The organism is Phytohabitans sp. LZ39, assembly GCF_059359075.1.
Genome location: NZ_JCADBM010000007.1, coordinates 287,274 through 369,427 on the forward strand (window position 1 = coordinate 287,274; position 82,154 = coordinate 369,427).

Consider the following 82,154-nt stretch of genomic DNA (forward strand, 5'->3'; position numbering starts at 1 on the left):
CCGACGAGCGGGATCCGCTTCGTGCGCAGCACGTGGTCCGGGGTGGCGGGGCCGCGCCGCGCGATCTCCTGGAGGTCGGGGCGGGACACGAACGCCTGGATCTCCGGGTCGCCGTGGCGGGTGAGGAGCATCGGCACACCGGCCGCGCCCGAGACCTCGTGCCGCAGCCGCGCCAGCCGTAGCGGGTCGACCGGCGCCGCCGCCTGGCTTGTGCGCACGGCCGGCGGGCGGCGCTCGGCCAGGTGCTGCTCGGCGCGGCTGATCAGTTCGATGTGCCGCCGGTACGCCTCCTCGACGTCGGCGCCGAACGTGAACAAGCCGTGGTGCAGCAGGACCACGCCGACGGTCGTGGGACCGATCTGACCGGGGACCGTGTCGGCGCACCGGCGCGCCAGGTCGAACCCGGGCATCGTGTACGGGACGACGACCACGCTTCGCCCGAACACCTTCTCGACGATCTCGGCGCCGCCGGGCTGGTTGGTCAACGCCAGCAGCGCGTCCGCGTGGGTGTGCAGGACCGCGGTGTGCGGCAGCAGTGCGTGCAGGAGGGTCTCGACGCTCGGGTCGGGCGCTCCGGCGTCGACGGACGCGCAGCGCAGCTCGTTCATCATGTCGGTGTCGCTGAGCTTGTCGAGCGTCAACAGCTGCCGGAGCCGGTCGAGGCGCAGCGGGGCGAAGCCGGCCGCCTCGATCGTCGCCATGTCCCAGCCGCTGCCCTTGACGTGCAGGATGTCGACCGCGTCTCCAGTCAGGTCGGTGACGGTGGTCTTCACCGAGGTGTTGCCGCCGCCGTGGAGGACGAGCGCCGGCTCCCGCCCGAGCAGTCGTGAGGTGTAGACGAGCTGCTCCAGAGGCTGGGAGGCGGGTGGTGCGGTGGCGGCGTCCCACGCGTTGCGCATGCGATCTGGCTCCCCTATCGGTCGGCGGCGGGTGGATCGTCGTCCGGGCGCCCACCCAGGGCGGGATGGATGACGCGCCGTTCGGTGACGATAGCGGTGACGAGCGCCGCCGGCGTCACGTCGAACGCGTAGTTGAGCGTCTCGGTGCCGTCCGGTGCGACCTTGACGTCACCCCAGCGGGCGATCTCGTCCGCGCCGCGGATCTCGATGTCGACCTCCGCACCGGTGGGCGTGGACAAGTCGATCGTCGACTCCGGCGCCGCCACCACCATCGGCACACCGGCGTGCGCGGCGGCGAGCGCCAACGGGAAGGTGCCGACCTTGTTGATCACGTCGCCGTTGGCGGTCACCCGGTCGGCCCCGACGACGACGGCCTTGGCCAGCCCGCGCGCCAGGACCGTGGCGGCCGCGGAGTCGACGACGAGGGTGTGTGCGACGTTCATCTGGGCCAGCTCCCACACGGTGAGCCGGGCACCTTGCAAGAGCGGACGGGTCTCCGCGGCGTAGACGTGTGCGAGCGCGCCGCGTTCGTGCAGCGCGCGCACGACGCCGAGCGCGGTCCCCCATTCCACGCACGCGAGGGCGCCGGCGTTGCAGTGGGTCTGTACGGTGACCGGTCCGGTGACGTGCCGCATCAGCCAGAGCGCTCCGCGCTCGCTGAGCGCGCGGTTGGCCGCGACGTCCTCCTCCAGCACCGCCAGCGCCTCGGTCAACACCGCGTCGGCGCCCTCCGGCAGGCGGCCCATGGCCCGGTCGACTCCCCACGCCAGGTTGACCGCGGTCGGCCGGGCCTTCCGGATGGCGGCCGCGGCGGCACCCACCGTGGTCGGGTCGCCGGCGTGGAGCCGTGCGGCGAGCGCGACGCCCAGGGCACCGGCGGCACCGAGCGCCGGTGCGCCCCTGATGGCCAGGCGCTTGACGGCGTCGACCAGGCCTTCGACCGTGTCGATCCTCATCTGGACGAGCTCGTGCGGCAGCCGGGTCTGGTCGATGGCCACGACCCGGTCCTGCTGCCAGTCGATGGTTCGCATACCCGCTCCCCGCACCCACGACATCGAAGACACGCGCTGTCTTCCGGCCTGCACGAAGGTAGCAACGCCACGGATGGCGTCGCTACCTTCGATGCCGCCGAGTCCGGCGCAGTCGGGGTGGCGCGGAGCGGAGCCCGCGACGTCCTAACTGGACACTCGGGCCGGCTAGGGCAGGCGCCACTGCTGGTTGGCGCCGCCGAAGCAGTCCCAGATCTGTAGCCGGGTGCCGTCGGCCGAGCTGCTGCCGGTGGCGTCGAGGCACTTGTTCGAGTTCGGGTTGCGCAGCGTCAGGTTGCCCTGCGCCTGCCACACCTGGGCGCCGGTGCCGTTGCAGTCGTAGAGCTGGACCAGGCTGCCGTTGGCGGTGCCGGCCGCCGCGACGTCCATGCACTTGCCCAGCGCGCGGATCGTGCCGTCGGTGCCGACCGTCCACTGTTGAGCGTTGGTGCCGTTGCACGCGTACAGCTGGACCGCCGTGCCGTTCGCGGAGCTGGCGCCGGCCACGTCGACGCACTTGCCGGCGATGCCGGTGATCTGGCCGGTGCGGCCGCCCGGCGGTGGCGTGGTCGGCGGGGTCCCGCCCGTGGCCACCTCGTAGATGGCGCTGACGAGCGAGTTGGCGCCGGTGGCGTCCTGGGACAGCTCCCAGTTCATCATGCCGCCGCCGTTGGCCATCATGTACTGCGTCTTGCGCCGCACGGTCGGCAGGCCGTTGTAGCACTGCTGGGCGCCGCCCGCCGTGGTGCAGTCGCGGTTGGCGTTGGCCGGGTCCATCGACACCAGGTTCGCGTACGTGAAGTAGCCCGGCCGGCTGTAGAACGGCACGCCCATCACGGTCTTGCTGGCCGGCAGGCCACGCGCCTTCCAGGCGTTGACGTTGCTGACCGCCCAGTCGTAGTTGGCGTGCGGGCTGCCGCCGTCGTACGTCATGATGTTGAGCCAGTCGACGTAGCCGAAGACGGCCGGCTGCACGCCGTTCGCGGTGCCGCCGCCGGAGACGACGGCCGCGGTGAGCAGCTTGCCGCGGCTGTGCATCGCGGTGCTGAGCTGCTGCATCAGCGCGGTGAAGTTGTTGCCCGAGGTGCCCGGGTCCGGGTACTCCCAGTCGATGTCGACGCCGTCCAGGTTGTACTGGGTGACGAAGTTGACCATCGTGTTGACGAACGTGGTGCGGGTCGACGCGTTCGCGGCGAGGGACTCGAACGCCGAGTCGTTGCCGTCGTTCCATCCGCCGACCGCGATCAGCACCTTGGTGTTGTTGGCGTGGCCGAGCGAGACGAGCTGCTGGAGCTTCGGGATGTTCTCCACCGGCTGGAGGGTGCCGTTGGCGTTCGGCAGCGCGAACGAGTAGTTGATGTGGGTCAGCTTGCCGTACTGGACGCTGTTCACGTTGCCGGACCAGGACGGCATGTAGCCGACGCTCTTGAAGCCGTTCGGCAGCACGGCGGCGCTGGAGGTGGACGGGTTGAGCACCGCGACCATGGCGGCGGCGACGGTCGCGGCCGCGCCGAGCATGGCGGTGAGGGCCCTTCGTGACATCGACGATCCTTCCGGTAGTCGTCCGGTCGCGGGCCGCCCGCCGACAGCGAACCGCGTGGATGCCACGAAGGTTAGGAAGGTTTACTATTAATAGTCAATACAAGCATTGAAATAAGTTAACGAGTCCCGCCGGTCACCAGCAGCTCGGCCACGGGGAGCGTCGCCGCGCCCACCGAGACCGCGTCCGGGCCGAGCCGGCACAGCTCGATCGACGCCTGCCCGTACGGGTGGCGCAGCGCGTGCGCGGCCGCCACGGCGCGGATCCGCGGCAGCAGCGCGCCGCCGAGCGCGAGCCCGGCCCAGCCGCCGAGCACGATCCGCTCCGGGTTGAACAGGTTGATCAGGTTGGCGATGCCGGCGCCGAGGTACCCGGCGGTCTCCTCCAGCACGCGCGCGGCGGACTCGGACCGCTCCGCGGAGGTGACCAGCGCGGCGATCGCGCTCTCCTCGTCCGGACCGGGCAGCGCGCGGCCGCGGCGGGCGACCCGCCACCGGTCGAGCACCGCCTCCGCGCCGACGTACGCCTCCAGGCAGCCGTCCGCGCCGCAGCGGCACCGCCGTCCCCCGTACACGATGGTGGTGTGGCCCCACTCGCTGGCGCTGCTGCTGACGCCGCGGTAGCTGACGCCGTCGGTAAGGACGGCCGCCCCGACGCCGGAGCCGACCAGCGCGATCGCCACGTGGCGCGCGCCCCGCCCGGCGCCGAACCACATCTCCGCGCGGCCGAGCGTCTTGGCGCCGTTGTCGAGGTACAGGCGGGCGTCGGTGCCGGCCCGGAGCATCGCCTCCAGCGGCACCGCCTCCCAGCCGAGCGTCTGCGCGTGGACGGTGGCCGACGCGCCCTGCTCGACCACGCCGGGCACGCCGATGCCGACGCCGATCAGCGCGCCGTGCGGCACGCCGGCGGAGGCGGTCACCGCGTCGAGGCCGGCGAGGATGTGCCGCACGACGGTGTCCGGGTCCGGCTTGGCCGACTCGATCGGGTGGTCGGCCTTGGCGAGGCCGGTCATCGCCAGGTCGAAGAGCTCCACCTGGACGCGGGTCTCGCCCACGTCGACGCCCACCAGGTATCCGTAGCCGGGCCGGACCCGCAGCAGCGTGCGCGGGCGGCCGCCGTCGGAGTCGACCGCGCCGGCCTCCTCGACCAGACCCTGCTCCAGCATCTCGCCGACGAGGTTGCTGACGCTGGCCGCGCTCAGGCCGGTGGCGCCGGTGAGGTCCTGCCGGCTGAGCGGGCCGTCGTGGTAGAGCCTGGACAGCAACACCGCCCGGTTGCGGCGGCGCATGTCCCGTACCGTCGCCCGCTTCGCGTCCACCGGCCCCCCGCACTTCCACCACGCGATGAAATAAGCGCCAATCTAGCGCGGGGTGGCGTCGAGCAGCTTCTGCATCTGTTCGATCTGCGCGGTGCGGGATTGCTCGATCCGTCGGGCGAGGTCGACCAGGCGCTTGTCGGCGCCGCCGGCGACCTCCATCTTGGCCAGCCGGATGGCGTCACCCTGGTGGGCCATCATCGTGTTCAGGAAGCGGCGCTCGAACTCGGTGCCCGTGGTCGCCTTCAACGCCGCGACCTGTAGCTCGCTGGTGCCGGGGAGGCCGCCGTGCGCCGCGTGCGGGTCCTCGCCGCCGGTCGCCGCCGGGCTCGGCGGCGCGCCGGAGTCGGCCAGGACGCCGGCCAGCATCTCGGCCTCGTCCCGCTGGGTCGCCTCGATCGCGGCGGCGAGTCGCACCAGCTCGGCGCGCCCGCCCTTGGTGTGCCCGAGCGCGGCCAGCTCCACGCCCTGCCGGTGGTGCGGCAGGATCATCTGGAGGAACATGACGTCGGTGTTGTTGAGCGGGCCCCGGCTCGGGACGTCCGGTGTGGACCGGGGCGGCCCGGAGCAGCCGGCGAGCAGGAGCGCCACCACCAGCACGACCGCGCGACGTGACATCGACACTCCCAACCGTAAAGAGGATTAAGAGTAAGGCGCACATCTTCTCTTAACAATATTTACAGATAGTGTCGCACCGATGTAACCTCTCGCTACCCACGGCTCGAATCCCCTGTATCCCCCACAAGGAGAGAGCTGGATGAACCTACGAAGGAAGGTGGCGGCCCTCGCCGGCGGCATCGCGGCCGTGCCGCTGGTGCTCGTCGCGCTGCCGTCCACCCCGGCCAGCGCCCACGGCTGGATCACGTCCCCGCCCAGCCGCCAGGACATGTGCGCCACCGGCCGGGTGGCCAACTGCGGCCCGATCCAGTACGAGCCGCAGAGCGTCGAGGGCCCGAAGGGCCTGCGCAGCTGCAACGGCGGGCTGGCCCAGTTCGCCGTGCTCAACGACAGCTCCCGCTTCCCCGCGACCAGCTCCGGCAGCACGGTCACCTTCTCGTGGCGGCTGACCGCCGCGCACCGCACCACCACCTGGGAGTACTGGGTGGGCAGCCGGTTGCTGGCGACGTTCAACCAGAACAACCAGCAGCCGCCGTTCACGCTGTCGCACACGGTCAGCGGCATCCCGAGCGGCCGCCAGACCGTGCTCGCGATCTGGAACATCGCCGACACCCCGATGGCGTTCTACGCCTGCGTCGACCTCCAGGTCGGCGGTGGCAACCCCAACCCGACCACACCGCCGCCCAACCCCACGACGCCGCCGCCCAACCCGACCACGCCACCGCCGTCCCAGGGCGGCACGTGGGCGGCCGGCACGGCGTACGCGGTGGGCGCGCGCGTCACCTACGGCGGCCGGACGTACCAGTGCCTCCAGGCGCACACCGCGCTTCCCGGCTGGGAACCCCCGAACGTCCCCGCCCTGTGGCGCGCCGTCTGACGCGCCGCGTGTGAGACCCGGGCCGGCACCGACGGCGATGGCCCCCGGCGGTGCCGGCCCGCCCCATACGGACCTTTCATAGTCAGGGTCGCCGCTCGTCGTGGCGTTCCTTCGAGGCATGTTTGCCCGCGTCCGCGTCAGCGGCGGACCTCTTGGGCGTAATTCCCAACAGGGCTCCCGTATACCCGCCCAGACGGTGACAGGGCTGCCCTCTTGAGAGCAGGGCACGCGGGGTGAGCGCGACCAGCGGCGGACGGGTGAGGCCGCGGGAGCGACGGTCGGGACCACGACGGACGTCGCGGTAGCTCGAAAATGTCTTGGAACAGGTCGGCTAACCCGCGGCGACCCGGTCGAGGAGGCGGTGTGCGGCGGGTACGTCCTGGGGGATCTCCGCGGTCAGCACGACGCTCCCCTCCTCCCCCGCGTGCGCGGTCAGCTTGGCCACGAGGGGACGCAGGGCCGCGTCGCGGCGGACCAGCGTGCCGACCCGCCCCGGTGAGAACGTTACGATCAGCGCGTGCGCCGGCAGCACCGGCAGCAGCGCGGCGCCCTGGTCGAGCAGCAGCGTGACGGGCTCCCAGCCGGTGCCGCCCTCCGGCGCGGGCACGTCGACGACGAGCACGATGAACTCGTCGGACAGCGGCGGCCCGTCCTCGCCGCCGAGCTGGTAGACGCCGGCGAGCAGCGAGGCGAGGTAGCTGGCCGTCACCGACCCGCGGCGCGGGTCGCCGCAGAGCGTCACGTCGGTCGGCGCCAGCGCCACCTCGGCCCACGCCTCGACGACCGCGCGGACCAGCCGGGAAGGCGGGCCGGTGAAAGGCATCCGCCGGTACAGCGCGAAGACGTCGTCGACGGTCCGCCGGATCCCCCATCCCGCCCGCGCCCGCGCGTGCCCGAGCCGGGTGCCGGCCGGCCGCACGTCCTGCCGGCGCGCGACCGCGCGGGCCAGCGCCTCGACGGCCGGGTGCCACCAGTCCTCCGGCCGCACCCAGCCCTGGTGCTCGATCGCCGCCCGCCACGCGTCCTTGACCGCGCCGGCGGGCGTGCGGTGCCGCCGCAGCGACCGCGACCGCTGGTCCGTCACCCACGCCGGCGGCCGGCGTCCCGTCCCGTCGTCCATCCGCTGGTACCTCCCCACCGGTACCAACGCCCGACACGCGAAAAAATGACGCGTTCAGTCAGAAACCCGTCCGGAAGACGAGCAGCTCGTTGGTCTCGTACGGCGGCCCGGGGTCGAGGGAGGGCAGGGCCGCCTCGATCCTGGCGAAGCCCGCGTCGACGACCTCCTCGCTCAGGTGCTCGAAGACCGAGACCGCCCGCAGCTTCAGCTTCTCGTAGTCTTCGGCCAGGCTCGCCGAGCGGGCCAGGTGACCTCGTCGCGGGAGACCAGCGTCCACCCGGCGTCCTCGAAGTCAGCTCTCACCTCCGCCACGGACCGGAACTGCGCCCGGTCGGCGTCCAGCCACTCGGGCACCAGGCGAAACCACCAGACGTCCGGCATCCGGTCGGAAAAGTTCATCTGGACGAAGAGCGTGCCGCCCGGCTTGACCACCCGGCGCAGCTCCCGCACGGCGCTCGCGCGGTCGGCCACGTGGTGCCAGACGAAGAACAGCAACGCCGCGTCGCACGAGGCGTCCGGCAACGGGATGCGCTCGGCGGAACCGGCCAGGTACGTGACCGCGGGGTGGCCGGCGCGGGCGACGGCCTGGGCCCGCATCCGGTCCGACGGCTCCACCCCGTGTACGGGGCCGCCGAAGGCACGGGCCAGCGAAGGCGCCATCCGGCCGGTGCCCGAGCCCAGGTCGAGCCAGACCAGCGGCCGCGCCGGCGGCAGGTGGCGGGCGAACGCCGCCGTCCAGGTGTCCAGCGCCTCGGATGACATCTGCCGGCCGTCGACGTAGACGGCGTGCAGGCGTGCGTCGTAGTCGACCTTCTCCATGCGGCCTCCAAAAGGTTGGCTGGTGCGGTGGCCGGCGTCGCCGGCGCGGGTGGGCCGCCACCACCCGGCTTCGCCGGCCCGGGCGGGCACCGCCCTGGACGGTCAAGGGTAGGCCGGCCGCCCGGGGTACCGGGCGGCCGGCACAGCCCGCCGTCAGGGCGTGGCCAGCGCCTCCGTCGGAGGGAGGCGGGCGGCGCGGATGGCCGGGTAGAGGCCGGCGATGGCGCCGATCACCAGCGTCGCGCCGATGCCGCCGGCGGCCGCCCAGGGCGGTATCACCGCCGGCCAGTCCTGCGTGGCGGCGTAGAAGGCGGTCACCGCCGCGCCCAGCACCACCCCGCCGGCGCCGCCCAGGGCGGACAGCAGCAGCGACTCGGACAGGAACTGCACCCGCACCTGCCCCCGGGTGGCGCCGAGCGAGCGGCGCAGGCCGATCTCGGCGCGGCGTTCGAGCACCGAGATGACCATCGTGTTGGCCACGCCCACGCCGCCGACCAGCAGCGCTACCGCGCCCAGGCCCAACAGCAGGCCGGTGAACGCGCGGTCCGCGGCCTGCTTGGCGGCGAGCGCGTCGGACGGGCGGGAGACGTCCACCTCGCTCGGCGCCTCCGGGTTGGCCGTGGCCGCCAGCACGTCGCGCACCGCCGTGACGTGCTCCTCGCGGGCGCGGGTGTACACAGTGGTCGGATGGCCGTCGAAGTCCAGATAGGACTCGGCGGCCGGCCAGCCGATCAGCGCGGCCGAGTCGAGCTCGGGAGCCAGCGGGGCCGCGTCCAGGACACCGATCACGGTGAACCATTCGCCGCCGATGTACACCTGGACGTCCTGCCCGGCCGCGCCGACGCCGAGGCGGGTCGCCGCCGCGCTGCCCAGCACGACCGCCGGATAGCGGGCGGTGGCCTCGTTGAGCCAGGTGCCGCTGGCCACCGTGGCGCTGACCGTGGCGAGCAGGTCCTCGCGGGCGGCCAGGCACAGCAGGCCGTTCGTCTCGATCTCGGGGATGCGGTCGGAGCGGTACACCTTGGCGTCCGGCACCTTCCCCACCGCGGACGCCTGCGTGACCGGCTCGATCCGGCTGATCATGTCGACGGACTCGTCGGGCAGCGTGGCCGCGTCGCCGAAGATGTCGTTGCCCGGCCCGGCGGTGAGCAGGTTGGTGCCGAGGCGGTCGAGCGTCTGCTGGAGGTCGGCGCGGCTGGACGTGGAGACGCCCACGACCGCGACCATCGCGGCGATGCCGATGGCGATGCCCAGCGCGGACAGGAACGCCCGCAGCGGCCTGGTCCGCAGCCCGGCCCCGCCGACAAGCAGGACGTCGGACGCCCGCATGCGCGCCGGCGCCAGCCGATGGGTGGTGGTCGTCATGCCGCCACCACCGGCGCCTCGACCTGGCCGTCGCGCATCCGCACCTGTCTCGGCACGCTGGCCGCGATCTCCAGGTCGTGGGTGATCACGACGATCGTGGTGCCGGCCGCGTGCAGCTCGCGCAGCAGTGCCATCACGGCGGTGCCGGACGCGGTGTCCAGGTTGCCGGTCGGCTCGTCGGCGAGCAGCAGCGCCGGCTCACCCACCACCGCGCGGGCGATCGCCACCCGCTGCCGTTCACCGCCGGACAGCTCGTGCGGGCGGTGGTCGAGCCGGTGGGCCAGGCCCACCCGCTCCAGCGCCGCCGCGGCCCGCTTGCGCCGCTCCCGCCGGGAGACGCCGGAGTACAGCAGGCCGTCGGCCACGTTGTCCACCGCGCGCACGCCGGCCGCCAGGTGGAACTGCTGGAAGACGAACCCGATCCGGCTCGCCCGCAGCGCGGACAGCTCCCGGTCGGAGAGGCGGGCGACGTCCCAGCCGTCGACCCGCACGGTGCCGGTGGTGGGGCGGTCGAGCGTGCCGATCAGGTGCAGCATCGTCGACTTTCCGGAGCCGGACGGGCCGACGATCGCCACCATCTCACCGCGGGAGACGGCCAGCGAGACGCCACGCACGGCCGCGACGCCGCCCGGGTACGTCTTCGTGACGTCCACCAGCTCCAGCACGTGACGCGGCACGGCCTCCGCGGTGTGACCGGTCGCCCGCGCCCCGGGGTGACCGGTCACGCGGTCCATCGGGTGACCGGTCACGCCGCCGCCCACCGGGTGACCGGTCACGCCGCCGCCGCCCACCGGGTGACCGGTCGCCGCGCCGCCCACCGGGTCCTCGTCCACTGGGTGACCGGTCATGACGCGACGCCCACGGTCGTGCCCTCGGCGAGGCCGTCGCCGGTGACCTCGACGCGGCCGGCAGAGAACATGCCGATCTCCACCGGCACGATCCGGGTCGACGCGCCGTCGACCACCTGCACGCCGTAGCCGCCCTCGGCGAGCGCGAGCAGCGCGGCGACCGGCACGCTCAACACGTCCTCCCGCTTCTCCGCGGTGAACGACACGTCCACCGCGGCCTGGTCGAGCGTGCCCAGCCCCTTCTGGTCGGTGAGCGCCACGGTGACCTCGAGCTTGGTCTCCGGCTCCTGCTCCTGCCCGGTGCCGCCGCCCAGCTCGATGACGGTCTCCACGGAGGCGACCTTGCCGTCGGCGGTACGCCCGTCCGGCAGCTCCACGCTCACCGCGGCGCCCTTGGCGGCGAGCCGCTGCTGGTCGACGTCGAGGTCGACGGTGACCACGCGGGTCGTACCCGTGTAGGACAGCACCGGCTGCCCGCCCGCCGGGTCGCCGACCTGGCCGCCCACCTCGTAGATCCGCACGTCGCCGACGGCGTACGCGACCCGGCCGACCTCGACCGTGCCGGTCTCGTCGAGCCCGAGGTCCTCCTGCCACTCGCGGACGGCGTCGGCGGTCGAGTCGGTGTACTCCTCGTCGATCGTGAAGCCGTCGTAGCCGAGCGCGGACAGGTTCTGCTCGAACTGCTTCACGTCCGCGCCCTCGACGCCCGGCGCGAGCGGCCGGTAGAGCGGCAGCGTGCCACGCAGCAGCACCACCGGCGTGTCGTCGACGCCGTAGAGCCGCCCGCCCCGCTTGACCGTCGAGCCGGCCGCGGGCAGCCAGGTGACCGTGCCGCGCAGGCGTGGCGTGACGGCGGTCTCCGTGCCGTAGCCGAGCGTGCCGTCCACCGTCTCGGCGTCGACCAGCGTCGAGCGCTGCACCTGGGCCGTGGCCGGCGGCAGAGTGCTGCCGCCGGCCTTTCCACTGTCGCCGCGGTCGAGGGTGACCGCCGCCGCGCTGCCGCCCGCCGCGGCGACCGCGACCCCCGCGACGAGCAGCGCGCGCCCGCGTTTGCGCTTGCTCATCCGCCGCTCCCCGGCGGGACCGGACGCAGCTTCTCGCAGGTCTTCTGCGCGGCGGCGAACGTCGGGTCGTTCGGGTTGAGGCCGCTGTCGGGTCCGCCCCGCAGCATGATGCCGCCGGTCTCCGGGTCCGGGTCGGGAAACTTCGTCACTCCGTTGTCGCGCATGCACTTGGAGTACTGGCGGGCCTTCTCGATCCGTTCCGGGTCGGCCTTTTGCAGTTCGCCGCCGTTGGGCATGAGGTGGCGGCACTTGGCCATCGCGGCGTCGACCTTCTTCGGGTCGCTGCCCTGGAACCGCAGCTGCACGCCGCCGCCGGGCTCCGGGTCCGGCATCTCGACGCCCTCGCCGCGCATGCACTCGGTGAACTCGAGCATCGCCTGGTAGGTGTCCTTGCTCGCCGAAGGGCTGGCGCCCGGTGCCGCGCTCCCGTCGCCGCCCGCCGAGGCGACCCCGCCGCCGCCGTCATCGCCGCCGCAGCCGGCGAGCGCGAGGGCGAACACCGCCGCCGCGAACACCGTTGCCATCCGTCGTCTCATCCGTCACTCCTGTTCGGGCCGGCGAACGGCGCCGGCGACCGTGGACGAGTGAACGCGGCGGCGCGTTACCCGGCGGTTTCCGCGGGCGTTAACGCGGAACGAACACGACGGTCGGTAATCATTGGGCGATGCGTGTACTGGTCGCCGAGGACGAGCGGCTGCTCGCCGACCTGATCGCCCGCTGGCTGCGGGGTGAGGCCCACGCGGTGGACGTCGCGTACGACGGCGACACCGCGCTGGAACGGCTGGGCGTCAACGACTACGACGTGGTGGTGCTCGACCGCGACCTGCCGGTGGTGCACGGCGACGACGTGTGCCGCGCGCTGGTCGACTCCGGCGCGGAGACGCGGGTGCTGATGCTCACCGCGGCGGCCGAGATCGGCGACCGGGTGGCCGGCCTCTCGCTGGGCGCGGACGACTACCTGCCCAAGCCGTTCGCGTTCGCCGAGCTCGCCGCCCGCGTGCTGGCCCTCGGCCGGCGGGCCAGGCCGGCCGCGCCGCCGGTGCTCACCCGCGCCGGGATCACCGTCGACCTGCCGCGGCGGGAGGTGTACCGGAACGGGCGGTACGTGTCGCTGTCCCGCAAGGAGTTCGCCACGCTGGCCGAGCTGATGCGGGCGGACGGGGCGGTGGTCAGCGCCGAGCACCTGCTGGAGAAGGTGTGGGACGAGCACGCCGACCCGTTCACCGCCGCGGTACGGGTGACGATCCTCAAACTGCGCCGCAAGCTCGGCGACCCGCCGGTCGTGGAGACGGTACCCGGCGACGGGTACGTGATCCGATGAGTCGCCTCACCATCCGGGCGCGGCTGACCGTGCTCTACGGCGGCCTGCTGCTGGCCGCCGGCATCGTGCTGCTGGCCGTCACTTACGTGCTGGTCGGCCAGCGGATGCCGACCGCCGTGCGGTACCTGTCGACGCAGACCCGCGGGCAGGGCGCCGACCAGCCGGTGGCGATGCCCGACGGCAACCAGGTCTACCTGTCGGAGCTGCCGCAGAAGCTGCGCGACGCCGCCCTCCAGGACATGCTCACCACCGGCACGATCGCGCTGGTGCTGGTCACCGCCGTGGCGGTGTGGCTGGGGTGGCTGCTGGCCGGGCGGGCGCTCCAGCCGCTGCACCAGATCACCGAGACCGCGCACCGCATCGCCGCCGCGCCCGCCGCCGACCGGGGGCTGCACGAGCGGATCGCCCTCGCCGGCCCGCGCGACGAGATCAAGGAGCTGGCCGACACGTTCGACACGATGCTGGAACGGCTCGACCGCTCGTTCGACGGCCAGCGCCGCTTCGTCGCGAACGCCTCGCACGAGCTGCGCACCCCGCTCACGCTGAGCCGGGCGGTGCTGGAGTACGCGGCGCACCGGGACGCCCTCCCGCCGGAGGTGCGGCAGCTGACCGAGCTGCTGCTCGACATCAACCTGCGGCACGAGCGGCTGATCAACGGGCTGCTGCTGCTCGCCCGTACCGACAACGACATGCTCGACAAGAGCCCGGTCGACCTGGCCGACATCGTCGAGCACACGGTCACCCACCTGGCGGCGGAGGCGGACAAGGCGGACGTCCGGGTCGGCGGCGAGCCGTCGCCCGCGCCCACGCTCGGCGACCCGGTGCTGCTGGAACGCCTCGTGCAGAACCTGGTCGAAAACGGCATCCGGCACAACACCGGACCGGACGGCTGGGTGCGGGTTGCCTGCCGCACGCTGCCCGACGGCCTCGTCGAGCTCACGGTCAGCAACTCCGGGCCGGTCGTGCCCCGGTACGAGATCCCGGGGCTGTTCGAGCCGTTCCGCCGGTACGGCGCCGAGCGGGTCGACGGGGACCGCGGCGCCGGCCTCGGCCTGTCGATCGTCCGCTCGGTCGCCCGCGCGCACGGCGGCGAGGTCACCGCCGAGCCCCGCGACGGCGGCGGCCTGCTCGTCCGCGTGACTCTTCCCGCCGAGGGTGATCAGCCCGTGGCATGATCGGCAGATGTCGGCCACTGTGGACGGGCCCCGCCTCGACCTGTTCGCGGCCGGCATCGTCTACCTCGACATCATCTTCACCGGCCTGCCCGCGCTGCCCGCGCCGGGCACCGAGGTGTGGACCGGCGGCATGGGCTCCAGCCCGGGCGGCATCGCCAACCTGGCGGTCGCGGCCAGCCGGCTCGGCGTGCGTACCGGGCTGAGCTCGCCGATCAGCTCCGACGCGTACGGCGACTTCTGCTGGCAGATCCTCGCCGGCGAGGAGAACGTCGACCTCTCCTCGTCCCGCCGCTTCGACGGCTGGCACTCGCCGGTGACGGTGTCGCTGGCGTACGAGCGGGACCGCAGCATGATCACGCACGGTCACCCGGCGCCGGCGACCGTGGAGGGGCTGGTCGGCGACCTGCCGGCGGCCCGCACCGCGTACGTCAGCCTGGAGCGGGAGCCGATGCCCTGGGTGCGCCGCGCGCACGCGGCCGGCACGCTGGTCTTCGCCGACGCCGGCTGGGACGCCACCGGCTCCTGGTCGGCCGAGGCGCTGTCGGTGCTCGACCACTGCCACGCGTTCCTGCCCAACGCGGTCGAGGCGATGCGCTACACCCACACCGACACACCGGACGGCGCGCTGCGCGCCCTCGCCGAACGGGTGCCGGTCGCCGTCGTCACCTGCGGCCCGGCCGGCGCGCTCGCCCTCGACGCGGGCACCGGCGAGGCGGCGTCGGTGCCGGGCATCCCGGTCGAGGCCCTGGACCCGACCGGCGCCGGCGACGTCTTCGGCGCCGGCTTCATCGCCGGTACCCTCGCTGGCTGGCCGCTCGCCGACCGGCTCGCGTTCGCCAACCTCGTGGCCGCGCTGTCGGTGCAGCACTTCGGCGGCTCCCTGTCGGCGCCCGGCTGGGGCGACATCGGCGACTGGTGGCGTGCCACCAAGGAACGGGGCCACGCCGAGGTCGCCAAGCGCTACGCCTTCCTCGACGAGGCGATACCGTCGGGCCGGATCCGCACCGTCAGGAGGGCCACCGCGACGATCGCCAAGCTCTCCGACGCCCAGTGACCGCCATCCCGGTCGGCCCGGGGCCGTCCGCGCTCGCGGGAGCGTTCCGGACGCGACGAACACCCGCGGCTGGACGCGGCCGCCCGCTACGCCGGCGTCAGGTGCAGGGTGTGCGCGGCCTCGCGGCGGATGGTCGCGCGGTCCCAGCGCATCGGTAGCAGCTCGCCCCGGCGCCACGGCCCGAACTGGTCGGCGTAGTGCGCGCTGAACGCGTGCCCCGAGTTGCCGCTCAGCTGCACCCACCGGGAGGCGTCCAGGTCGCCGAGGTCGACCACCATGCGCATCGACGGGACGGCGTCGACCTCGTAGCCGTCGGCGGCGTCCCAGCCGGTCGCGTTCACGATGGACGATCCGCCCGCCACCGGCTCCGGACCCTTGTTGAACAGCCACTCGACCGGGGCGACGCCGGACTCGCCGAAGCTCTCGTTGCGCAGCGCCAGCGTGTGCAGATCGCCCCAGCGCCACCCCGCCGGGTCGTCGCCGAGCCGGTCGGTCAGCTCGTCGGCGGCGTCCACAAGGGACGCCGACAGCACCTGGTCCATGGTTTCCACAGTGGACGTCGCGCGGTCGTCCCACCACGGCGACGACGGCCGCTCCAGCAGGCCGCGGACGACCTCCCACCACCGGTCGCCGCCGTCCGCCTCGTAGTCGTCGGGCAGCTCGTCGAAGGTGCGCGCGAGCAGGGCCCGCCACACCGCGTTGAAGTACGCGGCCGGCGCCGAGTCGACCGGCTGCTGGTAGTCCCAGCCGCGCAGCAGGTCGCGGGCGTCCACAGTAGAGGAAACCCGCAGCAGGTGCGGCACCAGGATGGGCGCGAGCCCGTTGTACCCGTCCATCTGCATCCGCCCGGCGTCGTCGGCGGTGACCGTGCGGCCGGCCTGCTCGACGAGCTGGTTGAGGCGCTCGGAGCGGTAGCCGTACGACCAGTCGTGGGTGAGCAGGTACGGGTAGCCGGAACCGACCACCGCCTGGTTGGCGGTCACGACGTACCCCTGTGCCGGGTTGAGCACGCTCGGCAGCTCGGCGAAGGGGATGTACGAACGCCAGTCGTAGCTGGTGTCCCAGCCCGGCGCCGGCCACCGCCCGTCACCGTTGCCGCGCACCGGGATGCGGCCGGGCGCCTGGTATCCGATGTTGCCGGACACGTCCGCGTACACGAGGTTCTGCGCGGGCACCTCGAAGAGCGCGGCCGCCGCGCGGAAGGTGGCCCAGTCGCGGGCCCGGTTGAGCGCGAAGAGCGCGTCTATCGTCCGGCCGGGGTCGAGGGCGGTCCAGCGCAGCGCGACCGCATACCGGTCGCCCGCCCGGCGCAGCTCCTTCGAGGCGTCGGAGACAAGCGGCCCGTTGCGGCTGGACCGCACCGTGACAGTCACCGTGCCGCCGCCGGCGACCTTGATGTTCTCGGTGCGCTTTTCCAGGTCCTGCCAGCCGGCGCCGACGCGCACCTTGTCGCCGGCGACGTCCTCCAGGTAGAGATCGGTGACGTCCGGCCCGAGGTTGGTGAAGCCCCACGCGATCGCGTCGTTGTGACCGATCACCACGCCCGGCACCCCGGCGAACGTGAATCCGGACAGGTCGAAGCCGCATCCACAGTGCAGCCCGGCCTGGAACCAGATGCCGGGCATGCTCGGCGACAGGTGCGGGTCGTTGGCGAGCAGCGGCTTGCCGGTCGCGGTGCGGCTGCCGGCGATCACCCAGGAGTTGGAGCCGAGGCCGGTGCCCTGGCGGCCGAGGAGCACCGGCAGGCTCGCGAGCCCGTCGCGCACCGCGGCCAGCGCCGGCAGCCAGCCGCCTCCGGCGCCGCCGGCGTCCACCGCCAGGAACGCGCCGCCGCTGACCCGCCCGCCGCCGACGATGGGCCGGTGCCGATCTTCCGGGTACGGCGGGAACAGCTCGCCGACCTGCTCGCGGGCGAGCCCGCTGCCGGCCAGGATCGCCCGCTCGATCTCGTCGGACATGTTGCCGCGCAGGTCCCAGGCCATGGCCTTGAGCCAGGCGAGGCTGTCGACGGGGCTCCACCGCTCGATCCGGTAGCCACGGTTGGTGAGGCCGAGCACCGCGTACTCCAGGCTGACGTCGGCGCCGGGCTCGCCGCCGCCGTGCTGGTCGAGCCAGGCGTTGACGCCGTCCGCGTACGCCTGGAGGAAGCCGCGGCTCTCCTCGGCGATGATGCCCCACTCCCGCTCGGCGACCCGGCGCCAGCCGAGCGTACGCAGGTAGGTGTCGGTCTCCAGCTGGTCGCGGCCGAACAGCTCACTCAGCCGCCCGGCGGTCACGTGGCGGCGGAAGTCCATCTCCCAGAAGCGCTCCTGCGCGTGCACGTACCCCTGGGCGCGGAACATGTCGGCGGCGTTGCCCGCGTAGATCTGCGGCACCCCGTACGCGTCGCGGTAGACGGTCACGTCGGCGGCGAGCCCGGGCAGCGGCTTCTCCCCGCCGTACTCGGGGAAGGAGCGGCGCACCGCCCAGAGCGAGACGAGCCCGACCAGGACGGCGAACGCGGCCACCACCGCCAGCGCGACCAGCCCGACCCGCTGGACGATCCGCCACCACCGCCGCCATCTGCCCATGGCGCCGCATCCTATGGCGTGATCGACCGCATGGCGGCGAGCAGGTCGGCGGGTGTCGGCGTGCTGTTCGGCTCGGCGCCTGATGGCCAAACTGATCGAGCCGATCCACAAGGCCGCGACCGCGATCACCCCCCCTTCGTACCCAGCAGGTCGCCGACCGCCGCGATCCCCTCCTCGATGGCGCGCTCGCCGAGGTTGCCGAAGCCGATCACCAGCTGCGCGGGCGTCGTGGCGCCGGACATGCGGAAGGCGCTCATGCCGTACAGCCCGACCGACCGCTCCCGCGCCGCCGCGACCACGTCCTCCTCGCGCCGGCCCGCCGGCAGGTGGGCCACCGCGTGGAAGCCGGCCGCCAGCCCGGTCAGCCGCACCCCCGGCGCGTGCCGGGCGAGGGCGTCGACGAGGGCCTGGCGGCGGGCCGCGTACACGCCGCGCATGCGGCGCAGGTGCCGGTCGTACCGGCCGGACTCGATCAGGCGGGCGAGGGCGAGCTGGTCCAGGACGGGCGAGCCGCGGTCGCTGAGCCGCTTCTCCTCCACGATCGCGGCGGTCAGGTGCGGCGGGCAGACCACCCAGCCGAGCCGCATCGCCGGCGCCAGCGACTTGCTGACGGTGCCGAGCAGCACCACCCGCGCGGCCGCGATGCCCTGGAGGGTACCGACCGGCTCGCGGTCGTAGCGGAACTCGGCGTCGTAGTCGTCCTCGACGATCACCGCGTCGCGTTCCGCGGCCCAGGCGGCGAGCGCGTGCCGGCGGTCCGGGGCGAGCACGACGCCGGTCGGCGACTGGTGGGCCGGCGTCAGCACGACCGCCCGGGCACCCGTGCGGGCCAGCGCGGCCACGTCGACGCCGCCCTCGTCCACGGGTACCGGCACCACCTCGAAGCCCAGCCGGCCGACCGCGTCGAGGGTCTCCCCCCGGCCGTACCCGGGATCCTCGACCGCGACCGTGCCCACCCCCTGGCGGGACAGGGCCCGCAAGGCCAGCCCGAGGCCCTGGGCGAAGCCCGTGCAGACCACGATGTCGGCCGGGTCGGCGACGGCGGCCCGCACCCGGCGCAGGTAGCCGGCCAGCACGCGGCGCAGCGTGCGGTCGCCGCGCGGGTCTCCATAGTGGAGGTCGGCGGTGGCCACGGTGCGGCAGGCCTCGCGCACCGCCCAACCCCAGTCGGCGCGGGGGAAGCTGGCGAGGTCGGGCACGCCGGAGGCGAAGTCCGTCCCCGGCGCCGGCCGCTCCGGCCGGCTCTTGTCCACTGTGGAGCTGGTCGCCGCGACCGCCGCGACCCGCGTGGCCGAGCCCACCCGCGCGGTGAGGTAGCCCTCGGCGTAGAGCTGGCCGTAGCAGTCCTGCACCAGGCCGCGCGACACGCCCAGCTGCCGGGCCAGCTCGCGCGTGGACGGCAGCCGCTCCCCCGCCTGCAACCGCCCCTCCCGGATCGCCGCGCGCAGCCCGCCCTCCAGCTGGGCGCGGAGCGGCTCGGCCCCGTCCCGGTCGAGCCGCAGCAGCACCTCCGGACCCAAACCGGCCCACTCGATCGCCATGGAATTGGAGCTTAGCGGGGGCCGCCTGCGCCCATACGTTCAGGACATGACGACGATCGCCCTGGCCCCCTCGGCCCCCCGCCTGGTCTCCCGCCCGCTCGCGCTGGTCATGCTGGCCGACTTCGCCGGGCTGTTCGGCTTTTACCTGCTGCTCTCGGTCGTTCCCGCGCATCTGACCGCGGCCGGCGCCGGCGGCTTCGCCGCGGGCCTCGCCACCGGCGTGCTGATGCTGTCGTCGGTGGCCGGCGAGTTCGCGATCCCCCGGCTCGTCTCCCGGTACGGCTTCCGCGCCGTCCTCGCCGCCGGCCTGGCCCTGCTCGCCCTGCCGGCGCTGGCGCTGCTGGCCTCGGCCGCGCTGCCGGTCGTGGTGGCCGTGTGCGTGCTGCGCGGCCTCGGCCTCGCCGTGATCTTCGTGGTGTGCGGCGCGTGGGGCGCCGAGCTCATCCCCGCCGAGCGCCGCGGCGAGGGCCTCGGCGTGCTCGGGGTCGTCGCCGGCCTGCCCGCGGTCGTCGCCACCCCGCTCGGCGTGTGGCTGATGGCCCGCTGGGGCGCCGAGGCCGTCTTCGCGCTCGGCGCCCTGGCCGCGTTCGCCGGCCTCGTCGCGGTGATCGGCCTGCCCGCCGGCCGCACCGACGCTTCGGGTGACCCGGCCGGCGACATCGGGATGGGCGCCGGCCTGCGCTCACCCGCCCTGATCCGGCCCGCGATCGTGTTCACCGGCACCGCGATGGCCGCCGGCATCGTGGTCACGTTCGTCCCGGCTGCGGTCCCGGGCGGCGCCGGCGGCCTGGCCGCGGTCGCGCTGCTCACCCAGGCCGGCGCCACCACCGTCGCCCGCTGGTGGGCCGGCCGCTTCGGCGACCGCCACGGCGCCGCCCGGCTCCTCGTACCCGGCGCGCTGGTCGCCGCCGCTGGCATCCTGACACTGGTACTGGCCGGCGGCGGCCCGCTCGCGGTGCTGGCCGGGATGGTCGCGTTCGGCGCCGGCTTCGGCATCGTCCAGAACGCGAGCCTCGCGATGATGTACAGCCGCGTCTCCACCGCCGCCTACGGCACCGCGACCGCGATCTGGAGCGTCGCCTACGACACCGGGTACGGGCTGGGCGCGCTCGGCTTCGGCGTGGTGGCCGGCGCCGCCGGGTACCCGATCGGCTTCGCCCTCACCGCCGCCGTGATGGTCGCGCTGACCCTGGCCGGCACCCGCCGCCGCGGCTAGTGCGGTGGGCCACAAACCTTCACCGGGTGAGCGGCGGCCGAAGGCCGCCGCTCACCCGGCCGGCGAGGCCGGCCAACGTTTGTGGCCACCGCACTAGGGGCGGTTGGTCAGGGCGCGGCGGGCGTTGCGGTTGGCGCGGCGCAGCTGGAGGATGCGGGCGCTGCCCGGCACCGCGACCACCAGCGCGCCCGCCACCGCGGCGAGCAGCAGCGCCACGCCCAGCGGCACCTTGCCGTCCGCGCCGAGGAAGGAGACGCGGACGTCTTCCAGGTTTTGCAGGACGAAGACCAGCAGCAGGATCAGCACCAGCGCGCCGAGCACCAGGCTCACCCACGCGCCCCCGATCCGGGAGCGGCCGGGTTTCGCCGACGGCTCCGCCGGCGCGGTGTCCGGTTCACCTTCCCAGGGCTCGCTCATCGTCGATCACCCACCCCCGCGTGCGCGTGCCCGTATTGTCCCACTTACCCCGCGGCTGTGGTCCCGAACCGGTACCGTTTGCGGCCATGCCGCGTGGCCAGCACGTTCGCGGAATCCTGTTCGACTCCGGTGGGGTCCTGGTCGGTCCGCGGGGCGGACGCTGGAACCCTCGGTACGACTTCGAGCGCGTGGTCCTGGCGCACCACCCCGAGATCCGGGTCGAGGCGTTCCCGGAGGCGTTCGCCGCCGGCCAGCGTGTGCTCGACGCGGAGACCACGACGGCCACCCGCACCGACTACCACCGGGCCATGCTGCGGGTGCTGGGCGTCGGCGAGCCGTCCGCCGCGCTGCTGCGCGAGCTGGAGGCGCCCGCGGACGGCCCGGTCCTGGAGCTCTTCCCGGAGACCCGGCGCGTCCTCGACACCCTGAAGGACCGGGGCGTCCGCATGGCAGTGGTCTCCGACAACTGGGCGGGACTGGAGGCCCACTACCGGCAGCTCGACATCGAGCGGTACTTCGAGGGCTTCGTGATCTCCGAGCTGATGGGCTGCCGCAAGCCCGACCCGCGGATGTACGCGACCGGCAGCGACCTGCTCGGCCTGGCCCCGGGTGACTGCCTGTTCGTCGACGACGATCCGGCCCTGGTCGCCGCGGCCATCGACCTCGGCTACCGGGGCGTCGTCCTGCTGCGCGGGGCGCCGCCGCCGGCCGCCGTCCCGGCCGTCGACACGCTCGACGCGTTGCCGCCGATCGTCGCGGGCGAGCGTCCACCCAGCGGAATCACCGGCGACCCGGCGGCGTACCGCGGTCATAATCGTGATCATGGGGAAGGTTCATGAGCGCATCGACGGGCGGCTGCGCGAGTTCATCGAGGCGCAGCCGATGTTCTTCACCGCGACCGCGCCGCTCGCCGCCGACGGCACGGTCAACCTCTCGCCGAAGGGGCTGCGCGGCTCGTTCGCGATCCTCGACGAGCTGACCGTCGCGTACCTCGACTTCGCCGGCAGCAACGCCGAGACGGTGGCCCACCTGCGGGAAAACGGCCGGATCACCCTGATGTGGTGCGCCTTCCAGGGGCCGCCCAACATCGTGCGGCTGCACGGGCGGGGCGAGCCGGTCTTCCGCGACGACCCGCGCTGGGGCGAGCTGATGGCGCACTTCCCGGACATCGACGCCACCCGGCACGGGCACCGCGCGATCATCGTGGTGCGGGCCGAGCTGATCCGCGACTCGTGCGGCTACGCGGTGCCGCTGATGTCGTACGAGGAGGACCGCGACCTGCACGGCAAGCGGTTCGCCCGCGAGGACGACGCCTCACTGAGCGCCTACTTCGCGAAGAAGGACCACATCGCCACCAGCATCGACGGCCTGCCGGGGGTACCGCTCCCGCTGCCGCCGACCCCGGTGGCGACGACCGCCGGCTAGGGCCTGTTTCAAAAGGATTGTCGAGGCGAGCCGGAGTCCAGGCGGCGTCCGGTGGTGGCGGGCGCAAGGTCGCACACCGGTGTTGTATGCGGCCTTTCGCCCGACGCCGCTGGTCGTCGTCTGGGCCCGGCGCAGCCCGGCAAGGATCTTGTAACAGGCCCTACTCGGGCACCGGTAGGCCGGCCGCCTCCGCGGCGAGGCGGAGTTGGCCGAGGAAGAGCGCGTCGCGCGCCTCCTCGGTCATCCAGGCGAAGTGGCCGTTGGCCTCCAGCGACGTGAAGCCGTGCAGCGACGCCCAGGCGTGCAGCATCGCCTGGAAGTGCAGCGGTCCGACGCCGACCTCGTGCTTTTCGTGCTTCAGCTTCGCGCACTCCTCCACCGCGGGGTGGATCCGGGTGATCGTCGGCGGGCCGAGCCGCCCCAGCCGCAGCGCGTCGACGAACAGCGACGAGAGCTGCGCCATCGCGCGGCCGGCGGCCTCGCTGGTGCTGCCGTCGGCCGGTGCCGCGTAGCCGGGCAGCGGCATGCCGAGGATCAGCGCGAACTGCTGCGGCTCCGCGTGCGCCCACCGCCGGTAGGCCTGCGCGGCGGCGACCCAGGCGGCCGCGACGTCGTCGTGCGGCACCTGGGCGCGGGCCTTGGCGACCTCTTCGCCGAGCGCGTTGTACGCGTCCTGGATGAGGGCGCTGATCAGCTCGTCGCGATCGGCGAAGTAGCGGTAGAGCGCGGGCGGCGTCATGTCCATGACACGGGCGATGTCGGTGAACCGCACCTCGACCGTCCCGCCCTCCCGCATGAGGGCGAGCGCGGTCTGCTTGATCTCGTCGATCGTGGCTGCTCGCGCCCGCTCGCGGCGGGGGGCGCTCCGCGGGGTCGGGCTCATGTGTTCCTCCTGTAAGCGTCGCGTTAAGCATCGTTACAGACGTGAAGGCGCTTGACAAGTGACACTCCATCGTGTTTGTTATGGAGCGTAACGGAGCTGACTCGACTTCACTCGGGGAATGACAATGAACGATGCAGGACCGCTCGGCCGGCTCGCCCGGCTCACCTACCGCAACCGCGGCCGCACCGTGCTTCTGTGGCTGGCCGCCCTCATGCTCGCCGCCGGGCTCTCGGCGGCCTTCGGTGGCGACTTCGCCGCCGACTACTCCGCGCCCGGCTCGGACTCCAAGGCCGCGCAGGACCTGCTGCGGGAGCGGTTCCCGGCTCAGTCCGGCGAGGTCGTCGACGTCCTGGTCCGGGCCGAGGGCGGGGTCGCCAGCGCGCGCGGCGACGTGCAGACGCTGCTGGCCGACCTGAGGGCCGTGCCGCACGTGGCGAGCGTGGACGACCCGTTCACCGCACCCGGCGGCGTCTCACCGGACGGCGGCACGCTCGTCGCCCACCTGCGCCTCGACGTGACCAACCCCAACGACATGCCGGTCGCCGACACCGAGCGGCTGCTCGCCGTGGCGGACAGCGCCGAGCGGCCCGGCCTCGACGTCGCGCTCGGCGGCCAGGCGATCCAGCTGGCCGAGCAGGGCGAGATCGGCTCGGAGATGATCGGCCTGCTCGCCGCGGCGGTGATCCTGCTGCTCACGTTCGGCTCGGTGGTCGCCGCCGGCCTGCCGATCCTCACCGCCGTCGCCGGCCTCGCGGTGAGCAGCACGCTCACCGGTCTCGTGCTGCGCTTCGTCGACGCGCCCGACTGGTCGACCTCGCTCGCCACCATGATGGGCATCGGCATCGGCATCGACTACGTGCTGCTCATGGTCACCCGCTTCCGCGAGTGGCGGGCCGCCGGCCTGGACCCGGAGGCGGCCACGGTCGCCACCCTCGACACCGCCGGCCGCGCGGTGATGGTCGCCGGCAGCACGGTCGTGGTGAGCATGCTCGGCCTGTTCGCGATGGGCTTGTCCTTCATGCGCGGCGCGGCGGTGGTCACGATCCTCGGCGTGTTCGTGGTGATGGCCGCCAGCGTGACGCTCTTCCCGGCCCTGCTCGGCTACCTCGGCAAGCACGTCGACCGGCTGCGCCTGCCGCTCGGCCGCCGCCGCACGGCCGAGGTCGCGGTCGGCGGGCACATCGAGCCGGGCCGCGGCTGGCTGGCGTGGAGCCGCCTCGTGCAGCGCCACCGGGTGATCGCGGCGCTCGCCGGTGTGGGCATCCTGCTCGCGCTCGCCTCGCCGTTCCTCGGCGTCCGCTACGGCTTCCCCGACGCGGGCAACAACCGTGCCGAGACCTCCACCCGGCAGGCGTACGACATGCAGGCCGCCGCGTTCGGCCCGGGTGCCAACGGCCCGCTGGTGCTCACCGCCGAGCTGCCCCGGCCGGGCGACGCGGCCACGCTCGACGGCCTCCGCGCGGCCGTCGCGGAAACACCGGGCGTCGCCGTGGTCACACCGCCTCAGCTCAACCCCGCCGGCGACACCGCGGTGCTCACCGTCCTGCCGGCCACCGGGCCGCAGGACGCCAGGACCGAGGATCTGGTACACCGCCTGCGCGACGAGACGATCCCGGCCGCCACCGGCGGTTCGGGCCCAACGGTGCGGGTCGGCGGGGTGACGGCGGCGTCGATCGACAGCACGGAAAACACCGCGCGCCGCCTCCCGCTGCTCGTCGGTGGCGTGGTGCTGCTGTCGATGGTGCTGCTGCTCGCCTCGTTCCGCAGCGTGGCGGTGGCCGTCAAGGCCGCGGCGATGAACCTGCTGTCGGTCGCCGCCGCCTATGGCGTGGTCGCGTACGTCCTCCAGGGCGGCTGGGCCGGCCAGCTGATCGGCATCGACACCGAGACGCCGCTGCCGGCCTTCGTGCCGGTGCTGATGTTCGCCGTCCTCTTCGGGCTGTCCATGGACTACGAGGTGTTCCTGGTCAGCCGGATGCGCGAGGCGTGGACCCGCACCCGCGACAACAGCCGCGCGATCACCGAGGGCCTGGCCGGCACCGGCCGCGTGATCACGGCCGCCGCGGCCATCATGATCGCGGTGTTCGCGGCCTTCGTGCCCAGCCCGGACCTCGTGCTCAAGGTGATCGGCGTCGGCATGGCCGCCGCCATCCTGGTGGACGCGACCGTGGTACGCATGCTGCTCGTCCCGTCGGTCATGCACCTGCTCGGCCGCGCCAACTGGTGGATGCCGCGCTGGCTCGGCCGGCTCCTGCCCGAGCTGCACGTCGAGGGCCAGCCGGAGCGACACCTGCCGGCCCCGGCGGCACGCGAGCCCGAGGCGGAGCTGGCGGGAGCCGGCGCCCGCTGAGCCGCTCGCCGCGACGGAGGCGCCCGCCGAGGTGGGCGCCTCCCGCGCGGGCCGAGGTGGACGCCCGCGCGGCGCGCAGCCGTCGGGGCCGGCCGGCGGGGAGACCGGCCGCGGTCGCGGGGGTCAGATCCGTTCGGCGCGCAGCTGTCGCGGCCGGCCGGCGGCCCGGCCCGCGGCGGTCAGATCCGTTCGGCGCGCGGCCGTCGCGGCCGGCCGGCGGCCCCGGCCCGCGGCGGTCAGACCCGTTCGAGCACCAGCAGGCGGTATTCGAGCCAGCGCCGGGAGAGGCCCGTCTGCAATGCCGAGCCACCGATCATGTTGGCCCAGAAGGGCTTCTCGACCATCCGGTCGAGCATCCGGGGCACCACACCCGCGGCACCCAGGATCACGTTGATCGCCCGGTCTCGCGGGCGTCCCAGGCGCAGGTAGGCGGTGAGGTCCAGGTCTTCGCGCAGGCGCAGGCCCGCGGCCTCGCCCATGGCCGCGAACTCCGCCACGGTGTGCAGGCTGCCGATCCGCCAGCCGGCGCGGAACTGATCCAGGCAGCGCTCGCGGGCCGGAAGCCCCAGATCGTTGTCGGTCATCCAGTCGTCGCACACGACCAGGCGACCGCCCGGACACAGGCGCGCGGCCAGCGACGAGATCAGCTCCGCCAGCGACGGCGCGTGGACCACCGACTCGATGGCGACCATCGCGTGGTAGCGGGGCTCGGCGGGAAGCTGGGCGAAGTCGCCGCAGGCGACGTGGCACCGCTCGGCCAGACCTTCGGCCGCCAGCCGCCGCTCGGCGATCTCGGCCTGCACCCGGCTGATCGTCACGCCGGTCACCTGGGCGTCCACCTCCCGGGCCAGCCTGACCACCGTCGCGCCCACACCGCAGCCGAGATCGAGCACCCGCCCCTCACCCGCCGGCACGTGGCCGATCAGCCGCTCGACCACCAGGCGGTTGACCGCGTCCGCGGCCTCGGTGGTGTTCGTAACGCCCGGCGTCCACACTCCGCGGTGGATGGCGTCGTTGCTCGGGCTCTCGCCGAACCGCAGGAAGCGCCGCGTGTTGGCGTCGTAGTAGTCCGCTACGCGATTGACATGCTCGGACGCGGCGTTTTCGGGCGAATGCGAAACCACAGGGCGCAACCTACCATGACCCTCGATGGAGTCGACGCGCCGCCGGCGCTCCCCATCCGTCGCCCCAGTGGCTTGTCCCGCGGACCCGGCGGTGGACGGCCGGCGGAAACCGCCTCTCAGAGGGTGAGGGTCTGACCGTCCTCGGCGACCTCGGCGCCGTACGCGGCGAGCGTCTCCCGTTCCGGTGCGGTGGCGGCGCACAGCGGGTTGGTGTTGTTGAGGTGGGTGTAAAGTACGCGCGCGCCGGTCCGGGTGAGGTCGCGCAGCGACGCGCTCACCGGCAGGTGGCCCATCTCCGTCGCGGTCCGGCCGGCGCCGGTGGCTCGCGCCATCTCGTCGTCGTAGAGGAACGTGCCGTCCACGACCACCGCCCTCGCGCCGGCCGTCGCGGCGTGGAACGGCCCGCCGAGCGCGGGCAGGCAGGGCGCGTACACCAGGACGCCGCCGGTCCGGCGGTCGCTGATCCGGTACGCCACCACCCAGTCGCCTGTGGACGGTGCGCCGGCCGCGTACCGGGGGCGCTTGGCGCCGACCGGCACGGCGGTGACGGTCAGCCCGCCGGCCAGCTCGAACGGCTCGCCGACCGCTACCGGTGTCCAGGCCAGCGAGGTGTACGCGCCGAGGACGCCGCGCACCGGGAACGGGCCGGACAGCGCGTCGAGCACCGCGGCCGTGCCGTAAACGGTGACGGTCTCGGCCTCGCGGAGGGCGAGCAGCCCGAGTGTGTGGTCGAGCTCGGCGGTGCAGAGCAGCACGCCACGCACCGGCGTCTGGCGCGGTCCCGGCCCGGGTGCCAGCTCCGGCGCGGCGGCGAGTTGGGCACGCAGGTCGGGCGAGGCGTTGAGCAGGTACCAGGAGCGGCGGTCGCCGCTGATCGCGACGCAGTCCTGGGTGCGCACGGCTCCGGCCTCGCGGGCACGGTCGCAGGCGGCGCAGGCGCAGTTCCACTGTGGAACACCGCCGCCGGCCGCCGTGCCGAGCAGGCGGACTCTCACCGCAGCCGCCGCGGCACGGCCGCCGCGCGCTCGCCGGCGCCGGTCATGAGGTCGGTGAGCACGCCGTGGTGGGGCGAGAGGTCGCAGGCCGGGTCGGTGAGCGCGGCGTCGCCGAGCAGCTGGTACGCCTGGCAGCGGCAGCCGCCGAAGTCGACCTCGCGCAGCGCGCAGTCGCGGCACGGCGCGGGCATCCAGCCGGTGCCGCGAAAGCGGTTGAACGCCGGCGACTCGTACCAGATCCAGGCCAGGTCGGCGGTGCGGGCGTCGACCACGCCGAGGCCGGGCAGCTGGGCCGCGGAAAGGCAGGGCAGCACGGACCCGTCCGGCGCCACGACCAACTGCCGGCGGCCCCACCCCTGCATGCACGGCTTGGGGCGGGTGCCGTGGTAGTCGGCGGCCACGTACACGATCTCGACCCGGTCGCCGTACCGCTCCTTGACGCCGGCCGCGGCGGCGCCGGCGCGGGCCAGCTGCTCGGCGGTGGGCAGCAGCGCCGCCCGGTTGCGCCAGGCCCACCCGTAGAACTGGGTGTGCGCCAGCTCCAGGCGGTCGGCGCCCAGCTCCACCGCCAGGTCGGCGATGGCGGCGAGCCGGTCGACGTTGCCGGCGTGCAGCACGACGTTGACGGTCAGCGGCAGCCCGTAGCGGCGCACCAGCGCGGCGGCCGCCCGCTTACGGTCGTGCGCGCGGAGGCCGGCCACCGCGTCGCCGGCGGCCGGGTCGGCGTCCTGGATGGACAGTTGCACGTGGTCGAGGCCGGCCGCGGCGAGCGACCCCATGGCCTTGTCGTCGAACGGGATGCCGCTGGTGATGAGGTTGCTATAGAGACCGAGCCGGTGCGCGCGGGCGACAAGCGCGGCCAGGTCGGCGCGCAGCAGCGGCTCCCCGCCCGAGAAGTGCACTTGCAGCACGCCCAGTGACCGCGCCTGGTCGAGGACCCGCGACCAGTCCTCTGTGGACATCTCGGGCCGGTCGCTCGGCGTGGTCGGGTTCGAGCAGTACGTGCAGTGCAGCGGGCACCGGTAGGTCAGCTCGGCCAGCATGCCGGCCGGCACCGGCTCGCGCGGCGGCGTCCACTCCGCGGGCGGGGCGGCCAGCGGCTGCACCGGCCGGCCGTCGCCGGACACCGTCACGAGGCGCCGCCGCACCAGGTCGTCCAGCAGCGCGGCGACGTCGTCGACCGGGACACCGTCGAACTCTTCGGACAGCCGCGCGGCGATCTCGGCGACGGTGCCGCCGCCGCACCGGGCGAGCACCTCGGCGGCGGTCTCGTTGAGCAGCAGCACACCTTCCGGGTACAGCAGGGCGTGCTGGTCGCGCACCGGGTCGTAGGTCAGGCGGACGCCGGGCCGCAGACCGGGCCGGTCGGCGGCGTCCACCGCGCTCACCGCCGGCCGCCGTGGTAGTCGATCGCGTCGAGCATCGCGCCCAGCACGTCGCACTTGAACGCCAGCGCGGAGAGCGCGGCGTCCTGCCGCTCGCGGGTGTCGCAGTGGACCAGCACGAGGTCCAATGTGTACGCCGAGTCGGCCCGGACGACCGGGATGCGGCTTTCGAAGTAGGCGAAGCCGTGCGGGTCGATCCAGCCGTAGTGTCGGCGCCAGGCGGAGACCCGGTCGGCCATGTGGTCCGGCGAGAACAGCTCGGTGAGGGCCGCGGCCGCCCCTTCCCACCAGGGGCGGTCGCGGCAGAAGGCGACGTACGCGTCGACCGCGAAGCGCACACCGCGCAGCACGTGGCGTTCGGCCACCATGTCGGCCCGGTCGAGGCCGACGGCGTCGGCGAGCACGAGCCAGTCGCCGAGCCCGCCGTCGCTCCCCTCGTGTCCATCCTGGAACGTGATCCGCTCGACCCACCGGCGCCGCACCTCGGGCAGCGGGCAGTTGGCGATGATGGCGGCGTTCTTCTGGGACAGGGAGCGCTGGTAGTACCAGCGGTTTGCCACCCAGGACCGGACCTCGTCCGGCTCGCACTTGCCGGCGTGCAGCCGGATGTGGAAGGGGTGCCGGTCCCAGTAGCGGTCGCCGAGGCCCCGGAGAGCCTCGGCGAACTCGTCCCGGCCGCGTGGCCGGGCTACAGCCACGGGCCGGTGTCGCCGGAGTACGCGGTCACCTCGGGGCGGGTCTCCAGGCACCGCACCTCGGGGCGGGTCCAGGCGCGGCGGGCGCGGCGGGGCGGCGCGGTGCGGCCCGTGGGCCGGGTCGTGACGGTCATGACATCCTCCGTCGTGGTGGCGGGTTCGAGATCGATCCATCTCGATGCGTCGATCCTACGACGGCGGGCGCGGTTTGGGTATCGGCGCGTGCCCCTGGTGCGGTGGCCACGAAATTCACCGGCCGAGCGGTTCACCCGGGCCGGGGGTTGGGGCCCACCGCGTCAGGTTGGCGGTGGGCTCAACTTCGCGATGGCCCTCTGGACGAACGCCTCCGCCTCGGCCTCGGTGATCGGCGCGAACTCGCCGTCGCCACCGAGCCGCTCCGCCTCGTAGAGGGCCCACGTGCGCTCCCACCGCAGGTTTCGGGTGAAGGCCTCGTCCACAGGCACGCCGCTGGTCATGCGGCGGCGCACCACGCCGGCCGGGTTCGCGCGCGTCCGGCCGGCCGACAGCGAGGCGTAGTAGACGTAGTCCATGCGGCGATTGTCCGCCCGGGGCCGTGGTTGAAGCCGGGGACGGGTTCTCCCTTGTCACGGTGGTGACGCCGGAACGACCGGGCGCATGAACATCCGTGCCGCCGACGTGCCCAGGCCGGTCGGACCGCGCAGGCCGGACGCGGCCTTGACGGGTGGCGCCGCCGAACCCCCGGTGGGCGCGCCCGCCAGCGTGCCTCCCGGCGGCGCGACCGGCGGGTCGGCCGGCACCGTCGCGACCGCGGCGGCGGGTAGCGCGCCGGCAGCGCCTCCGACCGCCGGTGCGGCGCCAGGCCGTGGAACCAGCGAGGCGCCGAGGGGTGTGGCCAGCGAGCCCGCGGGGAGCGCGGCCAGCGAGCCGGCGGGAAGCGTGGCCAGCGAGCCCGCGGGGACCGTGGCCAGCGAGCCGGCGGGGAGTGCGGCCAGGGAGCCCGCGGCCGGGAGCGCGGCGAGTGGGCCGGCCCAGCCGCCGCCGGCGCCGGGGCCGGCGCGGCGCAGCTCCGCCTCCTGGTAGCGGCTGGTGAGCCGGTGCCAGCGCAGGATGGCCGCCATCCAGTCCCGCAGCTCCCCCACATACGCGTCGAGCGCGGACCGCGCCTCCGCGTCCAGGTCGAAGTCGTCGTACAGGGCGGGCAGCTCGGTCCGCGCGGTCCGCTCGAACTGGCGGATCCGCGCGGTCATCAGGTCGTTGGCCACGGCGACGGCGGTGGGCGGGTCGCAGCCGAGGAAGTGCTGGATCACCAGCACCCCGTTGTGGAGCTCGCCCTCGAACTCGATCTCCTTCTGGTACGAGAAGATGTCGTTGGTCAGGCAGGCGTAGTCCATGGCCGCGTTCTCCAGCGCGCGGATCGGCCGGGTGCGCCAGATCTCCGGCGGCACCAGGCGGCCGTGGCCGATGCGGGCCAGGCTCATGGTCATGTCCGAGCCGAACGTGCGCCGCCGCATCTCGATGTAGTCCACCGGGTCGGGTATGCGGTGCTGGACGTGGTTGGACAGCTCCCACAGCCAGCTCTCGGTCATGGTCTCCACCGCCGCGCGGAACTGGCGCCGGTTGTCCACAGGCATGCCGGCCGTGGTGCGTGTCCACAGGTCCGCCAAGCCGTGTTCGAGGGGTGTGGACGGTGAGGCCGTCGCCGGGCCGTCCACCGGCATCATCTGCCTCATCCGCTCGTGGCAGGCCCGCGCGCCGGCCACGTCCCGGGTCGTGTTGTAGACCAGCGGGAAGTAGTCGTCGGCGTACGTTCCCCAGGTCAGCCACTGCGCGGACAGTTCCAGCTCCTCCGGCGTGGCGTCCGGGTCGAGGCCGGCGGAGCAGAGCGCGAAGTCGAAGCCGCGCAGCTTGCGTTCGTCCCACATCCCGGCTCCGGGCACGCCGGGCGGCGCGTCGACGAGCCGCATCCGGCGGGCCCAGTCCACCGACGCCTCGCGCGCCCGGTCGAGGTGCCGGCTCGTCCCCACCGCGAACGGCATGTGGAAGTCGGGCAGCTCGACCGGACCGACCGGCAGGTACGGCTTGTAGGAGTGGCCGCGCGCCCGGAGGGCGACGCCGGGCAGCAGCGCCGCCGCCGTCCCGAAGCCGGTCGGTCCGAGGTGGACGGTGCCGCCCTTGTTCATGTACCGGCTCGACCGCATGTGCCACTCGTGCCCACCGGCCTGCCAGTCCTGGAGCCCCTTGACGTACCGCAGCACGTCCGCGCAGCGCGCCGGGTCGACCCCGTGTTCGACCAGCAGCGGCGGCACCTCGGTCAGCGCCGTGTTCTCGAACTGCTGGAGCCGCGAGGTGAGCAGGTCGTTCACCGTGTCCGCTGCGCGCTGCGGGGTGCAGCCGAGGAAGCGTTCCATCACCAGGACGCCGTTGTTGAGCTCACCCTCGGTTTCCGTCTCCCGCTGGTACGAGAAGATGTCGTTGCGCAGGTGCACGCCGTCGGAGAAGGCGTCCTTGAGCACCCGCATCGGGCGGCTCGCCGCGATCTCGGCCGGCACCTCGGCGTGTACGGCGTGCTCGACGAGGTCCGCCGACCACGGCGCGCCACCCACCTTGCGGCGCATCTCCACGTACTCGACCGGGTTGGGCACGCGCGCTTCGCTGATGTTGGAGAGCTCCCAGAGCGACTCCTCCAGCAGCGCCTGCGTGCTGTCCGCGAAGCGCTCGCGCCACGCCGGCGACCGGGCCGGCACCGTCCGCCGCCACAGGTCGGCGAGCCCGGCCTCGACCGCGTTGGTCGGCTCCGGCATCCCCTCGTCGAGGCTCACCGGCATGAACGCGCGCAGCCCTTCCAGGTACGCCTTGGCGCCGGGGATGTCACGGGTCTTCTTGTAGACCTCGAGGAAGTGGTCGTCGAAGAAGAACACCCACACGTACCAGTCGGTGACCAGGTCGAGGTCGGCGGCGGTGGCGTCCGGGTGCGTGTACGCGCACAGCAGCGCGTAGTCGTGGTTGTCGAAGTCGGCCTCGTCCCAGACGCCGGAGCCCTCGATCATCGCCATCTCGCGCGCCCACGCCTTGGAGTGCGTGCGCGCCTGTTCGAGGTGGGGGTTCAGCCGGGCCGGGTGCGGCATGTAGAACGCGGGCAGCGTGAAGGGTTGCGTCACGGGGGGTCCAGCCTTTCTGGAAGGTCCGGGCCCCCCGATCAGATCAGTCCGTTACGCCCCAAGTCACCCATAAACACCCGATTGGGTGCTCACATAACCGGCGGGAAGTCCCGGTAGCTGTCCGTGTAGTAGGTGCCGACGCGCTCCCGGTACTCGGGGCTGCTGAACGTGTCCTTGTCGTACTCGGGCGAGTCCTTGATCTGGTCCTTGGTGCGGTCGACGTAGACCTTGCGCTCGGCGTGGTCCACGTTCTGCACCGTGCCGGCCGGCAGCAACACCTTGCGGCCGAAGATCCACGGTCCGGTGTCCACGACGATGTAGGACTCGCCGACCGCGTAGCTGGCCTCGTCGATCGAGCCGATGCCGCCGTCGGTGGCCTCGACGTCGTAGCCGGCCAGGCTCGCGTGCGCTTCCTCGTCGGCCTCGATGCTCTCGTCGCGCCGCTCGCCCAGCGCGGGGTCCTGCCCCGCCAGCAGGGCCGGGTCACGCCAGGCCCAGGGGATGAAGGGTTGCATCATGACGACCTCCTCAAATTTCCCTGGGGAGGTACCCGCCCGCGGGTCAGCCCAACCGCGCGGTGCGCCGCACCTGGCCGCGCTCGACGACCGCGAACTGGCGCGGACCGGGCAGGCCGAGGTAGGGGCAGCCGTCCACACCCTCGCGCAGGGTCGCCGACTCGTCCCCGGGACTTATCCACAGGAGGGCGCCGGTGCCCACCCACGGCTCGAGGTCGAAGTCGTACCGCTCGACCCCCGACTCCTCCCGCTCCCAGCCCGTCCACAGGCCGTCCTCGACCACCGGGTAGGAGCCGGTACCCCACAGGTTGACCAGCCGGGTGCCCGCCGCCGGCCGGCCGAAGTAGCTGATCGCCCAGCCGGTGTGCCGCCCGACCGGCACCTGCGCGATCACCGCCCGCACTTCGGGCGCGGCGCCGAGCAGGCGCGGCACCACGAACGGCGCGCCCGGCCCCGGGGCCACCGCGAAAGGCGTGTGCTCGACCGGCTCGGCCAGCCGCATCGCCCCGGTCATCGCCACCCAGGACGGCGGCCGCTCGCGGGGGTGGCGGCGCACCCCGCTCGGGTACTCCCAGAACCACCCGTCCAGCCCGGCCGTGTCGATCGGCCACCACACCGGCGCGTCGGTGAACGGGCACCGCGCGACCGGCACCTCGGGCAGCAGCTCCTGGTAACGCTCGGTGAGCTTCTCGTACGCGGGCCATACGGAAGCCACCGACCGGGCCCGTGCCTCGGCGCGCAGCCGCTCGCCCTCCTCCAGCAGGAGGTTCCGTTCGCGCACCGGCACAGCCTGGCAGAGCGGCGCCGCCACGTACACAGGCTGAGCCCCAGCTCAGCCGGGGCGCCGGCGCACGGCGGCGCCGCCAGGCCGAGCCACGGTCACCCAGTACGCAATCCCGCTGCGGGGCTAGGCCACGCACCCAGCCACGCAACCGCACCGCCGGACTAGCCCACACACCCCAGCCACGCAACCGCGCCGCCGGGCTAGCCCACGGTTATCCAGCGCGCAACCGCGCCGCGCGGGCTGATCCGCGGCTCAGGCCGGGCGGGTGGCGGCCTCCAGCAGGCCGGCGTGCGCGCCGAGCTCGGCCGGGCGGAGCAGGCGGGCCTCGCGCTGGTACTGCCGGGCCACGCCGGCCACCACCGCACGCATGGTGATCGTGCCGGCGCCACCGTCGGCGGCGATCAGCGCGGCGCTGCGGGCGGCCGCGGCGATGGCGGCGCCGGTCATGTCCAGCCGGGCCAGCGCGGCGAGGTCCACATCGGACGCGAGCGGCGCGGCGGCCGGGAACGCGAGCCGCCACAGCCGCCGCCGCTCGGCCGGCCCGGGGCGGGTGAAGTTGACGACGAAGTGGAAGCGGCGGGTGAAGGCCGCGTCGATGTTCTCCCGCAGGTTGCTGGCGAGGATCACCAGCACGTCACTCGACTCCAGCCGCTGGAGCAGATAGCCGATCTCCAGGTTGGCGTAGCGGTCGGTGCCGTGCCGCACGTCGCCGCGCTTGCCGAACAGCGAGTCGGCCTCGTCGAAGAAGAGCACCGCGCGGCTCTCCTCGGCCTGCCGGAACGCCGCGTCGAGGTTCTTCTCCGTCTCCCCCACCCACTTGGAGACCACCTGGGAGAGGTCGACGGTGAGCAGGTCGACGCCGAGCGTGCCGGCCAGGATCTCGGCGGAGAGCGTCTTGCCGGTGCCCGGTTCGCCGCTGAAGAGCACCTTCACGCCCGCGTCGCCGGGGTGCCGGCCGAAGCCCCACGCGTCCGCCACCCGCGGCCAGTCCCGGAACGCGGCGGCGATCTCGGTGATGTGACGCAGCTGCTCCGGTGGCAGCACGAGGTCGTCGAGCGTGCGGCGCGGGGTGACCGTGCGGGCGTACCCGCTGGTGCGGCCCCGGGTCACGGCGGCAACCGCCGGGCGGACGTGGTCGGCGAGCGGCGCCGGGCGGCCGTTACCGGCGAACCGGGCGCCCGCCCCGGCGACCGCGGCCACCGCGCGCAGCTCGTCGCCGCCCATCCGGTAGCGGGCCGCGAGGTCGTCCAGCAGCGGCGGGTCGACGCCGGGCAGCGCGGCCGACCAGCTTTCGTGCCGCTGGCGGTAGTCGGGCTGGGGCAGCTCCCATTCCGCGTACGCGCGCGCGGCGAGCAGCGGCACCGGTCGCCAGGCCGACTCGCCGCTCAGGATCACCGGCAGCCGGGCTCGGACCAGTGTGTCCACCGTGGACGCCGGATCTACGGGCTCGCCGCTGGGGAGCCACAGCACGGCGTCGAGGGCCGCCGCGACCCGGACCGCCTCGGCCAGGTCGGCGCCCGCCGGGACGGTCCGCAGTGGACGGCCGGTGTGCGCGGCGAGCGCGAGCACCGCGTCGCGTTGTGCCGACGGTGCGGCGCCCCACAACCCCACCACGTCGACCTGTCCGGTGGCGAGCGCCCGCCCGAGCCGGGCCAGCCGGTCCGGATCCAGCTGGGGCGGCGGCGTGTACCCCGGCGGCGCGGCCACGGCACCCGGATCGTGCCCGACCAGGCCCGCGTCGGCCACGCCGAGCAGCATGTCGTACACGCCGGGTCCGAGCGCGAGGTCGCGGGCCAGCTCGACGGCGGCACCCGGCAGCGGCTCGACCAGGCCGTGCCGCCGCAGCCGCCCCGCCGGCCCGAGCAGCCACCGCACCGCGAGCCGCCCCTCGGCCGAGGCACCGCCGAGCGTGACGGCGATCAGCTCGACCGAGGGTAGGCGGCGCTGGAGGTTGTCCACGATGTACGCGTAGACCCGCTCGTAGGCCGGGTCCAGCTCGGGGCCGGCGACGAGCAGCAACGCGTCCTGCTCGACCCGGTCGAGGCCGCAGCGGGCGGCGAGGTCGTCGAGCGGCAGCGTGATCCCCGCGGCGGCCGCGTCCCGGCGCAGGTCGCGCTCGGCCGCCAGCTCGGCGCTGTCGTCCACGGTGGACGGTTCGGTCGGCGCGGACCAGCTTTCCACCCGTTCCAGCAGGAGCGCGGCCTGCTCGTCGGTCACGCAGAACGGGGTCAGGTCGGGCCGGGTGAGGCGGGCGGCGAGCGCGGCCTGCCGCCCCGCCGCGGCGCGCAGGGCATGGTGCGGGGCACGCAACCGCAGGCGCAGGTGGGCGAGCGCGAGTTCGGTGCGGGCGGTCATCCGCTCACCCCCGCCCGAACGTCAGCGTGCGACCGTCCAACCAGGACACGTCCGGTACGTCCGCGAGCAGCCCGTGCGCGGCGAGGTCGTCGTGGCGGCGGCCGTACGGCAGGCGGACCCGTACCTCGTCGGCGTCGAAGCGGACCAGGCCGCCGAGGTCGCCGAGGCGGGTGAGGGCGAGCTGGGGGTCGGTCGGCTCGCGGTGCCGCCACAGCAGCCAGGCGATGGTGCCGAGGCCGGCGGTGGCGAGGAGCGTGAGGGTGCGTTCCAGGCCGGGGTGGGACGCGCGGGGCGCGGCGGGGCGGGCGGCCATCGCGGCCATCAGCTCCCCGGCGGCGGCCGCCGGGCCGGTGAGGTCGGCGGTGGCCGCCCGCAGTGCCAGGCGCCCGCCGGCCCAGGCATCGGTGGGACCGGCGATCCAGCGCCGCCCGGCGCCCGGCAGCCGCCGCCACGCCCGGCCCGGGTCAGCGTGCCGGACCGAGCCGGCGCCGGCCGGTGGCGTGCCGGTCACCAGCGGCACGCCGGCCGCCATCAGGTCGTCGACGGCGGCATCGCCGGCGGCGACCAGGAGTGGGCGCCCGGAGGCCTCCCAGAACGGCACGAGCTCCGCCCCGTCGTCCTCCCACGCGACCGGAAAGAGCCCGTCCGGCTCGACCAGCAGCAACCCGCCGCCGGCGGCGGTGACGGCGAGCGGGCGGTCGGGGTCGTGCCCCCGGCAGACCGCGAGCCCGACCAACGAGTCGAGTACCGGCAGCGTGTCCCGCGCCCGCTGGCCGAGCGAGGTCAGCGCGTCGTCCGGCACCGACCCGTCCAGCCCGGCGAAAGCGGCCGCCGCCTCGACGTCGGCGGTCGAGCGCCGCCACCCGTGCCGCGGCGGCGACAGCACCTTGTAGGCCAGCCCGGCCGCGAACGTCCGCGGATCGCCGGCCAGTGGACCGATCGGCGCGAGCAGGTCGATCTTGTCGAGTGCGGCCGCGACAAGGAACGGCAGCACCGAGCCGACCTCGACCTCGCCCGTCCGCGGCGTGCGGTGTGGCGCCGCCGAGCCGGTCGGGTCCGCGGTGGTGGCGGCCAGGGCGGTCCGGGTGGCCGGCGGCAGCGTGTCGAGCAGGTGGCCCAGTTCGCCCCGGTCGGCCAGCGCGGCCAGCAGCGGGGTCAGCCCTTCGAGCCCGGGTACGGCCGGCGGCTCGACGGCCGCTCCCACCGCCGGCGCCGCGGAAACCGCCGGCGGGGTGGTCGCCGCGGCCGGCGGAGTCGACGGCGTGGCAGCGGGTGGCGCGGCCTCGGGCGCGAACGGCCGGCCCGCGGGCAGAGAGACGGTCGGCGACGGTACGCGGCCGGCGATCAGGTCGGCCAGCGAGAGCGACACCACCACCCGGACCGGTTCGGTGATCTCGACGTCGCCGTCCACAGTGGTCCGCGCGGCGGCGGCGAAGTCCTCGTCGCGTTCCAGGTGGGCGGTGACGAGGGCGGGCAGCGCCTCCACCACCCGCCGCACCAGGTCGCGCGGGGCGGGACCCCAGCTCCACCCGCCGTCGCGTACGACCGTGACGTCGCAGCGGCGCACGACGATGTCGGGCCCGCCGCCGGTGCCGGCCACCTCGCTCACGTCCGCTCCACCAGCTCCAGCCGTCCCACCCAGCCCTTCACCAGGACCAGCACGCCGTGCTTTCCCTCACCGACCCGCACGCCGATGGTCGTCTCCCGCTCACCCGTCCCGATCCGGCCGAGGAGCGGCGGGACGCCGGCGAGCGCGACGAGCACCGCCGCCGGCTCGGTGACCGGCCGGGACACGGTGACCGTCACGCCGTCCGCGGCCAGGGTGATGCCGCCGGTCCAGGGTGCGAGGGTGCGCAACGCGCCCGCCCCGTCGGGGACCTCGTAGTCGCGCGGCGCCACCAGGGCGCCAGGCTCGTCGTCGACCGCCGCCACCGACAGCCGCGCGGCGGGCACGGTGAGGTCGTCCACCGTGCCGTCCTGGCGGGACACCCACAGCGGCAGCCCGTCACCGACGAGGTCGCGCGAGGCCACGGGTCCGGACGCCGCGATCGCGCCGAGCACGTGGCCGGTGTCCGTCGCGTACGCCACCGTCAGGCTCATGTGCCGCTCCCCCCGCTCGCCTCCGGGTCCGGTACGGCCGCCGCCAGGACCAGGAACTCGACCGGCACGGTGTCGTCGCGCACCTCGCCGTCCGGGCGCATGCTGCGCATCCGGCTGCGTACCCGGCGCTGGCCGTCCACTGTGCACTCGACCGGTGCGCTCAGCCAGACACCGTCCAGTGTGGGCGGTCGTGGGTTGACCATGGTGTGCAGCACGACCCGCCCCTCCCGCACGTCCTCGTCGGCCACGCCGGCCGGCAGCGGCAGCAGGACGCCGTCGGTGGCCACGCCGGAGACCGCCGCGACCGCGCCGCCGGTGGTGCCGATGGAGAGCTTTCCGCGGATCGTGACGTCGCCGCGCGGCGAGACGGCGAGCACCTCGTCGACGGAGCCGTCGGCGCGGTAGAGGCCGAACGCCAGGCCGGCCTGCCGGTCGAGCGTGACGACCGGTCCGCCCTCGGCCGCGGCCGGCGCGGTGCGCAGGGCGAGGTGGCCGGCGCGGGCGGCGACGGTGTCGGCACGCACGCCGGCGTACCGGGGCAGCACGCTCCCGGCGTCCGGCAGCACGTCGCGAAACCTCCCGTCCCGAAACGTGACGTAGCCGAGCAGGATGAGCCACGGGGTGGTGCCGTCGCCCGGCCCGTCGCCCACGGCGGGCGGGCGCTGGTCGGCGACGAGCCGCTCGTCGCCCAACCGTCCGAAGAGGACCTGGTACGACTCGTCGACCCGGCTGGCGCCGGCCCCGGTGCCGCAACGGTCCGCGGTCAGCGCGCCGGCGGCGGGCTCCCGGTCGAGGCCGGCGAGGAAGACCGGGTACGCGTCCCCGGTCGGCTGGTCGGCGCCGTTTACCTCGTGGAAGAGCGTCTCCTGGAGGGTGACCGGCTCGGCCACCACCACCTCGCGGCCGGTGCCGTCGACGGCGACGCCCGGCTGGAGCGTCACCTCCACGTACCGGGTGCCGCTGTCCGGGTCGGTCTGCCCTTCGCCGGTGAGCGCGAGCCCTTCGGCGATGCCCCACTCGTGCAGGTACCGGTCGTGCCGCGCGGCGCGGCCCCGGCCGTGGTCGACGGTGCCGGCGAGGTCGGCGGCGGCGAGGATCTGGCCCTCGAAGAAGGCGGGCCGCTGGAGGTCGGTCATGGCGGTCAGCCCTCCTGCCCGCCGGTCCGCCGGCCCCGGGTCGCCTTGCGCGGAACCGCCTTCGCCGGAGGCGACGGCTCAGGTTCGGGCTCCGGCACCGCCTTCGCCCGCTGTTGGGCCTTCGCCGGAGGCGAGGGCTCGGGCGAGGGCTCGGGCTCCGGCGTCGCCTCGGGCTCCTCCGCGGCGTCGAGGACCGATGTGGAACGCACCGCCGACGCCAGTGACTTGACGAGCGAGCGCAGCTCGGCCACCTCCCGCCGCAGGTCGACGTCCGCCGCCGGCGGGACCGCCGGCGCGGGTGCCAGCAGGGCGAGCAGCTCGTCCAGTTTGGAGTCGGCGGGCGGGCCGTCGAGCAGGCCGTGCACCCACTCCAGCGCGACCGGCGCGCCCCCTTGCGCGGGTGGCGGCGGGTCGCCCGCGACCGGCAGCGGCTCGCAGCAGACCTCCTCCGCCAGCTCCCGCGCCTGGTACAGCACCGGCGCCCAGGCCGCGTACCCCGGACCGCCGGGCAGCCACTGTGGACGCTCGGCGGCGCACGCCCGGAGCACCTCGCAGTCGCTGAGTTCGAGGCGGGCGAGCAGCACGTCGCCGTCGTTGGCCGGCGCGCAGGGCGGCAGCACGCTGGCGCAGGCCACGTCGGTCACGTACCGGGTCAGCGCGGTGGACAGCCGCCCGGCCGCCGCCGACGCGAGGCTCAGCTCGGTCGCGCCGGCCACCTCCCGGCCCGGGGGCGGCTCGTCGGGCAGCGCGGGCGGCAGGTCGGCGCGGGCGACCGCCTCGCGGATGCCGCAGTCGGCCAGCTCCCGGTCGCGGTCGAGGCGGCCGAGCAGCCAGTGCCGGGTGCGGGCCAGGTCGGCGATCAGCTCGGCCCGCATGGCGTAGCTGAGCGGGGCGCCCTGTGCCACGAGCCGCGCCTCCAGCGGCGCGCCCTCGACCCGCTGGTCGACGACCCGCTCCTGGGTCTCGGCCAGGACGGCCGCGGCCATCGCGCGCCGCGCCGGGTCGGGCCACACCGCTTCGGCGTCCAGCCCGTCCAAGGTGGACACCGAGGAGGCGAGCAGGGCGCGGGCGGCCGTGGCGTCCACCCCGTACTGGCGGACCAGCTCGGCCTGGCTGGCCTGGTCGTAGGTGTCGAAGGCGGCCACCGCGCCGGCGAGCACCCGCACGTGTTCGGTGGCCAGCCGGGCCTGCTCGAGCGTGGGCGGTGAGCCGAGCCCGCCGAGGTCCTGGGCGGCGGCCTCCCAGCGGTCCCGGGTGTCGCCGTCGAAGAGGACCGGCGCGGCGGCGGCGCGCACCGCCCCGCCCAGCGGCCGGCGGTAGGCGGCGAGCCGGGCCGCGCGGGCCCGCTCCGCGGCCAGCGGCTCGGCGTCGCCGAGACGGGCGGCGATCGCCTTCCCGGGCGTGTACCGCGGGTCGCCATCCTCGTCGAGGCAGCGCACGACGAAGCGGTACGTCTCGCGGACGCGGGACGGCACGCAGCCGTCTCCCGGCGCGCTCTCGTCCGTCGCGTATGGAGCGATCGGCTCGATCGCCTCCTCCGTGTACCGCACGTAGAGCCCGTAGACGCGGTCGCCGTCGGCGGAGCAGGGGTCGCCGCAGTCCGCGCCGAGCGAGCGCACCCGCAGGTCGCGGACGAGCGCGACCACGTCAACCTTCTCCGCGCAGCCGACCACGATGTCGTTGCCGCACGGGTCGATGGCGTACCCGGGGCGCACGGTGACCACACCGCCGCCGCAGGGGTCGCAGGCGACGTGCAGCCCGCAGACCACGCCGGGTCCGAACAGGAGCCTGTTGCGCAGCCGGTCCTTGCCGGTGACGTACCCGGTCAGCGCCTGGAGGTCGTCCTCGGTGAGCAGCTGGCCAGCGTAGAAACGCGGCCGTGTGAAGCCGGTGGACGGGTGCGTGTCCGCACCGCCGCACCGCCCGCACCCGCAGCCCGACCGGGCCGGAGCCGTGACAGCCATGTCAGCCTTCCCTCACGAAGAACCAGCTCTCGAACACATCCCCGCCGAGCCCCACGCCGGAGGTCCACGGCCCGATGCCGGACGGCGGCAGGGCGCAGCCGACGTCGGTCGCGGTGTCCACGTCCGGCTCGGCGTCGGCGTCCTTTTCGGACCGCGGCCGCAGGTAGGGGACCTTCCCACCGACGTGCGTGCCGTCCACCGGGCGGCAGCAGCGGTCGAGCAGGAACGCCGAGCGCACGGTGATGAGCACGCGGTCGTCGTCCTGGAGCGTCTCCCGGGTGGTCTGCCGGAAGCGGAACTCGCGGGTGAACTCGGTCTTCGGCAGCCCGGTGAACTCGCCGCCCATGAACCAGGAGTCCGCGTTCTTGCCCGCGCCGCCCTCGATCACCTGGATGTCGATGACGCCGCGGCGCAGCGAGTCGACCCGGATGTCGTCGGAGAAGCGGATCACGAGGCCGCCCTTGTCGTCGACGGTGCCGAGCAGCTCCTTGGCCTCGCTGACGGTGTAGGTGTGGCCGTGCCGCCAGTTGATCCCGGTGATGACCGTGGGCACCCGCCGGCCGAACGGGCGCCGGATGCTCTGGTCGATCTGCGCGGCCTTCAGCGGCTTGTGCCAGTCGATGTCGTCGATCCGGGCCAGCCACAGGATCCCGCTGCCCTCGCCGTGGAGGTCGCCGCAGGTGTCGCAGCGGCGGTCGGCCTCCGGGCGGTCGGCGGTGACCCGGATCCGGTACGTCTCGCGGGTCCAGCCGAAGTCGCAGTCGGTGGTGTCGCCGCAGTCGGAGGTGAAGATGGTGCGGGTCTTGTCGACCGGGTCCTCTTCGTACTCCACGCCGACCCACACGGTCTTCGGGTCGGTCGTGGTGGTGTGCGCGGAGCCGGCGAGCGCGTCCCACAGGTCGAGCTCGCAGGCGTCCCGCACCACGATCTCGTTGCCGTACGCGTCGACGCCCAGGCCCGGCGTGATCCGCACCTTGGCGACGCGTTCGGTCGTCTTCGCGGCGGACGCGTCGGCCTCCTTCGACCCGGCGACCGGCTCGACGAACAGTCCACATACGACGCCGTACCCGAGCAGGTAGCGCATGCGCAGCTTGAGCTTGTCCCGGAAGTACTCCTGCTCGCGCTGAAGGTCACGGGCCCCGAGGAGCCGGCCGTGGAAGTATCGCAACCGCCGCAGCTCGGGCACGTCGAACCCGGTTCGTGTCTCCGTCATCGTTTCTTCCTCCCGTTTTGTCACCGCGACATTCCTCACCACGACACCGAATCCACACCGAGCGTCGCCCGTTCGCCGACGGCCATGGCGCGGTGCGGCCCGCGCCGGCTCGTCGCCACCACACTGGAGCGGCCCAACCGCACGGGCCGGCCGCGACCCGCCGCACCGCCGTCCACCGGCCCGAGCACCGGCGCCGGCAACGCCGTGAACGCGGTGTCCACACCGACCGCCGACCACACGCCGACCACCCAGCCCAGCCCGCCGCGGTGGACGGTGCCGGCGGTGTGCGCGGGCGCCTGGGCGTCGACGAGCCGGCGCAGCGCCGCGTCGTCCACAGTGGTGGGCGCGTGCGGCGGCAGCGCCACCCGGAACCGGTACGCGTGCGCGGCCAGCGGGTCGGTGTGCGGGTCGCCGCCGCCGCGCACGGGGGCGCCGGACAGGCCGGAGGTGCCGACCCGGAAGCGGGCCGCGGAACGGCCGAACAGCCGCACGCTCCCGAGCCGCCCGTCACCCCGCTCCCGCCCGCGGCCACCACACCCGCAAGAGCACGCGCCGTCACCCCTGCCGAAGCACGCACCGTCACCCCCACGGGAGCACGCGCCGTCACGCCCGCCGGAGCCGGCACCGGCACAGCCACAGGAGCCGGCGCCGGCGCCGGCGCCGAGGCGGAGCCACGCCCGCTCGGTCGCGAGCTCGGTCACGACCGGCTCGACGCCGGCGACGATACGCACCACCTCGCGCAGCGCCCCTGGCGTGCCGCGCCGGCGGTACAGCTCGGGGGCGGCCGCCAGCAGCTCCCGCCGGGTGTCCGCGCTCCACCCGCCCTCGAACGCGAGCCCGAGCAGGCCGCCGAGCCACGGCAGGGCGGCGTCCGGCACGCCGCGCACGTCGAGCAGCGCCGGGTAGCGCTCGATGACCCGGTCGATGCCGTCGAGCGTGGCGTCGAACAGGGACATGAACCGCTCGGTGAAGTCGTCGGCCGCCGGGTCCGCGCGGAACGCCGCGGGCAGCAGCTCGGCGCTCGTCGCGCGCGGGAAGTCCAGCCGGACGCGGCGGACCACCGGCGTGGCCGTGCCGTCGCCGGTGAGCCACAGGCGCAGGAAGAGGTACCGGCCGGGCGGCTGGTCGACGAGGAAGTCGAGCGCGCCGGCCGGAGCCTCGTGCCAGTCCCCCGGCTCGGGTACCGCGCCCCTGTCCTCGCCGGCCGCCACGGCCACCCGGATCGCCGTCCCGGCCGGTACGTCCGCGTCCAGCGCCACCCGGTGCCAGCGGCAGCGGGACAGTCCACTGTCGATCGCGGCGGTGTCGAGGCGCCCCCGCACCTGGAGCCCGGTGGCCGACGGTGGCGGCCCGTCGAGCGGCGCGCCGTCCCAGTCGAAGCACTCGCCGCCGAGGCAGAAACCACCGTCCCAGGTGGACGCCAGCGTGCTGGGCGGGAAGGCGTCGGCCAGCTCGGCGAGGGTGGCGGCGCGGCCGTCCACCCAGATCCGCGGGCCGTTGCCGCCGGTGGTGAGAATCCACAGTCGACGGTCCCGGCCGACCCGCAGCCCGTCGATCCGGCCGGTGACGCCGGTGCGGATCACGTCGAAGTCGGTGCCGCCGGCCCGGTAGCGCCGGATGTCGGTCGTGCCGTCCCGGGCGACGTAGAGGTCGCCGCGCCGGGTCAGCGCGAGCACCCGCGCCGGGCCGGAGACCTCGGTGACGACCGTCTCCCCCTCCCGCCAGAACACCCGGACCGGACCGTGCCGGTTCGCGACGGCGAGCCACCGGCCGGCGGTCGCGACCGCGGCGGGCCGTCCGGATGGGGCGCAGTGCGGCGGCCACACCGGCAGCCACGGGCAGCCCACGCCGTCGCGGCGCAGCACAGTGGACGAAGTGGCCAGGAACCAGCTGCCGTCGCGGCAGCCGGGCGCGAGGCGCGGGTCGGGAAACCACGGGAGCAGCTCCTGCCGGCTCGGCCGGCCGCCGATCGTCTCGAGTCGCAGCCCGGCCGGGTCGTCCAGGCCTTCGAGGCCGGTGACACCGGCGTCGTCCCAGCCCACGTAGGCGTCGAGCAGCCGGAAGGTCGCCTTCGCCGGTCCGCAGGTCATGCCGCACCTCCCACGGACGCGTCCACCGGAACCAACAGGGGGCGGGCCGGCCACGGCAGCGCGTTCGGCTTCAGCGGCTGGTCCGCGCAGGGCGGGGCGGCGACGCCGTCGACGACGAGGCGCAGCCGCGGTACCGCCCGCACGCCCGGGACGGCCAGCAGGCGCCGCACGAGCGTCACGTACCGGATCGGTGCGCCGAACGGGTAGCCGCCGCGCACCGGGTGCAGGTAGGTGGTGAGGTCGTCGGCGGCGCGGGTGAGCACGTCGGCCCGTTCCAGGGCGGGGTCGAGCACCAGCCACGCCTCGACGGTCACCCGGTGGTAGCGGGGCGCGCCGGTGGCGATCCGCACCCCGGCGGGCGCGGCGACGGCGGCGAGGTGGTCGGCGACCGCGCGGAGCGTGCGCCGGTCCGGCACCGGCGGCTGGTCGCCCTCGACGGGCGGCCCGCCCGGCACGATGAGCACGCCGACCACGCCCGGTTCGGGGCGGCCGGGGCGGGCGGGATCCAGTCCCGGTACCCCGTGCGCGCGGGCGACGAGCGCGCCGGGCGCGCGGAGGGCGAGCAGCGCGTAGTCGGCCGAGGTGACCGCGCGGCCGCGGGCGGCGAGCTGCTCGGGTCCGCGGCGCAGGACGTCTTCGGCCGGCTGGGCGTCGGCGCCGCCCTCGGCGGGGAACGGGTTGGTCACCCCGGTGACGAACGGCAGCGAGGTGACCAGCGACTTCACCTGCCCGGCCCGCACGCCGCCGGCCGCGCCGCCGCCGACCCGGTAGCGTTCGGCGACGAGGTTGCGGAAGCCGAGTGGCACCCGGGCGCCGTCGACGCCGTCGCCGAACGTGAGCTCGCCCGTAGCGTGGTCCACTGTGAACACCCGCGCGTCGGGGCCGCGGCCGGCCAGGCTCTCCACCTCGCGCCAGCGGGTGGGTGTGGCGGCGGTCGTGCCGAAGACGTCGCCTTCGGCGTCCCCGTCGACGGTGACCGCGACGCTGCCGGGCACGATCGGCACCTGGGTGAGGCGCATGCGGGTGCGCCCGTCGGCCGGTCCACCTTGGACGGGCTGGGGCACCTCGTCGCGGATCGTGCGCACGGCCGTGGCGGGCACGAGGTTGAGCCGCACGGCGGTCAGCACAGGCGGCACCGCGAACACGCCGTGCGCGACGGTCACCCGCAGCCACCGCAGCTCGGGCAGCGGGCGCGGGCCGGGCGGCCGGGCCGGGCGCCAGGTGCGCGGCAGTCGCAGCTCGACGATCCCGGAGGCGGTCAGCCCGGCGGTGCCGTCGCGGGCGACCTCTGCGGGAAGGTACCGGCCGCCGTCGAGGATCTGCCAGCGCAGCAGCGGGGCGGGGTCCGCGCCGCCGGGCGCGGCGAGCACCAGGCCGACCGAGAGCAGCGGGTACGGTGCGGCGCCGCCGGCCAGGCCGATCCAGAGCGCGTTGCCGGGCCGGGGGCGGGCGCCGAACGCCGCGAACGGCCGGCCCTGCCCGCTCGCGGCGCCGGGGACGAGGGCGAGCCGGTCGGACTCGGCGACGGCGACCGCGCCGAGCGTGGCGGGTGTGGCGTAGAGGTCGCGGTCGGTCTCGAAGACGACCTGCTGGCCCGGGACGAAGGCGGTGCCGGGCGCCGGCGCCGCGCTGGCCTGGAAGCCGGCCGGTACGAGCACCGACGCCCCGTCCGGCGGCGTGACGGTGAACTGGAGCAGCGCAGTCGCCGGGGTGGCCGGCAGCGGTCGCACCCCGGCGATGCCGAGGTGGGCGGCGAGCAGCTTCTCGGGCAGCCGGTTGAGGCGCCGCAGCACCGGCTCGGCCTGGGCCCCGAAGAGCCGCACGAGCGCGACGCCGGCGTCGGCCCGGTCGGGGTTGCTCCAGTCCGGGGTGTACGCGGGCAGCCGCGCGCCGATCTGCGCCCGCACCCGCTCGCGGGTCGCCTCGACGAGCTCCGGTTGGGTGCCGGTCGGTCCCGGCCCGGGGACGGTGCGCCCCTCGCCCTCCGCGGCGGCCCGCTCCCACCACATGGTGTCGCTCATGCCCGTCCTCGCTTCGCCGCGGGCGGGCACGAGGCGCCAAGCGCACAGTGCCCGATGATTCGCTCGCTCATGCGGCCACCCCGATCGTGACGTCGGTGAGGGCGACCAGGTCGCCGGGGCGCAGGGGTACGTCGGCGCAGTCCTCTGTGGGCGGTGCGCCGTCGAGGCCGATCGCGACGGCGGTGACCTCCGCGGTGTCGCCGACCGCGGCCTGGGCGACGCGCAGCAGCGCGGAGGGGCGTACCGGCCCGCCGAACGGCCAGCCGTCGCCGCCGTCGCCGCCGCGCAGCGGGTCGAGGTAGCGGCCCAGGGCGCTGCGCAGCACGGACCGCACGCGGGCCGGGTCGGCCGGCCTGGCGGCGAGGTCGACCCGCAGCGCGGTGGCGCGGTAGCGGGGGCGGCACACGTACAGCTCGGTGCCGACGAGGCGGGCCCGCTCCAGGTGCTTCCGGACCGCGACGAGCATCCCCGGGTCGGGTCGCGGCGCGGGCGTGCCCTCGGCCACGGACGGCACGACGCGCACGGTGACCGCGCCGGGCACGGTGTCGCGGGGGTAGCCGGGGTGCTCGCCGATGCCCACATAGGACCGTCCGACGGCGACGCCGGGGGTGCCGCCGGCCAGCTCAGCGAAGTCGGCGGCGGTGACCGCGCGGGTCACCCGGGACAGCTCCTCGCCGGCGCGGCGGCGGGCCTGGTCGACGGTCTCCGGGTCGCGCCCGCCCTCGGCCGGCACCACGTTGGCGGCGGTGACCGCGCCGTCGGGCCGGCCGACGACCCACCAGTTGCCGGTCAGCCCGCCGTTGCCGGCCGCGCCGCCGCCGCGCACGTACTCGACCTCGACGGCGGCCGGGTCGTCGGCGACCGGGTCGTGCACCGGGATGGCGCCGGTCAGGCCGTCGCCGAAGCGGATCGCGCCCTCGGACCGGTCCAGCACGAACACCGGGTCTCCCGGACCGGCGAACGTGAAGTCCGGCACCGGTTTCCACTCGCGCGCGATGCCGCCGCGGCGCAGGCGCGGCGCGGCGGCGAGCAGCACGCCCCGCGCGTCGGGCAGGTCGAGGTGCTGGCCGGGCAGGCGCAGCCACCGGTCGAGCTGGTCGGCGAGGTCGGCGCCGGTGACCGTGCGGGTCTCCCGGTGGGTGGCGATGCCGGTGTTGGGCACGAGCTGGCGCAGCACCGGCGGCGAGGCGTAGGACGCGTCGCGGGTGCGGACCACGAGCTCGCCGCCGGCGGGCACCCGCAGCCGCACGATGCCGGAGCGGCGCAGCCCGGCGGTGCCGTCGTCCACAAGGGACCACGACCAGGTCAGCTTCGCGGGAGGTGGCACGTCGGCCGCATCCGCGCTCCACTGTGGAGACACGCCGCTCGGCGTGTCCAGGTCGAACAGCAGCGACAGCACGGCGCCCGGGGCGGCCGACGCGCCGTCGAGCGCGATCCGGAACTCCCCCGGGCCGCCGCCGGCGGGCAGCAGCGGCACGCCGCGGCCGGCGCCCAGGTCGGCGCCGTGGTCCCGGCCGTCGACCCAGACCGCGACCCGGTCGACCGGCACCGCGGTCACGTCGTCGTCGAGGGTGAATGTCACCCATTCGAGCGGGTCGCGGGAGAACACGGTGCCGGCCGGGGCGGAACCGGACAGCCGCAGCACCGTGGCCGCCGACCGGGCCGGTGCCGGGCCGGGCACGCCGAGCAGGCGCAGCACCGCGACGACCAGCGCGTCGGGCACCTGGTCGAGCCAGTAGAGGCGCTGTTCGAGCAGGTACGCGAGGACCTCGAGAACGGTCACACCGGGGTCGGCGGGCGCGTGCAGCGTCCACGCCCCGCCCGACTCGGCGGGGATGCGTTGCCGGGTCGCCGTCATGAGGGCGTCCCAGGTGAGGTCGTCCAGGCGCGGGAGCGGCACGGTCACGGTCAACCCCCCACGAGCCCGAGGTAGTACGGAAAGACGAGGTTGGCGCGGGTGTTGGTGCGCCGGATCCGGTACGTCACCGAGACCGTGACCACGCCCTCCTCGCCGGGCGACACCTCGGCGCGCACGTCGTCGAGCTCGACCCGCGGCTCGAACTGCCGCACCGCGTCGCGGATCGAGTCCTCCAGGTCGTGCAGGTTCTGGACGCTGTCCGGCGCGAACACGAGGTCCGGCGCGCGGGTGCCGAAGTCGGGGCGCATCACCCGCTCGCCGAGCCCGGTCAGCAGCAGCGCGCGCAGGCAGTGGGCGATGCTCTCCTCGCCGCTGGCGTACGGCAGCCGTCCGGCCTCGTCCGGCAGGATCGGGAACCGCCAGCCGGTACCCAGGAAATCGTCTGTCATGCGGTTTTCACCACCCCGGACACGAACGGCGGCGCCGGCGGGGTCGGCGGGCCGGTGTTGGGCGTGCCGGCCGGGTGGACGTGGCTGGCGAACGCCTGGGTGAGCTTGCCGCCGAGCACGACCGGGTCGGTGGTGGGGTCGCCGAGGTTGACGGTGGGCGCCTTGAGCGTGATGGCGGTGGACGACTCCAGGGTGATCGCGCCGTCGGCCTGGACGGAGACGCTGCCGCCGCCGGCCGCCTTGACGCGGATGGCCTTGCCGGCGTCGTCGAGCTCGACCACGTGCCCGGCCGCCGACGTGACCCGGACCGCGGCCTGCGACTCCTGGTCGTCGAAGACCAGCTCGTGCCCGTGCCGGGTGCGGATCATCTTGCGGTCCTGGCCGTCGCGGCGACTGGTGGGCGGCTTGTCGGCGCCGTTGTAGAGGCCGCCGAGCACGATCGGGAAGCGCATGTCGCCGTGTACGAACGCGACGAGCACCTCGTCGCCCTTCTCCGGTACGAATACCGCGCCGTAGCCGCCGCCGGCGTAGAGCTGGCTGACCCGGCACCAGTCGGTCACGGTGCCGTCGTCGAACCACGGGAAGCGCAGCTTCACACGCGCCTCGTCGTCGCCGTCGACCTCCTCGACGAGCGCCTCCACCACGCCGTAGTAGCGCTGGTCGGCGCTCCGCGACCGCGATTCGACCCACGTCATCGCGTCCCTCCATCGTGGACCGGTCGGGCGGCGAGCGAGCTCATCGCGTCCCTCCATCGTGGATCCGCCGGGCGGTGAACTCGGTGAAGAAGCCGCCGGAGTCGAGCGTGTGGTCGACCCGCTTGACGAAGTAGCTCCCGGAGAAGCGGCGGCCCAGGCCGTAGATCTCCAGGTTGTCGCCGGGCCGCAGCTCGGGCAGGCCGGCGACCCGGCCGGTGGCGGTGACGAACTCGTACGCCCGCTCGCGCAGCAGGCTCACCGCCAGCTCGCGGGCCTCCTCGTCGCTGGCGACCGGCGCGTCCACGACCACGTCCTGCCGCCCGCCCATCGCCGAGTCGGCCGAGGACGGACCGTTCTCGCCGGTGCCGTCCGCCGAGGGCGGCACGTGCGAGGCGTCCGCGGTGAACGCGATCGCCTGTTTGGTGCGGGGATCCCAGCCGCGCACGGTCACCTTGCCGACCTGTCCGGAGACGGTGAGCGTGGGCGTGAAGGTGATCAGGTTGGGGATCAGGTCCGCGGGCTGGCCGCTCGGGCCGGTGGCGAGACCGGGGGCGTACGCGAGCCGGTAGACCCGCACCGGCCGCCCGTCCCGCCCGTCGGTGGGCCGGATGAAGTAGAGGGTGTCCTGGCCGCTGTCCGGGTCGGGCAGCAGGAAGCAGTCGAAGTCGACCCGCTTGGCCCGCTCCATCAGGAACGTGGCGTCGTCCTGGTTCTTCTGCACGACCTGCTCGTGCGCGGGCCCGCTCTCGGTCACCACGACCCGCAGCTTGTTGCGCTGCCCGACCTCCTGGGCGATCTGCCAGTCGGTCTTGCCGCGGTACACCTTCGGCTCGGTGCCGGCGGGCTTGCGGTCCTTGAGCTTGACCAGCCCGTCGACGCCGCTGACCGCGACGGTCGGCGAGCCGGCGTCCGGGAAGGTGGGGCTGATCGTGGTGATCGCGCCGGTGGCGACGGTGAGCAGCGTGCCGCCGTACCCGAGCTGGATGACCACCCGCCGGCCGAGCGTGAACCGTGGCGAGTCGCTGTGCTTGAAGCGCAGCAGCACGTCGTCCCAGTTGTTGAGGGTCAGCTCGAAGCCGGACATCTCCTCCAGGTCGCGGTGCACCTTGACGTCGATGATGTCGTTCTTGGTGGTGGGGTCGAGTTCGAGGCCCTCGATCTCGACCCGGAAGTCCGGCGCGTACCGGTCCGGGGAGGCGACCTCGACGAGGTTGGCCGGTGCGGTCATGGCAACCTCGGTACCGTCAGCACCTGGCCGGGGCGCAGGTCGCGGGGGTCGGTGATGCCGTTGGCGCGGGCCAGCTCCCGCCACGCGTCGGGCTGGCGGTAGAGGGCGGCGGCGATGCTGCTGAGCGTGTCGCCGCGGCGCACCAGGTAGCTCTTCTCCACCGTGGGCGACGAGCGCGGCGGGTCCATCGCCTGCACGGCCGCCGGCCGGTACTCCTTGAGGCCGATGTCAAGTTTCGCCCGCAGCGGTGTGCCGTCGGGCAGGAACAGCTGGTACGTGATGTCGAGCTTCTCCAGCACGCCGGTGAACACCGAGCGGCCCCACACGAAGCGCACGATCGGCGGGGCGTGCTCGCGGCTGTCCGGCCTCATCAGCCCGCGCAGCCGTTCGACGTACTTGGCGCGCACGTCTTCGAGCGTGTCGGAGGTGTCGACCAGGGCCTCGACGCTGAGCGTCTCGCTGCCGCCGCGCACGTACTGGATCGGCGGCGACTCCAGCCCGGGGATGGCGATCTCGGCGAACGTGTTGGCCTTGCTGAGCTTGTAGTCGGTGGGGTTGAAGCGCAGCGGCACGCGGCGGGCCCGCTCGTCGGCGATCTCCGGCCGCACGATCTCCAGCCGGGCCAGGGCGGCGCCGCGGCCGGCCGCGGAGACGGGCGCGGTCACCGCTTCGCCTTCCGGTCGCCGAAGCCGCGCTCCATCGCGCCGCGCTTCTCCCGGGCGCACTGCTCCTCGTAGGCGCGGCACCAGGCGTTGATGTGCCGCTCGAAGAGGCGGGTGAACACGGCCTGGTCGTCGTCGCCGCTCACCTGGAAGCGCACCTCGAGGTGGTGGATGGTCACCGTTGCCACGGCCGCGTCACCTGACCTGTCCCACTTGTGTCAGCCCTTCGTGAGCGATTTCCAGTGCCTCGACCGCGACGCCGTTCTGCTCGGCGTGCAGGTCGGGGCCGGACCACTTGGCCGCCAGCCCGCCGCGAAACGCCCAGGCGACCGCCGGCACCCCGTCCGGCGACAGCAGGATCACCGCGCCGTCGCGTCTGGCGCCGAGCGAGTCGGCGAGGCCTGCCGCGTACCAGGCGAACAGGCTCGTGTCGCGGGCCACGCCGCGCTTGAGCGTGAGCCTGTTCCAGGCGTGCCGCACCGGCAGCTGGAGGGTGGAGTCGTTGCGGCCGCCCTCGGCGTAGGCGAGCACCTCCAGCTGGCCGCCGAGCCCGGCCACCTCCTGGAACGCGCCGGCCGCGACCATCGGCAGCAGCCGCGCCTGCGCCGGCGGCAGGTAGGCGTCGCCGGGGTCGAGCGTGACCAGGAACCGGTACTTGAGCAGCGGGTCGGGCGCGGTCATGCCTCGATCACCTCCAGCCCGCGGTCCTGGCCGAGCACCAGCCGGAGCCGGATGAACTCCATCGGCGTCGCCGGCGCCACCTCGACGTCGCAGAAGACCAGCGCCGGGTCCTGGGTGGGTGGGTTGTTGCTGGCGTCGCAGGTGACCCGGAACGCCTCCTCCGCGCGGGCGCCGGCGAGCGAGCCCCCGCGGAACGCCTCCAGCAGCACCGAGGTCACGCCGCGCACGAGGGCCAGGCGCAGCTCGGGCCCGTTGACGTCGAAGACGAGCGGGTCGGCGACCCGGCGCAGCGCGCGGACCAGCAAGTGCACGAGGCGGCGGTGGGCGACGTAGCGGCGGCCGGGCGCGGTGGCCAGCGTCCGCCCGCCCCACACCCGCAGGCCGCGGCCGGGCGCGCACCGGAGCAGGTTGACGCCCGCCTCGAAAAGGCGCGCCTGCTGTGGATCGGGCAGCGTGACGGCGATGTCCACGGCGTCGAGCAGCACCGCGTTCGCCGGTGTGTGGGGTGCGCCGCGCTCGGCGTCGAGGCGGGCGATCAGCCCGAGCACGTGGCCGCTGGCCGGCACCGCGCGGGTCGGCGCGCCAGGCCCGCCGGCCGGGTCGGGGACGACCAGCCGCGGATGGTAGGCGGCCGCCGCGGCGAGCAGGTCCGGGTCGCCGGTCGCGGCCAGACCGTCCACCCAGGACAGTGCGGCCTCCGCGTCGTCTTCCGGCACGTCGAGCACCACCAGGCGGTCGGCGAGCGGTGCGAGCGTCGCCAGCAGGGCGAGGGCGGTGCCGGTGCGGGCCGGTTCGGGCAGGTCGCCGCCGAGGTCCGGCAGGGCGACCAGGGCCGGCTCGGGCAGGTCCGCGACGGCTTGGACGGCGTGCGCGTAGTCGTCCGGGCCGGGCGGCGCGTCGGTCCCCCGCTCGTCGCCGGTGCCGAGCACCACGTCCCAGCCCGCCGCGAGCGGCCCGCGCGGGCCGGTGGCCCCGGGCGGCGCCGGCGGCCCGTCCGGCTCCAGGCGGATCAGCCGCGATCCGGCGAGCGCCTCCACGACGTCGGCCGGCCGTATCACGGTGAACGTCTCGGCCGGCTCGGCGGGCGGCGCCACCCGCACGGTCAGCGCGGGCGGGCCGGCGACGCTGCTGGCCCGGAAGCGGATCGACACCCGGGTGTTGTTGGCCCACGCGCCCGGGCTGGCGGCACGCACGCGGTAGCGCGCGTAGCGGAAACCGGCCCGGGCCGGCCACCCCGGGTCGCCCGGCTCGCCGACCGTCCACAGCGCACCGGCGGTGGTGCTCGCCCCGGCCACCCGCACCACCCAGGCTATGCGGCCGCCGTTTTCGAAGAACCCGCGCAGCGCGTACGGTGTGGCCGCGCCGCCGTCCAGCGGACCGAGCACGCGCTGCGCCTCCGGCCAGCTCTCCACCCGCACCGGCACGCCGAGCGGGCCGCGCCGGGTGCGTCCGAGCAGGGCGGCCACGTCGGTGCGCAGCGGCTCCGGCTCGGCGCGGCGAGGCACGGCGGTCAGCGACAGACCGGGCAGGGCGGCGGTCATCGGCTACTGCGCGATCGCGAGTCGCTCGACGGCCAGCACGAGGGTCTCGATCGCGACCTCGTTCTTGCCGGCGGACAGGGTCGGCCCGGTGTACTTGGTCGGCCAGCCCCGGTCGAAGTTCCAGCGCATGGCCTCCTGCCGGTTTTCGTCGAGCATGACGATCGAGCCGGAGGTGCGCCGCACCCGGCCGTTGAGCGCCTCGACGATCCACTGCCAGAAGCCGATGTGACCGGTGATCCCGCGCTTGAGCGTGATGTTCGTGTACTTGACCAGACCGGTCAGCTTCCGCATCGTGATGTCCTCGGACCCGGTGCGGTACTCGATCGGGGATATCTCCAGCTCCAGGCCGCTGACCTCGTTGAAGGAGCCGGAGACCGCGACCCCGTCGTCGCTGACGTTGGTGACGATGACCTGGAAGTTGTAGACGGCGTACGGGTCGTCCCGGATGACGGGCGGCATCGGTGGTACCTCTCTTCGACGAGTCAGGGTCAGGCGAGCTGGGTTTCCCGCGTCTTCTGCTGGATCCGGAAGACCACGAACTCGGCCGGGTAGACGGGCGCGACGCCGACGACGCAGATGAGCCGGCCGTTGGCCAGGTCGTCCTCGGTCATCGTGGTGCGGTCACAGGCGACGAAGAACGCCTCGTCCGGCGTGGTGCCGGCGAGCGCGCCGGAGCGCCACACGGTGGTGAGGAAGTTTTCCACCGTCTGCTTGACCAGCGCCCACAGCGGCTCGGCGTTGGGCTCGAAGACAACCCACTGGGTGCCCTCGTCGATCGACTCCTCGATGAACAGGAAGAGCCGCCGCACGTTCACGTACTTCCAGGCGCTGTCCGAGGAGAGGGTGCGGGCGCCCCAGACCCGGTGGCCGGCGCCGGGGAAGAACCGCAGCGCGTTGATGCCCCGGGGGTTGAGCAGGTCCTGGTGGCGCCGGGTGACGTCCTGTGCGATGCCGTCGCGGGTGCGGATGCCGCGGATGACCGCGTTCGCGGGGGCCTTGTGCACGCCGCGCTCCACGTCGGTGCGGGCGTAGATGCCCGCCATGAACCCGGACGGGGCCACCTCGACGTCCTCGCCGGTGACCGGGTGGCGGGTGAACAGCCACGGGTAGTACAGGGCGGCGTAGGTGGTGTCGTACGGCTCGCGGAACTCCTGGATGCCCTCGATGCTCAGCCCGTTGCGCGGGTCGAGGATGGCGAACCGGTCACGCAGCGACTCGCAGTGCGTGACGAGCGCGGACAGCACCGTGCCGGACCAGACGCCGGGCACCGCGCAGATCGCGATCTCGTCGATGTCTTCGAGCGCGACGATGCCGGTGCGGGCGCCGCTGCCGCCGTCCTCGCCGACGAAGTCCGCGACGTCCAGCCCGTCGTCGCCGTCGTCGCCGCCGGCCAGCGTGAGCCAGCCGCCGCCGGGACCGGACGGAAACTCGTCCAGGTTTCCGGTGAACTCCTGCTCCACGGTGGCCCGGACCAGGCGCGAGCGGGCGGCGACCGTGCGGGCCAGGCTGCCCGGCTCGTCGCCGCGCAGCCGCAGGTTGCCGAACGTCTCGGTGGTGGTGTCGCCGGACTCGTCGGTGAACCGCACCTGCACCTCGGCCTCGGCGAGGAAGACGCGGTCGCCTTCGAAGAAGTCGCCGTCCAGCGGGGCGTCGAACGTGACCCTGTCACCGTCCACTGTGGTCACCGAGTGTGCCGGCCGGGCGGTGGCGTTGTCGACCTGGACCACCGCTCCCGGGTACAGCCGGGATGCCCCGCCGACGCGGATCTCGCCGTTGGCGCCGTCCGGGTTGGCCCGGCGCACGCGCCGCACGCCCAGCCCGCGCGACCAGGCGGGGTGGGTGGTGCCGGAGGCGAACGTCAGCGGGATCCGCCCCTGGTCGTCGGGCGCGCCGACGGTGACCGCGAAGCGGCCCTGGCCGATCGTGACCCAGGCGCCGTCCGACAGTTCTCCGGCGTCGAGGCCGGGGACCGGGTCGACGAGCACGCTCGCGCTGTCCGGTGCGGCGGCCTCGGCGAGCCGGGTGACGAACAGCGGGCCCTCGGCGACCGCCGGCAGCAGCGTGAGCGTGGCGCCGACGACCGGCCGGACCCGGACCTGGAGGGTGCTCCCCCACGCGCCGGGGCTGACCGCGGCGAAGCTCACCGTGCGAGTGCCCTCGGCGGGCGGGGTGGACACCGGCCCACCGATCCGGATGTGGTCGCCGCGCGCCGCGCGGACCTCGGCGGTCAATGGCGCGGCGAGCGTGATCCGCGGCCCGGCGGTGGAGTATCCGGCGATGGTCGTGGAGTCGATCTCGTCGCCGGTGTCGCCGCGCACGATCGTGACGGTGTCACCGGCGTTGAAACCGACCAGGTGCCGCAGGTCGAGGGTCGACGCGCCGGCCGCCGCGTCGCGGGTGATCTCGCTGACCAGGCCGCGGCCGAGCGCGCCGGACGCCGCGACCGCGGTGCCGCTGACCACCCGCTTGACGTACAGGCGCTGGCCGCCGTTGTCGAAGAAGCCCTTCACCGCGAGCGGGAAGTGCCACCACCGGCCGCCTTCGGCCGCGTCCTGCTCCCACCGGTCGCGGACGCCCGCGTCCGGCTCGGGCAGGAAGCCGCCGAACGTGTCCTGGAACTCCAGGAACGTGGTGACCAGCTGCGGCTTGCCGGCCGCCGGGCCGCGCGCGGTCACACCGACCATGCCGGCCGTGCTGGTGCTGACGCCCGCGATCGGGCGGGGGCCCGCGGCGATCTCCTCGACGTAGACGCCGGGACTCAGGTACTCGGGCATCGCGGCACTCCTCGCTAGTTATGGCCGTCTGGTGGCGCGGGCTGGCGCCGTTGGTCGATCACTGAGCCTGATGGCTCGCTCGCAAGCTCGCTCGCGCCGATCTCGATGACGTTCGTCCGGGTCAGGTCGTCGGGCAGCCGGATGGTCAGCTCGCCGGTGCGGCCCGGTCGCTCGGTGGCGACCAGCCGGAATGTCTCCGGCCCGCCGTCGTCGGCGCGCGCGCCCGCCCAGCGCAGCGACAGCCGGTACGTGCCGTCCACATCGGACAGCGTGCGCTCGCGCCACGGCGTGCCGTCGTCGGCGGCCTCGCCGGCGGCCTCGACGAGCGCGTTGCCGACCGGCGCGCCGGTGGCGGTGCGGACCGCGCCGCGGACCACGCGGGTGCCGGGCGGGTAGGAGTAGGCGACGCCGGGCAGCAGCGGCACCGGCTCGGGCTGCACGGTGATCGCCGGCGGGTGGGTGTCGTCGTACGGGTAGGCGAGGAACTCCTTGCCCACCCGGTCGGCGGCGAACGGCTCCTCCGCGGTCAGGTCCGGGTAGAGGGCGCGGTAGCCGACCGACTCGAACCGGGCCCGGTAGAGCTCCGGCTCGGCGGTGGCCGGCTCGCGCCGCCGGCCCAGGCCCGGATAGGCGATGTAGCCGCTGGGCGTGCGGGTGGCGGCCAGGGTGGTGGGCAGCCAGGCGGCGCCGTCCCACCGGTCCAGCGCCACGGTGAAGCCGGCGGCGACCGGGCGCCGGCGCCAGTCGTCGTACGGCACGAACCAGGCCGGGCTGTGCAGCACCCGAAGCTCACCCGGCAGTGGCGTCCACAGTGGAGTCACGGGGTCACCAGCCCGGGGACGAGCTCGCGGCTGCGCACCGGGCTGGCCGGCAGGTCCTCGGTCGCGTCCAGGTTGACCACCCGGACCTCGTAGTTGAGCGAGAGCCGGTACGGCTTCTGGATCGCGTACCAGATCAGCGACTTCTGGTCGAGCGTGAGCGGGGTGAGCGTGAAGTGCAGCGCGTCCGCGCCGGCCGCCAGCCCGCCGGTGAGCCGCGCGCCGGCGAAGATGGACTCGTCGTAGAACGTGCGCAGCGCGACGCCGAGCATCCGGTGCTGGGTGACCGGGTCGACGCCCCACGCCGTCACCAGGTAGCGCAGCAGCAGCGCCATCGGCGGCTTCCGCACGATCTGCGGGTTGGCCGGGTCGGGACGCACGTGCGGCCGGTTGCGCGACGGCGGGTCCTCGGCGATCTCGTACAGGAAGACGGTCAGCTTCGGCGGTGACGGCGACACCGTCTCGGAGAGGTCGTCCAGCTTGGCCAGCGCGTCGCCGCTGACCGTCTTGACGGCCGCGTCGAGCGTGCGCTGGATGAGCGTGGAGACCTCGCCGATGACGGTGTAGTCCCCCATGCCCCGGCCTCCCGCGCCCCTGTGTACGGATCGACACGAGTGACGCTATTGCGGGCCGGGGCCGGGTGCGCCGGTGAACTCCCCAGTGGCCGCCCTAGGTTTTCCCGCCCGCCTCACTAGGGATGTCCCCAGTGGACCGGGTCTCCCCGGTGGATCGGCCGACCAGGTTGGCCAGCTCGGCCCGGGAGCGGACGCCGAGCTTGCGGTACACGCTGCGCAGGTGGAACTCGATCGTCTTGGTGCTCAGGAACAGGTCCCGGGCCGCCTCCCGGTTGGTGGCGCCGCGGCCGACGAGCAGGGTGACGCGGCGTTCCTGCTCGGTCAGGCGCGGCAGTACCGTCCGCTCCTCGGGTACTTCGGCGCGGGTACCCGACGGGATCGTGTCCACAGCGGACAGTGCGTGTCCGGCGCGGCCGGCCCACGGCGCGGCGCCGAGGGTTTCGAAGATGGCGCGCGCGGCGGCCAGGCGTGGCGCGGCCTCGCCGGCGCGGTCGCGGCGGCGCAGCCACTCGCCGTAGCAGAGCTCGTCGCGGGCCCGTTCGAACGGCTCGGCGCCGCTGCCGTCCGGGCGCAGCGCGATGCGGAACCACTCCTCGGCCGCGTCCGTCCCGGCGGCCAGCAGCGCGCGGCTGCGGGCCACGGCGGCGGCGAACGGCGGCGAGCCGGCCGCGTGCGGCGACACGGCGGCGACCACCCGGCGTGCCTCGTCGGGCCGGGCCACGCGCACCGCGGCCTCCACGAAGTCGGGCAGCCAGCACACCGCGCCCGGGTCCGGCGCCCGGCCGGCCTCGACCTGGCGGACGATCTGCACCAGCCGGGCGTACGCGGCCTCGTGGTCGCCCTCGCCCAGCTCCAGCAGGCCCTCGGCCGCCTCGACCGGCACCGCGAGGGCGCCGAGCCGGCCGCGGGCACGCAGGTCGCGGGCCTCGGTGAGGTGTTCTGCGCACTCGGCGCGGGCGCCGCGCCCGGCGGCGATCCGGGCCAGGCACACCTGTGCGGCGGCGCGGTCGCCGTCCTGGCCGAGCCGGCCGGCGGCGGTGGTCGCCTCGGCCGCGTCGACCCGCGCGGTGTCCCAGTCGCCGGCCCGCAGGTGCAGCTCGGCGCGGGTGACCAGCAGGCCGGGCAGGAGACCGGTCACATCGAGCAGCCGGCACCGGCCGACCAGGTCGTCGACGAGCAGCAGCGCGGCGTCCAGCTCGCCGAGGCGGGCCAGCAGCGGCGGCAGCCCGGTCCACAGTGTCCGGTGGCCGCCGCCGGCCAGGACCTCCTTCTCCAGGTCGGCGCGGCGTTCGTCGAGCAACGCCCGCGCCTCGGTGAGCTGCCCGGCGCAGGCCAGGACCGCGGCGTGCTCCACGACCAGCGCGCCACTCTCCGCCCCGCCGGCCAGCCGCGCCTGGCGGACCGCGACCAGCGCCGCCGCGGTGTCGCCGGCCAGCCGGGCGGCCGCGGCCGCGTCCAGCAGCAGCGCGGCGGCGACGGCCGGCGCGGCACCACGCACCCGCGCCGCCTCCCGGGCCAGCTGCCGGTGCGCCTGCCCGGCCCGGCCGCGGCGCAGCTCCTCGCGGGCGAGCACGTCCTGGGCCCGCCCGCGCACCGTGAGGTCGTCGGTGAGCCGCCCGGCCCGGTCGAGCAGCTCGCGCACGCGTTCGCCGGCGCCGGCCAGCTGCCACGCCTCGGCCGCGCTGACCAACCGCGCGGCCCGGCGGCTCTCCGGGCCGGTCAGCTCGGCGGCCCGTTCGACGAGCTGGGCCACCTCCCGGGCGGGCAGGTGCGCCGCCTCCCGCGCGGCGGTGCGTTCCAGCTCGTCGGCGGTCTCCTCGTCCGGCCGCAGCGCCGCGGCGCCGAGATGCCAGACGCGCGGGATGTGACCGGTCACCGCGGCCAGTGCCCGGTGCGCGGCACGCCGGTTGGCCGGCGTCGCCTCGTGGTATGTGACCGATCGCATCAGCGGGTTGCGGAAGACCACGCCGTGCTCCTCCATCCGCACCAACCCCGCCGCCTCCGCCGCGGCGAGCGCCGCGACGTCGATGCCGAGAGCCGCGACCGCGTCGATGGTCGCGCTGAACCCGGCGTCCCCGGCCGCCGCGGCGACCAGCAACGCGGCGCGGACGGCCGGGTCGAGCGCGGCCAGCCGCGGCCCGAAGACCCGCCGCGCCTCGGGCCCGGCCGGCAGCGGATCGCGTACCGGCGCGGTGCCGGCCAGCTGCGCCGGCGTGAGCGCCGCCGGCAGGTCGACGAGCGCGAGCGGCAGCCCGCCGGCGGCGTCGACGAGCCGTTCGGCGACCGCGCCGTCCACCGGTGCCGGGCTGGCCCGCAGTAGCAGCTCGCGGGCGCTGCGCGGGTCGAGTCGCGGGACGCGGTGGGCGCGCAGCCCGTTCTCCGCACCGCAGCCCGGCCCGTCGGCGGTGGCCGCGAGCAGCGTGGCGATCCCCTCGCCCGGTGTGCGCCGGGCGGCGAAGAGCACCGCCTCGCGCGAGGTCGCGTCGAGGCTCTGAAGGTCGTCGACGAGCACCAGCAGCGGCCGTTCCCGCGCCGCCGCGGCGAGCAGGTGGAACGTGCCGGCCGCGAGCGCGAACGGGTCCACGCCGGTCGCCGGCGACAGCGCGAACGCCGCCGACAGCGCCGCCGCCTGCCGCGCCGGCAGCCGCGGCAGCAGGTCGAGCACCGGCCCGAGCAGGGCGTGCAGGCCCGCGAACGGCAGGGCCGCTTCGGCGGGTACGCCGCCGGTGGCGAGCACGCGCGCCTCGCCGGCCCGCTCCGCGCCGTAGCGGAGCAGGGCGCTCTTGCCGATCCCGGTCTCTCCGATCAGGAGCACACTTTCGCCGCCTCCGGAACCCAACCCGTCGACGACCTGGTCGATGATGTGGCGCTCAAACTTTCTTCCCTTAAGTCCGAACTCCCCGTACCACATGGCGGAAGTCTACGAACTCGCGATTTATGGACGACGATCTCCAGCAATCGTTGTGCCGGCCCGTTTTGGCAGGTCGTGCCGCTTCTATCGCACGCACTGCCGCAATTAACGGTCGTTCAACCGACACCGCTACCGCCGATTCGCGACACGCCACCATGTATCCGGGTCACCGCCCGCACACCCCCGCCTACCCGCCGGATGCGCGGGCATGGTCCACACCGCCTACGATGGCGTGCCGTGGGGAAAGCGTGAGGCTGCGGGCACCGACCGGGCGGGAGCGCCAGCACGCCGTCGACGCACTGCACGCCGCCGTCCGCGACGGCCGCCTCGACCTGGCCGGCTTCGACGCACACCTCGCCGCCCTGCTGAGCGCGCCGACCCTCGCCGACGTCGAGCGGCTGGCCGGCCAGGTGGGCGTCGCACCGTTCCGGATGGAGCTGCGCGGCACCGACGGGATCGCGGTGCTGGAGCCGGACCGGGTGGTCCTCACCTTCGGCGAGCGGTGGACCGCCGACATCAAAGAGGCCCGCAGCCCCCGGGTCGTCCCGCTGCCGGCCATCGCGGCCGTCGAGCTCGAAAGCGGGTGGGCGAGCGGTCACATCCGGCTGCGGCTGGTCGGCGAGGCGCCGTCGTACCAGCCACGAAAACCGTCGGAGGACGTCAACGCCGTCACGTTCGGGGTCGCGGACCAGGGTGAGCGGGCCAAGGAGCTCGCGGACGAGGTGCGCCGGCGGATCGCGCTGGAGCCCCGCGTGCCCGAGCCGCAGCTGCTGCCGCCGCAACACCGGCTGCCGGGGCTGCCGCCGCCACCGCCGGGCGAGCTGTTCGTGCGGGTACGGACGGTGCGCCACGTGGTGACGCTGGACGAGAACGGCGTCCTGATCGAGCACCGCTCCGGCGGCGCACCACGGCGATGGATACCGCTGACCGCGATCGCCGCGGTCGAGTTCCATCCGGGCCGGGGCTTCCGCTCCGGTCACGTGCGCTTCGTGCTCGCCGGCCTGCCCGCCGGATACCGCCGCCCGGCACCGGGCAAGGACCCGGACGCGTTCACCTTCGGCGCGGTCGGCCGCGAGGCCGGCGAGGCGGAGGAACTGGCGGCACACGTGGCCGCGCGGATCACCCGGCCACGGGTGGTGGAGCCGCGCCTGCTGCCCGGAAACCAGCCGGCGGACTGGGGACCACCCCGCGACCACCCACCCGCACCGCCGGCGTGGAACCCGCCGGCCGTCGCCACGCCGGTCCCCGCACCACCGGTCGCCCCGCCACCGGTCAGTGGTCCGCCGTCGCCGTCCGCCGTCCCGGTGCCGTCGGCCACGCCGGCCGGCGACGCCCCGGCCCAATTGCGCGAGCTGGCCAAGCTCCGCGCCGAGGGCCTGATCACCGACGCCGACTACGAGGCCAAGAAACAGGAGATCCTGCGCCGCTGGTGAGCGCCCGACCCGCGCGGGCGCCGCCACCGTCGCCCTCCGAGGTCCGGTCGGCCGCGAAGGGGGAACCTTTGAGCAGAACGACTACGGTGCGCCTGGACGACGACCACTGGTTCTGGGCGTACGACGTCAGCCTCGCCATCCTGGCGGTCGAGGTGTTGGACGTGCTCAAGGCCGGTGCCGCGAAAGACGAGCCGTGGCTGGACGAGTTCCGCTACCACCTCACCTTGCCGGTCCTCGTGCAGGGCACCTACGGCCTCGACATCCCGTCCGGCCTGACCGACGGGCAGCGGGCACAACTCGTGGAGCTGTTCGCGGAGGCGGAGCGGCGGCTGCGGGCGCGTCGCCAGATCACCGCCGCGGAGGCCGCCGAACGGTACGTCGTCGACCAGACCCCGGTCTTCCTCCGGGCCGCGCCGGTCGTCGACACATCCCCTGTCGCCGACCTCGCCGACGCCGTCATCCACCTCATCCGGGGCGACCTGCCGCCGCCACCGCCGGGTCACCAGCGGTGGTTCTACGGCACGGACGACGGCCCCCGGGGCATCGGGCGCCCCGAGCCGGCGGACGGCCGCTAGCGCGGTGGCCACAAACGTTAGCCGGCTTCGCCGGCCCGGGTGAGCGTTTGTGGCCACCGCACTGGAGAGCTTCGGGGTCAGGATCGCCGCTCGTCGAGGCAGGTTCTTCCCACGTCCGCGTCCTGCGGACCGTATGCGCGGGGTCCCCGGGGAAACGGGGAGCGCGGCGGAGCGTTTTCTTGGGGTGCTTTCCCCCGGGCACCACTCCCGGCCGGCGGCTCGCGGCGCTCGCCGAAACCCCCGGCCGTCCACTGCCGGCTCCGCGGTGCAAACCCAACGGGCCACCAGACCTTGGTACTTAGTGGCCCCTACGGGGGCCGATCCGTACCAAGATCTGCCCGTGGCCCAAACAGCGGGCGCCCCGGCGGGCTTGCACCGCGGACCTGGCAGCGCGGGTCGGGGATCTCGGCGAGCGCCAGCTCGCCGCCGACCCGCGCGCTCTCCGGCGGGAGCGGCGGTCCGCAGCTGACACGGACCCGGGCAACCCAAGCTTCAGGCACACCACGGCGGGAGCGGGCAGACGGCGACCTGACCCGAAAGTTAGGCGGCCGCGCGGTCGGCTGCCGGGCGGCGGCGGAACGTGGCGTCGGTGAGATAGGGCGTCTGCCAGGCGCCGTCGGCGCGGTACAGGTCGGTGCCGGGCGGGACGATCTCGTCGATCCGGTCGAGGGTGGCGTCGTCGAGGGCGAGCGTCGCGCCCTTGAGCAAGCCGTCGAGCTGCTCCATCGTGCGCGGCCCGATGATCACCGAGGTGACCGCCGGGTGTGCCGCGACGAACGCGACCGCCAGCTCGGGCAGGGTGCAGCCGAGCTCGCCGGTGAGCGCCACGAGCTTTTCGAGGGCCTCGAACTTGGCGGCGTTCGCCGGGTTGGACTGCGCGAAGCGGGCGGCGTTGAGGCGGGCGCGACCGGTGGCGGTGTCGATCGGCTGGTCCTTGCGGATCTTGCCGGTGAGGAAGCCCCAGCCGAGCGGGCTGTAGGTGAGCACGCCCATGCGGTAGCGCTGGGCGACCGGGAGTACAGCCGCCTCGATGCCGCGGGCCAGGATGTTGTACGGCGGCTGGTTGGTGCGGAACCGGCCCAGTGCGCGCCGCTCGGACACGTGGTGTGCCTCGACGATCTCCTCGACGGGGAAGGCCGAGCAGCCGAACGCCCGGATCTTCCCGGCGCGCACGAGGTCGGTGAGCGCGGACAGCGTCTCCTCGACGTCCGTGGTGTGGTCGGGGCGGTGGATCTGGTAGAGGTCGATCCAGTCGGTGCGCAGCCGGCGCAGGCTCGCCTCGACCTCGCGGACGATCCAGCGGCGCGAGTTGCCGCCCATGTTGGGGCCTTCGCCCATCGGGAAGTGCACCTTGGTGGCGAGCACGACGTCGTCGCGGCGCCCCTCCAGTGCCTTGCCGACGATCTCCTCGGACTCGCCGGCGGAGTACATGTCGGCGGTGTCGACGAAGTTGATCCCCTGGTCGAGCGCGGCGTGGATGATCCGCACCGAGTCGTCGTGGTCGGGGTTGCCCGCCGACCCGAACATCATGGTCCCTAGACAGTGGACACTCACCTGGATACCGGTGCCCCCGAGTACGCGGTATTTCACCTTCGTGACGCTACGTCTTCGAGCGGGCTCGAAGTCAAGTCGCGCCGCCGACGGCCGAGCGGCCGCACCACGGCGGCCGCGCCGGCCAGGGCGAGCAGCGGCATCAGCGCGGTCACCGGGCGCAGGCCGGTCACCTCGTCGACGGTCGCGGAGAGCACGAGCGCGGCGGCCGCCGCGCCGAACGCGAGCGGCACCGCCGGCTCGTCCCGCCAGGCGCGCACGCCGACGACGGCGACCAGCGCGGCCACGGCGATCAGCATGAAGTCGGAGCCGGCCGGCACCCAGTCGACGACCACCGCCGGGTCGCCCGCGGCGGTGCCGACCAGGTCGCGCCCGGAGGCGGCCCGCACGCCGAGCGCGACGGCGACCGCGGCGGCGCCGGCGAGGGGGTAGGCCGCCCACGGGTTGCCGGGTCTCGGGGCCGGCGACGTCCGCTCCGCGGAGCGCGGCGCCGGCGCCGGAGCGCGCCGGCCGCCCGAGGCCCGCGGCGAGCGCGGCCAGGACAGCCCGCGGTCGAGGCGGGTGGCCCAGGCGGCGAGCGCGCCGGCGACGACCACCCCGGCGAACGGGTCCATCGCGGTGGCCAGCAGCACCCCGGCGCCGAACCACCACGGCCCGGCGCGCGGCGCCCTGCCCTGCCACGGCAGCGCGAGGAGGGCGGCGGCGACGGCGAGGGCGGCGAAGGGTTCGAGGAAGTCCGGCCGGGCCAGCGGGACCATCACCGTCGGCACCATCATCAGCGCGGCGGCGAGCAGGCCCCACCGCCCCCACAACCGGCTGCCCTGCCAGGCGACGAGGGCGATCGCCGCGCCGTACACGAGGATCGGGGTGACGCTCTCCGGCCAGGTCGCCACGGTCGGGTCGGGCAGGGCGGGGCCGCTGCCGACCGACGCCTTACGCACGTTGACGTTGCGGATCACCAGCGCCAGCACCAGGTACCCGATGCCGAGCGCGACCCACGCGGCGGCCGGCACGCGGGACGGCGGCTCGGGCGGCGGGCCCGGCGGCGGTGCCTCGGTGGCCGCGGCGGGGCGCCGGCCGGCGGCGAGGTCGGCGAGGAGCGCGACGGCGGCGAGCACGTACACCGGGTAGTTGGGCGTGTGGTAGCGGAAGATCGAGTCGTCGTTGACGATCAGGTTGAGCGCGAGCGTGGTGCCGATCATGCCTACGACCAGCGCGGACAGCTCGCTGCGGAAGCGCCAGCCCAGGCTCACCAGCGCGGTCAGCATCACGGCGGTGAGCACCAGGTCGGTGCGGACGTGGTTCCAGTCGCCGGCGACGATGCGGGCGGCCGTGGCCGGCACCGACGCGACAACCTCGGCGAGCCCGTGCGTGCCGGTGTTGTTCTCGTAGGTGGCGTACGAGGAGAAGCTGCCCGCGTACGAGGCGGTCATCTGGCCCTGTACCCAGACGATCACGCCGGTGGCGGCGACGCCGGCGGCGGCGAACGGCGCCCAGGCGTTCTTGATCTGCCGGTCGCGGACCGCGACGAACAGCCAGGCCAGCACGGTGCCGGCGGTCACCGAGACGGCGAACTGCCGGGTGAACAGCCCCAGGCCCAGCAGCACCACGAACCAGACCACGTCGCGCCAGCTCGTGCGGCGGCGCAGCGGCAGCGCGAGCATCGACGCGGTGGTGAACGCCATCGCGAGCGCCTCGGTGTTGGCGTGCACGGCCCAGTTGGCGGCCAGCCACGGAGTGATCGCGAGCGCACCGGCCAGCAGCCCCCACCGCGGCCCGAACATGCGGGTGGCCAGCACGGTGAGGCAGGCGACGCCGGCCGCGTAGGCGACGACCGAGACGGCCACCATCGACCACGGCCCGAAGACCGCCACGAACGGGGCGGACAGCAGCCGCGTCATCACCCGCGGGCCGACGGTGGCGGCGTAGTCGCCGGCGAAGTACATCTGGTAGTTCTCGGCGTGGCACCAGGGCAGGCTGGAGGTGGCGCAGTCGATGCCGTCCTTGTCCGCGAGGAACTCGACCGTGCGCCGCACCGCCTCCGGCTCGGAGTCACCCAGCAGGCGGAAGGTCCAGGCCAGGTGGAAGGCCGTGTCGGGGCCCCACTGCACCCGGGTCACGATCGTCACGTAGACCGTCGCGACGTACAGGACGCCCAGGAAGACCCAGCCGAGCAGCGGAAGCGACGTGGCCGGACGGCTCGTCACCGCACGTCCTCTCGCCAACACGACCGCACGACATCAAGCTACCAAGCCGGCCGATCTGCGGAAACGTCAAGGTGACAGGGTTGTTTCGCGCCGATGGTCCAGGGCAGGTAGCTGTTCAGGATCTCCTTGGTCGGCAGGTCGGTGACCAGGTGTCCTTTGCCGATCTCCGCGTACGCCACCAGCCGCCGCGCCTCGCCGTGCCGGCGCGCCAGGTAGGTGCGGTGGCCGGGCGTCGCGCGCATCTCGCGCATCGACCGCACGTAGGTGTCGTAGGCGTCCGGCGCCAGCCCGAAGCCCAGGCGTGCGTCGATCTCCTTCGCCAGGAAGATCTCGTCGAGTACGCAGGCGTGGATGCTCGCCACGTCGTCCGCGTCGCTGACGTAGTTGAGGACCGGGACGGCCGCACCGTTGTCGCGCAGGGCGGCGACGGTGGTCAGGTAGGCGCGCAGCGAGTGGTACAGCGCGGTGACCTGGATGACCGCGGTGGTGCGCCGCTCGGCCGCGAACCGGGCGATCGACTCGGCCTTGTCGCGCGTGTTGCGCGACTCGTGGCAGATCACCGGCTCGGCGTCGCTGCCCGCGCACCACTGCCGGATCACCTCCGGCGGGGCGTCGCCGCCGGCTCCGCCCACGACCACGAAGTCGCACGAACGGCCGCGGGCGATCGCGCGGTGCAGGACCAGGCCGGCCATCACCCGTTCGCGGTACTCGACCGGATCGTCCCCCTTCTGCTCGACGACGACGGCACAGCGGGCGGCCTCGCTGGCGGTCAGCAGGCCAGCGACGGGCGTGATGGGCATGCTTCGCTCCTCGACGTACTCATGCGACGACACAGAGTAACGGACCGCGCCGTGGTTGGTAGCGTGCGGCGGTGGGGTTCGAGGATTCGATGGAACACGTCGCCCGCGGCTTCGAGGTGATCGGCGTCGCGGTGCTGGTGGTCGGCCTCTTCTGGGCCGCCGCCGTCGCCATCCGCCGGTGGCGCGCCGGCGAGGGCCGCCGCGCCTACCAGACCGTCCGCGAGCTCTTCGGCGGGGCGCTGCTGCTTGGCCTGGAGGTGCTGGTCGCGGCCGACCTGATCCGCACGGTCGCGGTCTCCCCGACGCTGGAGAGCGTGGCGGTGCTCGGCCTGATCGTGCTGATCCGGACGTTCCTGAGCTTCTCGCTCCAGGTGGAGATCGACGGTGTACCCCCGTGGCGCCGCGCCCTGACCAGCGGCGCGACGGTGATGGCCCGGGCGGCCCGCACCTCCGCCCCGCCCACGCCTCCTGCCGATTGACGGCATATACCGACCGCCGGTACGTTGCTCGGCATGGCGATGCAGGAACCGACGTTCTTCATCCTCACCGCGCTGGCCGAGGAGCCGATGCACGGATACGGCGTGATGCGCGCGGTGAGCGACCTCTCCGGCGGGCGGCTGGCGCTGCGCGCCGGCACCCTCTACGCGGCGCTCGACCGGCTGACCGACGACGGGCTGCTCACCGTCGACCGTGAGGAGGCTGTCGACGGCCGGCTCCGGCGCTACTACCGGCTCACCGACGACGGCGTCGCCAGCCTGGAGGCGGAGGTGGCCCGGCTGCGGGCCAACGCGTCGCTGGCCGCCGCGCGCCTGCGCCGCTCCCGCCCCGGCCTGGCCTACGGGATCGGCTGACCCGGGTGGAGCCACTGGAGCGCGCCTACCGCCGGCTGCTACTGGCCTATCCGCGCCACTACCGGCGCGAGCGCGGTGCCGAGATCCTGACCACGCTGCTCGACGCGGCCGCGCCCGACCAGCGCCGCCCCACCCGGCGGGACGCGCTCGACCTGGTGATGGGCGGCCTGCGCCGCCGGTTCGCCATCCCGCGCGGCCCTCTCCCGGCGGCGGTCGCGATCATGGTCGCGCTGCTGGCGGCCCTCTTCGCCACCGCCGGCGCCGGCCAGCTGGCCTGGCGCGCGGCCACACCCCCGCCCGACCTGACCGACGCCCGCGCGGCCGTCGAGACGGCGATCCCGCTGCCGCCCGCCGGCGACCCCATCCGGTACGACCGCCACCTCAGCCTCGGCGCCGACGGTGCGGTCGTCCCCGCGCCGGCCGCGGTCGGGTACTCGTTCGCGGTGCCCGCGAGCACGGTGTCCACCGAGATCCGCGACGCGCGCGACCGGCTGCTCGCCGCCGGCTGGGAGGTCGACCAGATCCGCGACGACTACGGCGTGCTCACCTTCTCGGCCGCCCGCGGCGACCAGGTGGTCAGCATCGGCGGCTTCGTCGACGCGCCCGACGTCGCCGAACCCATCTGGGCCAACGTGCACGGGCGCACACCAGTCCTGTTCACCACGGGGATGCTGGCCGCCGGTGCGGCGGCCGCCGTCGCCGGGTGGCTGGTCGCCGGCTGGGGCATGCGGCGCGCCCGCCACCCGGACGGCCGCCTCCGCGCCGTGGTCACCGTCTTCGCCGGCATCGGCCTGCTGGCCGGCGCGCCGCTGCTGCTCGCCGCCGCCTACTACGGCGTGAACGCGGTCACCGCCGGCGGGTGGTCCCCGACGAACGTCCTCTTCCCGATCGTCGCCTTGGGCGCGGTCCGGCCGCTCGACATCTTCGCGGGCGCCTGGCTGCTGGCCGCCCTACTCGCCGCCGCCCTGCCGCCGCGCGGCTCCCGCGGGGTGCAGCCGTGGCGGCTCGGCCTGTGGACGGCCGCCGGCGCCCACCTGGCGTTCGCCGCCGCCTGGTGCCTGGTCGTCGGCCTCTACCTCGGCCGCCTCGCCGCCAGCGGCGGTGACCGTCACGGCATGCTCCACGGCGAGTACGACCCGAAGGAACTCGTGCCGTTCGGCATGACCGGCCTGAACCCGTTCACCTGGGTGTACGCCCTGGTGAGCCTGCTGTTCCTGCTGAGCTTCCTGGCCAGCCCCGGCCTGCTCAGCGTCTCGGTGCCACTGCTGGTCACCACCCGCCGCACGGTCGCCGCGGCCGCCGGCCGGACGGCGTGGCGGGTGCTGCTCTTCGCCGCGGTGACCGCGCTCGCCCTCCCGCTGGTGACGGTCACGCCACTGGGACGCGACGCCCTCACCTGGTGGCTCGACTGAGGCCGGCCGGACGCGGCGCTCTCCGCGTGGCCGGCGCGGAGACGGCGCTCTCCGCGTGGCCGGCCGCTGACGTGCGTGAATGAAAGGATCATGAAAGGGGCGCTGTGGTGTGATGGCGGTGTGACCGCTCCCGCCTCCTACCAGGTCGCCGCCGAGCAGACCGGCGGCGGCTCCCTGTTCGCCGGGATCGTCCTCATCCTGGCCACCATGACCACCGGCGTCGTGACCGGCGTCTTCGGCCTGTACGCGAACACGATCATGCCGGGCCTGGCCAAGACGGACGACCGCACCTTCGTCGGTGCGTTCCAGCAGATCGACCGCGCGATCATCAACCCGCTGTTCATGACGTTCTTCTTCGGCGCGCTCATCCTCACCGGGCTGGCCGGCGCGCTGCACTTCGGCGCGGCCGGGCGGCGGGCGCTGCCCTGGATCGCGATCGCGTTCGGCCTCTACCTGGTCGTCGTGATCATCACGGTGGCGGTGAACGTGCCGCTCAACGACGCCATCAAGGCCGCCGGCGAACCCGACCAGATCAGCGACCTGGCCCAGGTGCGCCGCGACTTCGACGAGGACCGCTGGCGGGCGTTCAACTGGGTCCGGGTCGTGCTGACCACCAGCTCGTTCGCCCTGCTCTGCGTCGCGCTGCTCCTGCACGGCCGCCGCCGCTAGGCGGTGTCCGGCGGGGCGCCGCTAGGCGTCCCGCCGGGTGTACTCGGCCGGCGCGAAGAACACCAGCACCGTCAGGTCTTCGGTGATGTCGGTGAAGCGGTGCTCCTCCCCCGCCGGCACCCACAGCACCGAGCCCGGACCCACGTCGGCGGTGCCCGAGTCCGCGGTCAGCCGGGCCCGGCCGGAGACGACCACGTACACCTCCTCCTCGGTGTGCGGGGCCTGGGTGTCCACACCGCCCACCGGGATGCAGTAGGTGCCCACGCTCAGGTCGGGCGTACGCAGGTCCTCGGTGTACCGCCGGCCCTCCCCCGGCTCGGGTGGCGTGAAGAGTCCGGCGTTCGACAGCACAAGCATGGGCCGAGGTTAGCGGTCACGAGGTCCGGGGTTCGTGGCGCATGACGGCGAGGTACTGGTGGTGGTCGTTCAGCAGCTCCCGGAGGCTGGGCCGCGGAGACCCGGGCTCGAACGTGTGCCCCGCGACCGCGATCGCGGTGAGGGCCAGGCCGGTGCCACCGAGCAGCAACGCGAGGTCCGCGGGCGTGTAGCAACGCAGGGTCTGGCTGATCCGGCGATCAGGGTCGGCCGCGTCCCACCACGTGTCGGTGGCCGTACAGGTGACGGGGTCGAACGTGGTCCGTTCGTAGAGCTCGTGCGCGTATCCCCGCTCCGGGTCGGGGAGCTTGTGCTCCTCGTCGCCGTCCCACCGGGCCCATACGAACGGGTTGTAGACGTCGACGAGCGCGACCCCGCCGGGTTTGAGCCACTCGCGGCTGATCCGCAGGAGGAGTCCGCGCTGGTCGGCGTCCGCGCCAACCCCGAAACCGTCCCAGTAGCAGACCGCGTCGAACAGCCGCGGCAGCCGCACCGCGTAGAAGTCCTCCCGCAGGACGGACAGCCGGCCGTGCCCGGCTTGGCGGGCGAAGTCGACGGCGTGGCGGACCCGATCGCTGATCTCCACGGCGGTCACGAGATGACCCGCGTCCGCCAACGCCGCGGCGGTGGTGCCGTAACCGCATCCGAGCTCCAACACCCGCATAGACCCTGATCCGCCGTACCGCCGTAGCAGGGCCGCCCGGCGATGGTCCCGATCCGTGATCCTCGCCTCCGCGTCGCCCCACCACGCACCCGTCTGCGAGTAGAAGGCATCGACCCAGTCCACGACAGCACCACACCACGACCGACCCGATGTCCGCCACTACCGCTGTGGCAGCGACCAGTCCACGCTCGTCGGGTCGGGGTACGGCAGCGAGTCACGCACCGGCACGTCGCGGAAGTAGGGATGGGAGCCGGGCAGCGCGAGCAGCACGACGACGATCGCCTGCCCCAGCCACATCACGGCGGTGACCAGCGCGTAGACCGGCACCCACCAGTCCGGGTAGGCGTCCACCTGAAGATTGCCGAGATTGTCCACACGGGACCACGCGGAGTCGTCCGTCAGGGCGGAGAACGCGTAGAGGCCGACGCACGAGGCGTAGACGAGGCCGAGGCCGCTGAGCACCCAGGTGGTGACGCGGGCGCGCTGGCGGCCACGCAGGTCGCCGACCGCGAGCGCGACCAGCGCCGCGGCGAACAGGGTCAGGCAGGCGGCCATGGCGCCGACGTCCCACCACAGGTTGCTGACCGCGACGTCGACCTCGGACCGGTCGAAAGCGGTCCGGCCCTCGGTCGCGCGCCGGAAGCGCTCGACGACGCCCGGAGTGGCCAAGAGGAAGGCGGCGGACGCGACGACCCCGACGACCGCCATGGACACCATGACCACGGCGGCGCCGGCGACCGAGGCCGGTCGCGGTCTGGCGGCGGCGACGATCCACGCGTCAGGCACACCTCAGTGCAGCACAGACCCATCGGGTACGCGGAACCCCTTCACCAAACCTTCGCAAGATCGCCGGTAGTCTGACCCCCGGGAGTTTCATGTGGACGGTCCGGGGGCATCGACCGCTGGACCGACCACTCCAGGAGGTTTCCCATGTCGACCCAGGCCGTCCTCTACGTCATCGCCATCATCTTCCTGGTGATCGCCGCCCTGCCGGTCCCCACCCGCGGCGTCAGGTTCGCGCTGCTGGGTGCCGCCGCGGCCCTGGCCGCCTACGCCTGGCCGGTCCTCACCGCCTGACTCGGTCGGGCGATGACACCGGGGATCTCGGCGAGCCGGCACGGCGGCCGACGACGCGGGAGTGCCCTATGTGGAGCATTGACGAAATGCCGGACCAGGCCGGCCGGGTGGCGGTGGTGACCGGGGCAACCGCCGGCATCGGGTTCGCCACGGCCAAGGCGCTGGCCGAGCGCGGGTGCCATGTGGTGCTGGCCGTGCGGGACCCGGTCCGGGGCGCCGACGCGGCGGCCCGGATCGGCGGTTCGACCCCACGGCGACCGGCGGCCAGTACTGCGGTCCGGGCGGGATCGGCGAGTTGAGAGGCAACCCGAAACCGGTCCGGGCCAGCGCCGCGGCGCACGACGAGGCCCTGGCCCGCGAGCTGTGGGTCGAGTCGGAACGGCTGACCGGCGTCGCCTACGGGCCGCCCCCGCGACAGGCCTGAGCCGATCGCGGCCGCGCGTCCGAGCGGTCGCGCGCCGTCCACAACGGGTCGTTGATCCGACTGTCGACCGGCAGCCGCGCTCTTCCGCACCGGCGGACAATGGCTCCGGAGCATCCGTTCATCTCGCGTGGCAGGGAGGCGACCGACGTTGACCACATCCCCGCCGCACGCCGAGCGCGACCGCTCGGACGCCGGCGCCGGGGCCCGGACGACCGGGCGTGTCCGGCCGCCCGACCACCCGCCAGTCCGGCGAGCGGCGCGGTGAGGCGGCTGTGTACCGCGACGCTGGGTTCCGGACGGCCGTCGAGGCTCTCGCCACGGCTTTCCGGGACGAGGCCGCCGCTACGATGCTGGTCGAGCGGCTCTATCACGACGGCCTGGCCATCGACCCCGAGTCGATAAAAGCGCTTCCGTCCGGTAACACCGGCGCTCGATTGGTCGAGGTGGTGCTTCGCAAGCGGACGGGGTCGCCGTCACCGCGCCGCCGCGTCGTCAAGCTCTGCCCACCGGGGCCATTCGGCCGCGAGCTTGAAAATCCCACGCATCTCGCGGCCCTCGACGAAGCCCCGCTCCCGTTCCGGGAAAGCCATCTCACCGAGACGGCCTTTTCGCCGGTTTTCTCCGACCGCGACTGGGTGGTCACGGGTCAGATGTTCGCGGCCGGCCGTCCACTGTCGTCGCTGCGCACCGAAGAGCAGATCGAAGCCTGCCGCACGATCCGGGAAGCGCTCCTGCGGCAGTGGACCGGCGACGACTACGACACCCGCACCGTCACCCTCGCCGCCCTGGTGCGCCGGGAGCTGCGCGACAACCTCGAGACGGGACGGTGGCTACACGGCTGGGCGCGGGGGCGATCGTTGCTCGACGCGCCGAGCGTGAAGGTCCCCGGTGAGGACGGCGCGCTGCCCAACCCGTTCCACCTCTTCGGGCCGGATTCGCCGGTTACCGGCCGCCAGGTGCGGCATCTCGTCGGCCGCGCCCACGGTGACCTGCACGCGGACAACATCCTGATCCCGGACCGGGACGGTGTGCCGCACCCGGCCGCGTTCCGGTTGATCGACCTCTCCACCTACGACGGGTTGGCGCCGCTCAGCCGGGACGTCGCCGCCCTGATGATGTCCCTGATCACGCCCCGCGCGGGTGCCTCGGGCGATCCCGACGTGCGAAACGCCCTCTTGGACTACCTGTTGACGGACCACGGGGACAAGGGCCTCGCCCGCCGGGTACCAGCGGTGATGATCGACATCGTCGACGTCCTGCGATCCGTCCAGGAGGACTTCGTCCGCGAGTTCGAGGCCGATTGGCATTGCCAGATCAAGGTTTCCTTGCTCGCCCAGGCCATGTTCCACGCCGCTTACGCCTCGGGGACGGACGGTGCGCGGTCGTGGTCGCTGCGCCTCGCCGGACGCCTCACCCGCCACTTGCTCGGCCCGGACGAGCCGGCTACCGGTTCGCCGCTCGTCGTGGCGTCCGCCTCCCCGGCCGCCGTCGAAGACGAGGCCACCATCGTCGACCGCGAACCCCACCGTACGGAGCTGCGCGACGCCCTCCTGGACGACCGCACGTCCATCGTGGTGGTCCACGGCCCCGCGGGCGTCGGAAAGACGGCCCTCGTAGTGGACGTCCTGGCCGGCTTGGGCCGGCTTCACGAGGACTCCGACCGCCGGGTGTGCTGGCACGAGGCCGCACTACTCACCGACGTCAGCATCCAGACGCTCATCGCGGACATCGAGGGCGGGATCGCCACGGGCGCCCAACACCTGTACGGCCCGAGGTCGCGCGCCCGCCTGGAGATCGCCCTCGACTCGCGCCGGGAAACCGTACCGCTGATCGTCCTGGACGCGGCGGAGCAGCTCCTCGACGCCGACCGGCGGATTCGCGATCCGGAGCTGGACCTGGCGCTGGAGACCATCGCGAATCGGCGGCAGAGCGCCGTGAAGGTGATCATCGCGTCGCAGACGCCGCCCGCGGCGCACGCGGACATCACCTGGCCCCGCAGCGCCCGTTCGATCGACATGTCCGGCCTCGAGCCCCGGTTTCTGCTCGACTATCTGCGCACGCTCGACCCCGACGGCCCGCACCGCGACCTCCGCCCATCCGACAAGGTTTTTCTGGAGGTACACGGACGCCTCGCCGGCAATCCCCGGCTCGCCGACCTTCTCCAAGCCCTGCTCACGCACGAACCGCAGACACTCGACGACCTGGCCGCGTGGCTCACCTCGCTGCCGGACGATGACGTCGGGCGGCGCCTCGTCAGGCGGCTGGCGGACCATCTGCCCACCGATCAGCAGTTGGTCGTCGAAGCGCTCGCCGCCTTCGGCATACCGGTCGAGGCGACGACCGTCGCGGCCGTCCTCGAGCCCGACCTTCCCCGGGACCGATGCGCGGAGGCGACGAACGCCCTTCTCGCCAGCCGCGTCATCCGGCGCAGGCGCGACGGTCGCCTCCAGGTTCCTCCGGCGGATGTCATGGCGATCCTCGACCGGATCGACCACGGTGACGGGTACGCCGAGCCGGGCCAGCACCCGACCTCGCTGGACCTGCTGCATCGTGCCGCGAACGAGCTCTACACGCACCAGAAGGACGACGACGACGTGCATACCGTCGGCGATCTGGACATGCACTTCGCGCAGCTCGACCTCTACATACGTGCCCGCATGTTCGGGCCGGCCCACGAGCTCATCGCCTCGATGGACACGATGCTGCGACGGTGGGGCTCCGGCGCCCTGCTACGGCGGCAACGCGAGGCGGTCCGCGCCCACCTCGGCGACGACGAGGAGGCCACGATGGAAAACCTCACCGCGCTGGGTGACATCTACTCCTCGGTCGACGAGCCGGACGCGGCCGATCAGGCGTTCCGGGAGGCGCTGGACATCGCGCGGCGGGAGACCGACCGGGACGCCATGCGCGCGATCTACCTGACCATGGGCACCCGGTACTGGGAACACGACGAGATTGCCGCGGCGCGAGAGCACTTCGGCCGGGCGCTGGCCCTGGCGGAGGACGAGTACGACGACGGGGACCGCGCATTGGCCCTTGAGGGCCTCGCCGACTGTGACCAGCAAAGCGGCGCCTACTCCGAAGCGATCCGCAAGGCGGAGGAGGCGCTGGCCATCGCGCGGGAAAGCGGCTCGGAACGCATCGTCGACCTTGCCCTGAAGCTGGCCCGTTGGCGGACAGAATGCCTCGAGCTGACCGAGGCGGCGGACAAGCTGGCGATCGCCGACATCGCCACGGACGACGTCGACCGCTCCCGCCGCGCGGAATACCTCAACGGACGAGCGGACCTCCTGCTCCGGCGTGGGCGCTACCGCGACGCGGTGATGTACGCGCACCTGGCCGTGACCGAGGCCGAGGAGCAGCGGGATCCGGTGTCACTCCTGCATACCCTGACCACGCTGGCCCTGGCTCACCTGCATCAGGGCGATGATCACGAGGCCGCCCGCCAGATAACGCGAGCGATGCGCTACCGGGAAAGCGGCCGTCAGCTCGGCACCATCGCGCTGCGCGCGCTCACCGCTTTCCGGATCGGTCATCGCGCCACGGCCGCGGACTTCTTCCTCCGCCTCGCCGACGAGGCACAACGCCGCATCGAACATGACGCGCAGGACGTTGCGGCGTGGGACTTCCGGGGTCTGGCCCGCTGCTTCGCCGTGGCGCGGGGCCGGACGGACGAGATCGCGGCGGCACAGGCTGCCTTCCGGCGAGGCGCGGCGCGACCGGACGAGGCCACGCCGGGACGAGACTGCCGCCTCGCCTTCCTCACCCGGCAGCTGGCCGCCGTCGCCGACCGGCCCGCGGACCTGCTGCCTGTTCTCGACGACCTGGCGGTCAGCCGGCCATGTCCGGAGAGTCAGCCTCGCTGACATCACCGGCGAGCCAGCCCGCCTCCTGCATCCGCACGATGGCCTCGAGCCGGGTCCGCACGCCCAGTTGCTCGTACACCGCCCGCAGGAGGCGGTACATGGCCCGCTCCGAGTAGCCCGCCTCCTTGGCCAGCGCGGCCATCGTCCGGCCCGCGGAAAGGCTCCGCAACCAGGCGATCTGCTCTCCCGACAACCCCACCTGGCTCGCCGTGACGGGCTGCCGTGTCGCGGAAAGCGCACTCGCCACCGCCGCGGGCATTATCGCCTCCCCTTCGATCGTCGCGGCGACCGCGCGCTCCACCGCGCGTACTGTCGCCTGTCGGGAAAGCACCGACCGCGCACCGAGCCGCACCGCGCGTGCCCCGGACCCGGCGGAGTCGTCGGCGGTCACCGCGATGACCAGAGGTCGCGGCCTCGACCGGCACAGCGTGCCAAGCAGATCCCAGTCGTCGGCAGACAGAACGGATAGCAGCACCAGACTGCGCCGTCGGTCGCGCGCCCACGCCACGACGTCGGTCGGCGTGTGCACCTCAACTCCATGGTTGGCCAGGATGGCGGCGATTCCATATCGGTAGACCGGCATTGGGTCGATGACCGCGAGCGGAACGGTCACCTTCAGTCAATACCTCCGTGTGGTGCCGCATTGGCGCCTGCCCACGCCGCAGACAGGTGCTGCTCAGCCTAGACACCGGTCCACTCCGCGCGACGCCCCGGGCAGGTTTCCGCCACCAATCCGGTCAGCAATCTGCCGATGCCAGGCATGGACCGGCGATCCGGCCGTTTCTAGCGTCGGGGTAGGTAACCGCGCGGCCGGGAGGTTCAGGTGGTTCCCAACGACGAATCCGGACGGCGCATCTACCGACCCGTCAGACGAACTCGGAAACCCTCGCCCGAAACAACGCCGCTCACCGAGGCCAAGCGCCAGGCCATCCTGCGCGTAATGAACCAGTACCGCCGCTTCGGCCCAAAGCAGGTCCACGCCGAACTGCGCCGCACCCGGCACGACATCACCCTCGTCATGGTGCGCACCGTTTTCCAGCAACTCGGACGGCGGGAGAGCCGCCTGCCCCGCATCTTCCGACGCTGAGCGATCGGTCGGAATACCATTCACGATCAATCAGACGTCGGCGAATACCTGTCAGCGCTCCGTCACCCGCCCGCCGGCCACGTCGAGGCGGCGGGTGGTGAGCACGGCGTCGAGCATCCGGCGGTCGTGGGTGACCAGCAGGAGCGTGCCGGGATACCCGGCCAGCGCCGACTCCAGCTGCTCGATGGCGGGCAGGTCGAGGTGGTTGGTGGGCTCGTCCAGCACCAGCAGGTTGACACCACAGGCCTGCAACAGCGCCAGCGCCGCCCGGGTCCGCTCGCCGGGTGAGAGGGTCGCGGCGGGCCGGAGCACGTGTGCGGCGTTCAGGCCGAACTTCGCCAGGAGCGTGCGGACCTGCGCCGGCGCCAGGTCCGGGGTCTCCGCGCCGAACGCGTCCAGGAGCGTGTCGCCGCCGTGGAAGAGCCGCCGCGCCTGGTCGACCTCGCCGACCACCACACCCGGGCCGAGCCAGGTGCGGCCCGCGGTCAGCTCGACGCGTCCCAGCAGCGCGGCCAGCAGGGTCGACTTGCCGGAGCCGTTGGCACCGGTGATCGCCACCCGGTCGGCCCAGTCGATCTGGAGGTCGACCGGGCCGAGGGTGAAGTCCCCGCGGCGTACCTGCGCGGCGTGCGCGACCGCCACCACCGCCCCGGCCCGCGGAGCGGCGGAGATCTCCATCCGCAGTTCCCACTCCTTGCGGGGCTCCTCGACCACTTCCAGGCGCTCGATCAGCCGCTCGGTCTGCCGCGCTTTCGCCGCCTGCTTCTCGCTCGCCTCGGACCGGAACTTCCGCCCGATCTTGTCGTTGTCGCTCGCCTTGCGGCGGGCGTTGCGCACGCCTTTGTCCATCCAGGACCGCTGGGTACGGGCGCGCTCCTCCAGACCGGAGAGCGTGTCGGCGTACTCCTCGTACTCCTGGCGGGCGTGGCGCCGGGCGACCTCTCGCTCGTGCAGGTAGACGGCGTAGCCGCCGCCGTAGGCGCGCACCTGCCGCTGGGCCAGGTCGAGCTCGACCACCCGGTTTACGGTCCGGGTCAGGAACTCGCGGTCGTGGCTCACCACGACCGCGCCGGACCGCAGCCCGGTGACGAACGCCTCCAGCCGCTCCAAACCGTCGAGGTCGAGGTCGTTGGTGGGCTCGTCCAGCAGGAAGATGTCGTAGCGGCTGAGCAGCAGCGAAGCCAGGCCGGCGCGGGCCGCCTGGCCGCCGGACAGCGCCGTCATCGGCCGGTCCAGGTCGACGGCGAGGCCCAGCCCGGCGGTGACCTGGTTCGCGCGCTCGTCGAAGTCGGCGCCGCCGAGGGCGATCCAGCGCTCGAGGCTCACCGCGTACGCGTCGTCGGCGCCGGCCTTCCCCGCCACCAGCGCATGGGTGGCGTCGTCCAATGCGGACTGTGCCGCGGCCACGCCGGTCCGCCGCGCCAGAAACCGACCGACCGTCTCGCCAGGTCGCCGCTCGGGCTCCTGCGACAGGTACCCGATGGTCGCGGTGGGCGGGCTGACGAGCAGCGTGCCGTCTTCCGGAGTGGCCAGGCCGGCGAGGATGCGCAGCAGGGTGGATTTGCCGGCGCCGTTGGCGCCGACCAGCCCGATCACGTCGCCGGCGGCGACCACGATGTCCAGTCCGGAAAACAGGACACGTTCGCCGTGTCCCGCCGCTAGACCTTTGGCGACGAGCGTTGCGGTCATCAGGATCCGAGTACCTCAGAGCTAGGGCCGGCTGGCGGCGATTGGATCACACCGTACCGCCGGCACCGCTCGGCCTCGCGAGTGCGCCCGGCCCGCCGCCGGTACCCAGACCGGATGCAAGTATAATGACAACCGTTTTCAGAAAGGAGGCCCACGCATGAGTCCCAGCGCCGATGTCCGGCCGGCCGTGACGGTGCTGTCCGGGTTGTGGACCGGCGCCACGTACGCGGTCGCGCGGGCGCTGCTCGCCGCCGACCCGTCCCTGCTGCTGGTCCGCTACGACCTCACCCGGACCGGCTACCTGCGCCATGTCATGAGTGCCGACCGGGTGGACGAGCGGCGCGGCGTCCTGCGCGATGGCGACATGTCGCTCACCCTGCGGGACGAGATCCTGCCCGCCCTGGCCCGGCTGGCCCGCGCCCGTCCGCACCGGCACGTGGTGCTCATGCCGCCCGCCGTGGTCGAGCCGGAAGCGGTCGCCGCCGCCGGCACCGGTTGCCTGGTCGACGGTGTCCCGCTGGCCGATCTGGTCCGCGTCGACTCGTACGTCACGGTGGTCCACGGCGACTACCTGCTCGACGCGCTGGCCAACGGATCCGACCTGGTCACGCTCGGCGTACAAGCCGGCGACGCCGACCACCGGTCACTGGCCGACGTGGTCGTGCGGCAGATCGAGTACGCCGACACGCTCGTGCTGTGGGGCTCGCGCACCGGCGGCCCGTTCGACACCGCACACCCCCGCGCCCTGCTGCGCCACCTGGCGCCCTGGTCGGCACACCTGCACCTGGCCGACGACCGGGTCGACGCCACCGACCTCGCCCAGCGGCTGCTCCACTCCCGCCGGCACCGCTGGGATGTCCCGGGCACGCTCGCCCGCGGCCTCGAGGGGTTCGCGCTCGGCCTGCACGCGCCGGACCCCTCGTCCGACGTCGTCTCCGCGGTCTTCCGGGCGTGCCGCCCGTTTCACCCCCAGCGGTTGCACGAGACGCTCGAGGCGCTCGGCACCGGCGTGCTGCGCTCCCGCGGCCATCTCTGGCTCGCCAGCCAGCCCGACGTGGTGGTCGGCTGGGACTTCGCCGGCGGCGGGCTCGCCATGAGGACCCTGGGGCGCTGGCTGGCCGCGACCCCCGAGGAGCGGTGGCATCAGTTTTCCGACCAGCGCCGCCTCGCCGCATCGGTGGAATGGCACCCGTACTACGACGACCGGCATCACCACCTGGCCTTCATCGGCATCGACCTCGACACCGCCCGCCTGCACCGCACACTGACCCGGTGCCTGCTGACCGACGCCGAACTCGCCGGCGGCGAGGCGACCTGGCGCGGATACCCCGATCCCTTCGCCGGCTGCTTCGCCCTCCCCGACGCGGCCGCCCACAGCCCCGCGGCCGGATATCCATGAGCCCGCCGCCGGCGACAATGACCGTCCACTCACCACTATCTGTTGGCGGCGTGGTACTCCTCCACGATCGCCGCGGGAATCCGGCCCCGCTCCGACAGCGCCTTACCCTGGCTGGCGGCCCACTCACGAATGGCCTTGTTTTCACTCCGGGCACCGGGCCGCCGGCCACTCACGGTTTCTCGCCGCCCGGGCGCGGACGCCCCCGACCGGCCAAGGCGCGTGCCGGCCTCCTGGTACGCCGACAGCAACGAACGGAGCTTGCCCGCGTTTCGACCCGATAGGTCGATCGAATAGTCGACCCCGTCGATGCCGAACCTGACCGTCTCGTCAGCGACCTTACCGTCGATGTCATCGATCAGAGTCTCGATAACCTGACGCGCCACGACCCACACCTCCACACAATGGTTTCCGGGAAGACTACTCCTATTTCCCCGGCTGGTCGTCTCCGCTGACAATTGGCAACATAAATGTCGGCTGTCGCCGCAACCTCGAAACCTCGATTCAAAAGCAGACCTGAGCTACCGCGACGTCCGCCGTGGTCCATACCGTCGCTCCCGCGGCCTCACCCGTCCGCCGCTGGTCCCGCTCACCCCTCCCGCCCTGCTCTCAAGAGGGCAGCCCTGTCACGGTCTGGGCGCGGTTTGCGTGACCGGGCGCCATGAGCTGATTGGCTGTCGACCTGGGCGCACAGACGGAGCAGCTCGACAGCTCGGCGTGAGTGCGGCCGGCAGCGGGATCGGTCAGGCCGCGCGAGCGGCGGTCTGGACCACGAAGGTGGGGGTCTGCGACGGCGCGAGACACCTCTCGGGCTTGTCCCGCGGACCCGGCAGTGGACGGCCGGGGATTTCGGCGAGCGCTGCGAGCCGCCGGCCGGGAGCGGTGCCCGCGGGAGCATACGGTCCGCCGCTGACGCGGACGTGG

Annotated in this window: 75 protein-coding genes (1 of these 75 only partly in view); 20 read left to right on the forward strand and 55 right to left on the reverse strand. The window is 74.1% G+C overall.

Features of this window, described 5'->3' with window-relative positions:
• The 5 genes from AC5L36_RS16690 to AC5L36_RS16710 all read right to left on the reverse strand — a co-directional run.
• Window positions 1–899, reverse strand: the start of a protein-coding gene (locus AC5L36_RS16690) for a bifunctional aldolase/short-chain dehydrogenase (protein WP_441216689.1). The gene continues 1,066 nt to the left of window position 1, outside the view; 899 of the gene's 1,965 nt are visible here — the first part of the coding sequence; it begins with the start codon at window positions 897–899; its stop codon lies off the left edge, out of view.
• A gap of 14 nt (window positions 900–913) precedes the next feature.
• The gene (mtnA, locus tag AC5L36_RS16695) at window positions 914–1,930 is read right to left on the reverse strand and encodes an S-methyl-5-thioribose-1-phosphate isomerase (RefSeq protein ID WP_441216690.1); all 1,017 of its coding nucleotides are present in this window, start codon (window positions 1,928–1,930) and stop codon (window positions 914–916) included.
• Between the two features lie 165 nt (window positions 1,931–2,095).
• On the reverse strand, window positions 2,096–3,469 hold the full coding sequence (locus AC5L36_RS16700) for a glycosyl hydrolase family 18 protein (RefSeq protein ID WP_441216691.1): 1,374 nt from the start codon (window positions 3,467–3,469) through the stop codon (window positions 2,096–2,098).
• 116 nt (window positions 3,470–3,585) lie between these two features.
• Entirely contained in the window at window positions 3,586–4,785 is a 1,200-nt protein-coding gene (locus AC5L36_RS16705) for an ROK family transcriptional regulator (RefSeq protein WP_441216692.1), read from the reverse strand.
• Window positions 4,786–4,827: 42 nt separating this feature from the next.
• The gene (locus AC5L36_RS16710) at window positions 4,828–5,400 is read right to left on the reverse strand and encodes a DUF305 domain-containing protein (RefSeq protein ID WP_441216693.1); all 573 of its coding nucleotides are present in this window, start codon (window positions 5,398–5,400) and stop codon (window positions 4,828–4,830) included.
• Between the two features lie 139 nt (window positions 5,401–5,539).
• On the opposite strand from AC5L36_RS16710, the gene AC5L36_RS16715 reads away from it, so the two are divergent.
• Window positions 5,540–6,277: a lytic polysaccharide monooxygenase gene (locus AC5L36_RS16715; RefSeq protein ID WP_441216694.1), complete on the forward strand. Its 738-nt coding sequence runs from the start codon at window positions 5,540–5,542 to the stop codon at window positions 6,275–6,277.
• Between the two features lie 331 nt (window positions 6,278–6,608).
• On the opposite strand, the gene AC5L36_RS16720 is transcribed toward AC5L36_RS16715, so the two are convergent.
• From AC5L36_RS16720 to AC5L36_RS16750, 7 genes are all read right to left on the reverse strand, one after another.
• Window positions 6,609–7,397: a hypothetical protein gene (locus tag AC5L36_RS16720; protein WP_441216695.1), complete on the reverse strand. Its 789-nt coding sequence runs from the start codon at window positions 7,395–7,397 to the stop codon at window positions 6,609–6,611.
• Window positions 7,398–7,455: 58 nt separating this feature from the next.
• Window positions 7,456–7,674, reverse strand: coding sequence for a hypothetical protein (locus AC5L36_RS16725; RefSeq protein WP_441216696.1), 219 nt, complete (start codon window positions 7,672–7,674; stop codon window positions 7,456–7,458).
• Window positions 7,602–8,216, reverse strand: a complete 615-nt coding sequence (locus AC5L36_RS16730) for a class I SAM-dependent methyltransferase (RefSeq protein ID WP_441216697.1) — start codon at window positions 8,214–8,216, stop codon at window positions 7,602–7,604. Before AC5L36_RS16730 ends, AC5L36_RS16725 begins: the two co-directional genes overlap by 73 nt.
• Window positions 8,217–8,369: 153 nt before the next feature.
• The gene (locus AC5L36_RS16735) at window positions 8,370–9,581 is read right to left on the reverse strand and encodes an ABC transporter permease (RefSeq protein ID WP_441216698.1); all 1,212 of its coding nucleotides are present in this window, start codon (window positions 9,579–9,581) and stop codon (window positions 8,370–8,372) included.
• On the reverse strand, window positions 9,578–10,246 hold the full coding sequence (locus tag AC5L36_RS16740) for an ABC transporter ATP-binding protein (RefSeq protein ID WP_441216851.1): 669 nt from the start codon (window positions 10,244–10,246) through the stop codon (window positions 9,578–9,580). Before AC5L36_RS16740 ends, AC5L36_RS16735 begins: the two co-directional genes overlap by 4 nt.
• 179 nt (window positions 10,247–10,425) lie before the next feature.
• On the reverse strand, window positions 10,426–11,493 hold the full coding sequence (locus AC5L36_RS16745) for a peptidoglycan-binding protein (protein WP_441216699.1): 1,068 nt from the start codon (window positions 11,491–11,493) through the stop codon (window positions 10,426–10,428).
• Window positions 11,490–12,029 carry a hypothetical protein gene (locus AC5L36_RS16750; protein ID WP_441216700.1) on the reverse strand — a complete coding sequence of 180 codons (540 nt, stop codon included), beginning with the start codon at window positions 12,027–12,029 and terminating at the stop codon, window positions 11,490–11,492. The genes AC5L36_RS16745 and AC5L36_RS16750 overlap by 4 nt, the downstream gene beginning before the upstream one ends.
• A gap of 128 nt (window positions 12,030–12,157) precedes the next feature.
• On the opposite strand from AC5L36_RS16750, the gene AC5L36_RS16755 reads away from it, so the two are divergent.
• From AC5L36_RS16755 to AC5L36_RS16765, 3 genes are read left to right on the forward strand one after another with little or no spacing between them, the layout of a single operon-like run.
• Window positions 12,158–12,814, forward strand: a complete 657-nt coding sequence (locus AC5L36_RS16755; RefSeq protein WP_441216701.1) for a response regulator transcription factor — start codon at window positions 12,158–12,160, stop codon at window positions 12,812–12,814.
• On the forward strand, window positions 12,811–13,989 hold the full coding sequence (locus AC5L36_RS16760; RefSeq protein WP_441216702.1) for a sensor histidine kinase: 1,179 nt from the start codon (window positions 12,811–12,813) through the stop codon (window positions 13,987–13,989). The genes AC5L36_RS16755 and AC5L36_RS16760 overlap by 4 nt, the downstream gene beginning before the upstream one ends.
• Window positions 13,990–13,996: 7 nt before the next feature.
• Window positions 13,997–15,043 carry a PfkB family carbohydrate kinase gene (locus AC5L36_RS16765; RefSeq protein ID WP_441216703.1) on the forward strand — a complete coding sequence of 349 codons (1,047 nt, stop codon included), beginning with the start codon at window positions 13,997–13,999 and terminating at the stop codon, window positions 15,041–15,043.
• Between the two features lie 86 nt (window positions 15,044–15,129).
• Here AC5L36_RS16765 and AC5L36_RS16770 read toward each other — a convergent pair whose 3' ends face one another.
• The gene (locus AC5L36_RS16770; RefSeq protein ID WP_441216704.1) at window positions 15,130–17,613 is read right to left on the reverse strand and encodes a penicillin acylase family protein; all 2,484 of its coding nucleotides are present in this window, start codon (window positions 17,611–17,613) and stop codon (window positions 15,130–15,132) included.
• A 125-nt stretch (window positions 17,614–17,738) separates the two neighbouring features.
• On the reverse strand, window positions 17,739–19,154 hold the full coding sequence (pdxR, locus tag AC5L36_RS16775; protein WP_441216705.1) for a MocR-like pyridoxine biosynthesis transcription factor PdxR: 1,416 nt from the start codon (window positions 19,152–19,154) through the stop codon (window positions 17,739–17,741).
• A gap of 46 nt (window positions 19,155–19,200) precedes the next feature.
• Here pdxR and AC5L36_RS16780 point away from each other — a divergent pair, with 46 nt between their 5' ends.
• Window positions 19,201–20,370: an MFS transporter gene (locus AC5L36_RS16780; protein WP_441216706.1), complete on the forward strand. Its 1,170-nt coding sequence runs from the start codon at window positions 19,201–19,203 to the stop codon at window positions 20,368–20,370.
• A 93-nt stretch (window positions 20,371–20,463) separates the two neighbouring features.
• Here the strand turns inward: AC5L36_RS16780 and AC5L36_RS16785 are convergent, their stop codons facing one another.
• Window positions 20,464–20,787, reverse strand: a complete 324-nt coding sequence (locus AC5L36_RS16785) for a lipopolysaccharide assembly protein LapA domain-containing protein (protein ID WP_441216707.1) — start codon at window positions 20,785–20,787, stop codon at window positions 20,464–20,466.
• Window positions 20,788–20,873: 86 nt separating this feature from the next.
• Between AC5L36_RS16785 and AC5L36_RS16790 the strand changes: the two genes are divergently transcribed.
• Together AC5L36_RS16790 and AC5L36_RS16795 are read left to right on the forward strand one after the other, a co-directional pair.
• The gene (locus AC5L36_RS16790) at window positions 20,874–21,626 is read left to right on the forward strand and encodes an HAD family hydrolase (protein ID WP_441216708.1); all 753 of its coding nucleotides are present in this window, start codon (window positions 20,874–20,876) and stop codon (window positions 21,624–21,626) included.
• Complete coding sequence (locus AC5L36_RS16795; protein WP_441216709.1) at window positions 21,610–22,212, forward strand: pyridoxamine 5'-phosphate oxidase family protein; 603 nt, start codon at window positions 21,610–21,612, stop codon at window positions 22,210–22,212. The genes AC5L36_RS16790 and AC5L36_RS16795 overlap by 17 nt, the downstream gene beginning before the upstream one ends.
• Window positions 22,213–22,372: 160 nt before the next feature.
• Here AC5L36_RS16795 and AC5L36_RS16800 read toward each other — a convergent pair whose 3' ends face one another.
• Entirely contained in the window at window positions 22,373–23,095 is a 723-nt protein-coding gene (locus tag AC5L36_RS16800; protein WP_441216710.1) for a TetR/AcrR family transcriptional regulator, read from the reverse strand.
• Between the two features lie 124 nt (window positions 23,096–23,219).
• On the opposite strand from AC5L36_RS16800, the gene AC5L36_RS16805 reads away from it, so the two are divergent.
• Entirely contained in the window at window positions 23,220–25,445 is a 2,226-nt protein-coding gene (locus AC5L36_RS16805; RefSeq protein WP_441216711.1) for an MMPL family transporter, read from the forward strand.
• 236 nt (window positions 25,446–25,681) lie between these two features.
• Here the strand turns inward: AC5L36_RS16805 and AC5L36_RS16810 are convergent, their stop codons facing one another.
• The 30 genes from AC5L36_RS16810 to AC5L36_RS16955 all read right to left on the reverse strand — a co-directional run bounded on the left by AC5L36_RS16810 (window position 25,682) and on the right by AC5L36_RS16955 (window position 61,154).
• The gene (locus AC5L36_RS16810; RefSeq protein WP_441216712.1) at window positions 25,682–26,569 is read right to left on the reverse strand and encodes an SAM-dependent methyltransferase; all 888 of its coding nucleotides are present in this window, start codon (window positions 26,567–26,569) and stop codon (window positions 25,682–25,684) included.
• 116 nt (window positions 26,570–26,685) lie between these two features.
• Entirely contained in the window at window positions 26,686–27,564 is an 879-nt protein-coding gene (pqqB, locus tag AC5L36_RS16815; RefSeq protein ID WP_441216713.1) for a pyrroloquinoline quinone biosynthesis protein PqqB, read from the reverse strand.
• The gene (pqqE, locus tag AC5L36_RS16820) at window positions 27,561–28,952 is read right to left on the reverse strand and encodes a pyrroloquinoline quinone biosynthesis protein PqqE (RefSeq protein ID WP_441216714.1); all 1,392 of its coding nucleotides are present in this window, start codon (window positions 28,950–28,952) and stop codon (window positions 27,561–27,563) included. The genes pqqB and pqqE overlap by 4 nt, the downstream gene beginning before the upstream one ends.
• Window positions 28,949–29,647 (reverse strand): pyrroloquinoline-quinone synthase PqqC, encoded by a 699-nt coding sequence (gene pqqC / locus AC5L36_RS16825; RefSeq protein WP_441216715.1) that lies wholly within the window; start codon window positions 29,645–29,647, stop codon window positions 28,949–28,951. Before pqqC ends, pqqE begins: the two co-directional genes overlap by 4 nt.
• Complete coding sequence (locus AC5L36_RS16830) at window positions 29,638–29,778, reverse strand: hypothetical protein (protein WP_441216716.1); 141 nt, start codon at window positions 29,776–29,778, stop codon at window positions 29,638–29,640. Before AC5L36_RS16830 ends, pqqC begins: the two co-directional genes overlap by 10 nt.
• Window positions 29,779–29,940: 162 nt before the next feature.
• Entirely contained in the window at window positions 29,941–30,195 is a 255-nt protein-coding gene (locus AC5L36_RS16835; protein WP_441216717.1) for a hypothetical protein, read from the reverse strand.
• 54 nt (window positions 30,196–30,249) lie between these two features.
• Complete coding sequence (locus AC5L36_RS16840) at window positions 30,250–32,784, reverse strand: terpene synthase family protein (RefSeq protein WP_441216718.1); 2,535 nt, start codon at window positions 32,782–32,784, stop codon at window positions 30,250–30,252.
• Window positions 32,785–32,873: 89 nt separating this feature from the next.
• Window positions 32,874–33,299, reverse strand: coding sequence for a PRC-barrel domain-containing protein (locus AC5L36_RS16845; RefSeq protein WP_441216852.1), 426 nt, complete (start codon window positions 33,297–33,299; stop codon window positions 32,874–32,876).
• A 46-nt stretch (window positions 33,300–33,345) separates the two neighbouring features.
• Entirely contained in the window at window positions 33,346–34,080 is a 735-nt protein-coding gene (locus AC5L36_RS16850; protein ID WP_441216719.1) for a hypothetical protein, read from the reverse strand.
• A 255-nt stretch (window positions 34,081–34,335) separates the two neighbouring features.
• Window positions 34,336–36,438: an ATP-binding protein gene (locus AC5L36_RS16855; RefSeq protein ID WP_441216720.1), complete on the reverse strand. Its 2,103-nt coding sequence runs from the start codon at window positions 36,436–36,438 to the stop codon at window positions 34,336–34,338.
• A 4-nt stretch (window positions 36,439–36,442) separates the two neighbouring features.
• Window positions 36,443–38,047 carry a hypothetical protein gene (locus AC5L36_RS16860; protein WP_441216721.1) on the reverse strand — a complete coding sequence of 535 codons (1,605 nt, stop codon included), beginning with the start codon at window positions 38,045–38,047 and terminating at the stop codon, window positions 36,443–36,445.
• A complete protein-coding gene (locus tag AC5L36_RS16865) occupies window positions 38,044–38,538 on the reverse strand; it encodes a hypothetical protein (protein WP_441216722.1) in 495 nt (164 codons plus the stop codon). The genes AC5L36_RS16860 and AC5L36_RS16865 overlap by 4 nt, the downstream gene beginning before the upstream one ends.
• Window positions 38,535–39,674 carry a hypothetical protein gene (locus tag AC5L36_RS16870; RefSeq protein ID WP_441216723.1) on the reverse strand — a complete coding sequence of 380 codons (1,140 nt, stop codon included), beginning with the start codon at window positions 39,672–39,674 and terminating at the stop codon, window positions 38,535–38,537. The genes AC5L36_RS16865 and AC5L36_RS16870 overlap by 4 nt, the downstream gene beginning before the upstream one ends.
• Before the next feature lie 5 nt (window positions 39,675–39,679).
• Window positions 39,680–41,638: a serine/threonine-protein kinase gene (locus AC5L36_RS16875; protein ID WP_441216724.1), complete on the reverse strand. Its 1,959-nt coding sequence runs from the start codon at window positions 41,636–41,638 to the stop codon at window positions 39,680–39,682.
• A gap of 1 nt (window position 41,639) precedes the next feature.
• Window positions 41,640–42,851: a hypothetical protein gene (locus AC5L36_RS16880; protein ID WP_441216725.1), complete on the reverse strand. Its 1,212-nt coding sequence runs from the start codon at window positions 42,849–42,851 to the stop codon at window positions 41,640–41,642.
• Between the two features lie 35 nt (window positions 42,852–42,886).
• Window positions 42,887–44,941: a phage tail protein gene (locus tag AC5L36_RS16885; protein ID WP_441216726.1), complete on the reverse strand. Its 2,055-nt coding sequence runs from the start codon at window positions 44,939–44,941 to the stop codon at window positions 42,887–42,889.
• A complete protein-coding gene (locus AC5L36_RS16890; protein WP_441216727.1) occupies window positions 44,938–46,962 on the reverse strand; it encodes a putative baseplate assembly protein in 2,025 nt (674 codons plus the stop codon). The genes AC5L36_RS16885 and AC5L36_RS16890 overlap by 4 nt, the downstream gene beginning before the upstream one ends.
• Window positions 46,963–47,029: 67 nt before the next feature.
• Window positions 47,030–48,868, reverse strand: coding sequence for a baseplate J/gp47 family protein (locus AC5L36_RS16895; protein ID WP_441216728.1), 1,839 nt, complete (start codon window positions 48,866–48,868; stop codon window positions 47,030–47,032).
• 2 nt (window positions 48,869–48,870) lie between these two features.
• Window positions 48,871–49,269, reverse strand: a complete 399-nt coding sequence (locus tag AC5L36_RS16900) for a GPW/gp25 family protein (protein WP_441216729.1) — start codon at window positions 49,267–49,269, stop codon at window positions 48,871–48,873.
• Window positions 49,266–49,964, reverse strand: a complete 699-nt coding sequence (locus AC5L36_RS16905; RefSeq protein ID WP_441216730.1) for a phage baseplate assembly protein V — start codon at window positions 49,962–49,964, stop codon at window positions 49,266–49,268. The genes AC5L36_RS16900 and AC5L36_RS16905 overlap by 4 nt, the downstream gene beginning before the upstream one ends.
• Window positions 49,965–50,004: 40 nt before the next feature.
• Window positions 50,005–51,192, reverse strand: coding sequence for a phage late control D family protein (locus AC5L36_RS16910; RefSeq protein ID WP_441216731.1), 1,188 nt, complete (start codon window positions 51,190–51,192; stop codon window positions 50,005–50,007).
• A complete protein-coding gene (locus AC5L36_RS16915) occupies window positions 51,189–51,857 on the reverse strand; it encodes a CIS tube protein (RefSeq protein ID WP_441216732.1) in 669 nt (222 codons plus the stop codon). Before AC5L36_RS16915 ends, AC5L36_RS16910 begins: the two co-directional genes overlap by 4 nt.
• On the reverse strand, window positions 51,854–52,042 hold the full coding sequence (locus AC5L36_RS16920; protein WP_441216733.1) for a putative phage tail protein: 189 nt from the start codon (window positions 52,040–52,042) through the stop codon (window positions 51,854–51,856). Before AC5L36_RS16920 ends, AC5L36_RS16915 begins: the two co-directional genes overlap by 4 nt.
• A 7-nt stretch (window positions 52,043–52,049) precedes the next feature.
• A complete protein-coding gene (locus AC5L36_RS16925; protein ID WP_441216734.1) occupies window positions 52,050–52,535 on the reverse strand; it encodes a phage tail protein in 486 nt (161 codons plus the stop codon).
• Window positions 52,532–54,076, reverse strand: a complete 1,545-nt coding sequence (locus AC5L36_RS16930; RefSeq protein ID WP_441216735.1) for a phage tail sheath subtilisin-like domain-containing protein — start codon at window positions 54,074–54,076, stop codon at window positions 52,532–52,534. Before AC5L36_RS16930 ends, AC5L36_RS16925 begins: the two co-directional genes overlap by 4 nt.
• A 3-nt stretch (window positions 54,077–54,079) precedes the next feature.
• A complete protein-coding gene (locus tag AC5L36_RS16935; RefSeq protein WP_441216736.1) occupies window positions 54,080–54,535 on the reverse strand; it encodes a phage tail protein in 456 nt (151 codons plus the stop codon).
• Between the two features lie 29 nt (window positions 54,536–54,564).
• A complete protein-coding gene (locus tag AC5L36_RS16940) occupies window positions 54,565–56,850 on the reverse strand; it encodes a phage tail sheath C-terminal domain-containing protein (RefSeq protein ID WP_441216737.1) in 2,286 nt (761 codons plus the stop codon).
• Window positions 56,851–56,864: 14 nt separating this feature from the next.
• Window positions 56,865–57,671 carry a carboxypeptidase-like regulatory domain-containing protein gene (locus AC5L36_RS16945; RefSeq protein WP_441216738.1) on the reverse strand — a complete coding sequence of 269 codons (807 nt, stop codon included), beginning with the start codon at window positions 57,669–57,671 and terminating at the stop codon, window positions 56,865–56,867.
• A complete protein-coding gene (locus AC5L36_RS16950; RefSeq protein ID WP_441216739.1) occupies window positions 57,668–58,243 on the reverse strand; it encodes a Pvc16 family protein in 576 nt (191 codons plus the stop codon). Before AC5L36_RS16950 ends, AC5L36_RS16945 begins: the two co-directional genes overlap by 4 nt.
• Window positions 58,244–58,337: 94 nt before the next feature.
• On the reverse strand, window positions 58,338–61,154 hold the full coding sequence (locus AC5L36_RS16955) for a helix-turn-helix transcriptional regulator (protein WP_441216740.1): 2,817 nt from the start codon (window positions 61,152–61,154) through the stop codon (window positions 58,338–58,340).
• Window positions 61,155–61,402: 248 nt separating this feature from the next.
• Here AC5L36_RS16955 and AC5L36_RS16960 point away from each other — a divergent pair, with 248 nt between their 5' ends.
• Both AC5L36_RS16960 and AC5L36_RS16965 read left to right on the forward strand, forming a co-directional pair.
• Window positions 61,403–62,587, forward strand: a complete 1,185-nt coding sequence (locus AC5L36_RS16960) for a DUF4429 domain-containing protein (RefSeq protein ID WP_441216741.1) — start codon at window positions 61,403–61,405, stop codon at window positions 62,585–62,587.
• 68 nt (window positions 62,588–62,655) lie between these two features.
• Window positions 62,656–63,162, forward strand: coding sequence for a hypothetical protein (locus AC5L36_RS16965; protein WP_441216742.1), 507 nt, complete (start codon window positions 62,656–62,658; stop codon window positions 63,160–63,162).
• Between the two features lie 540 nt (window positions 63,163–63,702).
• On the opposite strand, the gene AC5L36_RS16970 is transcribed toward AC5L36_RS16965, so the two are convergent.
• From AC5L36_RS16970 to AC5L36_RS16980, 3 genes are read right to left on the reverse strand one after another with little or no spacing between them, the layout of a single operon-like run.
• The gene (locus AC5L36_RS16970; RefSeq protein WP_441216743.1) at window positions 63,703–64,752 is read right to left on the reverse strand and encodes an aldo/keto reductase; all 1,050 of its coding nucleotides are present in this window, start codon (window positions 64,750–64,752) and stop codon (window positions 63,703–63,705) included.
• Window positions 64,749–66,920 carry a glycosyltransferase family 39 protein gene (locus AC5L36_RS16975; protein ID WP_441216744.1) on the reverse strand — a complete coding sequence of 724 codons (2,172 nt, stop codon included), beginning with the start codon at window positions 66,918–66,920 and terminating at the stop codon, window positions 64,749–64,751. The genes AC5L36_RS16970 and AC5L36_RS16975 overlap by 4 nt, the downstream gene beginning before the upstream one ends.
• Window positions 66,921–66,958: 38 nt before the next feature.
• Window positions 66,959–67,720 (reverse strand): YdcF family protein, encoded by a 762-nt coding sequence (locus AC5L36_RS16980; RefSeq protein ID WP_441216745.1) that lies wholly within the window; start codon window positions 67,718–67,720, stop codon window positions 66,959–66,961.
• A gap of 71 nt (window positions 67,721–67,791) precedes the next feature.
• On the opposite strand from AC5L36_RS16980, the gene AC5L36_RS16985 reads away from it, so the two are divergent.
• From AC5L36_RS16985 to AC5L36_RS17000, 4 genes are all read left to right on the forward strand, one after another.
• Window positions 67,792–68,199, forward strand: coding sequence for a DUF1622 domain-containing protein (locus AC5L36_RS16985; protein WP_441216746.1), 408 nt, complete (start codon window positions 67,792–67,794; stop codon window positions 68,197–68,199).
• Between the two features lie 39 nt (window positions 68,200–68,238).
• Window positions 68,239–68,571 carry a PadR family transcriptional regulator gene (locus AC5L36_RS16990; protein ID WP_441216853.1) on the forward strand — a complete coding sequence of 111 codons (333 nt, stop codon included), beginning with the start codon at window positions 68,239–68,241 and terminating at the stop codon, window positions 68,569–68,571.
• 5 nt (window positions 68,572–68,576) lie between these two features.
• Window positions 68,577–69,983: a hypothetical protein gene (locus tag AC5L36_RS16995; RefSeq protein WP_441216747.1), complete on the forward strand. Its 1,407-nt coding sequence runs from the start codon at window positions 68,577–68,579 to the stop codon at window positions 69,981–69,983.
• Between the two features lie 120 nt (window positions 69,984–70,103).
• Complete coding sequence (locus AC5L36_RS17000; RefSeq protein WP_441216748.1) at window positions 70,104–70,652, forward strand: anthrone oxygenase family protein; 549 nt, start codon at window positions 70,104–70,106, stop codon at window positions 70,650–70,652.
• 21 nt (window positions 70,653–70,673) lie between these two features.
• Here the strand turns inward: AC5L36_RS17000 and AC5L36_RS17005 are convergent, their stop codons facing one another.
• Genes AC5L36_RS17005 through AC5L36_RS17015 form a run of 3 tightly spaced genes read right to left on the reverse strand, consistent with a single transcriptional unit; the run spans window position 70,674 to window position 72,477 of the window.
• Window positions 70,674–71,009: a cupin domain-containing protein gene (locus AC5L36_RS17005; RefSeq protein WP_441216749.1), complete on the reverse strand. Its 336-nt coding sequence runs from the start codon at window positions 71,007–71,009 to the stop codon at window positions 70,674–70,676.
• 16 nt (window positions 71,010–71,025) lie between these two features.
• On the reverse strand, window positions 71,026–71,814 hold the full coding sequence (locus tag AC5L36_RS17010) for a class I SAM-dependent methyltransferase (RefSeq protein WP_441216750.1): 789 nt from the start codon (window positions 71,812–71,814) through the stop codon (window positions 71,026–71,028).
• 36 nt (window positions 71,815–71,850) lie between these two features.
• Window positions 71,851–72,477, reverse strand: a complete 627-nt coding sequence (locus tag AC5L36_RS17015; protein ID WP_441216751.1) for a hypothetical protein — start codon at window positions 72,475–72,477, stop codon at window positions 71,851–71,853.
• Window positions 72,478–72,621: 144 nt separating this feature from the next.
• Here AC5L36_RS17015 and AC5L36_RS17020 point away from each other — a divergent pair, with 144 nt between their 5' ends.
• The 4 genes from AC5L36_RS17020 to AC5L36_RS17035 all read left to right on the forward strand — a co-directional run bounded on the left by AC5L36_RS17020 (window position 72,622) and on the right by AC5L36_RS17035 (window position 77,058).
• Entirely contained in the window at window positions 72,622–72,768 is a 147-nt protein-coding gene (locus AC5L36_RS17020) for a hypothetical protein (protein ID WP_441216752.1), read from the forward strand.
• Between the two features lie 86 nt (window positions 72,769–72,854).
• A complete protein-coding gene (locus AC5L36_RS17025) occupies window positions 72,855–73,067 on the forward strand; it encodes an SDR family NAD(P)-dependent oxidoreductase (RefSeq protein WP_441216753.1) in 213 nt (70 codons plus the stop codon).
• Window positions 73,064–73,192 (forward strand): hypothetical protein, encoded by a 129-nt coding sequence (locus AC5L36_RS17030; protein ID WP_441216754.1) that lies wholly within the window; start codon window positions 73,064–73,066, stop codon window positions 73,190–73,192. Before AC5L36_RS17025 ends, AC5L36_RS17030 begins: the two co-directional genes overlap by 4 nt.
• Before the next feature lie 218 nt (window positions 73,193–73,410).
• The gene (locus AC5L36_RS17035) at window positions 73,411–77,058 is read left to right on the forward strand and encodes a hypothetical protein (RefSeq protein ID WP_441216755.1); all 3,648 of its coding nucleotides are present in this window, start codon (window positions 73,411–73,413) and stop codon (window positions 77,056–77,058) included.
• On the opposite strand, the gene AC5L36_RS17040 is transcribed toward AC5L36_RS17035, so the two are convergent.
• Window positions 77,024–77,671, reverse strand: a complete 648-nt coding sequence (locus AC5L36_RS17040; protein WP_441216756.1) for a response regulator transcription factor — start codon at window positions 77,669–77,671, stop codon at window positions 77,024–77,026. The two genes, AC5L36_RS17035 and AC5L36_RS17040, sit on opposite strands and share 35 nt — an antisense overlap.
• A 210-nt stretch (window positions 77,672–77,881) precedes the next feature.
• Here AC5L36_RS17040 and AC5L36_RS17045 point away from each other — a divergent pair, with 210 nt between their 5' ends.
• Window positions 77,882–78,145, forward strand: a complete 264-nt coding sequence (locus AC5L36_RS17045; RefSeq protein ID WP_441216757.1) for a hypothetical protein — start codon at window positions 77,882–77,884, stop codon at window positions 78,143–78,145.
• A 51-nt stretch (window positions 78,146–78,196) separates the two neighbouring features.
• Here AC5L36_RS17045 and AC5L36_RS17050 read toward each other — a convergent pair whose 3' ends face one another.
• Window positions 78,197–79,834: an ABC-F family ATP-binding cassette domain-containing protein gene (locus tag AC5L36_RS17050; protein WP_441216758.1), complete on the reverse strand. Its 1,638-nt coding sequence runs from the start codon at window positions 79,832–79,834 to the stop codon at window positions 78,197–78,199.
• Between the two features lie 157 nt (window positions 79,835–79,991).
• Between AC5L36_RS17050 and AC5L36_RS17055 the strand changes: the two genes are divergently transcribed.
• Window positions 79,992–81,233 carry a CobW family GTP-binding protein gene (locus AC5L36_RS17055; protein ID WP_441216759.1) on the forward strand — a complete coding sequence of 414 codons (1,242 nt, stop codon included), beginning with the start codon at window positions 79,992–79,994 and terminating at the stop codon, window positions 81,231–81,233.
• A gap of 35 nt (window positions 81,234–81,268) precedes the next feature.
• Here AC5L36_RS17055 and AC5L36_RS17060 read toward each other — a convergent pair whose 3' ends face one another.
• The gene (locus tag AC5L36_RS17060; protein WP_441216760.1) at window positions 81,269–81,616 is read right to left on the reverse strand and encodes a histone-like nucleoid-structuring protein Lsr2; all 348 of its coding nucleotides are present in this window, start codon (window positions 81,614–81,616) and stop codon (window positions 81,269–81,271) included.
• Window positions 81,617–82,154 lie beyond the last annotated feature (538 nt).

Bases quoted from the DNA above. Each gene is read 5' to 3' on its own strand.
- mtnA (WP_441216690.1), bottom strand. From the start codon at position 1,930: ATGCGAACCATCGACTGGCAGCAGGACCGGGTCGTGGCCATCGACCAG.
- AC5L36_RS16700 (WP_441216691.1), bottom strand. From the start codon at position 3,469: ATGTCACGAAGGGCCCTCACCGCCATGCTCGGCGCGGCCGCGACCGTC.
- AC5L36_RS16710 (WP_441216693.1), bottom strand. From the start codon at position 5,400: ATGTCACGTCGCGCGGTCGTGCTGGTGGTGGCGCTCCTGCTCGCCGGC.
- AC5L36_RS16715 (WP_441216694.1), top strand. From the start codon at position 5,540: ATGAACCTACGAAGGAAGGTGGCGGCCCTCGCCGGCGGCATCGCGGCC.
- AC5L36_RS16720 (WP_441216695.1), bottom strand. From the start codon at position 7,397: ATGGACGACGGGACGGGACGCCGGCCGCCGGCGTGGGTGACGGACCAG.
- AC5L36_RS16730 (WP_441216697.1), bottom strand. From the start codon at position 8,216: ATGGAGAAGGTCGACTACGACGCACGCCTGCACGCCGTCTACGTCGAC.
- AC5L36_RS16735 (WP_441216698.1), bottom strand. From the start codon at position 9,581: ATGACGACCACCACCCATCGGCTGGCGCCGGCGCGCATGCGGGCGTCC.
- AC5L36_RS16745 (WP_441216699.1), bottom strand. From the start codon at position 11,493: ATGAGCAAGCGCAAACGCGGGCGCGCGCTGCTCGTCGCGGGGGTCGCG.
- AC5L36_RS16750 (WP_441216700.1), bottom strand. From the start codon at position 12,029: ATGAGACGACGGATGGCAACGGTGTTCGCGGCGGCGGTGTTCGCCCTC.
- AC5L36_RS16755 (WP_441216701.1), top strand. From the start codon at position 12,158: ATGCGTGTACTGGTCGCCGAGGACGAGCGGCTGCTCGCCGACCTGATC.
- AC5L36_RS16760 (WP_441216702.1), top strand. From the start codon at position 12,811: ATGAGTCGCCTCACCATCCGGGCGCGGCTGACCGTGCTCTACGGCGGC.
- AC5L36_RS16765 (WP_441216703.1), top strand. From the start codon at position 13,997: ATGTCGGCCACTGTGGACGGGCCCCGCCTCGACCTGTTCGCGGCCGGC.
- AC5L36_RS16770 (WP_441216704.1), bottom strand. From the start codon at position 17,613: ATGGGCAGATGGCGGCGGTGGTGGCGGATCGTCCAGCGGGTCGGGCTG.
- pdxR (WP_441216705.1), bottom strand. From the start codon at position 19,154: ATGGCGATCGAGTGGGCCGGTTTGGGTCCGGAGGTGCTGCTGCGGCTC.
- AC5L36_RS16780 (WP_441216706.1), top strand. From the start codon at position 19,201: ATGACGACGATCGCCCTGGCCCCCTCGGCCCCCCGCCTGGTCTCCCGC.
- AC5L36_RS16785 (WP_441216707.1), bottom strand. From the start codon at position 20,787: ATGAGCGAGCCCTGGGAAGGTGAACCGGACACCGCGCCGGCGGAGCCG.
- AC5L36_RS16790 (WP_441216708.1), top strand. From the start codon at position 20,874: ATGCCGCGTGGCCAGCACGTTCGCGGAATCCTGTTCGACTCCGGTGGG.
- AC5L36_RS16795 (WP_441216709.1), top strand. From the start codon at position 21,610: ATGGGGAAGGTTCATGAGCGCATCGACGGGCGGCTGCGCGAGTTCATC.
- AC5L36_RS16800 (WP_441216710.1), bottom strand. From the start codon at position 23,095: ATGAGCCCGACCCCGCGGAGCGCCCCCCGCCGCGAGCGGGCGCGAGCA.
- AC5L36_RS16805 (WP_441216711.1), top strand. From the start codon at position 23,220: ATGAACGATGCAGGACCGCTCGGCCGGCTCGCCCGGCTCACCTACCGC.
- AC5L36_RS16830 (WP_441216716.1), bottom strand. From the start codon at position 29,778: ATGACCGTCACGACCCGGCCCACGGGCCGCACCGCGCCGCCCCGCCGC.
- AC5L36_RS16835 (WP_441216717.1), bottom strand. From the start codon at position 30,195: ATGGACTACGTCTACTACGCCTCGCTGTCGGCCGGCCGGACGCGCGCG.
- AC5L36_RS16845 (WP_441216852.1), bottom strand. From the start codon at position 33,299: ATGCAACCCTTCATCCCCTGGGCCTGGCGTGACCCGGCCCTGCTGGCG.
- AC5L36_RS16855 (WP_441216720.1), bottom strand. From the start codon at position 36,438: ATGACCGCCCGCACCGAACTCGCGCTCGCCCACCTGCGCCTGCGGTTG.
- AC5L36_RS16865 (WP_441216722.1), bottom strand. From the start codon at position 38,538: ATGAGCCTGACGGTGGCGTACGCGACGGACACCGGCCACGTGCTCGGC.
- AC5L36_RS16870 (WP_441216723.1), bottom strand. From the start codon at position 39,674: ATGACCGACCTCCAGCGGCCCGCCTTCTTCGAGGGCCAGATCCTCGCC.
- AC5L36_RS16875 (WP_441216724.1), bottom strand. From the start codon at position 41,638: ATGGCTGTCACGGCTCCGGCCCGGTCGGGCTGCGGGTGCGGGCGGTGC.
- AC5L36_RS16880 (WP_441216725.1), bottom strand. From the start codon at position 42,851: ATGACGGAGACACGAACCGGGTTCGACGTGCCCGAGCTGCGGCGGTTG.
- AC5L36_RS16885 (WP_441216726.1), bottom strand. From the start codon at position 44,941: ATGACCTGCGGACCGGCGAAGGCGACCTTCCGGCTGCTCGACGCCTAC.
- AC5L36_RS16890 (WP_441216727.1), bottom strand. From the start codon at position 46,962: ATGAGCGACACCATGTGGTGGGAGCGGGCCGCCGCGGAGGGCGAGGGG.
- AC5L36_RS16900 (WP_441216729.1), bottom strand. From the start codon at position 49,269: ATGACAGACGATTTCCTGGGTACCGGCTGGCGGTTCCCGATCCTGCCG.
- AC5L36_RS16905 (WP_441216730.1), bottom strand. From the start codon at position 49,964: ATGACGTGGGTCGAATCGCGGTCGCGGAGCGCCGACCAGCGCTACTAC.
- AC5L36_RS16910 (WP_441216731.1), bottom strand. From the start codon at position 51,192: ATGACCGCACCGGCCAACCTCGTCGAGGTCGCCTCCCCGGACCGGTAC.
- AC5L36_RS16925 (WP_441216734.1), bottom strand. From the start codon at position 52,535: ATGACCGCGCCCGACCCGCTGCTCAAGTACCGGTTCCTGGTCACGCTC.
- AC5L36_RS16930 (WP_441216735.1), bottom strand. From the start codon at position 54,076: ATGACCGCCGCCCTGCCCGGTCTGTCGCTGACCGCCGTGCCTCGCCGC.
- AC5L36_RS16935 (WP_441216736.1), bottom strand. From the start codon at position 54,535: ATGCCGCCCGTCATCCGGGACGACCCGTACGCCGTCTACAACTTCCAG.
- AC5L36_RS16940 (WP_441216737.1), bottom strand. From the start codon at position 56,850: ATGCCCGAGTACCTGAGTCCCGGCGTCTACGTCGAGGAGATCGCCGCG.
- AC5L36_RS16950 (WP_441216739.1), bottom strand. From the start codon at position 58,243: ATGGGGGACTACACCGTCATCGGCGAGGTCTCCACGCTCATCCAGCGC.
- AC5L36_RS16955 (WP_441216740.1), bottom strand. From the start codon at position 61,154: ATGTGGTACGGGGAGTTCGGACTTAAGGGAAGAAAGTTTGAGCGCCAC.
- AC5L36_RS16980 (WP_441216745.1), bottom strand. From the start codon at position 67,720: ATGCCCATCACGCCCGTCGCTGGCCTGCTGACCGCCAGCGAGGCCGCC.
- AC5L36_RS16990 (WP_441216853.1), top strand. From the start codon at position 68,239: ATGCAGGAACCGACGTTCTTCATCCTCACCGCGCTGGCCGAGGAGCCG.
- AC5L36_RS17005 (WP_441216749.1), bottom strand. From the start codon at position 71,009: ATGCTTGTGCTGTCGAACGCCGGACTCTTCACGCCACCCGAGCCGGGG.
- AC5L36_RS17020 (WP_441216752.1), top strand. From the start codon at position 72,622: ATGTCGACCCAGGCCGTCCTCTACGTCATCGCCATCATCTTCCTGGTG.
- AC5L36_RS17025 (WP_441216753.1), top strand. From the start codon at position 72,855: ATGCCGGACCAGGCCGGCCGGGTGGCGGTGGTGACCGGGGCAACCGCC.
- AC5L36_RS17050 (WP_441216758.1), bottom strand. From the start codon at position 79,834: ATGACCGCAACGCTCGTCGCCAAAGGTCTAGCGGCGGGACACGGCGAA.
- AC5L36_RS17055 (WP_441216759.1), top strand. From the start codon at position 79,992: ATGAGTCCCAGCGCCGATGTCCGGCCGGCCGTGACGGTGCTGTCCGGG.